Here is a 115,343-nt window from a genome sequence, read left to right as displayed (position 1 = left end):
TGCGACTTTGCCTTGGAAAGAATCCGAATGGGTATCCCAAGTGCCGCCAGTCATGAGTAGCGTCGGTTCACTTTCAAGCTCATTAAGCGCGTTAGCCACGTGCAATGAGTTGGTCATAACCACCAAACCACGCTTAGTATTAAGTTGCTGGATTAGGGCACCAGTCGTGCTACCACTATCAATCACAATACGATTATGGTCACGAATCAAATCTGCAGCGGCTTTTGCTAGTGAAATCTTTCGAGTCGAAACTTGTTGACCCAGTTCTTCGCTCACAACCTCTTTCGGTAATGAAATCGCACCACCATAACGGCGCAAAAGCTGACCGTTTTTCTCCAAAGACGCCAAGTCCTTTCTAATAGTGACTTCTGAGGTTTCAAACTTAGCGGATAATTCATCAACACTAACCTCCCCCTTTTCATTCACTAGGTTAGAAATTGCATGTCTTCTGAGCTGAGCGTTTCGTTTCGACATTTAAAAAAGGCCAGTAAGTTTCGATATGAAACATATTATAGTTACAACGAAACTATTTAGTCCATTTATTTTGATCCAAAAAATTAATAAATAGCGATGAAACCTTGTCCTAAGACAATTGTTAAGCAGTGATATTGAAGTCATTAGGTGGTAGAATCCGCACCCGAAAAGAAAAAAAATTACAGAACTGACCGTTATTTTTCTGCAACTTTCACCTGATATGTTGGTATAAGTCACAGAAACACAGCGTTGAATCAAAATCTTTTAGTCATAAAATGACTAAAATTGATGAAAGACTTACAACTCTGAAGGACATATTGGAAGTCCCGCGCTTTTACACAACAGGCACAAAATGTTGATGTAGCGGACCAATCTTCAGAACTTAAATAAATTTCAAATTGTAACAATACTTACCGGAGAGTACCTTCCATGAAAAAGACCAAAATCGTATGTACGATTGGCCCTAAAACTGAATCTGTAGAGAAGCTAACTGAACTAGTAGATGCTGGCATGAACGTTATGCGTCTTAACTTCTCTCACGGTGATTTCGCAGAACACGGCACTCGTATCGCGAACTTCCGTAAAGTAATGGAAAACAAAGGTGAGCAACTTGCTATCCTTCTAGATACTAAAGGTCCTGAAATCCGTACTATCAAACTTGAAGATGGTAACGACGTAGATCTAGTAGCTGGTCAAGAGTTCACTTTCACAACTGACGCAACAGTTGTTGGTAACAAAGACGTAGTAGCAGTAACTTACCTAGGTTTCGCTAAAGACCTAACTGCAGGTAACACTATCCTTGTTGATGACGGCCTAATCGAAATGGAAGTTATCGCAACAACAGAAACTGAAGTTAAGTGTAAAGTTCTTAACAACGGTGCTCTAGGCGAAAACAAAGGTGTTAACCTTCCTGGCGTTTCTGTTCAACTTCCAGCTCTTTCTGAGAAAGACAAAGCTGACCTTAAGTTTGGTTGTGAGCAAGGCGTTGATTTCGTAGCTGCTTCTTTCATCCGTAAAGAAGACGACGTTAAAGAAATCCGTGAGCTTCTAAACGCTAACGGTGGCGAAAACATCCACATCATTTCTAAGATTGAAAACCAAGAAGGTGTAGATAACTTCGATTCAATCCTTGAAGCTTCTGATGGCATCATGGTTGCTCGTGGTGACCTAGGTGTTGAAATCCCAGCAGAAGAAGTAATCTTCGCTCAAAAAATGATGATCGAGAAGTGTAACCGTGCACGTAAGATGGTTATCACTGCAACTCAAATGCTTGACTCTATGATCAGCAACCCACGTCCAACTCGTGCTGAAGCGGGTGACGTTGCGAACGCAATCATGGATGGTACTGATGCAGTAATGCTTTCTGGCGAAACTGCTAAAGGTAAGTACCCAGTTGAAGCTGTAACTATCATGGCTCAAATCGCGAACCGCACTGATTCAGCTCTTAAAGCTGAGCTAGGTTCTCGTCTAGACAGCCCACGTCTACGCATCACTGAAGCAGTATGTAAAGGCGCTGTAGACACAGCAGAGAAGCTAGCTGCTCCTCTAATCGTTGTTGCAACTGAAGGCGGTAAGTCTGCACGTTCAGTACGTAAGTACTTCCCAACTGCAAACATCCTTGCTCTAACAACTAACGAAAAGACAGCTGCACAGCTAGTTCTTACTAAAGGTGTTAAGCCAGTTCTTGTTGACTCTATCGAGAACACAGACGCGTTCTACATCAACGGTAAAGAAATCGCTCTACAATCTGGCCTAGGTAACAAAGGCGACATCGTAGTTATGGTTTCTGGTGCTCTAGTAGCTTCTGGTACTACAAACACGGCATCTGTTCACGTTCTATAAGAATGAACCGATTCGCATAAAATATAAAAGAGGGCTTCGGCCCTCTTTTTTTATGAAACTAAATCTTGCCTAACTTTTCAGTACGCTGTATTATCAATCACAATAGAACTACGTACTGTTAACTTCCAATTGGCTCTTTCTAAGAGACGGATTAGCAGACTAGAAATCAATATACATGAGGTTTGTAATGTCTAGTCCTACGCTCACTGACAAAGTATCAAAGATGATTCGCCAAGATATTCTTAATGGTGAGTTAACCCCAGGTCAAAAGCTTGTTGTTGCTGATCTAAAAGCACGCTACAACGTCGGCGCATCCCCTATTCGCGAAGCCTTGGTACAGTTATCTTGGAGCAAATACGTAAAGCTAGAGCCACAAAAAGGCTGCTGGGTATCTCCTGTATCAAAGAAAGAACTGAATGACCTATACGAAAGCCTTCGTGTTGTATCATCTGTTCTGCTTAAAAAAGCGATTTCAGCGGGTGATGAGAGTTGGGAACTGGATGTACTAACGTCTTACCACAAACTGTCGCGAGTGCAGTACGTATCTGAAGAGTTTGATTGTGTTGAGTGGGAAGAACGCCACCAGCAATTCCATGTAGCATTACTTGAAGGTGCAGATTCAGAGAACATGTTTAAGTTCTTTGATGACCTAATTAACCAAGTAAAACGTTACCGCTTCCTAGCTATGTCTGCAGAAAGCGCGTCTGATGATCTGTTCAATATTGATGAGCACGAAATGATCATGAAGCTAGTACTATCTAAAAATGTAGAACAAGCGACAGAACTGCTTGATCAACACTTACTAGGTTCAATGAAACGAATTGAAGAAGTTATCGAAGCGACATAACGCTAAAGTAGTTTCTAACCAAATAAAAACGGAGCCCAATGGCTCCGTTTTTTTGTTTCCAGTACCACGACTGAACTACCACCCAAAAAACTCTTTGTGATGAGTATTGAGCAGCACAACCATAGGTAAAAAATACAAAGCACTCAATTGAAAGCCAAGAATGGCTAATGTGCCTATGGTTAACCTCACTAAAAAATCGACAAACATACCACGCCTCTTTTAACCAGACTGTATGATCCCCAAACTCTTGCTCCAGCTAACCTAGTTCTACTGCTGCCTTTCAAATCATTGAAAAAGCTAGCTAATCAGTTGAATTAAGTTAACGGCGTCATCCTTCTACATCTGGTAAACACTCTATTTATTACACCGTTAAGCACGGTGTAATCTGAAGCAAGGTAGTTTACTTATTGTTCAGTTTAGCTCAAATTATCACCAACATTAGACTTTAGTCTAACTGTATAGATTTTGTGACATAAGTCGCTCAAAAGTGAGATTCCTAATAAAAAGAAGGGAAGGAAGAATCAATCGGAAAGCAGTTTAAAGAAATGGAGCAGGCAGAAGAAAAGAAGTTAAGTAGGCAGAAACCTAAGCAACATCAGCATGGCTAGGACACATAGAAACAGTATTGCGACCAGAGGATTTTGATTCATAAAGCCCGACATCGGCGCATTTGTATGAGCGAGTGCTGTTACTGGTTAAATCCGTAAAGCCAACACTCACCGTCACCTTAGTACCGGCGGCTAGCTCTATCTCAATTCGTAATCGGTCCAATACTCGCTTCGCTTCCGGCAGAGACGTGTGTGGCATCAGCAACGCGAACTCTTCTCCTCCAACACGAGCAACAAAATCAGTACTACGAAGGCTATCTTGCAGAAGACCAGCAACACGCGCAATCACACGGTCACCCTCATCGTGGCCAAGCTCATCATTGATTCGCTTAAAGTTATCGATATCGACTAAGGCTAAACAAGTGGTGGCTTCATTAGGATAACGCTCAACCAAGCGAGAATAGTAAGCTAGCTGTTCTTCGAACTTACGTCGGTTCCAGAGGTTACTCAAAGCGTCTCTCTCACTCAGAAAACGTAGACGCACTTCGAGCTCTTTCCTTACCGAGATATCAACCAACGAGGTAATGTAATAGCTCACTTTACCCGAATTGTTTTTGACCGCATGGACTCGCATGATGGCGGTAAAAGGAATGCGAAGCTTGTTCTTACACAACACCTCACCTTCCCATACTTCCTCTTGCTCTAGATGCTGCCAGATGGACTCACTAGAGAGCACCTGCTCGGTATTTTCCAGCAGCAACTGTAAGGCATTGTGACCGATGACTTGGTTTTTACTGTAACCCGTCATATTTTCAAATTCGTTATTGATCATCATGGCACGATGTTGCTTGTCAGAGATCATCACCGCCGACATGCCGTTCAATGCCGCACGTGCTAATTTACTTTCTAAGCTGCGACGTCGATAGTGCGTCACCAGATAAGCAAATGGAAAGGCGAAAATCAGCACCGTAAATAGAACAATGATCTCTTCGTGGGCAAGATCATTCAAATCACGCTCAGCGCGATCAAGAAGCTGTTTCTCGTTCAGATGGATCAACAGGTGCATTTCTTGATTATTCGCGAGCTTGACGGTGTTAAACGCGAACAGGTTACCGTCTTCAAATACAGTGCCCATTTGTTCACGAGAAATCGCTTCCCATGTCTTGGGTGCGATATTTTTTAGGTTGAAGCTCTTTCTCTCTAGAACGGAATCACCGAAAAGCTTACTGCTGTTGTTACTCGCAATGTAGTAGCCCGACTCGTTGACAACCTCTGATCGAAAATCATAATCCGGTGAGAAATTAAGACGCGAAGACAGCCCCCAAACATCCAAATTAATCACAAGATAACCAACACGCTTTTCTGGTGTTTCAACGGGAGTAAAGACTCGCAGAACTGGTTTATAAGGATAGGTTAACTCGCCGTGTTCGGTTTCAAGCTCTATTCCCCAACCGCCAATCTCTTCGCGTTCCAAGCCTTGTGCGAATTGGTAGTAACTCGATTCCGATCTATCTTGTAGGTGTTGAGGCAACGTCACCTCACCTGTTGCAGACGAATAGTTCACACGCACCAGCTCTTTACCCGTAATATCAAGCAGATGAATTTGTGTGTACCATTTTTGGTTCACTAGAACAGACTGCCACACCTCTTCAAGCAGGTTTTTAGTTTGGTCTGATGGAGAAGAGGCGAAATTAACCAAGCTCTGGCTATGGCTGAGTAACTCCATAACAGAGACTAATTGAGATTTTAGAAGGTTGTAGTCTCGCTCAGCGTAGACCAATTGATGAAGGGCTTGTTTTGCAGACTCATTGAAACTCTGAGTTTTAACGTCTTGGTAGCGTTGTAAATAATACAACCCTACAGCAGAAGACAGTGTGATAGAGATCATCAGCAATGTAATTATTGATTTTTTAGTTCTCATTGCTAACTCAGGTGAATGGAAGTCGAGCGCGGGATTATAGCACTCTAAAAAATTAACAAAATAAAAGCCGCTTAAAAAAGCGGCTTTAAAGCTATTTTATAAAGACTTATTGTCTAGGCTTTCAGCGCTCGTTCACCACGTGCGATACCAACCACGCCACTTCGCGCTACCTCAAGCACTTCCGTAACTTCAGACAAAGCCTGAATGAAAGCATCAAGCTTCTCGCTCGTACCCGCCATTTGCACCGTGTATTGAGAAGCCGTTACATCAACGATCTGACCACGGAAAATATCCGCTGTGCGCTTCACTTCTGCACGAGCAAAACCGCTCGCACGTACTTTTACCATCAGAAGTTCACGTTCGATGTGTTCAAGCTCAGAGACCTCTTGTACCTTAAGTACATCGATCAGCTTATGCAGCTGCTTCTGTATCTGCTCTAGCTGCATTTCGCTTGAGTTAGTCGTCACGTTCAAACGAGAAAGTGTTGGATCATCAGTTGGAGATACGTTCAATGACTCGATGTTGTAGCCACGTTGAGAAAACAAGCCAACCACACGAGAAAGCGCACCCGGTTGGTTTTCCATTAGTAGTGAAATAATGTGTCTCATATTATGTTCTCTCCGTTTTGCTTAGCCACATGTTATCCATACCCTCGCCTTTGATCTGCATTGGGTATACGTGCTCGGTATCATCAACACTGATATCGACAAATACCAAACGGTCTTTCATCGCCAGTGCTTTTTCCAAACCTGATTCCAATTCATCCGGAGATGAAATGCGCATACCTACGTGGCCATAAGCCTCCGCGATTGCAGCAAAATCAGGAACAGAGTCCATATATGAGTTAGAGTGACGACCTTGATAAACAATGTCTTGCCACTGTTTTACCATTCCTAAGAAACGGTTGTTCAGGTTAATAATCTTAACTGGGATGTTGTATTGAAGTGCTGTCGACAACTCTTGAATATTCATTTGAATACTGCCATCACCGGTTACAACAACCACCTCTTCGTCTGGCTTAGCAAACTTAACGCCCATACCCGCAGGTAGACCAAAGCCCATCGTGCCTAGGCCACCCGAGTTAATCCAACGGCGTGGTTTGTTGAATGGGTAGTACAATGCAGCAAACATCTGGTGCTGACCAACATCCGAGGCAACATACGCATCGCCATTGGTTACTTTGTGCAGTGTTTCAATAACTTGTTGTGGCTTAATGCGCTCAGAAGATTTCTCATAAGCTAAGCAATCACGCTCTTGCCATTGTTTAATCTCACTCCACCAGCTTTCCATCGCTTCAGCATCGTTAGTGCCACCTTGCTCAATCAGCAGGTTCACCATGCTCTCTAGTACTTTTTCTGCAGAACCTACAATCGGTAGATCCACTTTAACATTCTTAGAGATCGATGATGGGTCGATATCAATATGCATGATCTTCGCGTTCGGGCAGTACTTGTCTAGGTTGTTAGTCGTACGGTCATCGAAACGTACCCCAACACCAAAGATAAGATCGGCATTGTGCATTGCCATATTGGCTTCATACAAACCGTGCATGCCCAACATACCCAAAGAGTTCTTGTGAGTGCCAGGGAAGGCACCAAGACCCATTAGGGTACTTACAACGGGTAAATTAAGTGCTTCAGCCAATTTAATCAGCTGTTGATCTGCCTCAGAGATAACCGCACCACCACCGACATAAAGTACCGGCTTCTTCGCTTCAAGAAGTGCTTTCAGTGCCTTCTTGATTTGACCTTTATGACCCGTAACCGTTGGGTTGTACGAACGCATTTTGATCGTTTCAGGGTATTCATAAGGAAGCTTGATTTGTGGATTTAGGATATCTTTTGGTAGATCGATAACCACAGGACCAGGACGTCCTGTCGTTGAAATATAGAAGGCTTTTTTAACGACTTCAGGGATATCTTCCGCTTTCTTAACTAGGAAACTGTGCTTAACGATCGGGCGAGATACACCGACGATGTCACACTCTTGGAAGGCGTCGTTACCAATCAGGTTATTTGGTACGTTACCAGAAATAACAATCATTGGGATTGAGTCCATGTACGCTGTCGCAATACCTGTAACGGTATTGGTAGCGCCAGGACCAGAACACACAAGTACTACACCCGGTTTACCGGTAGAACGAGTATAGCCATCTGCCATATGGGTAGCGGCTTGTTCGTGTCGTACTAATACGTGCTTAATTTCAGCAGTTTTAGCATGCAGCGCATCGTAGATATCAAGTACAGAACCACCTGGATAACCAAAGATTTGTTCTACACCCTCTTCAATTAGAGACTGCACCACCATCTCAGCGCCGGATAACATTGCTGTTTCAGGTTTTGTTGTCATATTGCTCTCCTCACCAGTTTCCAATCATATTTGGTGAACATGTTGGGCTGGTTTTTCATAGTCTAGGGCTTATTCGTAGCCTAATTCGAAATACTTCCACTTTTTCGGCTATGGCTGTCTGTCGTGATAACAACAAACAGTAATACGAAACAACTTTAACGCTTTATTATCATCTGGTCTAACACCTGTTATCCGACAATCATGCCAAAAAACCAACTATTAGCTTAAAGCATCAAATAAAACCCAAACCAAGATTGATAACTAGATATTAAAACTAGAAAGGAAACAAAAAAAAGCACTTAATATTTAAACGAATCGCTAATTATCGATAAATAACAAGCTTATCTGTGTGCGCTTTCGCACATTGTGCTTGGTCATTAGATACAAAAAATCCCCCTAAAAATGCAATCACATTCGTAGGGGGATTTTTAAACAACTGAAAATTTATCTCAGTAGAAAACTACTTATCTTTCGACTTTTCAGTGTACATTTCTTCGATTTCGTCTTGATACTTATCGTTGATAACCTTACGACGCAGTTTCTGGGTCGGCGTCAGTTCGCCATCATCCATAGAAAACGCTTTTGGTAATAGCTTGAACTTCTTCACTTGCTCAAACTTCGCGAGCTCTTGCTGCAGGTCATTCACACGCTTCTCTAGCATCTCAACGATTTGGTGGTGCTTGATAAGCTCAACACGGTCGTGATACTTGATGTTCAGTTCTTTTGCGTACTCTTCTAGCGAGTCGTAACAAGGAACAATCAGTGCAGAGACGAATTTACGAGTGTCAGCGATAACCGCAATCTGTTCGATAAAGTGATCTTTACCAATCGCGCCTTCCACCACTTGCGGTGCAATGTATTTACCACCAGAAGTTTTCATCAGCTCTTTAATACGATCAGTAATGAACAGGTTACCATTTTCATCAAAATGACCCGCATCACCGGTTTTCAAGAAACCGTGTTCATCGAATGTTTTCGCGGTTTCTTCAGGCATCTTGTAGTAGCCACGCATTACCATTGGACCACGCACAAGAATCTCGTTCTTAGCACCGATCTTAACTTCCACGCCCGGCATCGACATACCGATAGAATCAGGGTTAAAGCAGCGGTCATCCCAGCAAGACACGGTTGCGGTGGTTTCTGTCATACCGTAACCAAGTTTTACATTGATACCGATAGCATGGAAGAAACGACCGATAGTTTCATCTAGCTTCGCACCACCACATGGCATGAAGTTGATGTTGCCGCCTAACAGTGCTCGCAGCTTAGATAACACAAGCTTGTCTGCTAGCGCATGGCTCTTCTTCAGCATTAGCGAAGGAGTGCGACCTTCTTGGTGACAAACAGAGAGTTTCGCTCCCATGTTCACCGCCCAAGTAAATAGCACCTTACGGATAAACGGCGCTTTCGAAACCTTCTCGTGAATCGCAGAGAAGATCTTCTCGTAGAAACGCGGAACCGCACACATTACGGTTGGCTTCACGTCGCTCAACGCATCACGCACCTGCATAGTATCTTGCAGGTAACAGTTGGTTGCGCCTTTATAGAGAACGTAGAAAGTCCACGCTCGCTCAAATACGTGAGATAGAGGTAAGAAACATAATGAAATGTCGTCTTTGCTTAAGCTAAGACGCTCATCGTGACCTTCTAATTGATAGCCAATATTGGTGTAATCAAGCATTACGCCTTTCGGCTGGCCAGTAGTACCAGAGGTATAGATAAGAGTCAGTAAATCGTCCATGCTTGCATCTGCAAGACGAGTATCAAGTTCAGCTTGCTGAGCCTCAATACCGCGCGCCATGAAGTCAGCCCAAGATACCGCAAAGCTATGGCCTTGAAGATCGATATCATCAGACATCGCGACAACCACTTCTAGCTGTTCGCACTCTTCAAATAGGCTCACCGCCGCGTCAAATTGAACTTGCTCACCAACGAATAAGATCTTCACATCCGCATTTTGGATGATGTAAGACGACTGCGCTGCTGTGTTGGTTGGATAAATCGGCACAGTCACAAGGCGAGCTTGTAAAGATGCAAAATCTGCCACGGTCCATTGAGGCATATTGTTTGAATAGATACCGATCTTATCTTGAACTCTCAGTCCCTGAGCCAATAGTGCTAATGAAAGCGTATCGATTTGTTGTCCAAACTGCTCCCAGCTAATACCTTGCCATACATTGTCTACTTTGTGCTTCAAAGCTGTACGGTTGCCGCCTTGGGCAATTTGGTCACGAAGTCTTTTTACGATATGAAAATCTAAATTGGCCATCTCTTTACCTTTGGCTTACACCTGTAAGCTTTTTTGAGCGCACAAGTGTACCTCTGATCATGGAAAAGGCAACTGATGAAGCTCAAAGTTATAAGTAATAGTACGTCTCACGCTAAGTTTTCTATCAACAAAAATAGCAGGTACAAAAATGTATGGTCCGCCCCGTTATTGCAACTACAATTAAGTAATAACGGAGTTGGTTTGCGCTAATGTATTCGGAGTCCTTGTTGGGAGCACTAGCTTCCCAGCTCCACGATGATATCCGCGCCAGATTATCCTTAAAAAGCCCAAAGCATTGATTGCTATTTTTGTGTCAGGTTCTTAATCTGGCCGATTGACCGTTTTTGTCATCACGTTCATTGGCGTTGCAAACTTGGTTATAGCTAAACAGCCTTAAAAGCTTGGCGGTGGTATAACACCGCCCAAGCTATCCTCACTAGCTTGTTGGCTAATGCAACTACCACTACATTAAATGGTTTGGTGGCTCGTAGGTTCACAAGCCACTCTCCAACACTTTCCCTGTCGTCTCTAGCCTAGAGAGTACAGCTCTTGCGCCATGGATAAACAGAGTTCTGAGGTGCTTATTTCCTCGTTTACTCATACCAAGTAGCTTGGTATTTCCTCCCGTTGAGAATTGCCTTGGTACAAGTCCCAACCAAGCCGCCATCTCGCGGCCATTGGTGAAGTTACTCGGAGAGCTTACATCAGCAATACACAATGTGGAGGTAAGATCGCCAATTCCAGGGATAGTTTTTAATAATTGAGCACTTTCGTTATTATCAACAATAGTTTGAAGCTTGATATCTTGGGTTTTGATTTGTTCATTGAGGTACTTGTAGTGTTCATGGATAGATATCAATTCACATAGCAAGCTTTTGGTAGTGATACTGTTTGTTCTGCTAACCATTGAAACAGAGACTTCATCTTTGCATGCCCTTTGGGAAAGCTAAGGCCAAACTCAAGTAAGATCGCGCCGATCCGCGACATAGTGGCGGTTCTCTCCTTGATATAACTATCTCTGACTCGATGAATCGCTGCGATGACTTGAGCCTCTTCACTTTTACAGCCACAAATCTCATGGTCGGTCGACTCGCAGCCTCTGCGATCGCTGAAGCATCGATGAAATCGTTTTTATTGCCTTTGACATAAGGCTTTACATACTGAGGAGGAATAAGTCGGGGTTGATGACCAAGCTCACCACACTTTCGAGCAAGCCAATGAGCACCGCCACAAGCTTCGAAAGCAATAGTTGTTGGTTCTATTTTACTAAGAAAGATTAAGAGTTGATTGCGATTAAATTTACGACGAAGCACCTCCACCCCACAACGGTTATGTGCGATAGCATGGAAGCAGTGTTTACCTAGGTCGATACCTAAAATATGAATAGAAGACATATGGTTCACCTCATTCTGAGAGCCTACTCTAAGCTTAAGGGCTTGAGAGTGAGGCGGACCATATAATTAAGCCCCAAGCCAGACTCCTAGCTTAGGGCTTATAAAACATAGGGATTAGTGTCTAGTTAAGTGCCACTACTTCGCCACAGATCATCATTAACTGATCTCGTAACCAAATGTGTCCTTTATCCTTTTCACTTGATTCGTGCCAGCTTAGGAAGCCAGAAATCGCCGCATTATCGAATGGGAAATCTAGAATCTGAAGTTGCTCTTTGTTTGCTGCATGTTCAACCATCCAACGAGGAGCAATTGTTACTAGTTCAGATTGGCCTACAACGTAAAGAACGTTGCTTAAGCTCGTACCTTCGTAGAAAGGCGTGCAATCTAGGTCACGGTAAGCTTGCTCAGAGAAGCTACGTTGACCGTGGATGCGAGACAGTTTTGCGTGCTTTTCGTTAAGCAGCTCTGCCGCTGTTACTTCACCGTTAATACGTGGGTGAGAAGCAGAAGCTACAACAACCAACTCATCTTGGAAGATTTCAGTGCTTGAGAAGCCTTGCTCATCAAAACGAGCGTAATCAATAACGAAGTCGATTTCTTGGTAACGCATACGCTCAGAAAGTTGACGATCGAATTCAGCATCCATGTGCAGTTTAACGCTAGGTGCTTGGTCGTTGATTGTCGACATAATCTTAGGAGCAAAACGCATGTCACAAGGGCTGCAAATCGCAAGTTTGAACAGGCGAGAAGACGACTCTGGAGAGAACACAGAACTTGGTAGTTCGTTGCGTACTAATTGTAGTGCTTGGCGGATTGGACCAAACAACTGACGAGCACGTTGAGTCGGTTGAATACCACGACCTTGACGCATGAATAGTTCGTCATTAAACATCACTTTTAGACGAGCAACAGCGTTACTTACAGCAGGCTGAGACATACCCAGATTGTGAGCTGCACGTGTAATGTTTTGCTCTTGCATAACTGCATCAAATACAGTCAAAAGGTTTAAGTCGACTCCACGAAGTGTGCTTTCCATTCTGTAGCTTGCAATAGCACTCATTGCGTCTTTTTTATCTAACATTCAAGTTGCCTCTTGTCGGTTCGACAGCGTTAAATTGGTAATGGTATGAGAATAGATAACCACTAATTCTTATATTTATCAGACCGATGTTTTTCGGATTACCATTACTATTAACCAATACATCTCGAGCTACCAACAAGATTGATAAAGAATAATTTTATTTTACCTTAATGATTAATTAACACCTTAAAATCAGTAATTTATAGAGTTATAAAAAAACATAAAATGCGTCACTTATGAGTTTCATTTCGACTTATTTAGCTGTTCTATCGTTTGGTTACATTTGTTACAATTTATTGAACGCGTGAATTGTTCAGCTAGTCGATTCAGAAATAACACTTATGAGTTAGGTGAGTGATGCATAACTAGGAAAGTCTACCTTGTCCCAAAGCTGCTTTCTTAAGTCATCTTGGTTGGACCAATTTCCTGCCAATACCCACTCAACAAGTGCGCTCGCGACGTCTGGATAAGTGACCACTTCCGCTTGTTTTTCGTTGAGCCAACCACGCAAGATAGCAGGGTCTAAAAAGCTCATTGTTTGAGCCAATCCAAGCGCCTCTAGCGTCGCCACATTGCTCTGTTGTTCAAATTGCCCATCAAGCGGTTTAAGGAGCAACTTCTTACCCAAAGTTAGGGCTTCAGAGGGTAATTCAAATCCACCATTTGCCACCACACCTGAGCACTGGCTGAGGTCGAATTGAAAGCCTGCATGACTGAGCGGTTTGAACTCAATATTTTCAACTCGGCTTTGCTCAATCACATTCGGGTGATAGCAGACAAAGTTATGAGAAATGAACTTCATCAACAGCTCTGAAATCGCCTCGAGATCCTCAAACGGCAAGTAGACCAGAGTGAAGTCTTGCGGCGCTTTGGTTTGTTGTTCGCCAGTAAGCGTGTGAACGATCGGTGGCAATATTGGCTGTTCAAAGTGATACCAGTGCAGCCCAATTGAGTGCTCGGTTGGGGCAAAGTGTTGAATCACAGAATGCTCAATCCAGTTGCCGCCTTCTTTAGGCACATCATAACGGAACGCATTTTGGTGGCTTATACCTATGCAAGGTACGCCCTGTCTTTTAGCTGCCCAAGCGGTCACGGGCTCAAAATCGTTAAGCACTAAATCATACGGTGTCAGATCGATCTGGTTAATCTCACTCAGAAGTCGCCAGATGTTGTTGTTAATGAATGTCTTGCCGTATTTCACCTGTCCCTGCTCACTATAAAAAGTTAAGCCACTGCGGGTTTGATAGTTTCCAAATTCTTCCATTGAGAAGTACTTGCTCTCTTCTCGCCCAGAGAATAGAAAGTCGACATCGATGTTTTGCTGACGAAAGGCGACGGCCATTGCTCTCGCACGCGCGATGTGACCATTTCCAGTTCCCTGTACGCCATATAAGATTTTCATGCTTTTTCCTTTAGAGTTGCTTAAACACAGCAGAGGCTGCCAACAAAAATATTTACAAAATGAAGCTGATAGCTAGGCTCGTACAAGCAATGCCCAAAGCGGCACCTATCAGTACGTCTGTTAAAAAGTGCACACCAAGTAAGATTCGAGAGCCAGCGATCGCTATCGCCCAAAACAAACTAAAGAGGTATAAGCTCGGATAGAAATGTCCGATTAGCGTCGCCATGACAAAAGCCGCCGCAGAGTGCCCAGATGGCAGGCTGTATTTATCGGATGGCACAATGTGGGAATAAAGCAGTGAAGAGAACTCTGCTGGCCTACGGCGTTTGAGGGTATTTTTCGCGAACCAGTAGATAGGCAGTTCGATAGCAAAGGCGGTTAAACCGACCAAGAGAAAATCTCGGCCTGTACTGCTATCAGCCAGCAAAGCAATCAACGCAATTAACACGTAAAGGTGTCCATCTCCAGTATGAGACACCGCTTTACTGAGTGTTGCATGTTGCCCGCTATAACGGTTTTTTAAACAAAAAACAGAAAATGCCACATCCCAGCGGACAATAGGTTCGATAGTACGCATACGATCTCCTTAACAATCCTTATTCAGTTAAGGGTCAAGTTATGCCCAACAAATGACAGTTAAGTGACGTTTTGAATGAACTAAAATGAAATTTCTTTGGGATGCGCAGTGAAGCCGCTCAGCCCAAGGTGATGAAACAAACACCCGATAAAGATAAAGCGGCACTAGGCCGCTTTATTGTTTATTGCTTCAAAACTCTATAGCGAAAGAGGCTCGTGCTTTTTCACTAAACCAAAATCAGCCAAGATCGCGTAGGCCGCAGGGATCATAAACAGCACCAACAAGGTTGAGGCAAATATCCCGAACACAATCGAAATAACCAGAGGCTGAATAACCTGAGCTTGTAAGCTGGTTTCCGTTAACAGCGGCAATAAACCTGCAGCTGTAGTCATAGACGTTAAAAATACCGCACGGAAACGCTCGCGACTGGCCTTAACAACAGAATCATGAACGCTATCCCCTTCATCGACATGGTGACGTATGTATTGCACCAACAAGATCGAATCATTGACCACGATCCCAGCGAGCGACACAAAACCCATCATGCTTGGCATACTCAGTGCGTGACCTAACAACCAGTGACCAACAACGCCCCCAATGAACGCCAGTGGAATCGCCAACATCACGACCACAGGCTCCAAGTAGCTTCTGAACTGATAACTCAGAATCGCAAACACACCGAATAAGCCCAATAAAAAACCTTTGCCCATCGAGGCGCCGGTCTTAGCCGCATCTTTGGCTTCGCCTTCGAAATCAAAACGTAAGCCCGGGTATTTTTGAATCAGCTTAGCCGCTTCTTCTTTTTGGAATTGAGCCAAAATCGCGGAAGAGCTCGCCTTCTTATTATCTATGTCACCAAAGATACTGATGGTTCTCAGCCCATCGATACGTTGGATTCGCACGTAGTTACGCTGAAAGTCTAACGTTGCCAATGTGGCTAATGGAATCTGACTGCCGTCTGCAGTGATAATTGGGAAGTTAGCCAGTTGCTGTAAATCACCCGCTTGTTCTTTATCAAGACGAACTTCAATAGAGATATTCTCAACACCGATTTGAATCTCATCCGCTGTCTGACCAAAGAAAGCCGCGCGCAATTGGGAAGCGATCATCTGCCCATTCACGTTGTAGGTCTCAGCGCCCGGACGCAGCTTCACCAAGATCTCTTCTTTACCCATACGCATGTCATCAAGCACGCCGTGCACGCCATCAAACTGATTTAGGTATTCTTGAATATCCAAAGAAGCCGATTTCAATGCACTTAAGTCATCATGTTTAGCACGAATCTCAATCGCACGACCGCCCGGCCCCATGGTCGGTTGCTTGAAGACTAACGAGATAGGATCGGCCAAGTCACCGATGTCTTCTCGCCATGCATCAATAAAGTCATCAATAACCGTGTTACGGCTCTCAGCTCCACGTAAATCTAAGCGAACGGTAGCTAAGTGGGGACCAGATTCGTTGGCATCTGCGTTGGCATTAAATTGGCTAGTAATGTGCTCAACCAAGGTGTTGCCTTCTTCAACCTCTTCGCTCCACTGCGCATTCAAACGCTCAGCAGAAGCAACAATCTTATCGACCACTTTCTCAGTTTGAGACAATGACGCCCCCGGAGGAAGAATGATACGCGCCTCGGCAATATCGCCATCCAATTCTGGAAACGGTTGGAATTTAACAACTCCACCAGCAATCAACGAAATAGATAAAAGTAACAAGGTGATCACCCCGCCCATAAAGGCGTAGCGGAAAGTCACTACCTTCTCGACCATGCTCCTCAAGGTGGTATTACGGAAGTTCTCAAATTTCTCTAACAGCACGACTTTGAAACGCAGCGCTGGCTTGTCATTTTTTTCTTTGTGTAATGAATGAGATAAGTGATTTGGCAGAATCAAGAAGGCTTCAATCAAACTCAAAGAAAGCACCAATATTAATACTTGAGGTACCGCTTTAAGCACCGCACCCATTTCACCATCAAGGAACAGCAAACTACCAAAGATACACACGGTGGTTAGGAAAGAAGACAAAACTCCGGGGAGCACCTTCTTAACACCGTTGTACACCGCATCGTCAACGTTTTGCCCCCGATCCAGATGGGAGGCGATCGATTCAGCGATCACAATGGCATCATCCATCATGATACCGATCGCCATCAACAAGCCGACTAGAGACATGATGTTGATCGACAAGCCAAGATTGGCCATCAAAAACAAACCACCAAGGAAGGCTACAGGCAGACCTGCCGCCACCCAAAACGAGTAGCGTAAACTGAAGAACAACCACATAGTTGCGAACACCAGCACAATACCTTGCCAGCCATTGCGTACCATCATGGTTAAGCGATCCCACAGTACAGATGAGAGATCATTGGTCATTTGCAGTGTCACGCCATCAGGGGCAATCGCGCTTTGAACTTCAACGAATCGAGTCACGTTTTCTTTGATTCGCAGCGCATCATCTTCTTTGTTCTTGCTAATCTTTAACAGAGCCGATGGCTTGCCATCAAACAATACCTTTTGCTCATCAAGTTCAAAGCGATCGGTCACCTTCGCAATATCTCGTAAACGGATCACTGAACCATTAGGCGCCGATCCAACCACAATGCTTTCGAGTTCAACAGGTGTGATACGTCTTTCATCAAAACGAATTAGGAAATTTTTGTCTGGCGTCTCTACGTTACCACTCGGCAGTTTTACGTTTTGATGACCAATCTGATCAGCAATATCTCCAACACTCAGACCGAGCTGGCGAATCGCTTGGGTATCCAACTCAACGCGATATTGATGATCGGAGAAGCCGCTGACCTCAACCAATGAAACGTCGTAATCAAGCTTCATAGTACGCTTTAGATCTTCCGCGTATGCCTTAAGTTCTGGCCATGAAGTTTCTGCGGTAATCGCAATATCAACAACAGGTTCGTTCCAATCCAACTCTTGTACGACTGGTGATTCAATCTCAGTTGGGAAATCATTGATCGAGTTGATCTGAGTTTGTACGTCCACCAGCATTCGACCGATATCTGCTTTCTCATTCAATTTGAGGATTAAGCGAGCACTGCCTTCTATCGCCTCACATTGAGTTTCTTCAATGTTAGCTAAACCATCGACCGCGTCTTCCATTCGCACACACAAGCTCTCTTCCACCTCTTGTGGTGAAGCGCCTGGGTAGACAATCGCAGCCATGATGTAAGGGGGATCGTAGGCTGGAAAGGTTTCACGCTTGATGGTGGATAAAGAAGCCAAACCCATGATCAACAACCCAAGCATCAACAAATTGGCTGCGGTTGGGTGCCTAGAGAAGAACTTGATCATGAGGCGTTCTCCTCAAGATCAGTGGAAAGCTCATCATCATTTGAGCGAGACTCTTTCAATAACATGCCTTCAATCGCAGGAAGAACATCGTTAAGAATCAGCTTGTCTCCGGCTTGCAGTTCACCGTTAACCACCACCTGGTTGTCTCGGCGATAAAGCACTTCAACATTAACCACTTGCAAGCGCTGGCTGTCATCCATCAGATAAACCTTATCGCCATGCAAAGCACGCTCAGGTACAACCCAACTTAGGTTCGCCAAGCCTTCAATCTCCGCTTTGACGAACATGCCATTCACCAAGGGAGTGGCACTGCTTGGCTGTAGGGCTGAATAATCTTGATTAATTTCGAGAATGATCCCCGCTGTGGCTTGGTTTTCATCAACGGTTTCACTGATTCTTGCAACCTTCGCAGGCCAACTCAGATTCAAGCTGCCACTGTTCATCTGGATCGTCGCTTTAATCGGCGCTTGATAAGGATTAGGTATGCCTGCGGCATCACGAGGGAATTGAGTAAAGCTTGAGGCTAAAGTTTGCATATCGTGAATAGAGAGTTGCGCCTCCACTTCCATAACGTTAATCCCGTGAGCAACAAACATCTCTTGCTGAAGATTAACCACTTGGTTTTGTTCAATATCTACCTGAGCGATTCGCATAGCTCGAGGCAAAGTGATGGTCGTTTTGTCCAAAGAACGCTGCGCCTCTTTGACCTTAGAAACATTGACCTTAATCACCGCTTGCGCGACGCGCTTTTCATCCGGCATTAAAGCGATTTGATTCTGTATATCTAACACCAACTTCTGTTGAGAGAGTGCGCTTTGTTGTTGCAGATCGACATCCGATTGCGAGGTGAGCCCTTTCTTACGCAGATCTTGTTTACGTTGCAGCTCTTTATTGCTGATCACTAAACGATTTTTTTCGATCTTTAATGTTTGTTGTAGGTTATCTTCTTCTTGATTCAGCTTAGCGAGAGAAGTCTGGCTTGATTTAAGATCCGCTTCCGCTTGCACCAACTTCAGTTCGTAATCCAAAGGATCGATCTTTAGTACCTCAGTACCCGCTGCAATAATTTGACCCTTTTCTAGATCAGGATGGCGATACACGATCTGTCCTGTCACTTCAGCAATCGCTTTCCATTCAACCTTTGGTACTACTTTGCCAAAACCTACCGCTAATGGCGCGATCATCTGTTTTTCTAGACTCACGGTTTCAACCAAACGCGCTCTATCACCGGCAGGCTTAGTCGGTAAGTCCGGCTTTAGATTAATCGCCGCCACTAGGCCAATAACACCAACGGCCAGAGCCGGAAAGAAGAGGAGCTTTTTACTTATTTTCATTATTTTGGTTCCTGCAAAGGTGAAGGGCTCGGGGCGTTTACAAACCCTTCCGTCATCAGTTGGATGTTGTGTTCGATAAGTCGGTTAAGAAATTCTTCATTGAGTTCAATACCATGAATAGCAAGCAAAGGTAGCGGCGCAATGAAGGGGAACACCATCAAGCTTATATACGACACGCGGCAGAGTCTGGGATCCATATCTTTTCTTAAAACGCCTTGTTCAACTAACTTTTCAAAAATGACATCTTGGGCAGGTTTGGCGACATCAAGAAAGACTTTCTCGAGCAACTCTCTCTGCACTTCTGAAGGCGGCATGTTCATCACTTGAGCTATCAAGCGAGGAAACTTCGGTACCTTCACCATCTCTTTGTAATAGGTTCTCATGAGATCGAGAAAGTTCTCATGGCTGCTTTCATCGACAAGTCTCTGCATTTGTAATTGCATAGGGCGTAATGTTTCACGCAGCATCGCCTCAAACAATCCGGCTTTACTGCCAAAGTAATAGCGAATCATCGCAATATTCACACCCGCTCGCTCAGCAACTAAACGAGTCGATACCTTGTCATACGGTTGAACCACGAACAGATCTCGAGCGTGCTCAATGAGTAACTGCCGTACATCTAGATTCTGTTGAGGTCGCCCTGCTTTGCGCGCTGCCATCACTGAGACCTATCCCTATAATTAATCACACGATTAATTATAGGGATAAATCAACATGGTTGTAGAAGAGTTAATTACTCACTATTTAATCAAATGATTAATTAATTTAGCCGCCCTTTTAATTTTATTGGTGAATCGTTCCATCAAAAAGATTTACTACAAAGCTTTAACCTGCACATAAGCCAAACGATAAACTAACCGCCCAGTACAAAACACTCAATCAGCCGATAACACCAACAAACAACACACAAGCAGCACAAACCAAACAAAAACACCGCCAAAGCACGCTGATATTGGATTTTCTTGTTTGACGCTCAGAATAAATTGCGGTAAATATGGTGTTAACAGTTTATTTACGGATATTTGTGTAATGATTTTTTCTTCTTCTCGACTGCTGAAACTTCTCCTTATCGTGAACCAATCGCGCGGGTAAGTTGTGGGTCAAGAACTACACAAATATTAAAACCCGCGCTGAGCGGGTTTTTTTGTAACTGGCACTTTTAAAAGAACATCATTCTTAATAATAATTTGGATAGCAATCGATTCATTATCGATATAAGGAAGCACCCATGAACGATCAAGTGATAATTTTTGACACGACCTTACGTGATGGCGAGCAAGCGTTGGCTGCAAGCTTAACGGTAAAAGAGAAATTACAGATCGCTTATGCACTTGAACGACTGGGTGTAGATGTTATTGAAGCGGGTTTTCCGGTGTCATCACCAGGCGATTTCGAATCAGTACAAACCATCGCTAAGAATATTAAAGACAGCCGAATCTGTGCACTTTCTCGTGCGGTAGCAAAAGATATCGATGCCGCTGCAGAAGCGTTAAAAGTCGCTGAGCAGTTCCGTATCCACACCTTCATTTCTACATCGACGGTTCACGTTCAAGATAAATTGCGCCGTAGCTACGACGACGTAGTTGAGATGGCAGTAAAAGCCGTTAAACACGCTCGCAACTACACAGACGATGTTGAATTCTCTTGTGAAGATGCAGGTCGTACCCCTATCGACAACCTATGTCGTATGGTTGAAGCGGCAATCAACGCTGGCGCAAAAACCATCAACATTCCAGATACAGTGGGCTACACAGTACCTAACGAGTTTGGTGGCATTATCAAAACGCTATTTGACCGCGTGCCAAACATCGATCAAGCAATCATCTCCGTTCACTGTCACGATGACTTGGGCATGTCGGTTGCTAACTCTATCGCTGCAGTACAAGCCGGTGCTCGTCAAGTTGAAGGTACTATTAACGGTATCGGTGAGCGCGCTGGTAACTGTTCTTTAGAAGAAATCGCAATGATCATCAAAACTCGCCAAGAGTTACTAGGTGTCCATACTGATTTGAATCATCAAGAGATTCATCGTACCAGTAAGTTGGTGAGCCAGCTTTGCCACATGCCAATTCAAGACAACAAAGCTATCGTCGGTGCAAACGCGTTCAGCCACTCTTCAGGTATTCACCAAGATGGCATGCTAAAGAACAAGAACACTTACGAGATCATGACTCCTGAGTCTATTGGCTTGAAAAACAAGGCATTGAACCTAACAAGTCGTAGTGGCCGTGCTGCTGTTAAGAGCCACATGGACGCGATGGGTTACAAAGATAATGAGTACAACCTAGATTCATTGTACGAAGACTTCTTGAAGCTTGCTGACCGTAAAGGCCAAGTGTTCGATTACGACCTAGAAGCATTAATGCACTTCGCGAATCTACGTGATGAAGATGACTTCTATAAACTTAACTACCTAAGCGTACAATCTGGTAGTGTTATGTCTACGACCAGCATCAAACTGCAATGTGGCGATGAAGAGAAGTGCGAAGCCGCTGTCGGTAACGGCCCTGTTGATGCGCTATACCAATGTATCTACCGCTTAACTGGCTACGAAATCGTACTAGATAAGTTCGACTTAACCGCGAAAGGTGAAGGCGAAGATGGCTTAGGCCAAGCGGACATTATTGCCAACTACAAAGGTCGCAAGTACCACGGTACAGGTGTTTCAACCGATATCGTTGAAGCTTCTGGTCAAGCGCTACTGCACGTTATCAATAGCATTCAACGCGCAGACACCATTGCTGAAATGAAACAGCAAAAAATCGCGACAGTTTAAGTACCCAATAACAGAGCCCTAGAGCCGATGTTATTGGCTTTAGGGACAAAATTTAAAACGAGCCAAATGGCTCAGTAACAAAGAATTAAAGGATTAACATGACTGATAAATCATACAAAATTGCCGTACTACCTGGTGATGGCATTGGCCCAGAAGTAATGCAACAAGCACATAAAGTGCTAGACGCGATCGAAAAGAAGCACGCGATTAGCTTTTCTCGCGAAGAGTATGATGTTGGTGGTATTGCGATTGATAACCACGGCTGTCCACTTCCAGAAGCAACAGTAACTGGCTGTGAAGAATCTGACGCAGTGCTTTTTGGTTCTGTCGGCGGCCCTAAATGGGAACACCTTCCACCGAACGACCAACCAGAGCGTGGTGCCCTACTTCCTCTACGTAAACACTTCCAACTGTTCTGTAACCTACGTCCTGCACAAATCCATAAAGGTTTAGAGTCTTTCTCTCCTTTACGTGCTGACATCTCAGGTAACGGTTTCGACATCGTAGTAGTACGTGAGCTAACAGGCGGCATCTACTTCGGTCAACCTAAAGGTCGTGAAGGCGAAGGCGCAACTGAAAAGGCTTTTGATACTGAGGTTTACCACCGCTACGAAATCGAGCGCATTGCAAAGATTGCTTTCGAATCTGCACGTCTACGTAACAAAAACGTTTACTCAATCGATAAAGCGAACGTTCTACAAAGCTCTATCTTATGGCGTGAAGTCGTTGAAGAAATCGCAAAAGATTACCCAGATGTAACGCTAAACCACATGTACATCGACAACGCGACCATGCAGCTAATCAAAGATCCTTCTCAGTTTGACGTAATGCTGTGTTCAAACATCTTCGGCGACATCATCTCTGATGAGTGCGCAATGATCACAGGCTCTATGGGTATGCTTCCTTCTGCAAGCTTGAACGAAAGCAACTTCGGCCTATACGAACCAGCGGGCGGCAGCGCACCAGATATCGCAGGCAAGAACATCGCAAACCCAGTTGCACAAATTCTTTCTGCTGCACTAATGCTTCGTTACAGCCTAGGCGAAGAAGCGGCAGCACAAGACATTGAAACGGCGGTATCTAAAGCGCTTTCAGCAGGCGAGCTAACAGCAGACCTTGCAGGCGACAATCAAGCGCTTACTACCTCTGAAATGGGTGACAAGATCGCAGAGTACATCTTAGCTTCATAAGCTAATTGCTCGAAAGTAGAAGCAAGTACATAAGAATAATATCAAGCCAAGTCAGCGAAAGTTGCATGACTTGACTCGAAACAAACACTGGGACTGATGCTCCCAAGGAAGAAAAGCTATGTCGACAAACCAGCAAGCCAAAACCTTATACGAAAAAGTTTACGACGCACACGTTGCAGTAGCAGCGGAAGGCGAAAACCCGATTCTTTATATCGACCGTCACCTAGTCCACGAAGTAACGTCACCTCAAGCCTTTGATGGTTTACGTGAAAAAGGCCGTAAAGTTCGCCAAGTTGGCAAGACATTCGCGACCATGGATCACAACGTATCAACCCAAACCAAAGACATTAACGCTTCTGGTGAGATGGCTCGTATCCAAATGGAAACGCTATCGAAGAACTGTGAAGAGTTTGGTGTAACGCTTTACGACCTAAACCACAAATACCAAGGTATTGTTCACGTAATGGGCCCTGAGCTAGGTATTACCCTGCCAGGCATGACCATCGTATGTGGTGACTCACACACTGCGACACACGGTGCATTTGGTTCTCTTGCATTCGGTATCGGTACTTCAGAAGTTGAGCACGTTCTAGCAACTCAAACGCTAAAACAAGCTCGCGCTAAAACGATGAAGATCGAAGTAAAAGGCAAAGTTGCTCCAGGCATCACTGCAAAAGATATCGTGCTAGCGATCATTGGTAAAACAACAGCTGCAGGCGGTACTGGCTACGTGGTTGAATTCTGTGGTGAGGCGATTACTGACCTTACGATGGAAGGTCGTATGACGGTATGTAACATGGCTATCGAACTTGGCGCTAAAGCCGGCCTAATTGCTCCAGATACGACAACCTACGAGTACATCAAAGGTCGTAAGTTCTCTCCACAAGGCGAAGACTTAGAAGCAGCAATCCAATACTGGGATACGTTAAAAACCGATGCTGACGCAGAGTTCGATGCGGTTGTGACGCTAGAAGCAGCAGACATCAAACCACAAGTGACTTGGGGCACAAACCCAGGTCAGGTTATCTCGGTAGACACGCCAATCCCAGCACCCGAAAGCTTCGCTGATCCTGTTGAAAAAGCATCGGCGGAAAAAGCACTGGCTTACATGGGTCTTGAAGCTGGTAAATCCCTATCTGAATACAATGTCGATAAAGTGTTTGTGGGTTCTTGTACTAACTCTCGTATCGAAGACATGCGTGCAGCAGCAGCGGTAGCTAAAGGTCGCCAAGTTGCAAAACATGTACAAGCGCTTATTGTTCCGGGTTCTGAGCAAGTAAAAGCTCAAGCTGAAGCTGAAGGCTTGGATGTTATCTTCAAAGAAGCAGGCTTTGAGTGGCGCCTACCGGGTTGTTCTATGTGTCTTGCAATGAACAACGACCGTCTTGGTCCACAAGAACGCTGTGCTTCTACATCAAACCGTAACTTTGAAGGTCGCCAAGGCCGTGATGGTCGTACGCACCTAGTTAGCCCTGCAATGGCTGCAGCAGCAGCGATCGCTGGTCACTTTGTCGATATTCGTGAACTTTAATTAGAGGATTTAACATGTCAGGTTTTCAACAACACACCGGATTAGTCGTTCCTCTAGACACGGCCAACATCGATACTGATGCGATCATTCCAAAGCAGTTTCTACAGAAAGTAAACCGCATCGGTTTTGGTAAGCACTTGTTCCACGATTGGCGCTTCCTAGACGACGCTGGCCAACAACCAAACCCTGAGTTTGTGATGAATGAAGCTCGCTACCAAGGCGCTTCAATTCTACTGGCTCGTGAGAACTTTGGTTGTGGTTCATCTCGTGAACACGCACCTTGGGCTCTGGCCGATTACGGTATCCAAGTGATGATTGCGCCAAGCTTTGCAGACATCTTCTACGGTAACTCGATCAATAACCAAATGGTTCCTGTTCGATTAACTGAGCAAGAAGTGGATGAGATCTTCCAATTCGTAGAAGCGAATGAAGGCGCTGAAGTTACTGTTGATCTAGAAGCGATGAAAGTAAGCGCGAATGGCAAACAGTACTCATTTGAAATTGATGAGTTCCGTCGTCATTGCCTACTGAACGGTTTAGACAACATCGGCCTAACACTTCAACACGCCGATAAGATTTCTGCGTATGAAGAGAAGATTCCAAGCTTCCTAAAATAAAGAAGCCTAGAAATAGAAAAAAAGTTTCAAAAATCGAAAAGGTTGGCTCAGTGCCAACCTTTTTTATTTGGCTGAGCTTTAGCTTAATGGCTCTGCTCTGTTATTTAACTGAAGAGTCATGAAAGAAAATCGCAAAGCATAAGGTCTTAGTAGTCAGTCATCAGGAGAATGCCATGAAACAACTACTCGTTATTATCAGCCTACTTTTTTCAACCTTAGCTTGGTCGGCGCCTAAATCTGAGCTTTGGCCTTACTGGAATCAAAGTAATGAGACCAACTCAGCACAAGTTTCTCATCAAAGCTGGCAGCAATTTCTCGATAGCTACTTGGTTAAACAGGGACAAAATACGTTAGTTCGTTATCAGGCAGTGACCGCGACTGACAAGTCAAAACTGAAGCAATACATCAAGCAGTTAGAACAGGTTAACCCACTCGACTATTCAAAAGCAGAGCAGTATGCCTATTGGGTTAACTTATATAACGCCGTGACTGTCGATTTGATTCTTGATGCCTACCCAATCAAATCAATTACCAAGCTCGGTGGGTTGTTCAGTTTTGGACCGTGGGGAGATGATGTCGTATCAGTCAATGGCAAGTCACTGACACTCAACGATATTGAGCACCGTATCCTAAGACCGATATGGCAAGAACCGCGTACGCATTACGCCGTAAACTGTGCCAGCCTCGGCTGCCCAAATCTCCAACCTCAAGCCTTTACGACTGACAATACCGAGACTCTACTGGAACAAGCAGCGTCTGAATTTGTTAATAGTGATAAAGGGGTGTTGGTTAAAAGCAATAAGCTCCAACTATCATCGATTTATGAATGGTTTGCAGTGGATTTTGGTAACAAGCAACAGCTTATTCAACACCTAGACCAATATCGAGCTAAGCCAGTACCGAGTACTAACAAAATCAGCTATGAGTACGATTGGTCACTCAACCAATCAAACTAATTTCAGTCGCTAAGGATGTAACTAAAACGAAAAAAGAGGCGAGTGGTTTATTAACCACTCGCCTCTTTTTTTATTTATTAGACCGTATTTCTACAATTAAAAGCTTGAATCCGGTTGTTGCAAGAACTCAAACTCTTCAGGCGTAGAGGTTCGCCCTAAGACTTCATTACGATGTGGATAGCGACCAAAACGCTCAATGATAACCTTGTGCTTAAACTCAAAATCCAAATTGTTCTCTAGTCCGGTTTGAGAAAAAAGCTCAACGGCTTGCTCATGAATCACCAGAGATTCACTGTGCATATAAGGCATGTACAAAAAGCTTTTCTGTTGTTGGCTAAGCTGATGGTCAAAACCACCTGCGACCGCTTCTTGAGCTAATGCTAACGCCATAGGGTCAGCCGAAAATGCGACTGAGCTGTTTCTGCCAATATTTCTCGAAAACTGGTCCAGTACAATAATCTCAGCTAAACGCCCTTGTGCATTTTGACGCCATTCAAACAGCTCTCCTTGAATCGCAATTTGGTGTAAGTCTGAGAATCGATCATTAATCAAAGCATCAATTTTTTCACCGCCAGTAAACCAATCCTTTGGTGTCAATTCATCAAACCAAAAATCCAGAACATCTTGATAATCCATTGTCATATTTATTCCTTTAAACAAAAAGAGTCGCTCCAATGAAGCGACTCTAGTAATGTTATTTAAAACCTTTAACCTTCTTGATTAGGTCGTAAGCATTTTGAATTTCTTGCGATTTTTCTTTCGCAACGTTCATCATCTCTGGTGGTAAACCTTTCGCTATCAACTTATCTGGGTGATGTTCATTCATCAGCTTTCGGTAGGCTTTCTTCACTTCTTTACCGTCGGCACTTTCGCTCACATCAAGAACCTTAAAGGCATCCGCCAATTGGTTTTGTTGTGAAGCTTGTTGCCAGCCAGATGACTGACCTTGGTGATGACCGCCACCGAAGCTTCCGCCCTGTTGCTGGAAACGGAATGCCGCTTCTTGCATTTGCAAACGACGCTCGAGTTGCTCTGCAGAGAAGCCAAGGCCTTGAGCAATCTTATGCAAAACCTGACGCTCACTTGGGTGCAGGCTTCCATCTGCAAATGCTGCTGAAACTTGAAGCTCTAGGAAGAACTGCAAAAGATCAAAACGCCCACCTGACGAGATCTTTACGCGTTCAAGTACATCACTTAACGGGAAGTCGCTCTCTTTACCATCACGGAATGCATCTTGTGCCGCTTTACGTTGCTCACCATGTAGATTCATACGCTCCATCATCGTAGAAGCGAGCTGAATCTCTTCTGGCGTAACCTGGCCTTTGGCTTTAGCAACGTGTCCCATAACTGCAAAAGCAGATTTGAAAAACTCATTTTGCCTTTCGGCTTGGCTCGGCCCTCGTCCAAAACCAGATGTATTAAAACCCGATTGGGTCAATTGACGAGCTTTATCGAATTGGTGCCCTAAAAATAGGCCAAAAATTAGACCAAGCGGACCTCCAAATAAAAAGCCAAAAAAAGCGCCCAAAATTTTGCCAAATATTTGCATTATGTGTTCTCTATCTATGAATTTTATCTGAGTACTGCTGTCTTATGGTGCTGAATGCTAATATTTCCTTTATCATAAGGAAAATGCTTTATTAATTGGATTGATACTAGATCAACCCTTCATCTAGTGACACAGGATAGTTCAACTTCATGCAATGTTTTTCCCGCACCTTGTTAGCCGCGTCTATAAGCACCGCCTTATACGTGTCGACAACTCAAGCTGAAACAATAACCGATAGTAGTGTGCAGGAAATGCCCTCTATAGATCAATGCTTGATCGAACCCGCTGCCGAAAACGAGACACAACTGCCCGCTCATGTGGAATCAGATCGCTTAGAGGCTATCAATGGTGATAAGGCAATATATTCAGGTGATGTAAGAGTTACGCAAGGAAATAAGACTATCCTTGCCGATAATGTAACCCTTCACCAACAAGAAAACATCGTTGTAGCTGAAGGCAACGTAAATTTTAGTGATGGTCAAATCAAATCGGTGTCAGACAGAGCGACTAACAATCTGACTACAGATGAAATGACGCTAGAAAATACCGATTACGAGTTTCTTTGCGAACCAGGCCGTGGTGATGCGGTATACATATCCAAAACAGGCAAAGCTGTTTATGAAATTGAAGATGGCTCAATCACCTCTTGCCCTATTGGTGATAACGCTTGGCGTCTAAGAGCTTCAAGTATCGACGTCGACCAAAATGAAGAACAAGCAACGTTTTATAACCCGCGTTTTGAAATCCAGAGCGTGCCGGTTTTCTACTTACCTTATTTAACTGTTCCTATTGGTGATACGCGTAAGACCGGCTTCTTGTACCCAACTGTTTCGTACGGTTCAAGCGATGGCTTTGAAGCTGAGATCCCAGTGTATTGGAACTTGGCACCAAACTACGACTTGGAAACAACGTTCAAGTATATGCAAGAGCGTGGAACGCAGCTTAACAGTAAATTCCGTTACTTGAGCGATTTCGGCTCGGGTAGTATTAAGTCCGAGTACCTCCCCGATGATAAAAAGTTCGAAGAGAAAGGTGATCGCTGGGGTGCTCAACTAGAACACTCGGGAATATTCCAGCAATCTTGGTTATTTGAGATTGATTACTCAAAAGTCAGTGATATCGATTACTTCACCGACGTTAGTTCAAGCAGTATCGGTAACCGTGAAGATGGTCAACTGTTACAAGAAGGCCAAGCTACCTACCGTTCTCAAAATTGGGATGCGTCTGTACTTGTTCGAGATTTCCAAGTCCTTACAACCAGCAATAACCTGCCTTACCGTCTCATGCCACAAATCGAGTATAACTATTATGCTCCAGAGGTAATGGATTACCTAGATTTCGACCTCATCAGTCATGTTTCGCTGTTCGACACTGACGCATCAGGTAAACCATCAGCGACTCGTGTTCACGTTGAACCTGGGATTACAATTCCTGTAGGGAATACTTGGGGTACTTGGACAACCGAAGCTCGACTACTTGGTACATACTACCAGCAAGATCTTGATGGCGTTAATACCGGGGCAGGATCAGATTATGAAGGTTTGGAAGAATCCGCTAGCCGTGTTATTCCTGAGTTTAGAAGCCATGCCGGCATCGTTCTTGAGCGAGATACCACCATTGTTGGCAACTATACCCAAACGCTAGAGCCTCAGATACAGTACCTGTATGTTCCAGAAGAGGATCAAAGCGAAATTGGTCTTTACGATACAACGCTATTACAGACTGATTACTACGGTTTATTTAGAAGCCGCAAATACAGTGGTGTAGACCGTATTGCGTCAGCAAATCAAATTAGCTATGGCGCATCATCGCGCTTTTTTGATGATGAGTACCGAGAGCGCTTAAACATCTCCTTTGGTCAAATTTTCTATTTTGATAAAGATACAAAGCAAACTTTAAGCAGTGAAGACTCAAGTGATAAGACTAATTATTCATCTTGGGCTATTGAAATGGATTTCAATTATGATGATTACCTTTTCTACCATGGCGGTGTGCAATACGACATTGACTCATCTTCGATGCAACTTGCTAACAGTACCTTAGAGTACCGTTTTACTGGTGGTTATATACAGACCAACTACCGCTACGTTACAGAAGAATACATAAATGAAACTGTAGATTTTGACGTCTCATCAATCACAAGAGATGGTATATCACAAGCAGGCTTACTTGGTGCCTACCAAATTTCACCGAAGTGGAGCACAAGTGCTCAATATTTCTATGACTTAACTACACAAGAAGATCTAGAGTGGTTAGCCCGTTTAAACTACAGATCGGATTGTTGGTACATCGGCTTTACCTATAGTAACCGTTTGACGAACAACATTAGTGATCCAAATACCACACCTGAATATGAAAACAACTTCAGTGTGAACTTCGGTATTGTTGGTTTCGGTACCAATATCGGTTCTGACTCTGGCGCTGTTGGAGATAGCAGCTCTGACAACTCATTGAGCTACGGTCGCCCATTCTTCTTAAACAACTAATTTTCTTTATTGATAAAAAATCAGTAAATTTAAAGGATTACACATGACATTGTGGAAACGCAAATTAATAGCTGTCGCAGCGGCTTGTACTTTATCGACAAGCTACGCAGCGCCTGTTGAACTCGACAGCGTAAAAGTGATCGTGAACGAAGGCGTGATTTTACAAAGCGACATCGATGCTTCAATGAAAACGCTACGCGCAAACGCTAAGAAAAGTGGTCAAACACTGCCATCGCAAGATGTGCTTAATGAGCAAGTGCTAGAAAAACTGATCATCGATACGATTCAAACTCAAGAAGCGGAACGTATCGGTGTTCGTATTGATGATGCACGACTTGATCAAGCAATCGAAGGCATCGCGAAAGACAACAACCAAACCGTAGAACAACTTACCGCATCGGTTGCTGAAGAAGGCTTGAGCTACAACGCTTTTCGTGAGCAAGTAAGAAAAGAAATCGCAGCAAGCGAAGCTCGTAACGCTCTCGTGCGTCGTCGTATCAACATTCTTCCAGCAGAAGTCGATAACCTTGCGGACATCTTGGCGCAAGAGACTAACGCGACGGTTCAATACAAAATTGGTCACATTCAACTTCGCTTTAATGATGATCAAACAAAAGAAGAGCTAGAAGCTCAAGCTAAAGATCTAGTTGAAGAACTAAACTCAGGCAAAGACTTCAGCACCATGGCTTATACTTACTCTAAGGGCCCTAAAGCCCTACAAGGTGGTAATTGGGGTTGGATGCGTAAAGAAGAGATGCCAACCATCTTTGCTGACCAAATCAAAATGCAGAATAAAGGCAGCATTATCGGCCCATTCCGCAGCGGTGTAGGTTTCCACATTCTAAAAATTGAAGATGTGAAAGGCCTAGAAACGGTTGCGGTAACTGAAGTGAATGCACGCCATATTTTGATTAAGCCTACGGTGATCCTAAGTGATGACGGTGCGAAAGAGCAACTTGAAGAGATCACGCGTCGCGTAAATGCTGGTGAGGCGAGCTTTGGTGACCTTGCTCAGCAATACAGCCAAGACCCAGGTTCAGCTGTTCAAGACGGTGAGCTAGGCTACCAAACACCTGACTTGTACGTACCAGAATTCAAGCACCAAGTAGAGACACTACCTGAAGGTAAAATCAGCGCGCCATTTAAAACTGTTCATGGCTGGCACATCGTTGAAGTTCTCGACCGTCGTGAAGTCGACCGTACAGATTCAGCATTAAAGAACAAAGCTTACCAAATTCTATTTAACCGTAAGTTCAACGAAGAAGCTGGTGCTTGGCTACAAGAAGTAAGAGCAAGTGCCTTTGTTGAAATGGTTGAGGACGACCAAGATGACAACTAAACGTATTGTCATTACCGCGGGTGAACCAGCAGGGATAGGACCAGACTTAACTCTGGCGTTATCTCAAGAGAGTTGGCCTCATCAACTCGTGGTTTGTGCCGATAAAACACTGCTAGCCGAACGCGCGAAAATCCTAGGTATAGACGTAGAACTACTGGACTACGACGCAGATGCAGCTAAACAACCACAACGCTCAGGCACACTGGTTGTGAAACATGTTCCACTCGCTGAAACGGCTATTGCTGGCCAACTCAACGAGGCTAACGGTCATTACGTATTAAATACTTTAGAAACCGCAGCAATTGGCTGTATGAATGATGAATTTGATGCTATTGTCACCGGCCCCGTTCACAAGGGTGTAATTAACCGAGCTGGCGTTGCTTTTAGCGGCCATACCGAGTTCTTTGCAGAGAAGTCCAATACACCGCTCGTGGTGATGATGTTGGCAACTGAAGGGCTGCGTGTTGCGCTAGTAACAACACATATCCCACTAGCTTATGTATCTCAAGCCGTAACCGAAGACAGATTAGAGCAAATTATTGCGATTCTGAATAAAGACTTGGTTGAAAAGTTTGCTATTGAGAAACCAACTATCTACGTATGTGGCTTGAACCCACATGCAGGTGAAGATGGTTGTTTGGGTCGTGAAGAGATTGAAACTATCACCCCTACGCTAGAAAAAATTCGCCAAAAAGATGGCATCAATTTAGTTGGTCCATTGCCAGCAGATACCATCTTTAATGAAAAATATTTGCAAGATGCAGATGCTGTTTTAGGTATGTATCACGACCAAGTACTCCCGGTATTGAAATACAAAGGGTTTGGTCGCTCAGTGAACATCACGCTTGGCTTGCCGTTTATTCGCACATCAGTCGACCACGGTACCGCCTTAGACTTGGCAGGGAAAGGCCAAGCCGATACAGGGAGCTTTAGAACAGCGCTCACGCACGCCATTGAATTAGTAGAGAAAAAGCAATGAGAAATGATGTCCACTTAGGACACAAAGCGCGTAAACGTTTTGGTCAAAACTTCCTTAACGATCCATACATTATTGATGGCATCGTATCGAGCATTAACCCACTACCAGGTCAAAACCTAGTAGAGATCGGCCCTGGTCTAGGCGCTATTACTGAGCCTGTGGGTAAGCTTGTCGATAAATTTACCGTTATCGAATTGGATAGAGACCTTGCAGAACGTCTTCGCAACCATCCGGATTTAGCAGACAAGCTAACAATCCGCGAAGGCGATGCGATGAAGTTCGACTTCCAAGAACTGGTTAAGCCAAACAATAAGCTACGCATCTTTGGTAACTTGCCATATAACATATCTACACCTTTGATGTTCCACCTTTTTGAGTTCCATAAAGACGTGCAAGACATGCACTTTATGCTTCAAAAAGAAGTGGTTAACCGTTTGGCGGCAGGTCCTGGCAGCAAAGCTTACGGTCGTCTTACTGTAATGGCTCAATACTACTGCAAAGTAACACCAGTACTGGAAGTGCCACCAACGGCCTTCGTTCCGCCACCGAAAGTAGACTCTGCAGTTGTACGTCTACAGCCTTACGAGGTGTTACCTTACCCAGCAAAAGATCTAAAATGGTTAGATCGTGTTTGTCGTGAAGGCTTTAATCAACGTCGTAAAACGGTTCGTAACTGCTACAAGAGCTTAATTGATAAGGAAGTGCTTGAAGAACTTGGTATCAACCCAAGTATGCGTCCTGAAAACTTAACGCTCGAGCAGTTTGTCGACATGGCAAACTGGCTGCACGACAGTCACAACGCTGATAAATAAATAAAAAAGGCTCCTACACTTCGGTTAGGAGCCTTTTTTATGTAATACTTTAATTACATTAAGTATACCAACAACAAAAGGTGCGAATATGGATATATCTACGCCTTGTATCAAATGCCAGGTTCACTCTAAATACATAGAGGAGCAATCTGAGCCAACGAAGAACCGTTACGTCTTCGCCTACATCATAACCATCAAAAACCTAAGCAAAACAACGGTACAGCTGATGTCTCGCCGCTGGTTAATTACCGACTCTAACGGCAAGCAACTCACCATTGAAGGTGATGGTGTGGTTGGACAACAACCCGTGATTGAAGCCAACGACGAATACACTTACACAAGTGGTACCGTCATCGAAACCCCTGTGGGTGTTATGCAGGGCCACTATGTGATGACCGATAACAAAGGCATTGATTTCATCACAGAAGTCGATCCATTCAGACTCGCAATCCCGAACATTCTTAACTAGTCATACTTCAGCATCTACAGGAAAATACTGTGTCGAATTATATTGTCGGAGACATCCAAGGGTGCTTCGACGAACTTCAACTCTTACTTGAAACCGTCAAATTTGATAAACAAATAGACACTTTGTGGGTCGCAGGTGACTTGGTCGCAAGAGGCCCTAAATCACTTGATACACTCAGGTTTATCAAGTCTTTAGGAGAATCGGCAAAGGTGGTGTTAGGCAATCATGACCTACACCTGCTCGCCGTTTCGCTTGGCCTTTTTCCAGCAAAGAAGAAAGATCAAACTCAGCAAATCCTAGATGCTAATGACAAAGACGAGTTGCTTGAATGGCTTAGAGAACAGCCATTGATGCAAGAACATGATCAATTTGTCATGACCCATGCGGGCATTTCTCCGCAATGGACAGTAAAGCGAGCGCGTAAAGAGAACAAAAAGATCATAGGTCTATTACGCTCAAAAAAATGGAAGTGGCTGATTGAGAACATGTACAGCAACACTCCTGACTTATGGTCGAAAGAACTGAGTGATATAGAACGTTACCGATACGCGATCAATAGCTTTACACGTATGCGCTTCTGCTTTCCTGATGGGCGATTAGACATGGGATGCAAACTTCCTCCAAAAGAGGTCACTGACAACGATTACATTCCTTGGTTCGACCTTCCTCAAAGAGTTCTGTTAGATAAAACAGTGTTATTTGGGCACTGGGCGGCACTTGAAGGCTATAACGGAAAAGATGTGATTGGGCTTGATACTGGGTGTGTTTGGGGTGGAGAGCTAACGGCACTTCGCTGGGAAGACAAACAGCTTTTTACTCAAAAAGCGTTATAGATATACAGAACACTTGCGCTACTCGTGCAGCAGCGCAAGTGATTTTAAATTAGGACTTAGCGCTCAAGAATCACAAATTCCATGTTGTGTTTGTTTTTCTCATCCGCTTGATAAGTATCATTAAAGCTCTGTTTCCAACCTTCTCCCCAGTCTGGGAATTGAGTGTCTCCATCAACATCAAAATCGATATAGGTCAGGTACAGCTTGTCTGCTTTTGGGAGGCAGCTTTCATAGATTGAACCACCACCGATAATCATCACCTCTTCAACATCGCTGACTAACTCAAGAGCATTTTCAATCGAAGTAACTGTCGTTACCCCTTCTATCTCTAAGCTCTCATCGCGGCTGATCACAACGTTCAATCGACCTGGCAGAGGGCGCCCAATTGAGTCATAGGTCTTACGCCCCATTACGACAGGTTTACCCATAGTTGAGCGCTTGAACCATGCGAAGTCCGCAGGTAAATGCCAAGGCATCTGATTGTCTTTACCTATTACACGGTTATTTGCCATTGCTGCAATCATGCTGATGATCATAAATCGAAAGTCCTGTCCTTAACTGGAGAAAATTGATGCTAGACGATAGGTCTACGACGGTAGAATAACAGCCCAGGCACAGCTAAGCCAACCGCCAGTCCGGCGATAATGAACATCGATTTCAAAAAGTTCTCCATCAACATTGCCAGTAATTCAGGGCTGTACCCTGCTCTGTTTATCTCAACCATGGCAATCATCGCTTTAAAGGCAAATACGCCCGGCACCATTGGAATCAAAGCTGCGACGGTAAATACCTTAGGATGCGCTAACAATTGGTGTGACCAATGCACTCCGATCATGCCTACTATTGTCGCGGCAAAAAAGGTGGCCCACTCAATAGGAATACCAAAGTGCATCATCAAATAACGACTGCCGTGGCCGATAGAGCCGCCCAGTGCACAATAAATTAAGGCGCGTTGTGGAACATTAAAAACCAATGCGAATCCTACAGCAGGAATCGCGGCAAAAAACATATCGTTGAGCAAACCCAGAAACAATTCAAAAAGACTCATTAGCTCGCCCACCCCCAAACATTAGACAAACTCATCGCAGCGACAATACCTAAGCTTGTCGCAAGTGTTAGCAAACTGGCCATGGTAAAACGCGCTAAGCCCATGTTTATGTGACCTTTAAGCATATCTGCAACGGAGTTAATCAGAGGGAAGCCTGGCACAAGCATCAACACAGATGAAGCCATCACAATCGTGGGTTGACCGCCAATATTGTAAAGTACAGCCTGAGCCGAGATGGTAGTAGTCACGAATGCGGTGACAGCAAAGTTTAATAGCGGATTGAAATGGCGATGACCAATTTCTTGTCTGACGATCATGCCACAAGCAGAGGCAATGAAGGTCATCATGAATACCTGCCAATCACCGCCGGCAAGACGACTAAAAGAGGCACACGACAACCCGATCATTACAACCACTATCCAGCGGTTATAACGTTCAGGGCTTATGCTTTGGATCTTTTTATACGCTAACCCATAATCGAGAATTCCCTTCTCCATCATGATACAAACTCGTTGAATGTCGGTGATCACTTGCATGTTAATGCCGCGATCAGCACAGCTTCGAGTGGTGGTGATACAGTGATCATTCATCACAGTCGTGACCACAAGCGCATTAGCTGACAGAGCGACTTCAACTTCGTCCACTCCACAAGCGATGCCAATGCGGCGCATAATATCGCCAACTAAAGTACTTTCAGCGCCGTGCGCTAATAACATTTGCCCTGACTGAGCGACCAGTCTTGAGATCGCTCTTTGCTTTGATGCCATGATTTCCTTCCCATAGGCGTTAACTAGTTAGAATAAATTCTGCATTAAAATCCGACAGTACATAATGATTTAGATACAAAAAAACCGCAATTTTCATTGCGGTTTAATAAAACTATCGGCGCTCTTTAGAAGAAACGACCTAAGTGTTGATAAGAAATGCGGGGGTTAGTCACGAACGTAGATAACATGACCGTCATCTTCTTCGTCGTCCCAATCATCCCAGTCGTCATCATCTTCAGTAACGACATTCTTACCACTCATCGCATCTTTATGGTAGTCGTCCCACATAAAGTCTACTTTTTCTTCTTCTTCAACTTCTTCAATTTCACGAGGTAGGTTCTCCATGAACTCACCTAGTTTGAAACAAAGATCTTTTGTGCCCATTTTGTTCACAGCAGAGATCTTGAAGTATTCACCTTCCCAACCTAGAGCATCGATGATTTCTTGAATCTTTTCGTCTGCTTCTTCTTCAGGCATTAGGTCAACTTTGTTGAATACTAACCAGCGAGGTTTTTGTGCAACTTTTTCGCTGTATTGCTCAAGCTCATCGATGATCGTCAGTGCGTTCTGAATAGGATCAGATTCATCGATCGGCATAATATCGATCATATGAAGCAGAACACGACAACGCTCAAGGTGCTTTAAGAAACGAATACCAAGGCCAGCGCCATCAGCAGCACCTTCGATTAGACCTGGGATATCAGCTACTACGAAGCTCTTCTCTGGAACCACACTCACCACACCCAAGCTTGGGATCAAAGTTGTGAACGGGTAATCCGCTACTTTTGGTTTCGCTGCAGATACAGAACGAATAAAGGTAGATTTACCTGCGTTTGGTAGGCCAAGCATACCAACATCAGCTAATAGAAGAAGCTCTAAACGTAGTTCACGAACTTCACCTTTAGTACCCATTGTCTTTTGACGAGGAGCGCGGTTAACAGACGATTTAAAACGCGTGTTACCAAGACCGTGCCAACCGCCTTTACCAACCATTACTTTCTTGCCGTGTTCAGCAACTTCAGCAACGATTTCATTAGTGTGGATATCAACCGCACGCGTACCAACAGGTACTTTCAGCGTAATATCTTTACCACGTTTACCAGTACAGTTACCGCCGCGACCGTTCTCGCCACGCTCAGCATTGTAAAAACGTTGGAAACGGTAATCGATCAGTGTGTTTAAGTTCTCATCCGCTTGGATGTAAACATCACCACCGTCACCGCCGTCGCCGCCATCAGGACCACCTTTAGCGACGAATTTTTCGCGCCAAAAGCTTACTGTACCATTACCGCCATCACCGGCTTCTATTTTTACTACCGCTTCATCAACGAATTTCATTTTTTAACTCCGCACTTACGTTGCGTTACCACTCATCATGGAGTGATATAAATTCTAGCAGATCCGTGTTTAGATCGATCACCTAAGATCTAGGCCGACCTGCAACCAAGGAACAAAGAAGGAGAGGTTCTTTGCTTTAAGCTTATTAAAGCTAAGACAAGAGCGTCTGCTTTTTTATTCTCGCTATAAATAAAAAACCCTGCCGAATCGGCAGGGCTTTTGAATTCAGCTTGAAAGCTATTAAAATAATCTAGTTAAAGATTAAATTACTCAGCTTCGATGCTTACAAACTTACGGTTTTTAGGACCTTTAACAGCAAATTTCACTTTACCTTCAGTAAGAGCGAAAAGAGTGTGGTCTTTACCGATACCAACGTTTGTGCCAGCGTGGAACTTAGTACCACGTTGACGAACGATGATGTTACCTGCAAGAACAGATTCACCACCAAAACGCTTAACACCAAGACGTTTGCTTTCTGAATCGCGGCCGTTATTAGTAGAACCGCCAGCTTTTTTATGTGCCATTGTTAAACTCTCCTAATACTTAAGCGTTAATGCCAGTGATTTTCACTTCAGTGAACCACTGACGGTGACCAGCTTGCTTACGCGAGTGCTTACGACGACGGAACTTAACGATTTTTACTTTATCGCCACGACCGTGTTGTACTACTTCTGCAGTAACCTTGCCACCTTCAACAAGAGGTGCACCAACAGCGATTTCTTCGCCGTTAGCAACAAGAAGAACTTTGTCAAATTCAACAGTTGCACCAGTTTCAACGTCTAATTTCTCTAAACGAAGTGTTTGACCTTCGCTTACTCGGTGTTGTTTGCCACCAGATTGGAAAACAGCGTACATATTTTACTCCGCTTTTTCCGCACAGCCTATGGTTGTTATTTGTACAACTCGGGTGTGCGCTAAACTAATCAATAGGGCGCAGATTCTACGGGAATCATGGCGCTATGACAAGCCATATTTTTAAAAAATTGGCGAAAACCTGTTCGCCAAAGAAAAGTACGGCAATCATGCCCTTTAGCGATGTATTAATCAACGTTTTTTAGTGTATTATTCAACAATTAAATACAACGTATAAGCCTTACAGGGTCTAACTTCAGCCGGATGAACAATGGATTTTAAAGCTATCCAAACGCTTACTGCCAATGATATGGCAAAAGTGAATGAAACAATTCAAGCCCAACTTAATTCTGACGTAAGTTTAATCAACCAGCTTGGTTTTTATATCGTTAGCGGCGGTGGTAAACGCCTACGCCCTTTGCTTGCTCTTTTATCTGCTCGCGCACTTGGTTACCAAGGTGAAGCTCATATCACCTCTGCAGCCTTTATCGAGTTTATTCATACAGCAACTCTACTTCATGATGATGTCGTCGATGAATCGGACATGAGACGCGGTAAAGCGACAGCCAACGCAGCTTTTGGTAATGCCGCTAGCGTTTTGGTGGGTGACTTTATTTACACTCGCTCGTTCCAAATGATGACAACGCTAGGATCTTTAAAGATCCTTGAGCTAATGAGTGAAGCGGTAAACGTGATTGCCGAGGGTGAAGTTCAACAATTAATGAACTGTAATAACCCAGACACTACAGAAGAAAGCTACATGCAGGTTATCTACTCTAAGACAGCCCGCTTGTTTGAAGCTGCTACTCAAATTGGCGCGATTCTTACTGAGTCGTCACCTGAAATCGAAACGGCTATGCAAAACTACGGTAAATACCTAGGCACCGCATTCCAACTGATTGACGATGTGATGGACTACACTGCTGATGGCAAAGAGATGGGTAAGAACGTTGGTGACGACCTTGCTGAAGGCAAACCAACACTGCCTCTACTTTATGCAATGCACAATGGTTCTGCTGAACAAGCAAGCATGATTCGTGAAGCTATTGAAAAAGCCAACGGGATGGAGCGTCTCGACGAAATTATGGCTGTAATGAAAGAGACAGGCTCATTAGAGTACACGACTAATAAGGCCTATGAAGAAGCCGATAAAGCGATTGCTGAGCTTTCTGTACTGCCTGACTCTGAATATAAGCAAGCACTAACCACGCTTGCGCACTTGGCTGTTAAACGCAGCAAGTAACTTTGTAGACTGTCTTCTATATAACGACATTACATAGATAGTAAATTACCACCTTCTAAAGAAGGTGGCTTTATGTGAGCCCCCTAAAAGGGGGCCTTTGTTTAGTCCAACGCCAATTGCTGCTGCTCCACGCGCTCTTTTTTCTCTTGATGTCTTACATAGCGTCGAATGATTTCTTCATTAAACCCTACGCTATCGACAAAATAGCCCCTTTGCCAAAAGTGGTTACCCCAGAGTTTGTTTCTCCTTAAATATGGAAATTTACTAAAGAGTTTTAAAGCTATTTTGCCTTTCAATACGCCCATCAACTTGGATATCGATAACTTAGGCGGAACTTTTACTACCAAGTGCATGTGGTCAACTTGAACGTTTAATTCAACGACTTCACATCCAAGTTGATTACAGTAAACGTTTATACATCGATAAACTTCTTTACCTACATTGTTTTTCAAAATCCTAAATCGATACTTTGGTGTCCACACTATGTGATATTGACATCTCCAAAATACGTGGGAAGCTTGATTATATCTGCTCATGTTATTTGCCCTCTTTGACTTCGCTAAAAATCAAGGGAGCATTTAACATGGGTAGAACTACAGGCAAAGCCAAACTGAATGATAACCACCTACTGAAGTAGGTGGTTTAGGGCTGAAAATAAAAAAGAGCCTTTGGGCTCTTTTTTTGATCCTCACGAAAATCTTTCCAAATCCGCTTTCAGTAACGACTCGACTCTAACGACAATGGAAGTTGAGCTTCGACCTCTTCTATCTCTTCCAGCGGCACTGCGTACTGCTCGTGGCTGTTGTATGACTCAACCAGCGCAAATTGCTCTTGTTCATCTATAACGAGAATCTTTCCCAATCGACCTAAATGGAAATGGACGCTCATTCCTTTCTGAATACGGCTCATAATTACTGCTCCACTCGCATCTTTAAAACATTGTTTACGAATGAGGCAAATCCAAGGATCAAAAAAGCCGATCATAATGACCGGCTCTTATTAGCAATTTTAACCTGAGTTAAATGCTGTATCGCTTATTTAGCGAATTCAACACCAATCTCGATATCGCCATTTAGCGTTTCTAGCATGCTGTCTAAAGCGTTACGTTCGAAGTCGCTCAGTTCGCCGTAGCTAAGGATCGCTTCTGCGCCCTCTTTACCTAGCTTAACTGGTTGAGCAAAGAATGGTGCGTGCTCGCCTTCACCTTCAACGTATGCACACTCAATCACGTTCTCTTCGCCTTGAAGAGCTTTCACTAGTGCAAGACCGAAACGACAAGCCGCTTGACCCATAGACAGTGTCGCACTGCCGCCGCCAGCTTTAGCTTCTACTACTTCAGTACCTGCGTTTTGGATACGAGTCGTTAGTGCTGCAATTTCTTCGTCAGTGAACTCTACGCCTTCAACTTGAGAAAGTAGAGGAAGTATAGTTACACCTGAGTGACCACCGATAACAGGAACACGGATGTCGCCTGGATCTTTATCTTTCAGCTCAGCGACAAACGTTTCTGAACGAATTACATCAAGAGTAGTAATACCGAATAGGCGACGCTTGTCGTAAACGCCTGCTTTCTTAAGTACTTCAGCAGCGATTGGCACTGTTGTGTTTACTGGGTTAGTGATGATACCAACACAGGCAGTAGGACAAGTAACTGCGATTTTCTCTGCAAGAGACTTAACAATGCCAGCATTCACATTGAAAAGATCTGCACGATCCATACCAGGCTTACGAGCAACACCTGCAGAAATTAGCACAACATCCGCACCTTCTAGTGCTGGAGTTGGATCTTCACCCGCATAACCTTTGATCGAAACAGGCGTTGGGATATGGCTAAGATCGGCAGCGACACCCGGAGTTACCGGTGCAATGTCGTAAAGTGCAAGATCTGAACCAGCAGGCAGGCGGTTCTTAAGTAGTAGGGCTAGGGCTTGACCGATGCCACCAGCGGCACCAATAACAGCTACTTTCATTGTTATTCTCCTTGAGAGCTTTCTCTTATAGATTCTTTGTAGGGTAATTCTTGAGCTAAATCTAAGTTAAAAAACTATATTAATCACAAAGTGATTACAATCAATTAACGCTAGCTTTGCGACTTCGCGCAAGTCAATAAAACCGTGCTACACAGCAAGTTCGCATTATGGCGATAATCGTCTGAAATAACAAAATAAGTCGTCGCAAATAACACATTATTCTATTAAATATTTACAGTGATATGACTAACAAATTACAGGGATGTTTTGGCTAAAATTGAATATGTATGCGAGAATATGCAAACATCTTTGTTAATGAATAAGAATGACATATGCGCAATACAGAAAAGCAAGACAACTTAGTTCGTGCATTTAAAGCCTTACTAAAAGAAGAACGTTTTGGCTCACAAGGCGAAATTGTGGATGCCCTCAAACACGAAGGTTTTGAAAGCATCAACCAATCTAAAGTCTCGCGTATGTTAACCAAGTTTGGTGCTGTTCGAACTCGTAACGCGAAAATGGAGATGGTTTACTGTCTTCCTGCTGAACTGGGTGTTCCAACCGTTTCTAGCTCGCTAAGAGAATTAGTATTAGATATTGACCACAACAATGCATTGGTTGTGATACACACCGGCCCTGGTGCAGCACAGCTGATTGCGCGTTTGTTAGACTCACTAGGTAAGTCGGAAGGCATACTGGGCGTAGTCGCAGGCGATGATACTATCTTTATTACACCAACCTTATCAGTAACCACTAAGCAACTGTTCGATTCAGTATGCGAACTGTTTGAATACGCTGGCTAATTGCTCATAGTTTCATAACTATCCATCGTATTAATGGATCACGAATATCTATTTTCTTCGTGATCCAAATCACATCCTAGAATATCTACCTCCCCTTCCTCCGAACAACACTAAACCATTGATTTTAAAAAACTCAGTAGCAAATTAAACACGAGATCTACGCATCATTTGTTAGATTTTTTAGCTATATCTTTTAACATTCGAGTAATTTTCTGCCAATTTTTGATATTATTCAGACACTTTTTCATCACATGGATTGAAAAAGGTGCCGTTTCCAAATAGGAAACTCCAGAAACAACTACACTTGTTTCAGGGTTAATAATGAATAAAGGAAGGGAAATTCATGGCATTTACCAAACTTATTAAAGTTGGTGCTATTGCAGCTGCTGTAATGGGCGCTGGCGCAGTTAACGCTCAAGAGTTCATCACAATTGGTACTGGTTCAGTTACGGGTGTTTACTACCCAACTGGTGGTGCGATTTGTAAGCTAGTGAACAAGGGCCGCAAAGACCACAACATTCGTTGTTCTGTAGAGTCTACTGGTGGTTCAATCTACAACGTTAACACCATCCGTGCTGGTGAACTAGATTTCGGTGTTGTTCAATCGGACTGGCAATACCACGGCTATAACGGTACAAGTAAGTTCAAAGATCAGGGCGAATACAAGAAACTTCGCGCTATGTTCTCTCTACATACAGAACCGTTCAACATCATCGCTCGTACCGATGCTGGCATCAACAATGTTTCTGACCTAGCTGGTAAGCGTGTAAACATTGGTAACCCAGGCTCTGGTGACCGTGCAACGATGGGTGTTGTAATGGACGCTATGGGTTGGACAAACGACAGCTTCAAGCTTGCTTCTGAACTTAAAGGTTCTGAGCGTTCACAAGCACTTTGTGACAACAAGATTGATGCATTCATCTACATGGTTGGTCACCCGAACGGATCAATCAAAGAAGCAACAACATCTTGTGATGCAAAACTGGTTTCAGCAACAGGTCCACAGATCGACAAGATCGTAGCTGAAAACCCATACTACGCTTACAGCACAGTTCCTGCTGGCATGTACCGTGGTACAGACGCTGACGTAAACAGCTTTGGTGTTGCAGCAACTATGGTAACTACTTCAGACGTTTCTGAAGAAGTTGCATACAACGTTGCTAAGGCAGTATTTGAAAACTTTGACACTTTCAAACGCCTACACCCAGCATTTGCGAACCTGAAGAAAGAAGACATGGTTAAAGCGGGTATCTCTATCCCTCTTCACCCAGGTGCAGAAAAATACTACAAAGAAGTGGGCCTTCTAAAGTAACTCTACTTTAAGCCTACTACACCAATAAGGAGGCTAGCCCTCCTTATTGGCTTTTCACGTTTTATAAAAATAACTTAAGTGAAAAGAGCAAACCTTTAAGTTTCTCCAATTTGGCGAACTTACCTTCGTATCAAGCCTAAGACAAAGACGAACAAACAAACGCATTTCCCTATCCATTCACTACACTAGATAGGAAATAAATAACGTCTCGTTGTTCGTAAGAAAGGCAGACCATCAATAATAAGGATAAAGTACATGACGCAGACAACATCACCGTCTCCAGATGTGCAAGAAATGGTGGCACAATCAGACACTGGTGCGCGTAGCCCTCGCGGTATCCAAGGCCGTATTTTATGGTTTGTGCCTCTATGTTGGTCACTGTTCCAACTTTGGTATGCATCTCCGCTGCCGTTCATTTTTAACTTCGCAATTTTAAACGACACTGAAGCTCGAGCAATTCACCTTACGTTCGCTATTTTCCTAGCCTTTACCGCTTATCCAGCTATGAAGAACTCGCCTCGGGATCGCATCCCTGCAGTCGACTGGATATTGGCGCTAGTAGGTAGTTTTTCAGCTTCTTATATCTATATTTTCTACACTGAACTTGCCGGTCGTTCGGGCGCACCAACAACATTCGATATTGTTGCAGCCGTATTCGGTATGGTTCTACTGCTTGAAGCAACACGACGCGCTTTAGGTCCACCTCTTATGGTTGTGGCGGCAGTATTCCTACTTTACACCTTTGGCGGTCCACACATGCCAGACGTTATCGCCCATAAAGGTGCGAGCCTGAACAAGGCAATGTCTCACCTGTGGCTAACAACTGAAGGTGTATTCGGTGTAGCTCTTGGCGTATCAACGTCATTTGTATTCTTGTTTGTACTGTTTGGTGCAATGCTAGAACGTGCGGGTGCTGGTGCTTACTTCATCAAGGTTGCATTCTCTCTGCTTGGTCACATGAAAGGTGGTCCAGCAAAAGCAGCCGTTGTAGCCTCTGGTTTATCTGGCCTAGTATCAGGTTCATCTATTGCAAACGTGGTAACCACGGGTACCTTTACTATCCCGCTAATGAAGCGTGTTGGTTTCCCGGGCACAAAAGCAGGTGCAGTAGAAGTAGCGGCTTCAACCAACGGTCAATTAACGCCACCTATCATGGGTGCTGCGGCATTCTTGATGGTTGAATATGTGGGCATCTCGTATGTGGAAGTTATCAAAGCAGCGTTACTGCCAGCTCTGATCTCTTACATCGCACTGATTTATATTGTTCACCTAGAAGCATGTAAAGCAGGCATGACCGGCCTACCTCGTCGTCACACACCAACTATCGTACAAAGCCTACTCTCTTTCACTGGCACCATTTTAGGTCTATGTGTTATCAGTGCCGCGGTTTACTACGGTGTGGGTTGGACGAAAAATGTGTTTGGCGATGCGGCAACACCAATCGTAACGGTGGCGCTATTAATCGCTTACGTTGCTTTGGTTCACGTATCAGCAAAATACGCAGCTGAAGGTGGCATGGAAATCGATGCGGATCTAAAAGAAGTTCCAGATCCAGGTCCAACGATTAAATCTGGCCTGCACTTCCTACTGCCTATCGTAGTACTAGTTTGGTGTTTAACGGTTGAACGTTTCTCTCCAGGTCTATCTGCATTCTGGGCAACGGTATTCATGATTTTCATTTTGATCACTCAGCGTCCTTTAATGACTCTGATGAACAAATCTGACGATCTTGCAGAGCAAACTAAAGCCGGTTTCGTTGACCTAGCAGAAAGCTTGGTTTCAGGTGCACGTAACATGATCGGTATCGGTGTAGCGACAGCTGCTGCAGGTACGGTTGTAGGCGTGGTGACTCTGACGGGTATCGGCCTTGTAATGACAGATTTCGTTGAGTTTATCTCAGGCGGTAGCATCATTCTTATGCTGCTATTTACTGCGGTAATCAGCTTGATCCTAGGTATGGGCTTACCAACCACAGCAAACTACATCGTTGTATCAACGCTGATGGCTCCGGTAATCGTTACTCTGGGCGCTGCACACGGTCTTATCATCCCACTGATTGCGGTGCACTTATTCGTGTTCTATTTCGGTATTCTTGCCGATGATACACCTCCCGTAGGTCTCGCAGCGTTTGCTGCAGCCGCGATTGCGAAATCAGACCCGATTCGTACTGGTATTCAAGGCTTTACCTACGATATTCGTACCGCGATTCTGCCATTCATGTTCATCTTCAACACCCAACTTCTGTTGATGGGTATTGATTCTTGGTGGCACTTAGCGTTGACGATTTTCTCCTCTGTGACTGCGGTACTTATCTTTGCAGCAGCGACACAAGGTTGGTGGTTCACGAAGAACAAGTGGTGGGAAACGATTCTTCTTATCGTTCTGACCTTCTCTTTCTTCCGCCCAGGTTTCTGGTGGGACATGATCTATCCAGAGAAAGTTCTTTCACCTGGAGTTGAGATCGCTCAAATCACAGAAAATCTATCTGTGGGACAATCACTTGAATTGAGAGTAGGTGGCGAAAACTTAGAAGGTAACTATTCTGAGAAGACGGTTCGCCTTCCATTTGAAGATTCTGCGAAAACAAGTGAAGACCGTATTGCTTCAATGGGTCTAATGCTGACACAAACCGACGACAAGATGATTGTTGATATGGTTGAGTTTGGCAGCCCGGCAGAAGCAGCCGGCATTGACTTTGATTGGGAAATTAAATCCGTTATCCAAGATGCAGATCGACCGATGAAAGAGTGGGTATTCTTGCCTGCCCTACTGATTTTGATTGGTTTAGCGATGAACCAAAGAAGACGTGCTCGTAAGGATGAGATTAGCGCGTAATGGATAGAGCCAAGTAGTGCTCAACCCTATTTGGCTTTTTTATTACATGGAAAAGATAATGACAGCGCTTGGTAAGCACTAGGCGCTGCTTAAAATGAGACGAATACATGTATAGACAAATCCTTGTTCCCGTTGATCTTAACGACAAAGGCTTTTCTGACAAAGCTGTCGAGCTAGCGGTATGGCACGCAAAACACAGCAATGCTGAGATTCACATTCTGAACGTACTACCGGGCATTCACATGTCAATGGTGGCGTCTTACTTCCCGAAAGATGCAGCAAACCAAATGAAGCTTGATGTTAAAAATCAGCTGAAAGAGTTTGCCGACAAACACATCGACGATGAAGTGGTATATAAGGTTCACGTTGCTGAAGGTAAAACTTACGCGACTATTCTTGATTACGCAGAAAAGCTTGGTGCCGATCTTATTGTGATGCCTAGCCACAAGCGTTCGAAAATCGACAAAGTGGTACTTGGTTCTGTTGCGAGCAAAGTGGTACAGAACTCACCAATCAATGTATTGGTTGTTAAGCCGCAAGGCTAAGTCATTTAATCGACACACAATCTAAAAAGGTTGGCCTACAAACCAACCTTTTTTGTTTTGAGGTCTACTCGCTGAATACCAATCGTAGTAAAGATCTCAAGAATCAACTCACTAAGTTTTGCGGGTTACCTGAGACAAAGCCATCTATGTTGTCCATTAATATATCCGACAGCTTTTGAATGGAACTGTCACTGCCCCACGCCACATGTGGTGTCAGTAGTAAGTTAGGTAAGTGGCTGTTGGCCAATAGTGGATTTGACTTATCTGCAGGCTCTTGTGTGAACACATCCATGCCCGCTCCGGCAATCTCATGATTTTTCAAAGCCTCAACTAGGGCTTGCTCATCGACCAATCCACCACGCCCTGCATTGATCAGCACCGCGCTTGGTTTCATCATAGATAACTCGCGCTCCGAAATCAGATTTCGCGTCGCTTCAGTCAATGGACAATGTAGACTTATCGCATCCGCTTGCTGTAATACCGTTTCAAAGGGCAGGTAACCTTCTCGACAAGAGTCAGCCCCTTTACGTTCAGCAAAGATGACGTTCATACCAATCGCTTTAGCTAATATCGCAGTTGCTTGCCCTAAGCTGCCACTGCCCATTAAGCCCAATGTACTGCCCGCAATATCCTGAATCGGATGTGTAAAGAAACAGAACTGCTTATCCTTCTGCCACTCTCCCGCTTCAATATCTTGGTGATAACCGACGAGGTTTCTCTTTAACGTAAATAGCATTGCAATTACATGCTCAGGCACTGATTGAGTCGCGTAGCCCTGTACGTTAGCCACCGCGATATTGTTGCTCTTGCAGTATTCCACATCGACATTGTTTACACCTGTCGCAGAAACCGCGATCAGTTTCAATTGATGTGCATGAGCCAAATTCGATTCATTGAGCACCACTTTATTGGTGATCACGACATCGGCACCTTCAACTCGCTCTGAGACTTGCTCGGGAGTTGTGAAATCGTACTCAATCCATTCATGTTCAAAGCTAAGAGGTTTTAAGTTGATTTGAGATGGGATGGTGGCTCGGTCGAGAAAGACCACTTTCAGCTTCGGCATTGTACTTCCTGGGATAAGTCGATTGATTACTTTTATTCTAAGCTTTTAGCTTACTGTAGTCTGGAAGCTCTGGCGCAATTTCAAAGTGTTGTTCAATTTGTGGTGACGCTTGAGGATAAAACTCACAAGGGACAAAGGCTTTGAACAGTTGATTGTTTGCTGGATGATAGAAGCTCAGTTCGCACGCATGCAAAGCCAGCCGATCGCTATGCTCAAAAGCTTCAGGCGTTGCATAAAACTCATCGCCCACAATTGGGTTCCCTATTTCCATACAATGCACACGCAACTGATGAGAACGGCCGGTAATCGGCAGTAACTTCAATAAGGTGGTTTGAGCCTCTTCTTGCTCTACCACATAACAAGTCTGTGATGGCTTGCCGTCATCAAAACACACTTTCTCTCTAGGGCGGTTCGGCCAATCACAGGTGAGTGGCAGATCAATGAGACCTTCTTTTTCTTCTACTGAACCCCACACTCGTGCGTAATAGAGCTTATGTGTCAGTCGATATTGGAACTGCTTCTTCAAATGCCGCTCAGCTTGTTTATGTTTAGCCAACAACATCAAGCCAGATGTAGACATATCCAAACGATGCACGACCTAAATATCAGTAAACTCTTCAACCAACCGGCTCCACATACTGTCGTAATGCTCTGGCAATCTTCCCGGTACTGAAAGCAGGCCTGCAGGCTTGTTCAACACAAGAATATCGTCATCTTGATAGACAATGTCGATCCACGGTTCACGTGGTGGTGTGTACTGTTCTAACGCCATTGAAGCCTCTTAATTACTAGTGAGTAAATAATTTACGGTTGATTTGTTTATTATTAAATACAATTTCCAACATTTTCGTACATAAAAGTTGACGACTTTACAAAACATGGTATTGATAGGGTAACGGAAAATAAGAAGTCAGCATCAAAGGAAAAATGATGGAAAGTACGGTTAAAACAACCACCGAAAAAACACAAACCTCTGCTCCCCTATCAAGTTTAATCAAATCTCTTGGCCCAGGCATTATGATGGCCGCAGCAGCTGTAGGTGGCTCACATTTAGTTGCCTCGACCAAGGCTGGTGCGATTTATGGCTGGCAGCTCGCAGCTCTTATTATCCTAGTTAACGTATTTAAATACCCATTCTTTAGAGCCGGTATCCAATATACATTGGGAACAGGTCAAAGCTTAGTTGAGGGTTACTCTAATCTAGGTCGCCCATACCTTGTGATCTTTTCAATATTGAGCGCGATTTCCGCCGTCGTGAACACGGCTGCTTTGTTACTGTTCAGTGCAAGTTTACTTAGCTACTTTATTCCTTTCGAACTCGCCACCAGCACATTGTGCATGATCGTTTTAGCAACCTGCTTGATCATTCTATTTGCAGGTCACTATCGTGCTCTTGATACGTTATCTAAGGCGATCATGGCGATCCTGACCATCACAACCTTAGCTGCCGTTGCGATTGCTATTGGCTCTCCTGTTGAACCTGATGCAGCTTTTGTTCCGCCATCTCCTTGGTCGTTGGCCGCTATCGGCTTTATCGTCGTGACCATGGGTTGGATGCCAGCCCCTATCGAGATATCCAGCATCACCTCTATGTGGCTAAAAAGCCAAAAAGAGAAGCAAGAAGTCACAGCTCAATCTGCCTTATTCGATTTCAACGTCGGCTACATTGGTACGGCGCTGCTTGCTTTAGTATTCGTGGCTTTAGGTGCTCTAGTGCTTCACGGTTCAGGTGTTGAACTGTCTCGCTCTGGTGTTGGTTTTACTCATCAATTGGTGGGTATCTACGCCTCAACGATTGGTGAATGGTCTCGTCCGCTCATCGCCATCATTGCTTTCTTCTGCATCTTTGGCAGCACAATTACGGTTATCGACGGCTACTCACGTGTACTTGCTGAATCGCAACGTCTGTTATTCAAAAAAGAGTCGAGCCCACGCATGCTGCAAGGCTGGATCATCATTGTCTCTATCGCGGCATTAGCGATTGTGATGTTCTTTAGCGCGGCATTGATGCCAATGTTGGATTTTGCAATGGTACTCGCCTTCGCAACAACGCCATTCTTCGCGCTGCTTAACTTCATTTTGGTGAACAAAGCCAAGCTTCCTGAAGCACTAGCGATTGGCAGCAAGTTAAAATGGCTGTCTGTAGCAGGTCTTGTGTACCTATTTGGTTTCCTAGCAGTATTTGTTTGGTGGAAATGGTTAATGTAATTCCTCTGCTATTACATCTTTCAACAATCAAAATATCTTTCAACCGCTAGATAAAAATAAGGCCTTCATGATGAAGGCCTTATTTCGTTGAAGCATTTCGCTAATTCAAAACTAGTTGTGAGAAACCACAATCAAGCGTAATGAATCCAGCTGAACCTGAGCTTTGCTGATGTAACTTGTCAGCTCATTGATTTGAGCTTCGATAACCTCAAGCTCTTCATCACGAATGTTCGGGTTAACCGCTTTAAGCGCTTGTAGACGCTCTAACTCACCATTCAAGTTAGTTTGCATATCTTTCTGAGCTTGCTGACGCACTTCTTCAACCTTCGGCAGTACATGTGTCTCACCCGCTTCGATTAGCTTGTGAATCTCGCCTTGTACCGAGTTCACCAACTTGCTCGCTAAGTGACGGTTTACAGGGCTTAGCTGGCGGTTAAAGCTATCAAACTCAACCTGATCAGATAGATCGTTACCACGGCCATCCATCATCAAACGAATCGGTGTCTTAGGCAGGAACTGGCTGATACCGCTGCGTTTCGGTGCTTGTGCATCCACAAGGTAAACCAGCTCAAGCAGGATAGTACCTACAGGCAACGCTTTGTTTTTCAGCAGTGATACCGCTGACGCACCGACACCTTCACTCAATAGCAGATCAATACCGCCTTGAATCATTGGGTGCTCCCAGCTAATGAAGTTCATGTCTTCACGAGAAAGGGCTGTATCACGATCGAACGTGATGGTCGCACCTTCATAAGGTAAACCTGGGTAGCTTGGTACCATCATGTGCTCAGATGGTGTCACTACTAGTGCATTTTCACCCTTGTCGTCTTGGTTCAAACCAATCGTGTCGAACAGGCTCAGTGCAAACGTTACTAAGTTAGTATCGCCATCAGTTGATGCAATCTTCTCTGCGATTTCGTGCGCTTTGTCGCCACCGTTTGAGTGCATCTCAAGTAGGCGATCTCGGCCTTTTTCTAGGTCCGCTTTTAGGCTTTGATTTAGCTTGGCAGACTCTTCAATCACTTCATCAAGCTGATCGGTATTACCAGAAGCCAGCATTTCGATAAGAACATCTGAATACTTGTCGTAAACCGTGCGACCCGTTGGGCACGTTTCTGCGAATGCATTTAAGCCCTCATCAAACCAACGCGCTAGAATCGCCTGTGACGTGCCTTTTAGGTAAGGAATATGGATATCGATGTCACGCAGTTGACCGATACGGTCCAAACGGCCAATACGTTGTTCAAGTAAGTCTGGGTTGAACGGCAGATCGAACATCACTAGCTGGTTCGCGAACTGGAAGTTACGACCTTCAGAGCCAATTTCACTACAGATCAGAACCTGAGCACCGCCCTCTTCTTGAGCAAAGTAAGCCGCGGCTTTATCACGCTCTAGAATCGACATGCCTTCGTGGAATACGGTTGCACGTACACCTTCACGTTCACGCAGTGCTTGCTCTAATTGAAGAGCTGTACTTGCACGTGATGCGATCACTAGGATTTTTTCGCTACGCTTGTCTTGGATCTTTTCAATCAGCCAGTTAACACGTGAGTCGAACTGCCACCAGCTTGAGTCTTCACCTTCAAACTCTTGGAAGATCTCTTCTGGGTACAACATCTTCATCGCACGAGCTTCTGGTGCCATCTTGCCACCGATCATGCCCGATACACGCATCGAGGTTGTGTACTGCGTTGGAATGTCCATCGGCAGTAGATTTACGTTACGCTTAGGAAAACCTTTGATCGCAGCACGTGTGTTTCTAAATAGAACACGGCCAGTACCATGGCGATCCATAAGGTTATCAATCAGTTCTTGGCGAGCCAGTGCTTGCTCTTCTTCGCTGCTATCACCTTCGATAACGCGGAATAGAGGCTCTACATCTTGCTCCGAAAGCAGTTCAGTAATCTGATTCTTCGCACTGTTTTCAAGCTTCACGCCAGAGAATAGCGCTGTTACTGCATCAGCAACCGGTGCGTATTGATCTTCTTCTTCAACAAATGCTTCGTAATCGTAGAAACGATCAGGATCCAGCAAGCGCAGACGTGCAAAGTGGCTCTCACGACCCAATTGCTCTGGAGTTGCTGTTAGCAGTAGTACGCCAGAGGTATTTTCAGCTAAGCCTTCCACCACTTGGTATTCGCGGCTTGGTTTATCTTGGCTCCACTCAAGGTGGTGCGCTTCATCGACAACCAACAAATCCCACTCGCCTTCAAGGGCTTGCTCGTAGCGCTTGCGGCTCTTACGTAGGAAATCCAGAGAACACAGAACGTATTGCTGAGTATCAAATGGGTTATCTGATTCAGCGAAAGATTCGATACAACGCTCTTCATCAAAGATCGAGAAGTGCAGATTGAAACGGCGCATCATCTCTACTAACCATTGGTGTTGTAGAGTTTCAGGTACCACAATCAGAATACGTTCAGCACGGCCAGACAGCACCTGTTGGTGGATGATCATGCCGGCTTCGATGGTTTTACCTAGGCCAACTTCATCGGCAAGTAAAACACGTGGAGCGTGACGACGACCCACTTCATGAGCAATGTACAATTGGTGAGGAATCAAGCCAGCACGCATACCACACAGGCCGCGCATTGGGCTCTTGTGTTGTTGGTATTGATTGCTTAGCGCGCGGTAACGCAACACAAAGTTATCCATACGGTCGATTTGACCTGCGTACAGTTTATCTTGTGGCTTGTTAAAGCGGATCTGATTGCTTAAGAAGATTTCACGCAGAGTGACTTCTGTTTCTTGGGTATCTTCGCGAGTACCTAAGTAGGTTAGCAGTCCTTTGTCTTCGATAACTTCTTCGACAGACAGAGACCAACCTTCTTGGCATTCGATGACATCGCCTACATTAAACGTTACTCGGGTTACGGGAGCATCAGTACGTGCATAGACACGGTTTTCTTCTGATGCTGCAAACATTAGTGTCACTGTGCGAGCATCCATTGCTACAACGGTACCTAAACCTAAATCGCTCTCCGTATCGCTTATCCAGCGTTGCCCCAAAGCAAATGTCATGAATCGACTACCTCAATCTTATAGTTGGAATTTGGTCTTTTTTAACTGCAATTTTGAACAAGAGCATTATCGCTCCCGAACTAAAAATATAGCCAAAAATGCCTAGTTTGCAGCCACTTTTTAAGTGCGCTCTAGATAATAAATATCTCGAGAAAATGGTGCAGAAAAAGGTCGCTAATCTTACTCGATGCTGTGATTTAGGTCACGCCTAAAGGAGATGATTTCGTGCTTTTTTTCTGTTTTCGCCAGTGCAATCAAACTGTCAAAAAATCATGGTTAATCTATAGGTAGCAGATTGCTGCTCTCAAACGAATACGCCATATTCATCGACGACGATATGGCGATATTCCTCTAGATGAAGTTTAGGTGAGTAGTTGACTATCACCAGAATCAGATACTAATCTTTATATGAGCTTTATCTACGTTCAATGAATGCAAAGCAAGCCGCACGTCGGCAAGGAGATGCTATGGGCGAGACCAACCGGAAGCTATTTGTTTTAGACACCAATATCCTACTTCACGAACCCTTCGCTATATTTTCTTTCCAAGAGCACGATGTCGTTATCCCCATGACAGTGCTAGAAGAACTCGACAGAATCAAAGACAGTAAAAGAGACGTTGCTCGAGATGCGAGAATTGCGATTCGAACGCTCGAGGATCTATTCAGGGAAGCCACACCAGATCAAATCTCGGAAGGCATTCCATTTTCTAAAGAGATTAACGCCTCTGGCAGTATTTCAATACTCGCAGATTACGAACTTCAAGAAAGCATCAAGGCCTTCGCCGACGACAAAGCTGGCGATAACCGAATCCTCAACGCAGTCCTCTATCTTCAAAACAAACGCGCGCCACGCGAAGTGGTTCTCATCACCAAAGACATCAACATGCGCTTACGGGCAAAAGGCGCAGGCGTTCGCTTTGTTGAAGATTACCAAACAGACCAACTGATCGATGACATCCAATACCTCACCAAAGGCTTTCAACAACTGGAAGGTTCCTTTTGGGATGGTATCGACAATGTCGAGAGCAGAAGCTTAGGTGGTAAGACGCTGCACACTTTAGCAAGAGAACCATTCGAACCTACGTTCCTCAACCAATATGTGATTGACGAAGAGAGTGACTTTGCCGCTCGAGTCGAAGAGATTGAACCAGAAAGCATTACACTGAGAGACCTCAGTCGCGAAAGACTGATGAATCGCAGAGCATGGGACATCACACCCAAAAACGTCTATCAAGGTATGGCGATCGATGCCCTGCTCGACCCCGATATTGACCTCGTAATCCTCACTGGTGCGGCAGGTAGTGGTAAGACACTGTTAGCTATGGCCGCTGCACTTGAACAAACAATTGAACGTAAACAGTTCGATAAGATCATCGTAACCCGAAACACGCCCGACATTGGTGAGTCGATTGGTTTCCTTCCGGGTACCGAAGAAGAGAAGATGTTGCCTTGGTTGGCCGCAGTAACCGATACGCTCGAAGCGCTGCACAAGAATGACCACTGTACTGAAGGTTCAATGAAGTACATCTGTGACAAAGCCAACATCCAGTTCAAATCGATCAACTTCATGCGTGGCCGTTCAATTCAGAATGCGTTTGTGCTTCTCGATGAGTGTCAGAACCTCACTGCATCACAAATCAAAACCATCATCACCCGTTGTGGTGAAGGGACCAAGATTGTCTGCTCAGGCAACCTAGCGCAGATAGACTCTTCTTACTTAACCCCTGTAACTTCAGGCTTAACCTACATGGTTGAGCGTTTTAAAAACTTCGAAGGCAGTGCCAATATCCACCTCAATGGCGTGGTACGTAGCCGACTGGCAGAGTTTGCTGAAGAGAACATGTAGTGACTCTATACGCTCACTGAATCAGTAATCTAAAAACAAAAAGCGCCTCACATTGGAGGCGCTTTTCAATTTAATCTTTTGAAGTAAGTTGGCAGAGATTCGTCGGAGTTACTCAGTACCACCAACGGTTAGCGAGTCTAGCTTCAATGTTGGCTGACCAACACCGACTGGCACACTTTGACCAGCCTTACCACACACACCTACACCACGGTCGATGCTTAGGTCGTTACCGACCATAGACACTTGCTGCATCGCTTCAATACCAGAACCGATCAACGTTGCACCCTTCACTGGGTGAGTGATCTTACCGTTTTCAATCATGTAAGCTTCAGAAGCCGAGAATACAAACTTACCAGAAGTAATATCAACCTGACCGCCGCCGAAGTTTGGTGCGTAGATACCTTTATCAACCGTTGCAATGATCTCTTCAGGTGTGTGCTCACCCGGTAGCATGTAGGTGTTCGTCATACGTGGCATTGGAAGATGCGCGTAGGACTCACGACGACCGTTACCTGTAGGAGCAACACCCATTAGACGAGCATTCAGCTTGTCTTGCATGTAACCTTTTAGGATGCCGTTTTCGATTAACGTATTGTACTGACCGTTGACACCTTCATCATCGACGTTCAATGAGCCACGAAGATCAGTCAATGTACCGTCATCAACAATCGTACATAGGCTTGAAGTAACTTGCTCGCCAACTTTACCCGAGAATACTGAAGATTCTTTACGGTTGAAGTCACCTTCTAAACCGTGACCTACCGCTTCGTGCAGTAGAACGCCCGGCCAACCAGAACCAAGAACCACAGGCATTGCACCAGCAGGCGCAGCAACCGCTTCAAGGTTAACTAATGCTTGACGAATCGCTTCATCAGCAAACTGATAAGCAACTTGAGTACCTTTGTCATCGCTTAGGAAGAAGTCGTAACCAAAACGGCCACCACCACCAGCACTACCACGCTCACGGCGATCGCCTTTCTGCGCAAGTACACTGATTGATAGACGAACAAGCGGACGAATATCGCCTGCGTAAGTTCCATCAGTCGCAGCAACCAGCATCTGCTCATGCACACCGCTTAGGCTTACCGATACTTCAGTCACCATAGGCTCTTTAGTACGAATGTAAGCATCTAATGATTTTAGTAATTCTGTTTTCTGCTGTTTTTCCCAGCTTGCTAGCGGGTTAACTGCATCATAGTAAGTTTGATTAGAGTTGCGTTTAAACGCTTGTACCTTGCCGTTTTGACCTTGCTTCGCGATACCACGAGCCGCAATTGCGCTCTGTTTAAGGCCATCCAGTTGAATTTGGTCAGAGTAAGCAAAGCCGGTCTTTTCGCCAGATACCGCGCGAACACCAACACCGCAATCGATATTGAAAGAACCGTCTTTGATGATGCTGTCTTCTAGCACCAAAGATTCGTGCCAGCTTGACTGAAAGTAGATATCAGCATAATCAATTTGGCGGGTAGCAATGCTCGCCAATGTATCTGCGATATTTTGCTCCGTAAGCCCTGTTGGGTTCAGTAGCGCTTCTTCAATTTGATTAATGCTCATAGATGGCTCTTGTTTGTAATTAAAATTGATTGGTAAATCGAGAGTGTTGCGCGATGGGCATATTTTGCCTGATTGATTCGCAACTGGACGTGTCTATCTCAACCACCATACTTTTAGGATCTTGGTCTAACTGTGCGACCACTCTTCCCCAGGGATCAACCACCATAGAGTGTCCCCATGTTTCTCTTTGGCAAGGGTGTTTGCCCCCTTGCCCTACCGCAACGATCCACGATTGTGTTTCGATCGCACGGCATCTTAATAGTGCTTCCCAATGCGCCTGTCCGGTTACTGCGGTAAACGCTGCCGGAACCACTATGATTTGCGCACCTTGCTTACGTAACTCGGAATACAAGTGTGGAAAGCGCACATCATAACAAATACTCAAACCTAAGCGACCAAAAGGCGTTTCCGCTGTCACAACTCGGTCACCCGGTGTGAAAATATCGGACTCTCGATAGCACTTATGGGCATCTGCGACATCTACATCAAACATGTGTAGCTTGTCGTAGTGAGCAACCAAGCAACCAAAATCATCAATCACCAAGGTGGTAGTAGTCACGCCTTTAGTTGACCTTATCGGCATACTGCCAACAATAATCCAAATACGATGAAGCTTGGCTAGATCAGACAATTGCTTTTGCAATGGGCCGTCATTTAAAGGCTCTGCATATTGGTGATAGTCCGCTTTACTGCCAAAAACCAATGCATTTTCAGGGCAAACTACCCACTTAGCCCCTAACTCTTTGCACTTCACTATCTCTTGAGCGAGATAATCGAGATTGCTTTCAGGGTTAGGGCCTGAAGTCATTTGAATCAATCCAACACAATCCATGTGTACCGCTTCTCCATTCATTATGATTCAGAAATCTGTATTTAGCCGCATATAAACTCACTAGCATCTAACGGTTATTCGGCTAATTTCCTCAGTTTCTCTGGTAGCTGGAACTCTCCAGAGCTACGAGAAAGCTCGCTCACCGTTGGTGAATCAAGCGGTCCTTTCACTGAGTAGTTAACCTGAGTAAAGACCTCAACAACAGGTGAAATCACCGTGGTCACCGCCAACACGTACAACGCGGTTTGAGGCGTTACCGCAAACGCCGTTAATACTGGAATACCAGAGGTAATATCTGGGGTGAAGTTTACCTCAGCATCGACCTGACGCGTATTAAGGTTAGCGATACCTTTGATCTTCATTTCACCGGCCACCGCATCCATGTTCAGGTCGTTGGTTAGGAAGATACCGTTTTGGATCTCGCCCGTACCAGTTATGCTGTTAAATGCCATGCCTTTGTCAAACACATCAGAAAAGTCGAGCTGCATTTTACGGATGATCGAATCCAAGCTAAACAGACCTAGCAATCGAGCTGCACCACTCACATCTGAGATAATGCCTTTGCCAAACTTGGTTTTGACGTTGCCATCAAGGGTATCCATTTTGATTCCCCAAGGCGAACCATCCCAGTTCAGTTGGCCTTCCAATGCAAATGGCGCTTTTTGAATGCCGGAAGTAATACCGAAGCGTTCCATTAGCTCACTGTTATTTTCACCCTCAACATCAACCGTTAGCGCGGAATGACTCTTGTCACCGTCCAGTTCCCACCAGCCACTAACATCAGCTTTGTTGCCGCCGCTACGAACCTGAATCTTCTTCCAATCAATACGGTTATCCTGTCTAGCCATCTCAACATCGACTTTACCGACCTTATAGCCTTGCAGCCAAAAATCGTTAAGAGTCAGCGTCAAATTCGGCATCGCATCATGGATCTTTCTATCTAACTCAGAGATCAATGGCGCTTCTTGCGGTTTGCGTTGCAGTAATTGCTCTTGCTTGTCTTTGTCGCTCCATTCAGGAACAAACAAGTGCAGACGATCCAGTGAAACCGTTAAATCGTAAGGAGGTAGATAATTAATGTCGCCTTCTAACTCTTGGCTAGACACTTCCATCTGCCACGCTTGCTTGTTCTTACGAGCGCTAAAATCAACATCGTTCCAAGAAATACCACCTAAGATCAGCTCTTTACTCTCAAAAGTAATACGGCTTGGCGCTGGAATGGTTGGCGTGTTCATTTGGCTCAGCACAGCGGTTGACGGTTGTACGGGCTCCATTACAACCGATAACCAATCATCGGCATTAAATTTGTCAGTACGAATCAGTGCATGATGGCCAACAACTGGGCTAATTTTATAACCACCACGACCCAATACTAAGTTAGTCGCCGTTAACTCAGGCACATCGCCTGTAATATCGATTTCAGCTTGGTACTTGGTATTCGGCAGTTGCAGGCGCGCTGTAATCGCTTCTTGGTTGCCCGACGCTTGTAGCCTTGCAGAGCCACTTTCCAATGACTTTTTCGCCAATGGGTATGGGTAATCACTCGCCAGATACTTAAGATCAGACTGTAAATCCAGTTGGTATGTAAAACCGATGTCATTGAGTTGGATATCAATCTGACTTTGCCATTGTGCATGACCAGACAGACGGCTTAGCCATTGTTCACCAATGTAAGGTTCGAGAGGCTTAACATCCCAATCGCCCAACACATCGATATCAACCGCATAGCCGGGGCCATCATTCAGGCCTTTAAAATCAATCGAAATACCTTGCTTCAGCAAATCCGCAGCAAGGCCATTTGCCGTAACCACATCATTATCAAATTCGATACGACCCGTGGTGTTTTCTAGCACCATCGGTGGCGCTTCAATCTCAACATGGTTTTCGTTTAGGTCAGCGTAGCCCCACGCTCTTGCTTCTTTATCCGAATCAAACGGGATATTAAGCTGGAACTCCGAAGAGACATCACCACTGACTTGAAGTGCAGTTAACGCAGCGCCGACCGAACCCACCAATGGCGAAGATGTCATGTAATCACGCACCGCATTGCCAGACGCCGTAGCCTTGGCTTCAATCTCAATATGACCGCCTTCCCCTAAGTAAGGAATGCGCCCTGTGATTCGGTCTGCCGTTACATCCATCAGTTGTGCTGAACGGGAATCCAGGTGCATCGCATCATTTTCAAATAATAGATCAAGCTGAAGGTCGGTAATCAATGGCCACGCGGTATCGAAGCTAAATTTAGCGTCTTCTAGTCCTACCCAAACTTGGAAAATACCATCATGATTGGTGTATGGATATTGAGCTAGCTCACCATGCCACAACAGTTTTACGGTATCCGCTTTACCTGCTTGAATCGCAGTTGAAAGGTAATCTGTAAGATCTTGTCCAAGTGCTAACGTTGGTAGGTAGCGCCATGTTTCGCCAACATTGTAAGCGTCCGCTTCACCGTAGAACGATAAGAATGGGCTAGCATCTTTTGGAAAGTCTAAGCGAAATGCACCTAATACTTGTAGATCTGGCGTGGCTGCCGTGACTTTGTCAGACCAAAGCTTCCACCCGTTTTCATCTTGCTGCCAAACAATATCAACCTGACCTTGTTTGATATTCAACGGCGCTTGGAAAACATCACCATAAGGGAATACATCGTCGATAACATGTAGGCTAGCTTTCGCTTCTGATGCAGAGCCAAACACGCTACCGGACACTTGGCTAAAGCCAGGGACGAGTTCCCATTGCTCGATAGCAAGATCAGAGAAGCTCGCTGAGTAACGTAGACTCTCGATGCCTGAACCCATGGATACGCGAATATCAGAAACAGAACCGCCCGGAGCCAATACGTTAATCATTTTGGTGGATTGCTCTGAATCCGGCAGAAGCTTAATCAGCGGCGTAATTGTCTCAATATTGAGTTCAGAGACATTCAGCTCCCAAGGCCCTTTGTTCCACTTAAATGCCACATCCAGTTCTGGCCAAGGCGTATCGTCAGTTCTCAAATTAAGTGAGTGACCATTTACTTGCCAAGCATCATCAATCGGAGACAACTTAAAGACGCCAGATTCAAGCATCAAGTCATGCTTGCCATCTTCGTTCCACGTCAATTCTGAAGGCAGAACTTCAACATAAGCGCTCACAGGTTTGCTATTATGCAGTGTTAGCCAGCTATTTAGGCTCACTGTACCCGTTTCAATGCCGGATTCCGCCTGCATATAACGCGTTAGCCAAGGTTTTACTGAGATACTGTCTGCACTGACATAAAACTCGCCCGTCACATCCGTCAGCGATCCGCCATCAATAAAGTTAGCGCTCACTGACAAAGAGTTAAGGTTGGCGTCTTTGATGCTCACCACACCTTCCGCAAGGTGGTGTTTACCCGAGTTCTGCCATTTCAGAGTTTCGATATCTAACTGACGTTCTTCATCAGAAACAGCTCGATATAAAATCGTGGAATCTTTGGCGGTCACATCCACTAAAGTCTTAAGTAATAGATTATCTAGCTCTTGCATCACACGCTTGGAGGAACCCGAATCTTTAGGTTTCTCGGTGCCGTTTTGCGCAGCAAACAGATCAATAGTGCGGATATCGAGGTACATTTGATTCATGACCAGATCGGCCACGACAGGACGCATCTGAACGACCGATTGAATCAAGTCAAACTCGACTTCAACACGCTCAACAGAGAAGGTCACATCTTCTGCATTAGGAAGGCTGGCTTTTACGCCTTGCAGAGCAATAGAGGGGTGAGTGTTACGCCAAAAACCGCCCACGTCTTGAATTGAAAAATCAAAACCGGAATGTTGGTTTACCCAAAGCTCAATTTCAGATTGATACTTGTTTAAATTGGGTAAGGCTACACGAAGTGTAGTAACGGCAATGGCTAGCGTTACTAAGAGAGTAACCACTAACCATAAACATGCACGTAAAATCAGAGTAACGCTTGAGCTCACAAAATTTCCATTACATCATAACAACGTCAAACTGCTCTTGTATGTACAGAGGCTCAGCCTGGATTTTAACTTGTTTACCAATAAACACTTCAAGCTCAGCAAGCGCATGTGATTCATCGCCCTCTAACGCCTCGGCAACAGCCGCTGCCGCATAGACAACAAACTTATCGGCGTCGTACGCACGGTTCACACGCGTGATTTCTCGAAGTATTTCATAACAAACGGTTTCGACTGTCTTCACGCTGCCACGACCTTCACAAGCTGGACAACTAGAACACAGGATATGCTCAATACTTTCGCGGGTACGCTTACGCGTCATCTCAACCAAACCAAGCTGCGTGAAGCCATTAATATTGGTTTTAACGCGATCTTTGTCGAGCGCAGCCTCTAAAGAAGTTAGTACTCGCTTACGATGCTCCTCAGACAACATATCGATGAAGTCGATAATGATGATACCGCCTAAGTTACGCAAGCGCAGCTGACGAGCAATCGCTTGGGTCGCTTCAACGTTAGTATTAAAAATAGTCTCTTCTAGATTACGACGACCAACAAACGCGCCGGTGTTAATATCAACCGTGGTCATCGCTTCAGTTTGGTCGATAATCAGATACCCACCAGACTTTAATTCGACTTTACGATCCAATGAACGTTGAATTTCGTTCTCGGTATCGTACATGTCAAAGATCGGCTTATCACCTTCATACAGCTCAAGTTTGTCAGTCAACTCAGGCACGTATTCAGAAGTAAACTCTTTAAGGTTTTCATATTCTAGACGAGAGTCGACCTGAATCTTGCTCAGCTCAGTCCCCACGAAATCACGCAAGATACGTTGGCTTAAGCAAAGCTCACCGTATAAACGAGTGCGCGCTTTGTGCTTGCCACGACGCTCTAGAACTTTGAGCCAAAGTCGCTTCAAGAATGCCGCATCTTGTGCAAGCTCATTCGAATCAGCGCCTTCGGCTGCAGTACGGATGATGAAGCCACCGTGTTCATCACAGTAACGCGACACGACTTTCTTAAGACGGTTACGTTCAGATTCGCTATCGATACGCTGAGAAACACCAACATGGCTAGCGCCCGGCATAAAGACTAGGTAACGAGATGGTAGAGTTATATCTGTAGTTAAGCGGGCACCTTTAGTACCAAGTGGATCTTTAACCACTTGAACCACAATGTCTTGTCCTTGACGAACAAGCTCTGAAATATCGCGAACCTGAAACTGCTTCTTTTCGTTTTCAGCCACACATTCAGTGTGCGGAACAATATCAGAGGCATGTAAAAAAGCTGCTTTCTCTAGGCCTATATCCACAAAAGCCGCCTGCATTCCTGGAAGAACACGGCTTACACGTCCTTTATAGATATTTCCTACGATACCGCGTCGAGCATCTCGTTCGACATGGATCTCTTGAAGAGCTCCCCCTTCAATCATGGCCACGCGAGTTTCACTCGGGGTCACGTTCAGCAACAATTCAGCACTCATGGTGCACCTCAGATTAGTAATTATAAGAATTCTTGCAGTAGCTGATCCGTTTCAAATAAAGGTAAGCCGACAACGGCGTAATAACTACCTTCGATTCGGGTAACAAAGCGTCCACCCAAACCTTGGATCCCATAGCTACCGGCTTTATCGCATGGCTCCCCTGTTTGCCAGTATTGTTCTATTTCTTTTTCACTGAGGGGTTTAAACCATACGTCGGTAATAACGATTTCTGTTTTTTGTTTTTCTTCTGAAACCACAGAGACTGCCGTCATCACTTGATGACGTTCATTCGCTAACTGAGTAAGCATACGCTTAGAGTCAGAAAAATCAGCTGGCTTCTCGAGTACTTGCCCTTGGCTTACTACTACGGTGTCAGAGCCCAAAACCACTATTTCAGAATCAAGAGAAATAGCATCAGAACTAACAACTACACTATCAGAACCAGAAGCGACATGCTGCTTTTCAGAAGGATTCGTCGCTAATAAAGACAGCGCCGCTAAAGCTTTATCTAAAGATAGTCGCTTAACGTACTCTTCGGCGGTTTCTTGGGCGTGTTTACACTCTTCAACATCGGTTACGAGAACAGAAAACTCATAACCAAGTTGAGATAGCAATTCTTTGCGGCGTGGTGAACCGGATGCCAAAACTAAATGTTTCTTTTCCATCGTCACATTACCTCACATGCCAATGGCGACGCACGCGTCTCATTAATAAAAACATCCAAGGCCAAAGTATACAGTTTATCAATGCGCTCCATAGCGATAATGGATTGAAAACGACATCTTGGATCAAATATTCACCAAAGAATATCAATACCTCAAACAACACAGTCAAAGCAGCAATGATCATGGCTTGTTGCCATAACGCCATGTTGCGGATCACAAGGAAGTTCAGCGCAATAATGTACATCACTATTGCCATCATCATGCCTCGAATACCTAACGTCGAGCCGATCAACAGGTCCCAAAGTAAGCCCAGAATCAGAGCACTACCTACGTTAACACGGTGAGGCAATGCTAGAACCCAATAACAAGTAACCAGTAGTAACCAAGAAGGTCTGAATAGGTCTAAACTACCAGGCCAAGGGATCGTCTGCAGAATAAGCGCGATCAAAAATGAGCAGCCAATTACGACCTTGCTTCTTAAAACGCTATTGGCCATTTTCGCCCTCTAACATTGCTTGTTCTATGCTGGATTGATCCGCTTGTTTTTGTTTGTTTTCGTCTGGCCATACAAGCAACAGGTATCTGAGCTTATCAAACTCAACCACAGGCTCTGCTTTAATAACCGCGAACTCACGTTTAGGATCCGATTCAACCGCAGACACATAAGCGACTGGGTATCCCTCTGGATATACCCCGCCTAACCCTGAAGTCACCAACAGATCTTCTTCTTGAATATCAGTGCTGGTTGGAATGTGCTCTAGTTGAATTTCATCAATCATGCCATTGCCAGATGCAATCACACGGATGTCATTACGAATAACTTGAACAGGAATCGCATTGTTTGCATCAGTCAGCAGCAAGACGCGGCTATTATGAGCTGCAACAAAGGTGACTTGACCAACAATACCTTTCTCGTTGATCACCGGTTGCCCTTCATACACCCCATCAATCAAGCCTTTATCGATAACCACTTGATGACGGTATGGAGAAGTATCAACAGCCATAACCTCAGTAACGACTTTCTTTTCGTCACGGATAAACGGAGAGCCCAATAGCTTACGAAGGCGTTTGTTTTCTTCTTGGTATTGTTCAAGCAGAATCAACTCGCTCTTCAGTCGCAAGACTTCACGTTTAATATTATGGTTGGATTCGATCAGCCCTTTACGAGTGCTAAAGCGGTCGTAAACACCGTCGAACATAGTGCGAGGTAAGTTAGCTGCATATTGAATAGGTGCAACCATGCTGTTCAATAGATAGCGGACATTTGAGAAAGCATCTAAACGACTATCAGCCAGCATAAGGCTGGCTGATAAAATTACAGCAAAAAACAGGCGCAATTGTAGAGAGGGACCTCTACCAAAAATTGGCTTCATTCTATATTTGGTCCTAGAGCTACATTTGATCCTATAGACAAGGTCCTAGGCTCTTTACATAAAACTAGATAAGAAAAGAGCCTAACACTAGATATTATTCTTCGCTGAACAGATCGCCACCGTGCATGTCGATCATCTCTAGGGCTTTGCCGCCACCTAGAGCAACACACGTTAATGGCTCTTCTGCAACAACAACAGGGATACCTGTTTCTTCTGTTAGCAGACGATCAAGGTCTTTAAGCAGTGCACCACCACCTGTTAGTACCATACCGTTTTCTGAGATATCGGAAGCTAGCTCTGGTGGACACTGTTCAAGTGCAACCATCACTGCAGATACGATGCCAGATAGAGGCTCTTGAAGTGCTTCAAGGATTTCGTTTGAGTTTAGGCTAAAGCTACGAGGCACACCTTCAGCAAGGTTACGACCACGCACTTCGATCTCTTCTACTTCATCGCCAGGGTAAGCTGAACCGATTTCGTGTTTGATCTTCTCTGCTGTCGCTTCACCGATCAAGCTGCCGTAGTTACGACGCACATAGTTGATGATCGCTTCATCAAAACGGTCACCACCGATGCGAACAGAAGACGAGTAAACCACACCATTCAGTGAGATAACCGCAACTTCAGTAGTACCACCACCGATATCAACAACCATTGAACCTGTTGGTTCAGATACACGTAGACCTGCACCAATCGCTGCAGCCATAGGCTCATCGATTAGGTAAACCTCACGAGCACCAGCACCTAGCGCAGATTCACGGATAGCACGACGCTCAACTTGCGTTGAACCACAAGGTACACAAACCAAAACGCGAGGGCTTGGTTTAAGCACACTGTTGTCATGCACTTGTTTGATGAAGTGCTGAAGCATTTTTTCCGTTACGTAAAAGTCGGCAATGACACCGTCTTTCATTGGACGGATCGCTGAGATGTTACCAGGCGTACGACCAAGCATTTGCTTAGCAGCGTGACCAACAGCAGCGACACTCTTTGCAGAACCCGCACGATCTTGGCGAATAGCTACAACTGAAGGCTCATCAAGAACAATGCCTTGGCCTTTTACATAAATAAGGGTATTGGCTGTACCTAAATCAATCGATAGGTCGTTTGAAAACATGCCACGAAGTTTTTTAAACATATTCTTCGCTCATCCTGCAAGAATTAGAAGACAAAAATTGCACTAAATGTACCAATGCCTTGCTGTCTCGGCAAGGCATTGAAGTATAAACATGGACTGAAACCCGCAATTTCTTACAGATTCCTAACTTAAGGGGCAAAAATTATATTATTACTGACCTGTTAAGCCACTTTCTCCTCGGTAGATCACTCGATCGTTACCGCGGTAGATGCCAAATGTGACGACGGTGGAGGGATCTTCATCGCCTAATTGACGCCAGTTGTAGCGCAACCATGGTTGATCTTGATCACTGCCACTACATGAGATGTTATTTCCGCCATCACTATCAGGCTCAGAATCATCCATTCTTAACCACAGACGGACTTGCTCACGTGGCACGTCTGTTCCTGCTGGCGTATTTTGACTTGCTGTTACCGCTTCCTCGCCATCATTAACATCCCCACTACCATTAAGTGAAGCTAATGTAGTGTTCACTGTATTGCTGGTCCAAATGACTTGTTTGCAAATATTTGAGCCATTGAAGGTACTGCGGTCATCATCCTCGTTAACAATGAACTCGCTGCCATCCCAAAACTCAGCTCGAAGTGGGATAGTTAAGGTAGTACCGGAATTGCCACCAATGTCGTCAAGCGCCATTCGACCATAACGAGCTGGAGGTTGAATAGGGAAAGCTGCCGAATCAGTCACAGGATCTGAATCAGTAAATGAAACAGGGTCCGTTCCAGTTATCGTTAAACCAAAATTTGTAATCGTCGAGTTAGCATCTGGCGTATTAAACGGTGTATCTCTGCGGCTAACATCATCAGAATCCGTAACTCGCTGAAGAACAGCGGCACTATCATTCAACAACCAATGCTTACGATCATTAGACCAAGTGCCTGCCTCAGTATCTAACAAGAAGCCGTTATCAGTATTGCTATCATCTAAAACAATAAACTTTGCTTGCAGGTCTGAGTTGAAGAATCGATAGTTATTGAGAACATTATCCGTATCACTTTCACCAGAAGCCATTGGGTATACTTGATGAACTGCAGAATCATAAGGTTGGTCTAGGTATGCGATATCATTTTGATTAGCTACATTCCATTCAGGAGTACCTTGCACAAAATATTTAGGGTAAAAACGGCCAATAGATTTACTACCAGTTAAACCACCTAATATTGAGCTATAGAAGCTTCCGGTTTCAGTTGCAATAAAGTTAAAACTACCCACCTCTGAATATCTTAAACCTTCGAATTTATAGCCTTTATTAGCCTGGTCATTCGGTGAAATCTGTTGGGTTAATCGATCCTCAGGAGTTAAATCTCCTAGCTGAGCATCAGGATAATCCGTAATTGAAGGGGTATCTAAAGTTGTTGTAACTTTCACGCTTGCTGTCGAGTCAAAGTAATTATTCGTCAACAAACTATCATCAGTACAAACAGAAGATGAGTTGGTATATTTGATTGGACGAGCATACACATCAAATGACTCTCCGGCAGCAGCGAAGCTGTCTGAGTCTTTCTCTTTGCTGTTTCCATCTGAGCTCTTGTTGGTGCAAATCACAAATTTCCAAGGGCGAGAGTAAACAGAGAAACTTCCCTCTACATCGTAACTCCCATCTTCGGGGCAACCAGCGAAACCAGTACAATCAAAACTACTATCTTTTAAAGTAACGTTGAAAAGCCCTGATTCAGAGATCATTAAATCAGTTGAGGCGCTACCTTCTTCGAACTCAGGTAAATAAATCAAAGAGCCATCGGATCCACTCCAAGAGCTATCAAGCTCGTGAGCAATGGTAACTTCATCTCCAGCTTCACCTACATAGTTTTCAGCAACTATGATTGAATCACCAGAATCACACGCTAAAACTTTGGTTACTGTCGGTGTAGCCTGCCCCGCAATAACGTCAAGGCGACTTGTTGGAGTATTACCATCCACTAAAGAGAATTTAAATGGTACGAACTTAAATTGACTTTCAACTTCTTTACCAGAATCATCCACTAATGTCGCCATTAGCTTATAACCTGTATCAAAATCAATATTGGCAGTATCTTTAGCGACAATTTTTAAAGTTAATTCACCATCGTCATTTGAAACATAATTAGGGTAAGCACCTGAACCTTGCAGTACAGAAACATCGAATTCATTAGCATCTGGCGTAATATCGACGGTAACACCTAGACTTTCCGCCGCACCGTTATTAGAGGTATTAATGGTAAATTGAGGGGAGTCGTCGCCACACATTAAGGCTAAGTCTGTCGCAGGAGATATCTCTATCTCGTAATCATCAACAGGCACAATACAGCTTGTTTCTGCATGAATAAGAGCACTTGATGACATATTTATATCTTGTGCAGATACGGCACCATACAGCCTAGCGGTACCACTCATATCCACTTTTTGTTCACTGTACAACAGACCAGTAAAAGTCGTCTGATTGCTGGTACCGCTGCTATTTAAGCTTACTTGTTTAGTACCATTTTCTAATACGTTAACTCTAAAATGTGTATCGCTTGCAAGTACAGGCTTTTCACCAGTCCAACTAACAATTGGTATACCCGCATAACTACCATTATTAACGGATAGATTTTTAGTAAAGATTGTGACTGTATCTCCGCTCTTTACTCGTAATTGACCGTTGCCGTTAATATCTAACTTACCAATTTTGTATTTACCAGCTTCAATTTCGACCACACCACCAGTACCAATCGAAATACTGTCATACTCGTAGATTTTTACCCCACCAACGGTGATAGGTAAGGTAGTAACGTTATGTGTGTAGGGTATGTCCAGTGAATTGCCAAGATTGTCCGGTACGTCTTCCAATGCTTCTTTATCAATGAGTAGATCATCCAAGCCATAACACTGCTGCCCCTCACAAGCGACACCGGTTCCATCATTGGTATTGGAATCTAAAAAGCCAACATAACGTTGCCCGTTATCTCTAAGCGCACCTACTATTTTGGGAGAACCATTTATTTCTAGACTCCCGTTAGAGCCTTTCCAAGTTTGGGCTGGGCTTTTATCATTAAACCCTTCACAGATGCCTATTTCATTCGGTCGGTCAAACATAAAGAAGCCTACATCCTCAGCAATGTGAGATCTTTCACTGTCCTTATCCATATCCTCTTCAACGATAAAATAAACTTTATCTTTTGTGATATCACAACGGCGAATCCAACCACCATTATTACCACTGCGAGAGTTTTTATTTGCAACTAATATAGGAGGAGCATCAAAGCCAGCATCTGCTATTGAAGTAAATTCTTCACAACCAATTTCTATGGGAGAAATAACCTTTTCATTTAGCGTAGTAGTCACCCTTGTTTCACCATTGCCAAGGAAAAAACGGGCACCTTGAATAAACCCTGAACCTTCACCAGCCACAAAAGCTACATTCTCTTTAAATGGTATTGAGTTATTTTTGATGACTTCAGATTTCTCTAATGCCAAGGAAAAACGATCAACCCCTACACCGCGAGCCATACCGGTAAACCACGCCGATGTGTTGTTTTTTGTTTGAGGTTGAACTAAAACGCCAGGCTTAGAATTAAAAGAGTCTAAACCATAATCCTCATAGCGAATAATATCTGCGTTGTTTCTTTCTCCGGAGATTTGAGACGCGGCGGTATTTGTATTTACAAGACCGGCAACAATTTGACTTTCACCATTATTTAAAGAGATGACACCTTCTTCGATAACAAAATAATCAATATAATTACTATTTTTTAAAGGGTCCCCCTGTCCACTCATAGGGGCATTTAGATAAGCAATGTTGTTTGTCTTTTTCTTAGCATTAGGAGCTATTTCTTGGACTATTGTCGCGGATTGCCAAGTTGTATTGATTACAGATGCTGTAGAAGGAAGTTCTGTAGTCCCATTACTTCTAACGGATAAGCTTGCGTCAATTGTTGGCATAACAAACACGAGCGGTTTAGGTTTCGCTATGTCATAGGTATTATTAAAATTCAACGTACAAGTCACGACTTGTTTGTTATCAGGTCCTGGAGATGAGATCGTACAATTGTTATCCGTCAGAGTACCAAATTCAAATTGTGGATTTTGGTTGATTGGCGGTTCTGGAGGAGTATATGTACATAATTCAGATATGTTTGCAGGGCAATTCGACGAAGCATAGTTACAATTGGGATCATCAACACCACAATAAAGATTTTCATTATTAAAATCAGTTGATGATGCCTTTATTTCACCACATACAGATGAATTTTTTATCGTTGCCTTTCCATGAGCATCAATCGCTTTTGTTTGCGCATAAATGCTATTTTGTGTTTCAGCTTTAAACTCTCCACCAGTTGATGTTACAACACCACATACTTGTGTATTCTTTAAAACAACATCGCTTAGCGCGTGAATATCTCCAAAAACTTCATTCGGATTAGTTTCAAATTTAATTTGGCCACCGGTACTCGTAACATCACCATAAACTTTAGTTTTCTTAAGGACGACATCACTTAGAGCTTTAACATCGCCATAGAATACGTTAGTACCTGACTCAGATTTAACCTGCCCACCTGAACTTTCAATATTGCCATATACAGTAGATCCCTTAAAAATAGCATCAGAGTGAGATTCAATATCTATTGGTGTCGTTGCAGTCCCTGATTGGTTGTTATTTTCAAATTTTATACTGCCTGAAGTTAATTTCAGTAACGGTCGGCTATTTGGTGGGATAAGCCCCGTTCTACTAAAAACAACTGTATCTTGATTTCCCAAAATAATATCTTGAGGGCACGTATAGGTGATTCCATTAAGTTGACCGTTGCTACAAATATTCGTATTTGGATCGGATATGTCATAAACCGTCGCTGCAAACGAGGTAGGGACTAAAAATGCTAACATCAAACTTAATAATAGTAGCTTCATAATTATTCCTTCACCCAAACTTCTTGAATTCTTTGCACTTGGTTAACACCTGAACCACAAATAGCTGTTGATTCAATTTTGAAAAAGCCAACGCCATCTAAAACGCCGATTTGACTACAGGTTAATTGGTCGACAGTACAGATGCTCGACATACCACTACTCACTTGATTTGAGTTCAAGTTACTACACACGGTGCTCACACTGGTTGAGACCGCAGGCGAAACAGTTAATGGATAAACTTGAGTAAGTGCCCACTCATTTGCAGAATGCGTTAAAAGCCAAGCCTGAGTTCCCAGTTGTTTACGTGTCAAGGTATCGTGATTTGACCACTGAACTTGCACTAAAGAAGTCGCTAAGAAGCCCATCACCACAATAACAAAGACTGCGACGACCAAAACACTACCTTGTTGAGATGATTTTCTATGGCGCATTGAGTACCTGCACATCTTGTTGATAAACGCTTACTTCACTGTTTTGCTCAAGCACGAGGTCGATGTGAATCACACCACCTCTCTGTAAGCTTGGCTCTTCATAACGAAAATTACTTTCCGCATAATTGATACTATCCGCCACAGTGACTCCATTGCGCTGGATTAGGCCTTGATTTTGAATGGTGTCATTAACAAGACAATAGCTCACATGACTATTCTGATCATAAACGTAGTGTCGTTTAGCGGGAGATTCGCTAGCTAGGCTAACTACAGGCACACTAAAAGCATTGTTATTTTGTGTCGCACCTGACACATCGATACGTTTACTTGATATTGCAGCAAGATCATTGAAGCTAGTTGGATTGATAATAATGTAATCATCATTATCTAGAGTCGGAGAATCTTGTCCAACGATGAAATCAAGCTTATTGTTAGCTTCATCAAAGTAATAAAAGCCGGAGTATTTGATCGGATAGAATGAAAGGCACTTTCTATCAAAAGCAGGTGTAGGTAAAAAAGTCTGGTCTTCAGTAAAACTATTAGGAACAGCGTGACTAATTTCTCGCGACATTTTCTCTACAACAAACTGCCCTTTTACTTGCACCTTTTGTCTATCGATAGTGTCGACATAACCTTTAATGCCGTATTCAACAAAGCCTGCAATCGCTAGTCCGATAACACCAACGACCACAATCGTTACAATCATCTCAATTAAGGTAAAACCACGTTGTTTCATTAGTAGTTCCCCTTGTAAGCAACCAGGTTATAGCGGTTATTACCACCAAAGATCTGTACTTCAACGCGCTTCATCGTACCAATAGTATTATCGTCAGTTCCGTCCATGTTTTGATCATACACCACCGAAATCTCAACACGAAAATTGGCATAACTGTCTTCAATATTTTCGTCTAGGATATTCGCGAGCGGGTACTTCGTTGATGAGACACACGCTGACTCTGTTGTATCGGTGTACCAACAACCGATATAGTCATCAACATCATTGAAAGCAGCAGGCGCTGTTTCTGTTCCATCTACTCCGAGTTTAGTAGAACAAGCGGTCGCACCCGCATCGCCACAACGAATCAAACCACCATCAAAATCACTGTGCTCATCAAAGCCGCGAGCTAAAATTTGATTCATCAAACTCTGACTTAAGGCTACGGAGCGGTTTTGATATTGTGGGTCTGCAGAACTAGCAACTTGTGGTGTTAAAAAACTGGTAATTGTAACCATTGCGATACCTAATACGATAATCACCACAATACTTTCAACCAGAGTAAATCCACGTGAGCGAATCATAGACAGGCCCCTTCACGCACATAGCCCTGAGAATTAATACAGACTTGGGCGCTATTACTCGAAGTGGTTGAGTTAATAGTAATATTCACCCCAGCACTCACCGAAGGGTTACCCAATAAGTCAAAGTCGATAATTGTATTGGCGGGAGAAAACTTTATATCTGGTATGCGCACATAGTCACTACGAGTATCGGCTTGTGATTTTTGCGTACTATTCGATAAATTTAAACTGCAAGCGGTTACTGAGCCTAAACAGTCATCATTAATAGCAAGGCGAAAGCTATCATTAGCAGCGGAAACATTCGATTGCATTCGATTGACTTGGATTTGGCGAATTACGGAGATGGCTTGCTCTTGCGCAGTAAAAGTGGAATAGCTAGAGGTGCCAACGAAGAGACTCGCGGCAAACGTTGAAATAATACCAAGGATAATGATAACGATGATCAGCTCTACCAGAGTAAAGCCGTTGGGTGTGGGGCTGTTATCCATAATAAGCCTCTAACTGCCTAACGAATACTGATTATACAAGATAACGAAGATAACGATCTTATGTATATGAATCGTTTTGATATTTGTGCGCTTTGGATAGAAAAAAGGCCAGCTGAAGCTGGCCTCTAAACCTATAAGCTACACCAACAACTAACCGCAGATTTTGTCACTACCAGTATCAAATACACCTACAGAAGACTCTGCAGATGAAGTGGCTTCAGTATATTTAACACATTTATCTGTGTAATTTTTAATACCAAATGTCACTGCTGTTGGAGTTGCACCAGACACCGTGCCGATTACTTGAAAATCATCATCAGCACCAATGCCCTGAACGATCTTAGCAATATTATCACCATCAGCTTTAGGGTAACCATATTCTGTGAGGATAGTGTCTGTACCAACCGCTACACTTTGACCAGATAAAGCCTCTTTACCTTCAATTGCAGATTTACCATACACGATACTCGACGCACCTTGAATTGCACCAGTTAAACCTTGAAGTGTTGCATCTTTCGCATCATCTTGTATGTTTAGGAAACGTGGTGCCGCAGTTACAGCAAGAATACCTAGAATAACAATTACAACCACTAGTTCGATTAGGGTGAAACCGCCTTGTCTTTTCATAGTTAAGCTCTCTCTATGTTTAATTTTACGCAGACTTACTGCAAAGTTACGGTCACACGACCAGTTTTAATTTCGTAAACAAATTCATGCTCAGTACTACCTTCTAATTGAACGTAAGTACACGTTGCATCACCTGAATTCGCTTGCGCTGAATATTTGTAATTGGAGTCACTAGCAACAACTGAAACCTCACCAACTTTAGGTGGATTTTGCAGCAAGTTTTCCATCAATTCAGAACATGTTTTATCTGAAATATCTTGTGGCGCGGTACTAGAATCATTATTCAGAGTCCATGGGTAACCATCTCGAAAGTCGGTATCCTCATTTTTACTGTTCTTTGATCTTGTTAACCAAAAATCAACACCATCATAATTTACGGTATTGTATGTTTCAACACCTATCTTTTCTGACGGTCTAGCTTCTGCTTCCCACTGTGCTCTAGCCGACAAAACTGCGGTTGCAAAACCACCAGCAACACCTTCAATGCTTGATTTCTTGGCTTCATCTGTCACATCAAGAAAGCGAGGTAACGCAGCTACCGCCAATAAACCAACGACCACAATCACTATGACTAATTCGACAAGGGAGAAACCCTTTTGATTTTTAAGCATTTTCTACCCACTCATCTAATTATTAACGCGCATTATACATTCGCGCTCGTATAAAACCATAAAAAACCTGTCAATATTTTCACAAAGCCAAAATATTGGCTTTCACACTAAACCTTTCTCTTTCAAGTAATATATCTATCTGATATTTATAAGTATAATGATAAGTACAGTGAAAGTGTATGCTATCACTTTTATCTTCAACTCTTGGAGAGCTTAGCCCTAAAATGCGCCCTTGGGGATATAATTGACCCAGCCAATAATTGCAGTCTCGTTCAGAGCCTTGAATTGGCATTATCCACCCTGTTCGGCTGTAAACTTTTGGTGGTTCCGAGTCATCCTCTCGCTGAGCCCCCTTTAACAAATACTGTTGTTTGAACAGGTTTGCTTGCTCAAGAATTCGTTTGCTCGCTACGATAAATGCCGTATTAGTCGCTTCTTCTTCTACCGTTTCCCATGCAGAAAGTAATCCAATGACAAGAAAAAGGATAACCACACTCCAAATAACAAAACGTGAGCGCTGTAGGTTATTTAGCATTCCTCAGCCTTTGATTGCATCGAGCATTCCCCACATCGGTAAGAAAATACCCAGAGCTAAAATCAGCACCATACCCGCAACTATGGTCAACAAGATTGGTTCAATTCTGGCGGTTAAAGTCTTCAAATCGTAATCGACTTCTCGATCATAAAAATCAGCGACTTCAAGCAGCAACTCATCAATACGACCGGTCTCTTCACCGACGGAAATCATTTGTATCACTAGTGGCGTGAAAATTTCGCTGTTGATCGCTGTTGATGACACCGTACTACCCGCCTCTATCGCCGATTTCATGGCTTGAACTCGAAGCTCTAGAAAACGGTTATCCAAAGCCTCAGCCGATAATGCTAACGATTGGTTTAGTGGTACGCCCGCCTTTAGCATCAAAGCAAAGGTACGAGAAAAACGTGACAATAGCGCTCGATTTACAACGCCACCGATCACTGGCATCTTCAAACGTAATCTGTCCCACTTCTCTAATCCTTTGTCTGTCTTAACCCAGGCTTTAAAAGCAAAGATAAGACCAAAGATCACTCCAAGCATTAAGCCCCAGTAATTAACAAAGAACTCCGACATACCAATCAAGATACGAGTAGGCAGCGGCAGGTCGACACCGAAACGTGCGAACATGCTCGAGAACTGTGGAATAACCTTGATGTTAAGAATGAACATCGCAATCAAAATAAAGCTGATCACGAAGGTTGGGTAACGCATCGCGGTCTTGATTCGCTTACGAGTCTCAACTTCCTGCTCATAGTATCCAGCCAACTGAAGCAGAGCCTGATCTAAACGACCCGTATTTTCACCAACACCGATCATCGATACAAACAATGGACTGAATACCTTAGGGTGCATCTGCATTGATGCCGCTAACCCTCGACCATTAGTAAGCTCAGCAACCACTTCTTCGAGAGCAGCCTTCAATTGCTTATTTTCACAGTTTTGAGTGAGGCCTTTCATCGACCTTAATAGTGGCACGCCCGCTTTAGTTAGACTGTATAACTGTCGACAAAACAGAACCAACACCTCAAGAGGAACATTAGGTGTAAACAGACTAGATACGTCCATATCCAATACAGAGCCGCCACTTTTCCCCAGCTTGATCGAGGTTGGGATGATCCCTTTACTCATCAAGCTTTCAGCAGCGAGATCTTCGTTATTCGCATCCACTTGGCCAGTAACTTGACTGCCATCCGAACTGCGACCTACATAACGATAAGTTGGCATATCACTCTACCCCTACAGATAAATTGGGTCGGTTGCACCGGACGCATCGCCTTCACCAAGGTGCATTATCTCGTCGAGACTCACGACACCTTGTAAAGCCAATTCCATCGCAGAAGCTAAGAGCGGTTTGTAGTTTTCAGACTGTCTCGCCGTTTGAGCAAAACCAACGGCATCATTGGCTCTAAGCGCATCCATCATGTTTTGCTCTAGCTCCAACATCTCGAAGACACCAATACGCCCACGATAACCCGTTAGGTTACAGTTCTGGCAGCCACGCCCTTTCATAAATGGCACGCCTACCTGATTTGGGAAGCGAACGCTCAACCATTGCTTGCGAGGTTCATCTAGCTCATCTTCAACCTTACAGTCGTTACACACTTTACGAACCAATCGCTGAGCAACTACAGCTCGAACGGCACTTGCCACCAGATAGCCCGGAGCACCCATATCCATCATACGTAATGCACTGTCTACAGCATCATTGGTATGCAACGTACTTAACACTAAGTGACCCGTCAGTGCCGCTCTGAGGCCTATTTCTACGGTTTCGTGGTCACGCATCTCACCAATAAGAATGATATCGGGATCCTGACGTAGGAAGGTTCTTAAGATCGTAGAGAAATCAAGATTAATCTTAGGGTTCACCTGAACTTGGTTCACACGAGGAAGACGGTATTCCACCGGATCTTCCGCAGTAATGATCTTTTTACCCGGTTCGTTCAATTCACTTAACGCACCGTATAAGGTGGTCGTTTTACCCGAACCAGTAGGGCCAGTAACCAAGATCATTCCGTGCGGACGACGTAACTGCTGACGAAGACGAACCAGAAGATCGCTCGGGATACCCGACGACTCCAATTTACGTAAGCCAGCAGATTGGTTAAGCAGACGCATCACCACAGACTCGCCGTGCTGTACCGGCATAGTCGACATACGGATATCGACCGATTGGCCTTTCGCTCGGATATTGAAACGACCATCTTGAGGAAGACGTTTCTCTGAGATATCTAGGTTTGCCATCAGCTTTAAGCGCAGTACCAGAGCAGACGCGATATTGACTTCATTTAACAAGGTTTCATGCAACACACCATCAATACGTTGACGAAGGCGCAGTACATTTGAGTCTGGCTCGATGTGAATATCAGAAGCGCCAACTTGAATCGCATCTTCAAACAGTGAGTTAATCAGCTTCACAACCGTAACTTCGTCGCTGTCTTCTTCGGCAATATCAAAATCGAAAGCTTCATTAACTTGGTGTTCGGCGTGAAGCTGCTCTGCAAATGAGGCGATCTCTTTGGTTCTGCGGTAATAACGGTCAAAACCATCAACCAATTGTCTTTCTGGAGCCACAACGAATTCGAGAGCGTAATCGCCTAACTGGCCAAGCAAAGATTCTTGTGCAAACAGATCGGCCGGATCACTCATAGCAACACGCAAAGTATCGCCTTGGCGCCCGATAACCAAAGCACGAAGACGACGAGCGTGTACTTCAGGCAAAAGCTGAACCGCTTCGACATCGACAACAGCGCGGCTTAAATCGATAAGAGGAATCGCTAACTGCTGAGATAAGAAGCTCAGCATCTGTTGTTCCGACAGGAAGCCAAGTTCAATCAGTGCATCACCTAGCTTACGACCAGTGCTCTTTTGAGAGGCAAGTGCTTGTTCAACTTGAGCCTCGGTAATAATGCCCTCTTCAACGAGCAAATCACCAAGCCTTTTTCTTAATCTAATTTGCATCGCTACTCTCCTCTAACGCATTGATTATTTTTAATCGGTCTCGTACAAAGCTTTGCGATTGAGATGAGATGCCAACTCTGACTAGCGCACCTTGGTAAGATTGTTTTGCTGCCGTAAAATCGAGCTGTCGCTCTTGTTGGATAGCCAAACCTAGCCACCAGCGAGCATTATCCGAATCAATCTCAACCAGTTTTTGATAACTCTCTAACGCTATCTCTTCTTGTTGAGACTTTTGGCTCAGCGCGGCACGCATCGCTAAATAGTCCTGAGTTGGGTTCGGTGGTAAATGTATTAAGGGACTCAAAGCTGCTTCAGATTGATCCGCTTTAACCAGTAGCTTTGATAAACCTAAACGCAGCTTTTCGCTGTTGTTGTTGAGTTTGATGCCAGACTGATAAAGCTCGTAAGCTTTACGCGTATCACCTTTACCAAAATAGAGAATCGCGAGCTTCTGACGAACATCTTCATTCCTCGGGGCATAGCGAAGCGCTTCGTTATATCCTTTCAACGCACCAGCAAGATCGTTCGCATCAAGAGCCTTCTGAGCTCGACCTTGGGCATTAATAGAGAGTTGTTCAGACGTTAACTCCACCTGCTCGATCATTATTCCACTATTTTCTGAATCACCAGACGCTTTGGAATCATTAGGGAGTGGCTTAGAATCTTCTTTAGCCACACTAGCAACATAGATTGGTTGTTCGACTTCAGCTTTAGGCACGTTTTGAGATTTAGAGGTTGCTTGAGGCTTTGTCACTACCTGAGTCGATGCAACAACTGAATCGGACTTAGCAGACTGAGTTTGAGTGCTTTTAACGATCGTCGCGTTGTCAGCTGAAAGGTTCGCAGAATCTATCGTCACTAACTTCTTAGTTGGTGACGATACAAGTCGAGTAACTATTGTTTTGGGCTCATCTTCAGCGTTATCAACCACAGCAACCTGAACGTCACGAGTTGATATTGAGCTATCGACAGCAGGGCCTTGTGAAATCGCCCAACCGCCCATAGCTAAACTGAGAGTAAAACCCGCAGCAACCCAAACGAAAGGAGAGCGTGTTTTTACTTTCGGCACAACGGCAGCTTCTATTGAAGTCGCTGATTTTTTCTTTGCCAATTCAGACAAGGCGTTATTAATGACACTCATAATTAATTCCAACCCCACAGTATTGGCGTTTTAAATTTAGGCTTACACACATCGTAAGTTTCGTGCATGGCGGAGAACAGATGCTGATTGTCGATACTTTTCTTATCTTCACTGAACGAGAGCAAAAGAGCCTTATGACACAACTGGTTTATCAACCTTGGAATACCCACTGAAGAACGAAAAATCGCCTTTTTTTGATTCAAACTGAACAATTCAGGATTGCCACCAGACTTAGTAATTCGATTATCAATGTAAGCTACCGTCTCATCGAGCGTCAGCGACCTCAGTGTCGAACTGAATGTGATTCTTTGACGAAATTGTCTTAAGTGGTAAGCCTCTAATCGAGCGTCCAATTCAGGCTGCCCAAATAATACTATTTGAAGCAATTTCTTATCTTCTGTTTCAAGGTTGCCGAACAGCCTTAAGGTTTCAAGAGCCTCATCGGATAGAGCTTGCGCCTCATCTAGTATAGCGACCACTCTCAAGCCTGAGTTGTGTAAATCAATCAACTTATGCTGAATGTTATCGACTAAAGTGGCTTCATTATAGATGGTCAAATCAAGTTCTTTAGCGACAGCGTGACGTAAGTCAGTTCCAGACAATACTGGATTGGGCAAATAAATTAACGCCGTACAATCCTTTAAGTGATTAACCAGCATTCGACAAACCATGGTTTTTCCCGTGCCCACCTCACCAGTAACTTTGATTACACCCTCTCCCATCTCTAACGCGGAGATGACCGTTTGAATCGCCTCAAAATGAGGCGCCAAACCATAAAAGAAATCAGTATTCGGCGTTAACGTAAATGGCAGTTGTTCAAAACCAAAGTGAGCTTGATACATACGACGACCTAGCTTAGTGAGACACTGCCACTCTATATTGAGAAAGTAAGCATTTACTCTTCATCAGGGAACCACTCTTGAAGAAGATCACGAGAACGCTCCAACTCATTTTGCCAAGTATTCACACCCACGATCGTTGGTTTAAGCAAGATCACGAGCTCAGTTTTTTGAGTCAACTGATTGGTATTACGGAATAAATGACCTAATGCAGGGATGTCACCGAGGAACGGAACTTTAGACGTCACGTCACTGGTGTTGGATTTCATCAAACCACCAATAACAACCACGTCACCGTCTCGAGCTCGAATCACTGAGTCCGATTCACGAATAGAGCTTTTCGCCAAAGGAAGTTGTACTAACCCCGTTGTTGAACCTAGGTTGAGCTCTTTCACTTCTTCCTCTACCTCAATAACGGCAGGATGAACATGTAAGAATACGCTGCCTTTATCGTCTATTTGAGGTGTTACATCTAACGAGATACCAGAGAAGAACGGCGTCAACTCAACCTCAGGAGCAACATTAGCATTGTCACCGCTGCCGACCGAGCTTGATAAATCCGTCACGTAGTATTCGTCTGTACCCACTTTAATAACCGCTTTCTGGTTGTTTGCAGCCGTTACGCGTGGGCTAGAGAGAACATTGAGATCACCTTGAGTATCCATAAAGCTTAATACCGCTTCAAAGCTACCGTCTGAAATCGTTACGTTGGTTTGTCCACCTAACAAAGAGCTGATTGCATCTAATGGAGGCAATGTTCCACCTGGTCGGTCAATAACAACGCCACCACTACCAATCGACTTAGATAAATTCGACCAGCTAATACCTTGCTGGTAACCATCACTCAGGGTGACTTCCATGATTTTGGCTTCCAAGATAACTTGGCGTTGCAGACGTTTCTGAGAAATACCTAGGAACTCACGAACCTCGCGGATTTCATCAGGGTAAGCGCGTACGGTAATCACACTCGCTTGCGGGGTAACCACGACACTTTGCCCATCACCAGAACCAATCAAGTGAGCAACCGCCGCTTCAAGCTGTGGCCAAAAATCACTTTCAGATGTGGTTTCAATCTCTGTACCACCATTCGATGTCGAGTTTGATGTGTTAGAAGAGTTTGATGAATTCGACGAGTTAGAGTCGGAACTTGAAGAGCTCGACGAGTTGTTGTCCGAATTGGAGATCGTTCCTGTTGTGATCGTCGTCAATGAGCGGCCAGAACGCTTAACTTGTAGGTAATCGACAGGGATTGTCACTGTGCGAAGGCCTGCTGGGTAAACTTGAATCACCTTGCCACGCTTTTCGATATCGTAACCATACATATCTTGAGCAACAGCCAGCACTTCATCTAGTGTTACATCGGTTAGGTTAAGCGTAAGGTTTCCAGACACGCTAGGGTGAATAGCGGCGCTGTACTCTGTGCCTTTCACTAAGCTTGCAAAGAAGGTTCTCGCTTCAACACCTTTAGCCTGAATTCGAAAACGCTTAACCGTTTCCATTCCTGGCGATACAGAGTCCGAATCAAGTTGAGGCATAAGATCATCCTGTACGGATGAAGGAAGCTCATGAAGCGCTTTACTGTTAGCTTCATTGATTGATTCATTTAAAGACTCTTTTATCTCAACGGGATCGCGATGCCCCATCGAACAGCCGACTAAAGATGACACTAGGATTGCGACTACAAGTTTACGCATGTCTTCACTCTAACCTTAATTATTCTTAACATCTAAAGAGAACATCTCTAATTTCCACTGCTTAGAGCTTCTCTGCAGAGTGACGTATTCTGGATCTATGTTCTTAACTCGGTACCCTCTGATCGTTTCCCCTTGACCGAGAATCTGACCATTCATAATCGCATAACAAGGTGTATCCCCCTTGCAAACAATGCTCTCTAGAGACGGTAAGCGATATTGAACTGGCGCCTTTTTAGCTGGCGCTATTTTTTGTTGAGGTGAAAGCCAACCTAATGGCGCCGTTGGATCTTGCTCAGCCCACACTAGAGAACTACTAAACAGCAAGGACAACAATAGAGTTCTAGCCACCGATAAACTCCTGTCTGGTACCAAGTGTATAAACCTCGAACACAAGTCGAGCTTTAGGATATTCTTCTACTGAATACTCAAATGTGCGCCAGTAATAACTCACAGGAAGAGACTCAAGGGCCTGAAGATAAGCTGAAATATCAAAATAGCTGCCTGTGAGTTCCATTCTCACAGGGTGAAGAAAATAGCCTGAGTACTCGCTAGTCTCTTTGTTATTTGAAATTGCTTCTGGTTTTAGTGATTCCAAAGATTCCAGCTTAAGTCCATGGCCAGCATTGAGAACACTTTCCAATAACTGTGACATTTGAGAAGGCGTAATCAGTCCATCGACAATCTCTGACAGCTGAAGCGAAAGATCTTGGCTTTCTACTAATAGCTTTTTGTACTCAAGATTAATTTCTTTGTCTGGGTCTTTGTTCAGCTTTGCTTGAAGAACAAGTAGCTCACCTTGTTGTCTTTGATTTGACTGGGTCAGGCTCATCGACTTAGCGTTTTTCGCTTGTAAGTCGAGGTATGCAGGTTCAACTAATAAGGTGAATACAAGCATCGATAAACCGACAAAGCCACACACGAAAAGTAGCCATTTTTCTCTTTGGCTTAATGCAAGAAACTTATCACTCAGCTGGTTCCACTGCTGCATTATTTACTCTCCCTGCGAGTACTTAACTCGAACGTCACCACATCTTGATCATTGCGACCTATTTTGAGTTTTTCAAAAGTACGGCCAACCAAATTAAGTTCATTTTTAAACTGACCAATCCAGTTTGGAACGACATTAGCGTTACGAGCTAAACCACTAAGATCTAAAGTATCGTGAGTCATATAGATGTGCGAAAGAGAGATGTCATTTCGGCCTAATGTAGCTAGGGAATTCATGACGCCAGAATACCCGACTTGCTGGGATTCGTCGTATTGCCCAACGGCCTTCAATGCCTCTTTTTTTGCTTGAGTCTCACGTTTGAGACGAGCAACAGCGGCGACTTTCTCCGGAGACGGTTTATGCTCAGTTAACTTACTCTTCAACTGGTTAACTTGCTTGTTAACTTGATTGGAGTCATGTTGCAAAGCTGTTAATTCTTCGTCCAAATTCGATATTTGGTATTGCATCACAAAGTAACCACCAAGAAGCAAGGCACAGGCAAGTCCCCAACTCGCGACCACATTAGTTAATGTGAAATATTCTTTTTTCGGCTTGAGGTGTTCTGGGTAAAGATTGACGTTAAACGCATCTTTTTCAGCACAGAGCTTAACTAACAAGCTTTCAGAGTTTTCGCGCTCACCTTCAACCAGTAAAGAAACCGTTGAGCTCAGTGTATTATTTAACGCACTTTGTAGTTCTGCCTCATCCTCTTCATCACAACAGATTTTTAGCTGATGAAGTTGAGTGCCTTTAATTTGAGAAGAAAGGTAGTCAATCGAACGCTGGAGTTCTAAAGCAAGACCATCTAGCTGCAGTGCGCTGGATGCAACACCCGTTAAAGGTGGAACCACACTGCGAATCGTTCTTTGGAAGCAGACGGTATTCTCAACAAACGCCCCCAACTTAAAGTGTGAATTTGAGCTGCGTTGTAAAAGTATGAAATTAGAGAGTTCGCCGGCACTATAGCCCCAGATTTCATCTTCAGGAGCAACACCTTTAAGCTCTACTTGCGCTGAGTTAGTAATGTTTAAAAGCTTATCTAACAGCTTTTTAGGTAAAACATACACTTGCAGTTTGTTTGATGTCGGCAGTGCTACCGCACTTGCTGTAATCTCAGTCACTCTTTCAGCGACAAGATCTTTCAATAAAAAAGGCAAGGCAACCGACCACTCACTCTCTGGAATGTCCGGTTTATCAATTTGGTAAGTTTGGTAATAGTTAGCGTAGACTATCAATTGGAGACTACTGCTGGTAAAAGCCTCACTGTTAAGCGATTTTTTTAGTGCACTTTCCCAGTCTCCGTTTACTACAGGGATATGAGTGACTTGAGATTCTTGCTCTGTCGATGAAATATAAACAGCATCATTGCCCAACATGACAACTTGCGAGCTGCCTTTATTATTCGTTGGCTTTATCTTGTCTAAAATCGCTTTAAAATTCATGCTTAACTACTACTCTTACGCCATCGATTTCTTCGACCAACTTTAACAACAGATTCAGTTTTCACTGTCTTTTCACCTTGTTGAGGCAAAGGAATAATTTGTTGCTCTTCGTCGAAATATCTCCCTTGATAGCCGTTAATGCCTAACTCTATCAAGGTATTCTTTTCTTGTTTTGTCTCAACCCCAACCGCGATAACTTGAGTTGGAGAGTCACCACATGCCCCAATTAAACTTCGGACAAACAGCTGGTTCTCATGCCTTTGATCGATTTTCTTAATTAAGCTCCGATGAAGCTTAATGTAATTAACCTTCAAATCCTTTATATAGTGTGTGCTAACAATGGTTCGCCCAGCTTGGCCAACAATGACTTTACACCCTAATCCTCGCAGCATCTTTGCCACCGGTCTCATATAATCAAGATGAGCAATAAGGTGGCCTTCAGGAAATTCAAAAGCAAGCTGAGAGCGATGCTGAGCTGAGAGCTGTAATAACTCACTCCTAAACCACTTAAAATGCTGTTTACTCGCAAACGGAGTGACATTCAGGTTCACCGAGTAGTTAATCGATTGAGTTGATTCTTTCAAAGATTTCAACAAAACCTTCAACACGGATTGATCCATTTGAGCTTGATAACCCACTTGCTCTACCGCAGGCATAAATCGAGACGATTTCAATAAACCCTTGTCAGGATCCTGAATCCTAGTGAATATTTCTCTATGTAATTCATTAGCTTGACCAGATTCCGGCATAAGGTAACACCGCTGAGCAAAGATTACCAAATTTTCAGGAAGCAGGGCTTTATCGAGTAATGTTCTCCAACGAACGCTGCCTCTATCAAGCTCATTTTTATTCTGTTTAGGGTAACGGCTCCAGTTGTTAATGCGTTCCAACTGAGCACTCTTTAGTGCGGTTTCCGTTTCATCCATAATCTGACTATGACGCTCACCCTCGGTATACATGGTCACGCCGATATGACACCAATTATCCGACTCTAATGGCTCCGGAGGAGTTAGCTTATCTAACTGCCTTAAACATTGAGCCGCCAACGTCGCAATATCTTTTGCTCCCTGATGCGGGATAAATACCGCAAAGTCCGCTTCGTAATAACGAGAGAAAATAACATCAGGGTAGCGCTGAACAATATTCGATAAGACTTCACCAACCTCAATAATAAAGCCGTCGGTCACTTGCTTGTCATTTGTATCACGAACTTGTTCCCACTCATCGATACGTATTAACAACACACCACCACGAGCACCACTTTCATGCAGTGCCGATTCAAGCTTGTTATCGAATAGCACTCGGTTGGCAGTGCCAGTAAGTTTATCTAAGAAAGTATGAGTACGAATGAAGGTATCGAAACGGCTACGCTCTTGGCGTGCATCTTTCAACTCTTCAATTAACACATCAAGAGCTTCACTTGCCGTAAAGGGCCACTCTCGCTCATCGCCTTTGGCATGTGCTTCAACTTGCCCAGCAAGGATCATCCTTCCGCGCTCTTCCAACATTTCAGAGCCCATTAACTGCTCTTTCAACCATCGAACCCCACGAGCCAAACAGAAAATGATCAAAGCAACCGCTAAAGTAATCGACCACATCGCTTCTATTGAGTAGTTGTAACCAATATAAGGAGGCAATGCTTTGAATTCGATTTGGTAACCTTCATTACGCTCTAGCGTGAAGCTTTTCTCATAGAGGCGATTAGGATCAATTTGTGGAGAAGTATCTTTGAAGCGGTAAACAATACCCGTCTTATTTGAGAGTTTCATCTCAACGATATTGCTAGCCTGCAACATCTTAGGCATCCAACGCTGCATTGAGTACGCAGCATCTGGATCTTCCATCTCTTTATCTACAACGTCGACTATTCCCACCAAATAATGGTCTAAATATTCCTGTCCGATACGCTTAAACGAAAGGGTGCCACCTATAAAAAGAATGAACATCGCACTGATAACTATCACCGTGACAAATGCGACCAGTCGGGTGCTCAATTTTAGCGTGGGGGTATATCTCATGAATAACGAAATCCTTTTCAACTCACATTATACCGTATTGCTACTTATACTATAAATTGACGTTGTAAATAAAGCGTTAAGAATTCTAGGTAACAAAAAGCCGCGATGAACGCGGCTTTTTCCAATTTATTACTGTCTTTATAATATATTAAAAACAGGGACTAGAATGGGATGTCATCATCAAAATCCATCGGTGGCTCATTATATTGAGGTTGAGCCTGCTGAGGAGCTTGTTGTTGAGGTGCTTTCTGTTGTTGAGCAGGAGCACTGTATTGTTGCTGCTGTTGTGGCTGTTGCGGTTGACCCCAACCACCTTGCTGTTGGTTGTTACCCATGCCACCTTGAGCAGGAGCACCGCCTTGAGCACGGCCGCCAAGCATTTGCATTACACCGTTGAAGCCTTGAACAACCACTTCAGTTGTGTAGCGATCTTGACCGCTTTGATCTTGCCATTTACGAGTTTGAAGTTGGCCTTCAATGTAAACTTGAGAACCTTTACGTAGGTACTCACCAGCAACTTCAGCTAGCTTGCCAAACAGAGCAACACGATGCCATTCTGTTTTTTCACGCTGTTCGCCAGTTGCTTTATCACGCCATGACTCTGACGTTGCAATGGTAATGTTCGCTACCGCGCCGCCATTAGGCATGTAACGAATTTCTGGGTCATTACCTAGGTTACCCACTAATATAACTTTGTTAACTCCACGGCTAGCCATGATTTGCTCCGTCTAAATTCATAGTCTCAGAAAATTTTAGCGCACAAGAATAGCATGCTTTTCTACAGTGATAAATCGCATTCCTATTCTCTCCTCACTACAAAGAATAAAAACGTAACAAATCATGATATTCAGAGCGATGTTGCTTTTTTCTCCACTTACAAACCACTCATTTACTTTGGGGATTGATATTCAACGCAAGTCACTACTATTGCACTAGAGAAGCCAAAGCGTGCATGACAACGTGAAATCTAATTCAACTTAGACAGGACGTTTTAATGAGAAAATCTCGATACGCTCGCACTTTGCATTTTCTGTGCATCGATCCGAGTAACACTTACCTACATGTAAAAGAGATAGAAAAACACTTATCCATCATTCTCTACAAAATGACTCCGGACGACTTAATGTTAGTCGACAGAAAGCAGAGTAACCGCATCCTGCTTGTCGACTATAAGGAGGTACCACAACTATTTATTACCTGTCCCAACCTGACCGTGATGTGGAAAAACCATGAGATCATCTTATTCAATGTTCCACAGCAACTGCCAACTTCGGAGCTTCTTACTTATGGTGTGCTGAAAGGTCTCTTTTATAATACAGATAATAAGGACAAGATTGCTCATGGCCTTCAAGAAGTGATTGATGGTGATAACTGGCTGCCAAGAAAAGTAACCAATCAACTGCTGTTTTACTACCGTAATATGGTCAATACCAACACAACACCAACCAATGTCGACTTAACCATTCGAGAGATTCAGGTTATTCGTTGCCTTCAATCCGGCTCATCTAACACACAAATTGCCGATGACTTGTTTATTAGTGAGTTCACGGTCAAATCCCATCTCTATCAAATATTCCGTAAGTTAGCAGTTAAAAATAGAGTTCAAGCCATCGCCTGGGCTAACCAGAACCTACTTGCATAATTGATCCGCCTCTTAAACTGGCGATAATTTTGAGGGAAGCTCTAATAAACCATAGGTATTGTTGCTGAATTTTCGACATAACTTATGCTAGAGTTGCCCTCAGAAATATCAACCACTCGGGTTGAATCAATAATTATTATAGATAAAGGGTCTTACCATGATCAAAAAGTGCCTTTTCCCGGCAGCTGGCTACGGTACACGTTTTTTACCAGCAACTAAGTCAATGCCGAAAGAAATGATGCCAGTTGTGAACAAGCCGCTGATCGAATACGGCGTAGAAGAAGCAATCGAAGCTGGTATGGACGGAATGTGTATTGTTACTGGCCGCGGTAAGCACTCAATCATGGATCACTTCGATAAGAACTACGAGCTTGAGCACCAGATCAGCGGTACCAATAAAGAAGACCTTCTCGTTAATATCCGTGAAACGATTGAAGCAGCAAACTTCACTTACATTCGCCAACGCGAGATGAAAGGTTTAGGTCACGCGATCTTGACAGGCCGTGAGCTTGTAGGTGATGAACCATTCGCAGTTGTGCTTGCCGATGACCTTTGTGTGAACGAGCAGCAAGGCGTGCTGGCTCAAATGGTTGCACTATACAAGCAGTTCCGCTGCTCTATCGTTGCAGTACAAGAAGTACCAGAAGAAGAGACACATAAATACGGTGTTATCTCTGGCGAGATGATCAAAGACGATCTTTTCCGTGTCGATGACATGGTAGAGAAACCAGAACAAGGTACAGCACCAAGCAACCTAGCGATTATTGGCCGCTATATTCTGACTCCAGATATCTTCGAGCTGATCGAACAGACTGAACCGGGTAAAGGTGGCGAGATCCAAATTACCGATGCATTGCTTAAACAAGCAAAAGCGGGCTGTGTATTGGCTTACAAATTTAAAGGCCAACGTTTTGACTGTGGTAGTGTTGAAGGCTACATCGAAGCAACAAACTACTGCTTTGAAAACCTATACAAGAAAGACCAAAAACAAGTTGAGCTAGGCAAACATTCAACGCAAAAAGAAGCATAACGGTTCTATAAGAAGTAACGTTTCGAGTTTTAAAAGGGTGGCTCTTTGAGTCGCCCTTTTTTATTTACTGTTTTTTTATCCAGTAAAACTTTGCACAAATCTCACTCTATGTAATACTTTAGCCACTTAAAATTACATGGTCTGTTGAGATGGATAAAATAGAAATTAGAGGCGCTCGTACGCATAACCTCAAAGACGTTAACCTAACGATTCCCCGTGATAAGCTCACGGTTATCACTGGGCTATCCGGTTCAGGGAAGTCGTCACTTGCGTTTGATACTCTCTACGCAGAAGGACAACGTCGCTATGTTGAGTCTTTGTCTGCCTACGCTCGCCAATTTCTATCTCTTATGGAAAAACCCGATGTAGACCACATCGAAGGTTTATCTCCGGCTATCTCGATAGAGCAAAAATCGACGTCTCATAACCCTCGCTCAACCGTAGGTACCATTACCGAAGTCTATGATTACCTGAGACTACTTTACGCTCGAGTGGGTGAACCTCGCTGTCCAGATCACAACATCCCCCTAGCTGCGCAAACAATCAGCCAAATGGTGGACAAGGTACTTGAGTTACCTGCAGGCTCAAAAATGATGCTACTTGCGCCGATCGTTAAAGAGCGTAAAGGCGAACACGTAAAGACACTCGAAAACTTAGCGGCTCAAGGCTTTATTCGAGCGCGTATTGATGGTGAAACCTGCGATTTATCCGATCCACCAACACTTGAACTGCACAAGAAACACACCATTGAAGTAGTAGTTGACCGATTTAAAGTTCGCCCTGATCTACAGCAACGACTCGCTGAATCGTTTGAAACAACACTGGAGCTATCTGGCGGTATTGCAGTCGTCGGTTGGATGGACGAAACAGACCAAGAAGAGATCGTATTCTCAGCAAATTTCGCTTGTCCAAAGTGCGGTTACAGCATGCAAGAGCTTGAGCCTCGCTTGTTCTCATTCAATAACCCAGCAGGCGCATGTGGCACGTGTGATGGACTTGGTGTTCAGCAATACTTTGACCCGAGTAGAGTAATCTTGGATGAAAACCTAAGCATCGCTGAAGGTGCGATTAAAGGCTGGGATCAAAAGAACTACTACTATTTCCAGATGCTAACATCACTGTCAGAGCATTATGGTTTCGATCTGTTTGCGCCGTTTAATTCTCTGCCGAAGAAGACTCAAGAGATCATTCTCAAAGGTTCTGGCCGTACTGAGGTTGAATTCAAATACATCAATGATCGTGGCGATATCCGCGTAAAACGTCACCCGTTTGAAGGTATTTTAAATACGCTCGAGCGTCGCTACCGTGATACTGAATCAAGCTCAGTTCGAGAAGATCTTGCCAAATACATCTCAACGAAATCATGTTCTAGTTGTGACGGTACTCGCCTGAGATTAGAGGCTCGCAATGTCTTCATTGGTGATACAACACTGCCTGAAATCGTTGAACTCAGCATTGCTGACGCACTGCAATTTTTCCAAGAGTTGAAGCTAGACGGTCAACGTGGGCAGATCGCTGATAAAGTGATGAAAGAGATCAATGACCGCCTACATTTCTTGGTTAACGTTGGTTTGAACTACCTTAACCTATCACGCAGTGCTGAAACTCTGTCTGGTGGTGAGGCACAACGAATTCGTCTAGCAAGTCAGATCGGTGCTGGCTTAGTGGGTGTTATGTATGTATTGGATGAGCCGTCAATTGGCCTCCACCAGCGTGATAATGAGCGCCTACTACAAACCTTAATCCACTTAAGAGACTTGGGTAATACTGTACTTGTAGTAGAGCATGATGAAGATGCCATTCGCTGTGCAGACCATGTCATCGATATTGGCCCTGGCGCTGGTGTTCACGGTGGTCACGTAGTCGCAGAAGGCACCATGCAAGACATCATCGACACCCCGAACTCTTTGACAGGCCAATATCTGAGTGGTGTGAAAGAAATTGAAGTACCAAAACAACGAACACCAATCGACAAGAAGAAAGTCGTAGAGATCGTTGGAGCGACAGGCAACAACCTAAAGAATGTGACGGCAACTATTCCAGTGGGATTATTTAGCTGTATTACGGGCGTATCGGGTTCAGGTAAATCGACGTTAATTAACGATACCTTCTTCAAAGTTGCTCACACTCAACTTAATGGTGCAACCACGGCTGTACCGGCAAAACATAAAAAGATTAAAGGACTAGAGCATTTCGACAAAGTGATCGACATTGATCAAAGCCCAATAGGTCGCACACCAAGATCAAACCCTGCGACCTATACTGGTATCTTCACTCCTATTCGAGAGCTGTTTGCTGGCACACAAGAGTCACGTTCACGCGGTTACAAAGCGGGAAGATTCAGCTTTAACGTACGTGGCGGGCGCTGTGAAGCGTGTCAGGGCGATGGTGTTATCAAGGTAGAGATGCACTTCTTACCGGATGTGTATGTACCGTGTGATGTATGTAAAGGTAAGCGCTACAACCGTGAAACACTAGAAGTTCGCTACAAGGGTAAAACCATCGACGAAGTTCTTGAGATGACTGTTGAAGATGCGCGTGAGTTCTTTAATCCAGTTCCAGTGATTGCACGTAAACTGCAAACGCTTATGGATGTGGGTCTTTCTTACATTCGCTTAGGCCAAGCGGCAACTACCTTATCTGGCGGCGAAGCACAACGTGTTAAATTGGCTCGCGAGCTGTCTAAACGAGATACAGGTAAAACCTTATACATTCTCGATGAGCCAACAACAGGTCTTCATTTCCACGATATCCAGCAGCTATTAACGGTACTGCATCGACTGCGTGATCACGGCAATACGGTTGTCGTGATTGAACACAATCTAGATGTCGTAAAAACAGCCGACTGGATCTTAGATTTAGGCCCAGAAGGTGGTCAAGGCGGTGGTGAGATTGTTGCAGAGGGTACACCTGAAGATGTGGCATTGGTCGAAGGTTCGCATACCGCTCGCTTCCTTAAGCCTATGTTAAATTTGAACTAGGTGTAAAATAGCGCCCTGCTAACAGACAGAAAAATGTTAAAGTAACAGAGCTTGTTTCAAAAGGAACAAGCTCTGTTTTTATAAGGTTAGGGATTTATGGCAACAATACATACTAGCGGTACCCAGCTAGAAAATCAGATCACTCAGTTACCACTCAACAAAGCATTCCTCGCTTCATTAGCTGTTGTGTTCTTACTCGCCATGCATTTCTTCATGCCCAACCTAGGAGGCTCTGGCCTTGCTCTATCCTTTAACCCTACTACTTGGTTAGCACTGAGCTTCACCTTAGCGATTGGCTTTTACCAACTCGCGACCAATCGAGTACTCAAGTATTCCAAGTTAACCATAGGCTTGCTGATCAGCTGCGTGATACTCACATTGCCGATTCTATACAGCAATGCTTCGCCGGAAGGGGCTTCAGGTCGATTACTTGGGTTATGGGCAGGTTTTGCTTTATTCGTAGTCCTTCAGCAGTTCAAATTCAGTAATAAACACAAACAACGTATGCTGTGGTTCATCGTATTAGCTGTCGTCATACAAGCGCTATTTGGTTATGTACAATATTTCTTATTAGAACCAGGTAATCTATTTGGTTACAACACCGCGGCTAATCGCCCTTACGGAATATTCCAGCAACCCAATGTGATGGCTAGCTTCCTAGCAACTGGTTTTGTACTTTCTGCTTACCTTTTAGCAAGACAGCCCGCTAAGTATAATCACAAGATCAGCGAATCTTTCTTATTGTATCTGACTCCAACGTTAACCGTGCCACTACTGATCATCATCGCATCACGCACAGGGTGGTTGGCAGCGCTCATCGGGTTTGTATGTATTCTGCCTTACCTTTACAAATTCTCGACCAAGAAACGCTTCTACGGCTGGTGTGCATCCGTTGCTGTCGGTATCGTGGTTGCGTTTACCGTAATAAACCTTAGCGCTACAGATAGTATCGCTAGCAAGAAAGCGAACTTAGAAAGCCCGCGCGCTTACACCTTTCCACAAGCATTAGACATGATGATCGAAAAGCCATTTACCGGTTATGGCTACGGAAAATTCGAATCTGAATACACACTATATACCGCTCGTCAGCATCAACTGAACTCAAATTATCATCCGGGGCTTCCTTCTATGGATCACCCGCACAATGAGTTTCTGTTTTGGGGGGTTGAAGGTGGCATAGTACCAATCATAGGTATCTTGATTGCCGCGGTGTTAGTGATGTCTCGTATAGCAAGTTCAGCAAATGGCACGCGTCTAGCATTACTTGCTCTGTTTATACCGATACTCTTGCACTCTCAGCTAGAGTACCCGTTTTATCATTCGGCGATTCATTGGATAACCTTCATCATTCTGATTTACTGGGTGGATCAGCGTGCCTCACGTCACTATCAGCAGCCGTTCAGCATAATCAGTAAAACCTTGTTTAGAGTGAGCAGCTTGGTGTTACCGATCTTAGTGAGCTTCTATATGTTGAGCGCGCTACACACTAACTATGTACTGACTAAATTCGAGCTATCTAAACCTAAAAACCCAGATATTCTCAAACAAGTGACTAACCCAGTCGTCTGGATAGATCGCTACGATTGGGACATATACAGCACTTACCTTAATATTGGTTTGTACAAAGTCGACCCTAGCCTTATTCAACCCTATATCGATTGGTCGCTAGAAATCATAAAGAGTAAACCAAGACCAGCGTTCTACAGTAATTTGATTCTTGCTTATCAAGGGCTCGGAGAGGAAAGCAAAGCGGAACAAATCCGCAGCGAAGCGAAATTTTTATTCCCTAATAGAGACTTTTCAAAGGTTCAGTATAAGAAAATATCTCAAGCTGAGAACAACGTCTCGTCGGCAGAGTAGTTAGCAACTAACGAGGTATGACTTCCGCGTCTTATCTTTAGAAAAAGTAAATTACCACCTTCTAAAGAAGGTGGCTTTATGTGAGCCCCCTAAAAGGGGGCCTTTGTTTAGTCCAACGCCAATTGCTGCTGCTCCACGCGCTCTTTTTTCTCTTGATGTCTTACATAGCGTCGAATGATTTCTTCATTAACCCCTACGCTATCGACAAAATAGCCCCTTTGCCAAAAGTGGTTACCCCAGAGTTTGTTTCTCCTTAAATATGGAAATTTACTAAAGAGTTTTAAAGCTATTTTGCCTTTCAATACGCCCATCAACTTGGATATCGATAACTTAGGCGGAACTTTTACTACCAAGTGCACGTGGTCAACTTGAACGTTTAATTCAACGACTTCACATCCAAGTTGATTACAGTAAACGTTTATACATCGATAAACTTCTTTACCTACATTGTTTTTCAAAATCCTAAATCGATACTTTGGTGTCCACACTATGTGATATTGACATCTCAAAATACGTGGGAAGCTTGATTATATCTGCTCATGTTATTTGTCCTCTTTGACTTCGCTAAAAATCAAGGGAGCATTTAACATGGGTAGAACTACAGGCAAAGCCAAACTGAATGATAACCACCTACTGAAGTAGGTGGTTTAGGGCTGAAAACAAAAAAAAGCGCACGATCTCTCGTGCGCTTTTTTTTTAATTTCAGTTTATTGCAGCTATTTCAAAACATCTTTTAGCGCTTTTAGGCACAACGCGACATTCTCTTTTCGCGCACCATAGCCCATTAGGCCGATACGCCACGCTTTGCCCGCTAGAGAACCAAGTCCTGCACCAATCTCAAGGTTATACTCTTCTAAAAGCTGAGTTCTGATTTTTGCTTCATCAATCCCTTCAGGGAAATAAAGCGCATTAAGTTGTGGTAAGCGGCTCTCCTCATCAACTACAAACTTCAATCCTAGTGCTTCAACACCTTCTTTCAACTCTTGGTGCATAGCGTGATGGCGAGACCAAGCATTATCTAAGCCTTCATTTTTCAGCAGCACAAGAGACTCATGTAGCGCATAAAGACTGTTTACAGGTGCAGTATGGTGATAGCTACGCTTACCTTCGCCACTCCAATAACCTAATACCAAGCTCTGATCTAAGAACCAACTTTGTACTGGTGATTGACGCGCCTTCATTTTCTCGACAGCACGCTGAGAGAAAGTCACTGGAGACAAACCCGGCACACAAGATAGACATTTCTGGCTTCCCGAATAAACCGCATCAAGCTGCCATTCATCGACCAACAACGGAACACCACCTAACGAAGTTACTGCATCAACAATCGTTAAGGCATCAAACTGACGAGCAATAGCCGAGATAGCTTGAGCATCCGATAGCGCTCCAGTTGATGTCTCGGCATGCACAAACGCGACAGCAACAGCATCGGGGTTTTCTGCCAATGCTTTTTCTACTTTCTCGACAGAAACAGGCTTGCCCCACTCGTCATCGACAAGAATCGCTTCACCACCGCAGCGAACAACATTCTCGCGCATACGTTCACCGAAAACACCGTTACGGCAAACGATCACCTTCTCTCCAGGTTCAATCAAGTTAACAAAACAGGTTTCCATACCTGCACTACCCGGTGCAGAAACGGCAATCGTAAATTCATTTTCCGTTTGGAAAGCGTATTTAAGAAGCTGTTTTAGCTCATCCATCATCGCAATAAACAGTGGATCTAGATGACCGATGGTTGGACGACTCAAAGCTTGCAGTACTTGAGGTGAGATATCAGAAGGACCTGGTCCCATTAACGTTCGGTGTGGTGGATAAAAGCTATCGATAGCAGCAGTGAGTGTTAAATTAGACATGTACATCCCTTACGTTAATGTTGTGAACAATCCACCCTAAAGCAAATTGATTACCTCAGCAATTAGCCATAAGTATTGAGGTCAAACCACTGTCACATAATTGTTAAAATTATTTTTCAATTATCTCAAGTTACGGATTGACATTGTTACCGCAAACACGTTCAATGAAATGGCTATCTAGCAGAAGAGGAGCACTGCCCAGGCAGATGTTTTGTGGAACCGCATTTCCAATACAAAACATTTATGGGGAGCAGTGCCGAGATAATAAAAGGATGCAGGACCTTTATTGTCGGTTGAGCGGGCTGAATCCCTTCAACTGTCGCCATTTCTATATGGTGAAGAGCTTCTGAGGTTACTATTCTAATAATTCCTCTCTTTTTGCTCTAAAACTCTCTTCGAAAAACATCGGACGTTGGATTACCCAACCGTAATTTTATTTTAGGAAGTCGTGGGAGATATATCGTGAGTGCATCTAATGTAGCTGGTTCTTTTAATGTCGCTAAGTTTGGTGGAACAAGTGTCGCCAACTTTGAAGCAATGAGCCGTTGTGCTGCCATTATTGAAAACAACTCAAATACGAAACTGGTCGTAAGTAGCGCGTGTTCTGGCGTGACCAACTTGCTTGTGGAACTCGCAAATGGAATTCAGGACAAAGCTCGCCGCCAAGAATTGATGACGCAGTTAGCTGACATCCACAATGCTATTCTTGACCAACTTGCGGATCCAATCAGCATCGAAAAAGAAGTTCATAACATTCTTGATGACATTGCGAGCGCAGCAGAAGCAGCATCATTTCAAGCAAGTACTAAGCTGACTGATCACCTTGTAGCATGTGGTGAGTTGATGTCGACACACATCCTAGCTCAAATAATTCGCGAGCGCGGAACACCCGCAGTTCGCTTTGATATTCGAGAAGTGATGCGCACCAATGATGATTTCGGAAAAGCAGAACCACAGCTAGAAGATATTGCCACTTTAGCAAAAGATAAACTGATTCCACTGTGCCAACAACAAGTTGTCGTTACTCAAGGTTTTATCGGTGCTGATAGCGAAAGCAACACCACTACATTAGGCCGTGGTGGCAGCGATTACTCAGCAGCACTTATTGCAGAATCTGTACAAGCGATTGGCTTAGAGATCTGGACTGATGTTCCGGGTATCTATACTACCGATCCACGTATTGCACCTAAAGCTTCTCCTATCCCAGAAATCAGCTTCAGTGAAGCATCGGAAATGGCAAACTTCGGCGCGAAGATCTTGCACCCATCAACACTAGTGCCTGCACTACGCCACCAAATCCCTGTTTTTGTTGGTTCATCGAAAGCACCAGAGCTAGGTGGAACTTGGATTCGCCAGCAAGTAGAAAGCTCTCCTCTGTTCAGAGCACTTGCCCTGCGCTGCAACCAAACTATGGTTACGCTGCGCAGTGCTAATATGTTCCATGCTTATGGCTTCTTAGCGAAAGTGTTCGAGATCCTTGCTAAACATAAGATCTCCGTCGATCTGATCACCACATCAGAGATCAGCGTTTCACTTACGCTGGATCAAACAGATACATCAGGTGGTGCTCCTGAATTACCAGAAGCAGCGCGTATTGAGCTTGAAGAACTGTGTTCTGTCGATATTGAGCATGACCTGTGCCTTGTTGCTCTTATTGGTAATAACATGAGTGAAAGCAAAGGCTATGCAAAGCAAGTATTCGGAACTCTAGAAGATTTTAATCTGCGTATGATTTGTTACGGCGCAAGCCCTCATAACCTGTGCTTCCTGCTAAATGAGTCTGTTTCTAAGTTAGCGATTCAGAAACTTCACCAAGAGTTATTTGAGTAGAAAGTCCATTTATCACCGACTGATAGATAACTAAATCACAAATACAAAAAGGGTTGCTAATAAGCAACCCTTTCTCTTTTTACTTTACGAATCAAAGTTCTCTATAGAACCAAACTAATTGATGTTTGGACCTAACCACTTCTCAGCTTCCAACATACCCCAGCCTTTACGATCGGCATAGCTATCCACTTGATCCTGTTGAATCTGTGCAATAGCAAAGTATCGAGCATCTGGGTGTGAAAAATACATACCAGACACAGAAGCACCAGGCCACATCGCATAGCTCGACGTTAAGGACATATCAATCGCTTTCTCAACGTCCATTAACTCCCACAACGTACCTTTCTCGGTATGCTCTGGGCAAGCAGGGTAACCTGGAGCAGGACGAATTCCTTGGTATTTCTCGCGAATCAAATCATCGTTCGATAAGTCTTCATCTGGCGAGTAACCCCAAATATCCTTTCTCACTTCTTTATGCAGGTACTCCGCGAATGCTTCAGCCAATCGATCAGCAACCGCTTGAATCATGATGGCATTGTAATCATCGCCATTCGCTTTATATTCATCTGCGAGTTCACGCTCTCCAATACCGCCAGTTACCGCAAAACCACCAATCCAATCCGCTTTACCGCTTTCTTTTGGAGCTATGTAATCAGACAAACAGTAGTTAAAGCCCTTTGGTTTCTCTGTTTGTTGACGGAGGTTATGCAGAACCTTCAATACCTCAGTACGAGATTCATCGGTATACACTTCAATGTCATCACCGACACTGTTGGCAGGGAACATGGCACACATACCGCGAGCTTCAAGTAGTTTCTCTTTCTCCACACGGTCTAACAGATCGTTAGCGTCTTTGAATAAACGTTGCGCTTCTTCGCCCACTTCTTCATGCTCAAGAATCGCAGGGTACTTACCAACTAAAGACCACGTCATGAAGAATGGCGTCCAATCGATATAATTACGCAACGTAGCCACATCGAAGTCATTGAATATGTGCACTCCCGGCTTAGCTGGTGCCGGTGGTGTATAAGCATCCCAATCGATCGCCACTTTATTAGCACGAGCTTTTTCAAGTGTCACAGGCTTAGTGCGAGGCTTCTTACGGTTATGTTGATCACGAACACGATCATAATCGATATCCAACTTCTCGACAAAAGCAGGTTTCAATTCGTCAGAGAGAAGTGAGGTACACACACCCACAGCACGAGAGGCGTTGTTTACATAAACAACTGGCTCAGAGTAATTTTGCTCAATCTTCACCGCGGTGTGCGCTTTAGAGGTAGTTGCGCCACCAATCAATAGAGGGAGCTTAAAGCCTTGTCTTTCCATCTCTTTGGCCACGTGTACCATTTCATCAAGAGATGGCGTGATCAAACCAGATAAGCCGATAATGTCGACGTTCTCTTCTTTAGCGACCTTAAGAATCTTTTCACAAGAAACCATTACACCTAAGTCGATAATTTCGTAGTTATTACACTGCAAAACCACGCCAACGATATTCTTACCGATATCGTGCACATCGCCTTTAACGGTAGCTAACAGAATCTTACCGTTAGTCGCACCCACTTCTTTAGACGCGTTGATGAACGGTTCTAAGTGCGCAACAGCCTGCTTCATTACACGTGCAGACTTAACTACCTGTGGTAAGAACATCTTACCTTCACCAAATAGGTCACCTACAACGTTCATGCCGTCCATTAGAGGACCTTCAATCACTTCAATAGGACGAGAGGCATTAACACGAGCTTCTTCAGTGTCTTCAACGATAAAGTCGGTAATACCTTTAACCAAAGAGTGCTCTAAGCGCTTCTCCACAGGCCAAGTTCGCCATTCTAAAGCGGACTTATCTTCTACTTTTCCTACTGCTCGTTCTAGGTACTCAGTTGCCATATCAAGCAAACGCTCCGTCGAATCATCACGACGGTTTAGTACAACATCTTCAACAGCATCACGCAGGTCTTCTGGAACGTTATCGTAGATTTCCAACTGACCGGCGTTTACGATGCCCATATCCATACCATTTTTAAAACAGTGATATAGGAATACTGCGTGGATTGCCTCACGAACGTAGTTATTGCCACGGAATGAGAACGACACGTTCGACACGCCACCAGAGATCATCGCATGAGGGAGCTCACGCTTGATATCTCCTACTGCTTCGATGAAATCGACCGCATAGTTGTTATGCTCATCAATGCCAGTCGCAACCGCGAAAATGTTAGGGTCAAAAATAATGTCTTCAGGTGGGAAGCCAACTTCATCAACAAGAATGTTGTAGGCATTAGTACAGATCTCTACTTTGCGTTCTCGAGTATCAGCCTGACCAACTTCATCAAAAGCCATCACGATGACGGCTGCACCATAACGACGAACCAACTTAGCTTGTTCGACAAATTTCTCTTTGCCTTCTTTCAGAGAGATAGAGTTAACGATACCTTTACCCTGAATACACTTAAGGCCAGCTTCGATAACTTCCCATTTTGAAGAGTCGACCATTACTGGTACTTTTGAAATCTCTGGTTCAGAAGCACATAGATTAAGGAATTTAACCATGCACGCTTCAGCGTCTAGCATCCCTTCATCCATATTGATATCGATGATCTGAGCGCCATTTTCAACTTGCTCACGAGCAACACTCAAGGCTTCATCGTAAAGCTCTTCTTTGATCAAGCGTTTAAAGCGGGCAGAGCCCGTCACGTTCGTACGTTCACCAACGTTAACAAACAAAGAGTCCTTTGCAATGGTCAGAGGTTCTAAACCGGATAGACGACACGATACTGGTAGGTCTGGCAATTGACGAGGGGTAACACCTTCAACCGCTTCAGACATTTGGCGAATATGCTCTGGCGTGGTACCACAACAACCACCAATCAAGTTCAAGAAACCACTTTCAGCCCACTCTTTAACATGCTCAGCCATGTCTTCGGGTGAAAGGTCATACTCACCAAATGCGTTAGGCAAACCTGCATTAGGGTGAGCAGAAACAAAGCTCTCAGAGATACGAGACATCTCACCGACATACTCACGCAGCTCGTCAGGGCCTAATGCACAGTTCAAACCAAACGAGATAGGCTTAACATGACGAAGGGCGTTGTAGAAGGCTTCTGTTGTTTGGCCTGAAAGTGTACGACCTGATGCATCAGTAATGGTACCGGAGATCATTACAGGTAAAGTTATGCCCACTTCTTCAAAAACAGATTCAACCGCAAAAGCACACGCTTTAGCGTTTAGTGTATCGAAGATAGTTTCAATAAGAATTAGGTCTGAACCGCCTTTAATAAGCGCGCGAGTCGATTCAGAGTAAGCTTCAACCAACTCATCAAAGCTCACATTACGATAACCCGGATCATTAACATCTGGAGAGATAGAACAAGTACGGTTAGTCGGACCTAATACACCCGCCACAAATCGAGGTTTTTCTGGGGTCTTTGCCGTCCACTCATCAGCCGCTTCACGGGCAAGCTTAGCGGCAGCAAAGTTAATTTCTTCACTAAGGCTTTCCATATCATAGTCGGCCATAGCAATGGTTGTAGCGTTAAAGGTATTGGTTTCGAGGATGTCAGCCCCAGCTTCCAAATATTGTGAATGGATGTCTTTGATAAGCTGAGGTTGTGTCAGCACTAAAAGGTCATTGTTACCTTTTAGGTCACTATGCCAATCAGCAAAGCGTTCACCACGATAGTCTTGCTCTTCCAATTTATAGTCCTGAATCATGGTGCCCATGCCACCATCAATCAGTAAAATTCGTTGCTTCAACAGAGCGTCAATCTTTTGCCTTACATTACTTCCCACGGTACAACCTCATTCCTTTAATTATTCCTCCATCCTATCACACATTAAAAAGGAGTCTAGACGTCTAAAAAAGGAAATTGATTACCGACTCATGACAAAAAAATGTTTGCTATTTGAGCATGAGACAACGAAAATTCATATTCATACTTTGTTACATGTTGGAATTCCAATGTCGGTCTATTACACCTTATGCTTTTTATCCGCAGCGGCAATGCTCATTGCTTTCGTGAATACCAAAATTGGTAAAATGCAGACAACCATCGCCATCACTGCTGGCTCAATGATGCTGTCTCTATTGATTATCATTGCAGGACAAAACAATTGGTTCCAACTGGCTGACATCGCCTCAGAAACCGTTGCCAGTATCAACTTTGAAGACTTCCTACTAAAAGGAATACTTGGATTCCTGCTTTTTGCTGGCGGTTTGGGAATTAAATTACCTAACCTAAAAGACCAGAAGTGGGAAATAACAGTACTCGCACTTGGTGCTACGCTGTTTTCAACATTCTTTATCGGCTTTGTGCTCTATGGATTCTGTCAATTCATCGGTATTCAATTTGATCCGATTTATTGCTTACTCTTTGGATCTTTAATCTCTCCAACCGATCCAATTGCAGTGTTAGCGATAGTAAAGAAGCTCGACGCTCCAAGACGAATCTCGACTCAAATCGAGGGAGAGTCTCTATTTAATGATGGTTTTGGTCTAGTCATCTTCGTAACTTTATTCACCATTGCGTTTGGCACAGAAGCACCGACGGTAGGCAGCGTGACCATGTTGTTCGTCCAAGAAGCTATTGGCGGCATCGTTTACGGATTTGCTTTAGGTTTGATATTCCATTATCTGATCAGCAACACCGATGACCACTCGATGGAATTACTGCTAACCATCGGTATCCCGACAGCTGGTTATGCTTTCGCAGAAGTGCTTCATGTATCAGGCCCATTAGCAATGGTGGTATCAGGCATTATGATTGGTAACTGGACGCGCTTTATCGGATTCTCTAAAGAGAGTGAAGATCACCTAGACCACTTCTGGGAATTGATAGATGAGTTCTTAAATGGCGTACTATTCTTATTAATCGGTATGTCGATGCTACTGTTCAAGTTCCACCAAGAAGACTGGATCTTAATGGCATTCGCAGTTCCTCTCGTATTGAGTGCGCGCTACCTAAGTGTTTTCTTGTCGTACATTGGCTTTAAGCGCTTTAGAACTTACAACCCATGGTCAATTAAGATTCTAACTTGGGGTGGCTTACGCGGCGGCTTAGCATTGGCAATGGCCCTTTCAATACCATCAGGTATCTGGGTGATTGAAGATAAGCTCATCGATGTAAAAGAGATCATCCTAGTAATGACCTATGCTGTTGTGGTGTTCTCTATTCTGGTTCAAGGCTCAACGATTACTCCTATGATAGAGAAAGCGAAACAAGCCGAGAAAGAGTTAGATTAACACGCCCCATTTGTGAACATAGGCCGCTTACGTAAGCGGCTTTTTTTACATCCATTCATCGCCTTCGTCTCAAATCACCATACCCGTCTTATCTTGCTTCAAAATTCTCACAGTGCTCTATTTTCTGTTTGCTAAGAAGAGATAACTCGATTCATCATGACGTCTCTGTATTCCTAAATCATCGACTGCGCGAGAGTACTAACTAAACAAGCTGTAAAGCAGCTAAGCTCAATGCCTATAAGTCGCTTTGATAGAACCCAAAACTATAAAAATATAGATATGAGGGTTAACAGGCTAAATGACAATTAGCAATCTAAACCAGTAATTTCAAATTAAGTGAAAGTGGTGAGAAATGAGAGAGGAGTAAATCATTTTAGAGTCAGGGGTGAGAGTAACGACGACTTAAGCTAGCTAATACAGGTGATACATCAAAAAAGAAGAGCTAAAACAGGATAAAGCCTAATTATCCGGTTATCGACTACTCAAAGGATGAGAGTCGCATGGTGTTAATTAGATTTACTCCATTAGATCAACGCCAAGAAACTAAGATATTAGCTGTAGAAGCATATATAAGAGTTTTGCCAACTCAAACGCTGTAGATTCTGCATATAGCTTAAGAGGATTAAGGCTTAACTCGTGCCACTTTGAAAAAGCGACAGATACAAAAAAACCTCAGCATTTCTGCTGAGGTTTTATATCTGGTTGGGGTAGAGAGAATTGAGCTCCTAGCACGTGCTATTTTGATGTTGGCGGAATCTGCTGCTCTGTCAATTGCATGTTTAACGCCAAAAAGCAAAAAGGCTCTAGCATTTCTGTTAGAGCCTTAAATATGGCAGGGGTGGAGAGATTCGAACTCCCAACACGCGGATTTGGAATCCGCTGCTCTGCCAATTGGAGCTACACCCCTAAAAATTTATCTTACTTCAGATTCGAAAAAGCCTCGCACTAGGCGAGGTTATCGAATAAGTGGCGGAGTGGACGGGACTCGAACCCGCGACCCCCGGCGTGACAGGCCGGTATTCTAACCAACTGAACTACCACTCCGCAGTGGACTACTTGTCGTCGCTGACAAGTCGTTCATAACACTTTTGTCTTCACTTTTGAAAAGTGAAAATAAATTTGGAGCCTGGCGATGTCCTACTCTCACATGGGGAAGCCCCACACTACCATCGGCGCTATTGTGTTTCACTTCTGAGTTCGGCATGGAATCAGGTGGGTCCACAATGCTATGGTCGCCAAGCAAATTTTAAAATTCGGAAAACTGTTTTTAAAAGTAACTCTTCAAACTCATTCAAGGTCTGTCTTTGAGTCCACAAAACCCCTTGGGTGTTGTATGGTTAAGCCTCACGGGCAATTAGTACAGGTTAGCTCAATGCCTCGCAGCACTTACACACCCTGCCTATCAACGTTCTAGTCTTGAACAACCCTTAAGGACGCTTATAGCGTCAGGGAAAACTCATCTCAGGGCTCGCTTCCCGCTTAGATGCTTTCAGCGGTTATCGATTCCGAACTTAGCTACCGGGCAATGCCATTGGCATGACAACCCGAACACCAGAGGTTCGTCCACTCCGGTCCTCTCGTACTAGGAGCAGCCCCCTTCAATTTTCCAACGCCCACGGCAGATAGGGACCGAACTGTCTCACGACGTTCTAAACCCAGCTCGCGTACCACTTTAAATGGCGAACAGCCATACCCTTGGGACCGACTTCAGCCCCAGGATGTGATGAGCCGACATCGAGGTGCCAAACACCGCCGTCGATATGAACTCTTGGGCGGTATCAGCCTGTTATCCCCGGGTACCTTTTATCCGTTGAGCGATGGCCCTTCCATTCAGAACCACCGGATCACTATGACCTGCTTTCGCACCTGCTCGAATTGTCATTCTCGCAGTCAAGCGGGCTTATGCCATTGCACTAACCACACGATGTCCAACCGTGTTTAGCCCACCTTCGTGCTCCTCCGTTACTCTTTGGGAGGAGACCGCCCCAGTCAAACTACCCACCAGGCACTGTCCGTAATCCCGATTCAGGGACCAACGTTAGAACATCAAAACTACAAGGGTGGTATTTCAAGGACGACTCCACCACATCTAGCGACGCGGTTTCAAAGTCTCCCACCTATCCTACACATGTAGGTTCAATGTTCAGTGCCAAGCTGTAGTAAAGGTTCACGGGGTCTTTCCGTCTAGCCGCGGGTACACTGCATCTTCACAGCGATTTCAATTTCACTGAGTCTCGGGTGGAGACAGCGTGGCCATCATTACGCCATTCGTGCAGGTCGGAACTTACCCGACAAGGAATTTCGCTACCTTAGGACCGTTATAGTTACGGCCGCCGTTTACCGGGGCTTCGATCAAGAGCTTCGACCGAAGTCTAACCCCATCAATTAACCTTCCGGCACCGGGCAGGCGTCACACCGTATACGTCATCTTACGATTTTGCACAGTGCTGTGTTTTAATAAACAGTTGCAGCCACCTGGTATCTGCGACTCTCGTCTGCTCCATCCGCAAGGGACTTCACTGATAAGAGCGTACCTTCTCCCGAAGTTACGGTACCATTTTGCCTAGTTCCTTCACCCGAGTTCTCTCAAGCGCCTTGGTATTCTCTACCCGACCACCTGTGTCGGTTTGGGGTACGATTCCTTACAATCTGAAGCTTAGAGGCTTTTCCTGGAAGCATGGCATCAATGACTTCACTACCGTAGTAGCTCGACATCGTATCTCAGCGTTAATAGCGGTCCGGATTTACCTAAACCACCCGCCTACATACTTGAACCTGGACAACCGTCGCCAGGCCCACCTAGCCTTCTCCGTCCCCCCATCGCAATTGTAAGAAGTACGGGAATATTAACCCGTTTCCCATCGACTACGCCTTTCGGCCTCGCCTTAGAGTCGACTTACCCTGCCCCGATTAACGTTGGACAGGAACCCTTGGTCTTCCGGCGAGGGAGTTTTTCACTCCCTTTATCGTTACTCATGTCAGCATTCGCACTTCTGATACCTCCAGCAGCCCTTACAGACCACCTTCAACGGCTTACAGAACGCTCCCCTACCCCACATACCCTAAGGTATGTAGCCGCAGCTTCGGTGTATAGCTTAGCCCCGTTACATCTTCCGCGCAGGCCGACTCGACCAGTGAGCTATTACGCTTTCTTTAAATGATGGCTGCTTCTAAGCCAACATCCTGGCTGTCTGAGCCTTCCCACATCGTTTCCCACTTAGCTATACTTTGGGACCTTAGCTGGCGGTCTGGGTTGTTTCCCTCTCCACGACGGACGTTAGCACCCGCCGTGTGTCTCCCGGATAGTACTTACTGGTATTCGGAGTTTGCAAAGGGTTGGTAAGTCGGGATGACCCCTAGCCTTAACAGTGCTCTACCCCCAGTAGTATTCGTCCGAGGCGCTACCTAAATAGCTTTCGGGGAGAACCAGCTATCTCCAGGTTTGATTGGCCTTTCACCCCTAGCCACAAGTCATCCGCTAATTTTTCAACATTAGTCGGTTCGGTCCTCCAGTTGATGTTACTCAACCTTCAACCTGCCCATGGCTAGATCACCTGGTTTCGGGTCTAATCCTAGCAACTGTACGCCCAGTTAAGACTCGGTTTCCCTACGGCTCCCCAAACGGTTAACCTTGCTACTAAAATTAAGTCGCTGACCCATTATACAAAGGTACGCAGTCACACCACGAAGGTGCTCCTACTGCTTGTACGTACACGGTTTCAGGTTCTATTTCACTCCCCTCACAGGGGTTCTTTTCGCCTTTCCCTCACGGTACTGGTTCACTATCGGTCAGTCAGTAGTATTTAGCCTTGGAGGATGGTCCCCCCATATTCAGACAGGATATCACGTGTCCCGCCCTACTCGTTTTCACTGATGATGAGATGTCGATTACGGGGCTATCACCGCTTTATTGCGGCACTTTCCAGAGCCTTCATCTGTCTCATTAAAAGCTTAAGGGCTAATCCAATTTCGCTCGCCGCTACTTTCGGAATCTCGGTTGATTTCTCTTCCTCGGGGTACTTAGATGTTTCAGTTCCCCGGTTTGCCTCCTGTTGCTATGTATTCACAACAGGATACTTACTTATGTAAGTGGGTTTCCCCATTCAGGAATCCCAGACTTAAAGGTTATTACTACCTAATCTGGGCTTATCGCAAGTTATTACGCCTTTCATCGCCTCTGACTGCCAAGGCATCCACCGTGTACGCTTAGTCACTTAACCATACAACCCGAAAGGGTCTTAATGTATGGCAACTAACCAAGGTTTTTGGTTGTCATTAAGAAGGGTTAATTCTCAATGACTGTTTGCCGGACTCAATGTGAATCAAACTATGTTTGATTCGAATACAAGACACTTGAATGTGTTTGTTGTGTTTATACTGTTCTTATTAAATAAGAGCAGATAAACATTGAGAACTTTTAAATTTGATTGAATTACTCGTAAGTAATCAATCAGTCAGCTTTCCAAATTGTTAAAGAGCTTGATTTCTTTCGAAACCATTTTTAAAGATTCTTAGGGAAAAACCCTTAAAGATGGTGGAGCTATGCGGGATCGAACCGCAGACCTCCTGCGTGCAAGGCAGGCGCTCTCCCAGCTGAGCTATAGCCCCATCTAGGTCGATATTGGTGGGTCTGAGTGGACTTGAACCACCGACCTCCCGCTTATCAGGCGAGCGCTCTAACCAGCTGAGCTACAGACCCAATATCGTCTCTTAACTTTTCTAAACCTAATCAATCTGTGTGGACACTTATCGTGAGTATCTTCGTATAAGGAGGTGATCCAGCCCCAGGTTCCCCTAGGGCTACCTTGTTACGACTTCACCCCAGTCATGAACCACAAAGTGGTGAGCGTCCTCCCCGAAAGGTTAAACTACCCACTTCTTTTGCAGCCCACTCCCATGGTGTGACGGGCGGTGTGTACAAGGCCCGGGAACGTATTCACCGTAGCATTCTGATCTACGATTACTAGCGATTCCGACTTCATGGAGTCGAGTTGCAGACTCCAATCCGGACTACGACGCACTTTTTGGGATTCGCTCACTATCGCTAGCTTGCTGCCCTCTGTATACGCCATTGTAGCACGTGTGTAGCCCTACTCGTAAGGGCCATGATGACTTGACGTCGTCCCCACCTTCCTCCGGTTTATCACCGGCAGTCTCCCTGGGTTCCCGACATTACTCGCTGGCAAACAAGGATAAGGGTTGCGCTCGTTGCGGGACTTAACCCAACATTTCACAACACGAGCTGACGACAGCCATGCAGCACCTGTCTCAGAGCTCCCGAAGGCACACCTGCGTCTCCGCTGGCTTCTCTGGATGTCAAGAGTAGGTAAGGTTCTTCGCGTTGCATCGAATTAAACCACATGCTCCACCGCTTGTGCGGGCCCCCGTCAATTCATTTGAGTTTTAATCTTGCGACCGTACTCCCCAGGCGGTCTACTTAACGCGTTAGCTCCGAAAGCCACGGCTCAAGGCCACAACCTCCAAGTAGACATCGTTTACGGCGTGGACTACCAGGGTATCTAATCCTGTTTGCTCCCCACGCTTTCGCATCTGAGTGTCAGTATCTGTCCAGGGGCCGCCTTCGCCACTGGTATTCCTTCAGATCTCTACGCATTTCACCGCTACACCTGAAATTCTACCCCCCTCTACAGTACTCTAGTTCACCAGTTTCAAATGCAGTTCCGAGGTTGAGCCCCGGGCTTTCACATCTGACTTAATGAACCACCTGCATGCGCTTTACGCCCAGTAATTCCGATTAACGCTCGCACCCTCCGTATTACCGCGGCTGCTGGCACGGAGTTAGCCGGTGCTTCTTCTGTTGCTAACGTCAAGAGATAACGCTATTAACGTTACCCCCTTCCTCACAACTGAAAGTACTTTACAACCCGAAGGCCTTCTTCATACACGCGGCATGGCTGCATCAGGCTTTCGCCCATTGTGCAATATTCCCCACTGCTGCCTCCCGTAGGAGTCTGGACCGTGTCTCAGTTCCAGTGTGGCTGATCATCCTCTCAGACCAGCTAGGGATCGTCGCCTTGGTGAGCCATTACCTCACCAACTAGCTAATCCCACCTAGGCATATCTTGACGCGAGAGGCCCGAAGGTCCCCCTCTTTGGCCCGTAGGCATTATGCGGTATTAGCCATCGTTTCCAATGGTTATCCCCCACATCAAGGCAATTTCCTAGGCATTACTCACCCGTCCGCCGCTCGACGCCCATTAACGCACCCGAAGGATTGTTAGTGTCGTTTCCGCTCGACTTGCATGTGTTAGGCCTGCCGCCAGCGTTCAATCTGAGCCATGATCAAACTCTTCAATTTAAGATTTTGTGACTCAACGAATACTGACTTCAAAACTAATATTTACCGAAGTAAACATGTAATTCTAAAGCTATTACCATTCCAACAGAATGATAATGAATTGACTGTGCCAAATAACCGAGGTTATTTGTATTGGTCACTCAGTTCATTGAAATCATTGTGTTACCGAAGTAACTGCTTTACCTAAGTAAAACGTTTTGATATTCATCAACGAGTGCCCACACAGATTGATAGGTTTAAATTGTTAAAGAGCTTTGCTTTCAGTGCCTTAGCACTTAAGCAGGACGCGTATAATACGCTTTCTACTTTGAAAGTCAACATAAAATACTAAGAAAACTTAGAACTCTATGGTGACTTGTCTACTTAGTAGACAAAGTCGAAATTAAAGCCTGGCGATGTCCTACTCTCACATGGGGAAGCCCCACACTACCATCGGCGCTATTGTGTTTCACTTCTGAGTTCGGCATGGAATCAGGTGGGTCCACAATGCTATGGTCGCCAAGCAAATTTTAAAATTCGGAAAACTGTTTTTAAAAGTAACTCTTCAAACTCATTCAAGGTCTGTCTTTGAGTCCACAAAACCCCTTGGGTGTTGTATGGTTAAGCCTCACGGGCAATTAGTACAGGTTAGCTCAATGCCTCGCAGCACTTACACACCCTGCCTATCAACGTTCTAGTCTTGAACAACCCTTAAGGACGCTTATAGCGTCAGGGAAAACTCATCTCAGGGCTCGCTTCCCGCTTAGATGCTTTCAGCGGTTATCGATTCCGAACTTAGCTACCGGGCAATGCCATTGGCATGACAACCCGAACACCAGAGGTTCGTCCACTCCGGTCCTCTCGTACTAGGAGCAGCCCCTTCAATTTTCCAACGCCCACGGCAGATAGGGACCGAACTGTCTCACGACGTTCTAAACCCAGCTCGCGTACCACTTTAAATGGCGAACAGCCATACCCTTGGGACCGACTTCAGCCCCAGGATGTGATGAGCCGACATCGAGGTGCCAAACACCGCCGTCGATATGAACTCTTGGGCGGTATCAGCCTGTTATCCCCGGAGTACCTTTTATCCGTTGAGCGATGGCCCTTCCATTCAGAACCACCGGATCACTATGACCTGCTTTCGCACCTGCTCGAATTGTCATTCTCGCAGTCAAGCGGGCTTATGCCATTGCACTAACCACACGATGTCCAACCGTGTTTAGCCCACCTTCGTGCTCCTCCGTTACTCTTTGGGAGGAGACCGCCCCAGTCAAACTACCCACCAGGCACTGTCCGTAATCCCGATTCAGGGACCAACGTTAGAACATCAAAACTACAAGGGTGGTATTTCAAGGACGACTCCACCACATCTAGCGACGCGGTTTCAAAGTCTCCCACCTATCCTACACATGTAGGTTCAATGTTCAGTGCCAAGCTGTAGTAAAGGTTCACGGGGTCTTTCCGTCTAGCCGCGGGTACACTGCATCTTCACAGCGATTTCAATTTCACTGAGTCTCGGGTGGAGACAGCGTGGCCATCATTACGCCATTCGTGCAGGTCGGAACTTACCCGACAAGGAATTTCGCTACCTTAGGACCGTTATAGTTACGGCCGCCGTTTACCGGGGCTTCGATCAAGAGCTTCGACCGAAGTCTAACCCCATCAATTAACCTTCCGGCACCGGGCAGGCGTCACACCGTATACGTCATCTTACGATTTTGCACAGTGCTGTGTTTTTAATAAACAGTTGCAGCCACCTGGTATCTGCGACTCTCGTCTGCTCCATCCGCAAGGGACTTCACTGATAAGAGCGTACCTTCTCCCGAAGTTACGGTACCATTTTGCCTAGTTCCTTCACCCGAGTTCTCTCAAGCGCCTTGGTATTCTCTACCCGACCACCTGTGTCGGTTTGGGGTACGATTCCTTACAATCTGAAGCTTAGAGGCTTTTCCTGGAAGCATGGCATCAATGACTTCACTACCGTAGTAGCTCGACATCGTATCTCAGCGTTAGTAGCGGTCCGGATTTACCTAAACCACCCGCCTACGTACTTGAACCTGGACAACCGTCGCCAGGCCCACCTAGCCTTCTCCGTCCCCCATCGCAATTGTAAGAAGTACGGGAATATTAACCCGTTTCCCATCGACTACGCCTTTCGGCCTCGCCTTAGGAGTCGACTTACCCTGCCCCGATTAACGTTGGACAGGAACCCTTGGTCTTCCGGCGAGGGAGTTTTTCACTCCCTTTATCGTTACTCATGTCAGCATTCGCACTTCTGATACCTCCAGCAGCCCTTACAGACCACCTTCAACGGCTTACAGAACGCTCCCCTACCCCACATACCCTAAGGTATGTAGCCGCAGCTTCGGTGTATAGCTTAGCCCCGTTACATCTTCCGCGCAGGCCGACTCGACCAGTGAGCTATTACGCTTTCTTTAAATGATGGCTGCTTCTAAGCCAACATCCTGGCTGTCTGAGCCTTCCCACATCGTTTCCCACTTAGCTATACTTTGGGACCTTAGCTGGCGGTCTGGGTTGTTTCCCTCTCCACGACGGACGTTAGCACCCGCCGTGTGTCTCCCGGATAGTACTTACTGGTATTCGGAGTTTGCAAAGGGTTGGTAAGTCGGGATGACCCCCTAGCCTTAACAGTGCTCTACCCCCAGTAGTATTCGTCCGAGGCGCTACCTAAATAGCTTTCGGGGAGAACCAGCTATCTCCAGGTTTGATTGGCCTTTCACCCCTAGCCACAAGTCATCCGCTAATTTTTCAACATTAGTCGGTTCGGTCCTCCAGTTGATGTTACTCAACCTTCAACCTGCCCATGGCTAGATCACCTGGTTTCGGGTCTAATCCTAGCAACTGTACGCCCAGTTAAGACTCGGTTTCCCTACGGCTCCCCTAAACGGTTAACCTTGCTACTAAAATTAAGTCGCTGACCCATTATACAAAGGTACGCAGTCACACCACGAAGGTGCTCCTACTGCTTGTACGTACACGGTTTCAGGTTCTATTTCACTCCCCTCACAGGGGTTCTTTTCGCCTTTCCCTCACGGTACTGGTTCACTATCGGTCAGTCAGTAGTATTTAGCCTTGGAGGATGGTCCCCATATTCAGACAGGATATCACGTGTCCCGCCCTACTCGTTTTCACTGATGATGAGATGTCGATTACGGGGCTATCACCGCTTTATTGCGGCACTTTCCAGAGCCTTCATCTGTCTCATTAAAAGCTTAAGGGCTAATCCAATTTCGCTCGCCGCTACTTTCGGAATCTCGGTTGATTTCTCTTCCTCGGGGTACTTAGATGTTTCAGTTCCCCCGGTTTGCCTCCTGTTGCTATGTATTCACAACAGGATACTTACTTATGTAAGTGGGTTTCCCCATTCAGGAATCCCAGACTTAAAGGTTATTACTACCTAATCTGGGCTTATCGCAAGTTATTACGCCTTTCATCGCCTCTGACTGCCAAGGCATCCACCGTGTACGCTTAGTCACTTAACCATACAACCCGAAAGGGTCTTAATGTATGGCAACTAACCAAGGTTTTTGGTTGTCATTAAGAAGGGTTAATTCTCAATGACTGTTTGCCGGACTCAATGTGAATCAAACTATGTTTGATTCGAATACAAGACACTTGAATGTGTTTGTTGTGTTTATACTGTTCTTATTAAATAAGAGCAGATAAACATTGAGAACTTTTAAATTTGATTGAATTACTCGTAAGTAATCAATCAGTCAGCTTTCCAAATTGTTAAAGAGCTTGATTCAATAAATGAACCATTTTTAAAAGCACTTAAATAAATGCGCTTAAAGATGGTATCCCGTAGGGGAGTCGAACCCCTGTTACCGCCGTGAAAGGGCGGTGTCCTAGGCCTCTAGACGAACGGGACATAGGTTACTCTTAACTGTTTAAACATATCAATCTGTGTGGACACTTATCGTGAGTATCTTCGTATAAGGAGGTGATCCAGCCCCAGGTTCCCCTAGGGCTACCTTGTTACGACTTCACCCCAGTCATGAACCACAAAGTGGTGAGCGTCCTCCCGAAAGGTTAAACTACCCACTTCTTTTGCAGCCCACTCCCATGGTGTGACGGGCGGTGTGTACAAGGCCCGGGAACGTATTCACCGTAGCATTCTGATCTCACGATTACTAGCGATTCCGACTTCATGGAGTCGAGTTGCAGACTCAATCCGGACTACGACGCACTTTTTGGGATTCGCTCACCATCGCTGGCTTGCTGCCCTCTGTATGCGCCATTGTAGCACGTGTGTAGCCCTACTCGTAAGGGCCATGATGACTTGACGTCGTCCCCACCTTCCTCCGGTTTATCACCGGCAGTCTCCCTGGGTTCCCGACATTACTCGCTGGCAAACAAGGATAAGGGTTGCGCTCGTTGCGGGACTTAACCCAACATTTCACAACACGAGCTGACGACAGCCATGCAGCACCTGTCTCAGAGCTCCCGAAGGCACACCTGCGTCTCCGCTGGCTTCTCTGGATGTCAAGAGTAGGTAAGGTTCTTCGCGTTGCATCGAATTAAACCACATGCTCCACCGCTTGTGCGGGCCCCCGTCAATTCATTTGAGTTTTAATCTTGCGACCGTACTCCCCAGGCGGTCTACTTAACGCGTTAGCTCCGAAAGCCACGGCTCAAGGCCACAACCTCCAAGTAGACATCGTTTACGGCGTGGACTACCAGGGTATCTAATCCTGTTTGCTCCCCACGCTTTCGCATCTGAGTGTCAGTATCTGTCCAGGGGCCGCCTTCGCCACTGGTATTCCTTCAGATCTCTACGCATTTCACCGCTACACCTGAAATTCTACCCCCCTCTACAGTACTCTAGTTCATCAGTTTCAAATGCAGTTCCGAGGTTGAGCCCCGGGCTTTCACATCTGACTTAATGAACCACCTGCATGCGCTTTACGCCCAGTAATTCCGATTAACGCTCGCACCCTCCGTATTACCGCGGCTGCTGGCACGGAGTTAGCCGGTGCTTCTTCTGTTGCTAACGTCAAGAGATAGCGCTATTAACACTACCCCCTTCCTCACAACTGAAAGTACTTTACAACCCGAAGGCCTTCTTCATACACGCGGCATGGCTGCATCAGGCTTTCGCCCATTGTGCAATATTCCCCACTGCTGCCTCCCGTAGGAGTCTGGACCGTGTCTCAGTTCCAGTGTGGCTGATCATCCTCTCAGACCAGCTAGGGATCGTCGCCTTGGTGAGCCATTACCTCACCAACTAGCTAATCCCACCTAGGCATATCTTGACGCGAGAGGCCCGAAGGTCCCCTCTTTGGCCCGTAGGCATTATGCGGTATTAGCCATCGTTTCCAATGGTTATCCCCACATCAAGGCAATTTCCTAGGCATTACTCACCCGTCCGCCGCTCGACGCCCATTAACGCACCCGAAGGATTGTTAGTGTCGTTTCCGCTCGACTTGCATGTGTTAGGCCTGCCGCCAGCGTTCAATCTGAGCCATGATCAAACTCTTCAATTTAAGATTTTGTGACTCAACGAATACTGACTTCAAAACTAATATTTACCGAAGTAAACATGTAATTCTAAAGCTATTACCATTCCAACAGAATGATAATGAATTGACTGTGCCAAATAACCGAAGTTATTTGTATTGGTCACTCAGTTCATTGAAATCATTGTGTTACCGAAGTAACTGCTATTACCTAAGTAATAACGTTTTGATATTCATCAACGAGTGCCCACACAGATTGATAGGTTTAAATTGTTAAAGAGCTTTGCTTTCAGTGCCTTAGCACTTAAGCAGGACGCGTATAATACGCTTTCTACTTTGAAAGTCAACATAAAATACTAAGAAAACTTAGAACTCTATGGTGACTTGTCTACTTAGTAGACAAAGTCGAAATTAAAGCCTGGCGATGTCCTACTCTCACATGGGGAAGCCCCAC

Annotated in this window: 78 protein-coding genes, 5 tRNA genes, 7 rRNA genes, 3 pseudogenes and 1 riboswitch (2 of these 94 only partly in view); of the genes and pseudogenes, 26 read left to right on the top strand and 67 right to left on the bottom strand. The window is 44.5% G+C overall.

Going from position 1 to position 115,343, the window contains the following annotated elements:
- Positions 1 to 474, bottom strand: partial view of a DeoR family transcriptional regulator gene (locus ITG10_RS10200; protein ID WP_026084089.1) — the 5' portion only. Its footprint begins 297 nt before the window's first position; only the first 474 of its 771 coding nucleotides appear in the window; it begins with the start codon at positions 472 to 474; the stop codon falls past the left edge of the window.
- A gap of 429 nt (positions 475 to 903) precedes the next feature.
- Between ITG10_RS10200 and pykF the strand changes: the two genes are divergently transcribed.
- Both pykF and ITG10_RS10190 read left to right on the top strand, forming a co-directional pair.
- Complete coding sequence (gene pykF / locus ITG10_RS10195) at positions 904 to 2,316, top strand: pyruvate kinase PykF (RefSeq protein ID WP_017104457.1); 1,413 nt, start codon at positions 904 to 906, stop codon at positions 2,314 to 2,316.
- Positions 2,317 to 2,491: 175 nt separating this feature from the next.
- Positions 2,492 to 3,163, top strand: coding sequence for a GntR family transcriptional regulator (locus ITG10_RS10190; protein WP_128644313.1), 672 nt, complete (start codon positions 2,492 to 2,494; stop codon positions 3,161 to 3,163).
- A gap of 585 nt (positions 3,164 to 3,748) precedes the next feature.
- Here ITG10_RS10190 and ITG10_RS10185 read toward each other — a convergent pair.
- The 11 genes and pseudogenes from ITG10_RS10185 to ITG10_RS10135 form a co-directional block, all read right to left on the bottom strand.
- Positions 3,749 to 5,632 carry a diguanylate cyclase gene (locus ITG10_RS10185; RefSeq protein WP_248386380.1) on the bottom strand — a complete coding sequence of 628 codons (1,884 nt, stop codon included), beginning with the start codon at positions 5,630 to 5,632 and terminating at the stop codon, positions 3,749 to 3,751.
- Positions 5,633 to 5,745: 113 nt separating this feature from the next.
- Positions 5,746 to 6,240 carry an acetolactate synthase small subunit gene (ilvN, locus tag ITG10_RS10180; RefSeq protein WP_008219984.1) on the bottom strand — a complete coding sequence of 165 codons (495 nt, stop codon included), beginning with the start codon at positions 6,238 to 6,240 and terminating at the stop codon, positions 5,746 to 5,748.
- Position 6,241: 1 nt separating this feature from the next.
- On the bottom strand, positions 6,242 to 7,981 hold the full coding sequence (locus ITG10_RS10175; RefSeq protein WP_017629395.1) for an acetolactate synthase 3 large subunit: 1,740 nt from the start codon (positions 7,979 to 7,981) through the stop codon (positions 6,242 to 6,244).
- A 460-nt stretch (positions 7,982 to 8,441) separates the two neighbouring features.
- Positions 8,442 to 10,250, bottom strand: a complete 1,809-nt coding sequence (locus tag ITG10_RS10170) for a long-chain fatty acid--CoA ligase (protein WP_017629396.1) — start codon at positions 10,248 to 10,250, stop codon at positions 8,442 to 8,444.
- A 383-nt stretch (positions 10,251 to 10,633) separates the two neighbouring features.
- Positions 10,634 to 11,644: pseudogene (locus ITG10_RS10165) on the bottom strand (IS110 family transposase).
- Positions 11,645 to 11,765: 121 nt separating this feature from the next.
- Positions 11,766 to 12,725 carry a transcriptional regulator LeuO gene (gene leuO, locus ITG10_RS10160; RefSeq protein WP_017632207.1) on the bottom strand — a complete coding sequence of 320 codons (960 nt, stop codon included), beginning with the start codon at positions 12,723 to 12,725 and terminating at the stop codon, positions 11,766 to 11,768.
- Between the two features lie 346 nt (positions 12,726 to 13,071).
- Positions 13,072 to 14,127 (bottom strand): MJ1255/VC2487 family glycosyltransferase, encoded by a 1,056-nt coding sequence (locus ITG10_RS10155; RefSeq protein WP_017632206.1) that lies wholly within the window; start codon positions 14,125 to 14,127, stop codon positions 13,072 to 13,074.
- Positions 14,128 to 14,179: 52 nt separating this feature from the next.
- On the bottom strand, positions 14,180 to 14,704 hold the full coding sequence (locus ITG10_RS10150) for a phosphatase PAP2 family protein (protein ID WP_176680867.1): 525 nt from the start codon (positions 14,702 to 14,704) through the stop codon (positions 14,180 to 14,182).
- A gap of 197 nt (positions 14,705 to 14,901) precedes the next feature.
- Entirely contained in the window at positions 14,902 to 18,009 is a 3,108-nt protein-coding gene (locus ITG10_RS10145) for an efflux RND transporter permease subunit (protein ID WP_248386379.1), read from the bottom strand.
- Entirely contained in the window at positions 18,006 to 19,343 is a 1,338-nt protein-coding gene (locus ITG10_RS10140; protein WP_017632203.1) for a hypothetical protein, read from the bottom strand. The genes ITG10_RS10145 and ITG10_RS10140 overlap by 4 nt, the downstream gene beginning before the upstream one ends.
- A complete protein-coding gene (locus ITG10_RS10135; RefSeq protein ID WP_017632202.1) occupies positions 19,343 to 20,002 on the bottom strand; it encodes a TetR/AcrR family transcriptional regulator in 660 nt (219 codons plus the stop codon). The genes ITG10_RS10140 and ITG10_RS10135 overlap by 1 nt, the downstream gene beginning before the upstream one ends.
- 569 nt (positions 20,003 to 20,571) lie before the next feature.
- Between ITG10_RS10135 and leuA the strand changes: the two genes are divergently transcribed.
- The 5 genes from leuA to ITG10_RS10110 all read left to right on the top strand — a co-directional run bounded on the left by leuA (position 20,572) and on the right by ITG10_RS10110 (position 26,413).
- Positions 20,572 to 22,119 (top strand): 2-isopropylmalate synthase, encoded by a 1,548-nt coding sequence (leuA, locus tag ITG10_RS10130; protein WP_017632201.1) that lies wholly within the window; start codon positions 20,572 to 20,574, stop codon positions 22,117 to 22,119.
- A gap of 98 nt (positions 22,120 to 22,217) precedes the next feature.
- Positions 22,218 to 23,309, top strand: coding sequence for a 3-isopropylmalate dehydrogenase (gene leuB, locus ITG10_RS10125; protein WP_017632200.1), 1,092 nt, complete (start codon positions 22,218 to 22,220; stop codon positions 23,307 to 23,309).
- A 118-nt stretch (positions 23,310 to 23,427) separates the two neighbouring features.
- On the top strand, positions 23,428 to 24,840 hold the full coding sequence (leuC, locus tag ITG10_RS10120; RefSeq protein ID WP_017632199.1) for a 3-isopropylmalate dehydratase large subunit: 1,413 nt from the start codon (positions 23,428 to 23,430) through the stop codon (positions 24,838 to 24,840).
- Positions 24,841 to 24,854: 14 nt separating this feature from the next.
- The gene (gene leuD / locus ITG10_RS10115; protein ID WP_017632198.1) at positions 24,855 to 25,457 is read left to right on the top strand and encodes a 3-isopropylmalate dehydratase small subunit; all 603 of its coding nucleotides are present in this window, start codon (positions 24,855 to 24,857) and stop codon (positions 25,455 to 25,457) included.
- A gap of 173 nt (positions 25,458 to 25,630) precedes the next feature.
- Positions 25,631 to 26,413: a DUF547 domain-containing protein gene (locus ITG10_RS10110; protein WP_017632197.1), complete on the top strand. Its 783-nt coding sequence runs from the start codon at positions 25,631 to 25,633 to the stop codon at positions 26,411 to 26,413.
- A gap of 96 nt (positions 26,414 to 26,509) precedes the next feature.
- On the opposite strand, the gene ITG10_RS10105 is transcribed toward ITG10_RS10110, so the two are convergent.
- The gene (locus tag ITG10_RS10105; RefSeq protein WP_017632196.1) at positions 26,510 to 27,055 is read right to left on the bottom strand and encodes a DUF924 family protein; all 546 of its coding nucleotides are present in this window, start codon (positions 27,053 to 27,055) and stop codon (positions 26,510 to 26,512) included.
- A 52-nt stretch (positions 27,056 to 27,107) separates the two neighbouring features.
- The gene (gene djlA / locus ITG10_RS10100; protein ID WP_248386378.1) at positions 27,108 to 27,962 is read right to left on the bottom strand and encodes a co-chaperone DjlA; all 855 of its coding nucleotides are present in this window, start codon (positions 27,960 to 27,962) and stop codon (positions 27,108 to 27,110) included.
- Between the two features lie 149 nt (positions 27,963 to 28,111).
- Between djlA and lptD the strand changes: the two genes are divergently transcribed.
- The 6 genes from lptD (at position 28,112) to ITG10_RS10070 (ending at position 34,880) form a co-directional block, all read left to right on the top strand.
- Entirely contained in the window at positions 28,112 to 30,448 is a 2,337-nt protein-coding gene (lptD, locus tag ITG10_RS10095; protein WP_128644411.1) for an LPS assembly protein LptD, read from the top strand.
- Positions 30,449 to 30,491: 43 nt separating this feature from the next.
- Positions 30,492 to 31,787, top strand: a complete 1,296-nt coding sequence (gene surA / locus ITG10_RS10090) for a peptidylprolyl isomerase SurA (protein WP_017632193.1) — start codon at positions 30,492 to 30,494, stop codon at positions 31,785 to 31,787.
- Complete coding sequence (gene pdxA / locus ITG10_RS10085; protein WP_017632192.1) at positions 31,777 to 32,766, top strand: 4-hydroxythreonine-4-phosphate dehydrogenase PdxA; 990 nt, start codon at positions 31,777 to 31,779, stop codon at positions 32,764 to 32,766. The genes surA and pdxA overlap by 11 nt, the downstream gene beginning before the upstream one ends.
- On the top strand, positions 32,763 to 33,578 hold the full coding sequence (gene rsmA, locus ITG10_RS10080) for a 16S rRNA (adenine(1518)-N(6)/adenine(1519)-N(6))-dimethyltransferase RsmA (protein ID WP_017632191.1): 816 nt from the start codon (positions 32,763 to 32,765) through the stop codon (positions 33,576 to 33,578). Before pdxA ends, rsmA begins: the two co-directional genes overlap by 4 nt.
- Before the next feature lie 88 nt (positions 33,579 to 33,666).
- A complete protein-coding gene (gene apaG / locus ITG10_RS10075; protein WP_004735899.1) occupies positions 33,667 to 34,047 on the top strand; it encodes a Co2+/Mg2+ efflux protein ApaG in 381 nt (126 codons plus the stop codon).
- A 29-nt stretch (positions 34,048 to 34,076) separates the two neighbouring features.
- Positions 34,077 to 34,880 (top strand): symmetrical bis(5'-nucleosyl)-tetraphosphatase, encoded by an 804-nt coding sequence (locus tag ITG10_RS10070; RefSeq protein WP_017632190.1) that lies wholly within the window; start codon positions 34,077 to 34,079, stop codon positions 34,878 to 34,880.
- 56 nt (positions 34,881 to 34,936) lie between these two features.
- Here the strand turns inward: ITG10_RS10070 and folA are convergent, their stop codons facing one another.
- From folA to rplU, 6 genes are all read right to left on the bottom strand, one after another.
- The gene (gene folA, locus ITG10_RS10065; RefSeq protein ID WP_017632189.1) at positions 34,937 to 35,416 is read right to left on the bottom strand and encodes a type 3 dihydrofolate reductase; all 480 of its coding nucleotides are present in this window, start codon (positions 35,414 to 35,416) and stop codon (positions 34,937 to 34,939) included.
- A gap of 38 nt (positions 35,417 to 35,454) precedes the next feature.
- Positions 35,455 to 35,928, bottom strand: a complete 474-nt coding sequence (locus tag ITG10_RS10060; RefSeq protein ID WP_017632188.1) for a threonine/serine exporter family protein — start codon at positions 35,926 to 35,928, stop codon at positions 35,455 to 35,457.
- Positions 35,928 to 36,695 (bottom strand): threonine/serine exporter ThrE family protein, encoded by a 768-nt coding sequence (locus ITG10_RS10055; RefSeq protein WP_017632187.1) that lies wholly within the window; start codon positions 36,693 to 36,695, stop codon positions 35,928 to 35,930. Before ITG10_RS10055 ends, ITG10_RS10060 begins: the two co-directional genes overlap by 1 nt.
- A 165-nt stretch (positions 36,696 to 36,860) precedes the next feature.
- A complete protein-coding gene (gene cgtA / locus ITG10_RS10050; RefSeq protein ID WP_017632186.1) occupies positions 36,861 to 38,033 on the bottom strand; it encodes an Obg family GTPase CgtA in 1,173 nt (390 codons plus the stop codon).
- 266 nt (positions 38,034 to 38,299) lie between these two features.
- Positions 38,300 to 38,557 carry a 50S ribosomal protein L27 gene (gene rpmA / locus ITG10_RS10045; RefSeq protein ID WP_004735905.1) on the bottom strand — a complete coding sequence of 86 codons (258 nt, stop codon included), beginning with the start codon at positions 38,555 to 38,557 and terminating at the stop codon, positions 38,300 to 38,302.
- A 19-nt stretch (positions 38,558 to 38,576) separates the two neighbouring features.
- Positions 38,577 to 38,888 (bottom strand): 50S ribosomal protein L21, encoded by a 312-nt coding sequence (rplU, locus tag ITG10_RS10040; protein ID WP_004740823.1) that lies wholly within the window; start codon positions 38,886 to 38,888, stop codon positions 38,577 to 38,579.
- Positions 38,889 to 39,156: 268 nt separating this feature from the next.
- Here rplU and ispB point away from each other — a divergent pair, with 268 nt between their 5' ends.
- Complete coding sequence (gene ispB / locus ITG10_RS10035) at positions 39,157 to 40,128, top strand: octaprenyl diphosphate synthase (RefSeq protein WP_017632184.1); 972 nt, start codon at positions 39,157 to 39,159, stop codon at positions 40,126 to 40,128.
- A 101-nt stretch (positions 40,129 to 40,229) separates the two neighbouring features.
- Here ispB and tnpA (ITG10_RS10030) read toward each other — a convergent pair whose 3' ends face one another.
- The 3 genes from tnpA (ITG10_RS10030) to mdh all read right to left on the bottom strand — a co-directional run bounded on the left by tnpA (ITG10_RS10030) (position 40,230) and on the right by mdh (position 42,098).
- On the bottom strand, positions 40,230 to 40,664 hold the full coding sequence (tnpA, locus tag ITG10_RS10030) for an IS200/IS605 family transposase (protein ID WP_248386377.1): 435 nt from the start codon (positions 40,662 to 40,664) through the stop codon (positions 40,230 to 40,232).
- Between the two features lie 178 nt (positions 40,665 to 40,842).
- Positions 40,843 to 41,037: a hypothetical protein gene (locus tag ITG10_RS10025; protein WP_026084232.1), complete on the bottom strand. Its 195-nt coding sequence runs from the start codon at positions 41,035 to 41,037 to the stop codon at positions 40,843 to 40,845.
- A gap of 125 nt (positions 41,038 to 41,162) precedes the next feature.
- A complete protein-coding gene (mdh, locus tag ITG10_RS10020; protein WP_009847834.1) occupies positions 41,163 to 42,098 on the bottom strand; it encodes a malate dehydrogenase in 936 nt (311 codons plus the stop codon).
- 332 nt (positions 42,099 to 42,430) lie between these two features.
- Between mdh and argR the strand changes: the two genes are divergently transcribed.
- The 4 genes from argR to ITG10_RS10000 all read left to right on the top strand — a co-directional run bounded on the left by argR (position 42,431) and on the right by ITG10_RS10000 (position 47,593).
- A complete protein-coding gene (gene argR, locus ITG10_RS10015) occupies positions 42,431 to 42,901 on the top strand; it encodes a transcriptional regulator ArgR (RefSeq protein WP_004740827.1) in 471 nt (156 codons plus the stop codon).
- A gap of 343 nt (positions 42,902 to 43,244) precedes the next feature.
- Positions 43,245 to 44,213 (top strand): TAXI family TRAP transporter solute-binding subunit, encoded by a 969-nt coding sequence (locus ITG10_RS10010; RefSeq protein ID WP_017630725.1) that lies wholly within the window; start codon positions 43,245 to 43,247, stop codon positions 44,211 to 44,213.
- A gap of 255 nt (positions 44,214 to 44,468) precedes the next feature.
- A complete protein-coding gene (locus ITG10_RS10005; RefSeq protein ID WP_017630726.1) occupies positions 44,469 to 47,048 on the top strand; it encodes a TRAP transporter permease in 2,580 nt (859 codons plus the stop codon).
- A gap of 107 nt (positions 47,049 to 47,155) precedes the next feature.
- Positions 47,156 to 47,593, top strand: a complete 438-nt coding sequence (locus ITG10_RS10000) for a universal stress protein (protein ID WP_017630727.1) — start codon at positions 47,156 to 47,158, stop codon at positions 47,591 to 47,593.
- Between the two features lie 103 nt (positions 47,594 to 47,696).
- Here ITG10_RS10000 and ITG10_RS09995 read toward each other — a convergent pair whose 3' ends face one another.
- Positions 47,697 to 48,659 (bottom strand): D-2-hydroxyacid dehydrogenase, encoded by a 963-nt coding sequence (locus tag ITG10_RS09995; protein ID WP_017630728.1) that lies wholly within the window; start codon positions 48,657 to 48,659, stop codon positions 47,697 to 47,699.
- Positions 48,660 to 48,696: 37 nt separating this feature from the next.
- Positions 48,697 to 49,431, bottom strand: a pseudogene (locus ITG10_RS09990) (pseudouridine synthase).
- Positions 49,432 to 49,589: 158 nt separating this feature from the next.
- Here ITG10_RS09990 and ITG10_RS09985 point away from each other — a divergent pair.
- Complete coding sequence (locus ITG10_RS09985) at positions 49,590 to 50,867, top strand: divalent metal cation transporter (RefSeq protein WP_017630731.1); 1,278 nt, start codon at positions 49,590 to 49,592, stop codon at positions 50,865 to 50,867.
- Between the two features lie 111 nt (positions 50,868 to 50,978).
- On the opposite strand, the gene rapA is transcribed toward ITG10_RS09985, so the two are convergent.
- Positions 50,979 to 53,888 carry an RNA polymerase-associated protein RapA gene (gene rapA / locus ITG10_RS09980; protein WP_017630732.1) on the bottom strand — a complete coding sequence of 970 codons (2,910 nt, stop codon included), beginning with the start codon at positions 53,886 to 53,888 and terminating at the stop codon, positions 50,979 to 50,981.
- A 467-nt stretch (positions 53,889 to 54,355) separates the two neighbouring features.
- Here rapA and ITG10_RS09975 point away from each other — a divergent pair, with 467 nt between their 5' ends.
- Positions 54,356 to 55,735, top strand: coding sequence for a PhoH family protein (locus ITG10_RS09975; protein WP_017630733.1), 1,380 nt, complete (start codon positions 54,356 to 54,358; stop codon positions 55,733 to 55,735).
- Positions 55,736 to 55,843: 108 nt separating this feature from the next.
- Here the strand turns inward: ITG10_RS09975 and tldD are convergent, their stop codons facing one another.
- The 26 genes from tldD to ITG10_RS09845 all read right to left on the bottom strand — a co-directional run bounded on the left by tldD (position 55,844) and on the right by ITG10_RS09845 (position 87,383).
- A complete protein-coding gene (gene tldD, locus ITG10_RS09970; protein ID WP_017630734.1) occupies positions 55,844 to 57,289 on the bottom strand; it encodes a metalloprotease TldD in 1,446 nt (481 codons plus the stop codon).
- Between the two features lie 19 nt (positions 57,290 to 57,308).
- Positions 57,309 to 58,121 carry a carbon-nitrogen hydrolase family protein gene (locus ITG10_RS09965; RefSeq protein ID WP_017630735.1) on the bottom strand — a complete coding sequence of 271 codons (813 nt, stop codon included), beginning with the start codon at positions 58,119 to 58,121 and terminating at the stop codon, positions 57,309 to 57,311.
- A 74-nt stretch (positions 58,122 to 58,195) separates the two neighbouring features.
- The gene (locus tag ITG10_RS09960; RefSeq protein WP_017630736.1) at positions 58,196 to 62,068 is read right to left on the bottom strand and encodes a YhdP family protein; all 3,873 of its coding nucleotides are present in this window, start codon (positions 62,066 to 62,068) and stop codon (positions 58,196 to 58,198) included.
- Positions 62,069 to 62,078: 10 nt separating this feature from the next.
- Positions 62,079 to 63,548 carry a ribonuclease G gene (gene rng / locus ITG10_RS09955; RefSeq protein ID WP_017061363.1) on the bottom strand — a complete coding sequence of 490 codons (1,470 nt, stop codon included), beginning with the start codon at positions 63,546 to 63,548 and terminating at the stop codon, positions 62,079 to 62,081.
- Between the two features lie 20 nt (positions 63,549 to 63,568).
- Entirely contained in the window at positions 63,569 to 64,213 is a 645-nt protein-coding gene (locus ITG10_RS09950) for a Maf family protein (RefSeq protein ID WP_248386376.1), read from the bottom strand.
- Between the two features lie 7 nt (positions 64,214 to 64,220).
- Positions 64,221 to 64,709 carry a rod shape-determining protein MreD gene (mreD, locus tag ITG10_RS09945; RefSeq protein WP_010434372.1) on the bottom strand — a complete coding sequence of 163 codons (489 nt, stop codon included), beginning with the start codon at positions 64,707 to 64,709 and terminating at the stop codon, positions 64,221 to 64,223.
- The gene (mreC, locus tag ITG10_RS09940; RefSeq protein ID WP_017630737.1) at positions 64,699 to 65,586 is read right to left on the bottom strand and encodes a rod shape-determining protein MreC; all 888 of its coding nucleotides are present in this window, start codon (positions 65,584 to 65,586) and stop codon (positions 64,699 to 64,701) included. The genes mreD and mreC overlap by 11 nt, the downstream gene beginning before the upstream one ends.
- A gap of 94 nt (positions 65,587 to 65,680) precedes the next feature.
- A complete protein-coding gene (locus tag ITG10_RS09935; protein ID WP_017062957.1) occupies positions 65,681 to 66,724 on the bottom strand; it encodes a rod shape-determining protein in 1,044 nt (347 codons plus the stop codon).
- Between the two features lie 150 nt (positions 66,725 to 66,874).
- Positions 66,875 to 71,590: a DUF6701 domain-containing protein gene (locus ITG10_RS09930; RefSeq protein WP_248386375.1), complete on the bottom strand. Its 4,716-nt coding sequence runs from the start codon at positions 71,588 to 71,590 to the stop codon at positions 66,875 to 66,877.
- A gap of 2 nt (positions 71,591 to 71,592) precedes the next feature.
- Entirely contained in the window at positions 71,593 to 72,021 is a 429-nt protein-coding gene (locus tag ITG10_RS09925; RefSeq protein WP_017630739.1) for a hypothetical protein, read from the bottom strand.
- Complete coding sequence (locus ITG10_RS09920; RefSeq protein WP_017630740.1) at positions 72,011 to 72,757, bottom strand: prepilin-type N-terminal cleavage/methylation domain-containing protein; 747 nt, start codon at positions 72,755 to 72,757, stop codon at positions 72,011 to 72,013. The genes ITG10_RS09925 and ITG10_RS09920 overlap by 11 nt, the downstream gene beginning before the upstream one ends.
- Positions 72,757 to 73,320 carry a prepilin-type N-terminal cleavage/methylation domain-containing protein gene (locus ITG10_RS09915; protein WP_017630741.1) on the bottom strand — a complete coding sequence of 188 codons (564 nt, stop codon included), beginning with the start codon at positions 73,318 to 73,320 and terminating at the stop codon, positions 72,757 to 72,759. The genes ITG10_RS09920 and ITG10_RS09915 overlap by 1 nt, the downstream gene beginning before the upstream one ends.
- Positions 73,317 to 73,808: a prepilin-type N-terminal cleavage/methylation domain-containing protein gene (locus tag ITG10_RS09910; RefSeq protein ID WP_017630742.1), complete on the bottom strand. Its 492-nt coding sequence runs from the start codon at positions 73,806 to 73,808 to the stop codon at positions 73,317 to 73,319. The genes ITG10_RS09915 and ITG10_RS09910 overlap by 4 nt, the downstream gene beginning before the upstream one ends.
- A 150-nt stretch (positions 73,809 to 73,958) precedes the next feature.
- Positions 73,959 to 74,435, bottom strand: a complete 477-nt coding sequence (locus ITG10_RS09905; protein ID WP_017630743.1) for a type II secretion system protein — start codon at positions 74,433 to 74,435, stop codon at positions 73,959 to 73,961.
- 35 nt (positions 74,436 to 74,470) lie between these two features.
- Positions 74,471 to 75,046: a prepilin-type N-terminal cleavage/methylation domain-containing protein gene (locus tag ITG10_RS09900; protein ID WP_017630744.1), complete on the bottom strand. Its 576-nt coding sequence runs from the start codon at positions 75,044 to 75,046 to the stop codon at positions 74,471 to 74,473.
- Positions 75,047 to 75,125: 79 nt separating this feature from the next.
- A complete protein-coding gene (locus ITG10_RS09895; protein WP_017630745.1) occupies positions 75,126 to 75,581 on the bottom strand; it encodes a hypothetical protein in 456 nt (151 codons plus the stop codon).
- Between the two features lie 3 nt (positions 75,582 to 75,584).
- A complete protein-coding gene (locus tag ITG10_RS09890) occupies positions 75,585 to 76,808 on the bottom strand; it encodes a type II secretion system F family protein (RefSeq protein WP_017630746.1) in 1,224 nt (407 codons plus the stop codon).
- Between the two features lie 12 nt (positions 76,809 to 76,820).
- Entirely contained in the window at positions 76,821 to 78,545 is a 1,725-nt protein-coding gene (locus ITG10_RS09885; RefSeq protein ID WP_017630747.1) for a GspE/PulE family protein, read from the bottom strand.
- A complete protein-coding gene (locus ITG10_RS09880; RefSeq protein ID WP_017630748.1) occupies positions 78,535 to 79,686 on the bottom strand; it encodes a tetratricopeptide repeat protein in 1,152 nt (383 codons plus the stop codon). Before ITG10_RS09880 ends, ITG10_RS09885 begins: the two co-directional genes overlap by 11 nt.
- 2 nt (positions 79,687 to 79,688) lie before the next feature.
- Positions 79,689 to 80,528, bottom strand: coding sequence for an AAA family ATPase (locus ITG10_RS09875; RefSeq protein WP_017630749.1), 840 nt, complete (start codon positions 80,526 to 80,528; stop codon positions 79,689 to 79,691).
- 53 nt (positions 80,529 to 80,581) lie between these two features.
- Positions 80,582 to 82,219: a pilus (MSHA type) biogenesis protein MshL gene (mshL, locus tag ITG10_RS09870; RefSeq protein WP_017630750.1), complete on the bottom strand. Its 1,638-nt coding sequence runs from the start codon at positions 82,217 to 82,219 to the stop codon at positions 80,582 to 80,584.
- 15 nt (positions 82,220 to 82,234) lie between these two features.
- Positions 82,235 to 82,567: a hypothetical protein gene (locus tag ITG10_RS09865; protein WP_017630751.1), complete on the bottom strand. Its 333-nt coding sequence runs from the start codon at positions 82,565 to 82,567 to the stop codon at positions 82,235 to 82,237.
- Positions 82,560 to 83,207, bottom strand: a complete 648-nt coding sequence (pilO, locus tag ITG10_RS09860; protein ID WP_017630752.1) for a type 4a pilus biogenesis protein PilO — start codon at positions 83,205 to 83,207, stop codon at positions 82,560 to 82,562. Before pilO ends, ITG10_RS09865 begins: the two co-directional genes overlap by 8 nt.
- On the bottom strand, positions 83,207 to 84,649 hold the full coding sequence (locus ITG10_RS09855; protein WP_017630753.1) for a hypothetical protein: 1,443 nt from the start codon (positions 84,647 to 84,649) through the stop codon (positions 83,207 to 83,209). Before ITG10_RS09855 ends, pilO begins: the two co-directional genes overlap by 1 nt.
- Before the next feature lie 2 nt (positions 84,650 to 84,651).
- Entirely contained in the window at positions 84,652 to 86,667 is a 2,016-nt protein-coding gene (csrD, locus tag ITG10_RS09850; RefSeq protein WP_026084233.1) for an RNase E specificity factor CsrD, read from the bottom strand.
- Between the two features lie 161 nt (positions 86,668 to 86,828).
- On the bottom strand, positions 86,829 to 87,383 hold the full coding sequence (locus tag ITG10_RS09845; protein ID WP_017630755.1) for a single-stranded DNA-binding protein: 555 nt from the start codon (positions 87,381 to 87,383) through the stop codon (positions 86,829 to 86,831).
- Positions 87,384 to 87,661: 278 nt separating this feature from the next.
- Between ITG10_RS09845 and ITG10_RS09840 the strand changes: the two genes are divergently transcribed.
- The 4 genes from ITG10_RS09840 to ITG10_RS09825 all read left to right on the top strand — a co-directional run bounded on the left by ITG10_RS09840 (position 87,662) and on the right by ITG10_RS09825 (position 94,180).
- Complete coding sequence (locus tag ITG10_RS09840) at positions 87,662 to 88,309, top strand: LuxR C-terminal-related transcriptional regulator (RefSeq protein ID WP_248386374.1); 648 nt, start codon at positions 87,662 to 87,664, stop codon at positions 88,307 to 88,309.
- A 157-nt stretch (positions 88,310 to 88,466) separates the two neighbouring features.
- The gene (gene galU / locus ITG10_RS09835) at positions 88,467 to 89,339 is read left to right on the top strand and encodes a UTP--glucose-1-phosphate uridylyltransferase GalU (protein WP_017630757.1); all 873 of its coding nucleotides are present in this window, start codon (positions 88,467 to 88,469) and stop codon (positions 89,337 to 89,339) included.
- Positions 89,340 to 89,488: 149 nt separating this feature from the next.
- Positions 89,489 to 92,320 carry an excinuclease ABC subunit UvrA gene (gene uvrA / locus ITG10_RS09830; protein ID WP_017630758.1) on the top strand — a complete coding sequence of 944 codons (2,832 nt, stop codon included), beginning with the start codon at positions 89,489 to 89,491 and terminating at the stop codon, positions 92,318 to 92,320.
- A 96-nt stretch (positions 92,321 to 92,416) separates the two neighbouring features.
- Positions 92,417 to 94,180, top strand: coding sequence for a PglL family O-oligosaccharyltransferase (locus ITG10_RS09825; RefSeq protein WP_017630759.1), 1,764 nt, complete (start codon positions 92,417 to 92,419; stop codon positions 94,178 to 94,180).
- Between the two features lie 107 nt (positions 94,181 to 94,287).
- Here the strand turns inward: ITG10_RS09825 and tnpA (ITG10_RS09820) are convergent.
- Together tnpA (ITG10_RS09820) and ITG10_RS09815 are read right to left on the bottom strand one after the other, a co-directional pair.
- A pseudogene (gene tnpA / locus ITG10_RS09820) lies at positions 94,288 to 94,721 on the bottom strand (IS200/IS605 family transposase).
- A gap of 175 nt (positions 94,722 to 94,896) precedes the next feature.
- Entirely contained in the window at positions 94,897 to 96,036 is a 1,140-nt protein-coding gene (locus tag ITG10_RS09815) for an alanine--glyoxylate aminotransferase family protein (protein ID WP_248386373.1), read from the bottom strand.
- Between the two features lie 176 nt (positions 96,037 to 96,212).
- Positions 96,213 to 96,390, top strand: a riboswitch (Lysine riboswitch).
- 108 nt (positions 96,391 to 96,498) lie between these two features.
- On the opposite strand from ITG10_RS09815, the gene lysC reads away from it, so the two are divergent.
- Positions 96,499 to 97,866, top strand: a complete 1,368-nt coding sequence (gene lysC, locus ITG10_RS09810; RefSeq protein WP_017631807.1) for a lysine-sensitive aspartokinase 3 — start codon at positions 96,499 to 96,501, stop codon at positions 97,864 to 97,866.
- Positions 97,867 to 97,980: 114 nt separating this feature from the next.
- Here the strand turns inward: lysC and metH are convergent, their stop codons facing one another.
- Positions 97,981 to 101,658 carry a methionine synthase gene (gene metH / locus ITG10_RS09805; protein ID WP_017631808.1) on the bottom strand — a complete coding sequence of 1,226 codons (3,678 nt, stop codon included), beginning with the start codon at positions 101,656 to 101,658 and terminating at the stop codon, positions 97,981 to 97,983.
- A 169-nt stretch (positions 101,659 to 101,827) separates the two neighbouring features.
- On the opposite strand from metH, the gene ITG10_RS09800 reads away from it, so the two are divergent.
- Entirely contained in the window at positions 101,828 to 103,108 is a 1,281-nt protein-coding gene (locus ITG10_RS09800; RefSeq protein WP_248386372.1) for a sodium:proton antiporter, read from the top strand.
- Positions 103,109 to 103,938: 830 nt separating this feature from the next.
- Here the strand turns inward: ITG10_RS09800 and ITG10_RS09795 are convergent.
- From ITG10_RS09795 to rrf (ITG10_RS09740), 12 genes are all read right to left on the bottom strand, one after another.
- Positions 103,939 to 104,015: transfer RNA gene (locus tag ITG10_RS09795), tRNA-Trp, on the bottom strand.
- A gap of 60 nt (positions 104,016 to 104,075) precedes the next feature.
- Positions 104,076 to 104,152, bottom strand: a tRNA-Asp gene (locus ITG10_RS09790).
- 80 nt (positions 104,153 to 104,232) lie between these two features.
- A 5S ribosomal RNA gene (rrf, locus tag ITG10_RS09785) occupies positions 104,233 to 104,348 on the bottom strand.
- A 93-nt stretch (positions 104,349 to 104,441) separates the two neighbouring features.
- A 23S ribosomal RNA gene (locus ITG10_RS09780) occupies positions 104,442 to 107,328 on the bottom strand.
- Positions 107,329 to 107,640: 312 nt separating this feature from the next.
- Positions 107,641 to 107,716 (bottom strand) — tRNA-Ala (locus ITG10_RS09775).
- A gap of 14 nt (positions 107,717 to 107,730) precedes the next feature.
- Positions 107,731 to 107,807, bottom strand: a tRNA-Ile gene (locus ITG10_RS09770).
- A gap of 67 nt (positions 107,808 to 107,874) precedes the next feature.
- Positions 107,875 to 109,427 (bottom strand): 16S ribosomal RNA (locus tag ITG10_RS09765).
- A gap of 387 nt (positions 109,428 to 109,814) precedes the next feature.
- Positions 109,815 to 109,930: ribosomal RNA gene (gene rrf / locus ITG10_RS09760) — 5S ribosomal RNA — on the bottom strand.
- 93 nt (positions 109,931 to 110,023) lie between these two features.
- Positions 110,024 to 112,912: ribosomal RNA gene (locus ITG10_RS09755) — 23S ribosomal RNA — on the bottom strand.
- 313 nt (positions 112,913 to 113,225) lie between these two features.
- A tRNA-Glu gene (locus ITG10_RS09750) sits at positions 113,226 to 113,301 on the bottom strand.
- A gap of 65 nt (positions 113,302 to 113,366) precedes the next feature.
- A 16S ribosomal RNA gene (locus ITG10_RS09745) occupies positions 113,367 to 114,916 on the bottom strand.
- A gap of 389 nt (positions 114,917 to 115,305) precedes the next feature.
- A 5S ribosomal RNA gene (gene rrf, locus ITG10_RS09740) occupies positions 115,306 to 115,343 on the bottom strand (it continues 78 nt past the right edge of the window).
- The 16S, 23S and 5S rRNA genes sit together here with 5 tRNA genes alongside, the layout of an rRNA operon.

This window comes from Vibrio sp. ED004, from assembly GCF_023206395.1.
Taxonomy (GTDB): domain Bacteria; phylum Pseudomonadota; class Gammaproteobacteria; order Enterobacterales; family Vibrionaceae; genus Vibrio.
This window is presented reverse-complemented; position numbering and strand designations above follow the sequence as displayed.

What these genes read in the sequence shown, in the direction of transcription:
- pykF (WP_017104457.1), top strand. Translation starts at nt 904, where the DNA reads ATGAAAAAGACCAAAATCGTATGTACGATTGGCCCTAAAACTGAATCT.
- ITG10_RS10190 (WP_128644313.1), top strand. Translation starts at nt 2,492, where the DNA reads ATGAGGTTTGTAATGTCTAGTCCTACGCTCACTGACAAAGTATCAAAG.
- ITG10_RS10185 (WP_248386380.1), bottom strand. Translation starts at nt 5,632, where the DNA reads ATGAGAACTAAAAAATCAATAATTACATTGCTGATGATCTCTATCACA.
- ilvN (WP_008219984.1), bottom strand. Translation starts at nt 6,240, where the DNA reads ATGAGACACATTATTTCACTACTAATGGAAAACCAACCGGGTGCGCTT.
- ITG10_RS10175 (WP_017629395.1), bottom strand. Translation starts at nt 7,981, where the DNA reads ATGACAACAAAACCTGAAACAGCAATGTTATCCGGCGCTGAGATGGTG.
- ITG10_RS10170 (WP_017629396.1), bottom strand. Translation starts at nt 10,250, where the DNA reads ATGGCCAATTTAGATTTTCATATCGTAAAAAGACTTCGTGACCAAATT.
- leuO (WP_017632207.1), bottom strand. Translation starts at nt 12,725, where the DNA reads ATGTTAGATAAAAAAGACGCAATGAGTGCTATTGCAAGCTACAGAATG.
- ITG10_RS10155 (WP_017632206.1), bottom strand. Translation starts at nt 14,127, where the DNA reads ATGAAAATCTTATATGGCGTACAGGGAACTGGAAATGGTCACATCGCG.
- ITG10_RS10150 (WP_176680867.1), bottom strand. Translation starts at nt 14,704, where the DNA reads ATGCGTACTATCGAACCTATTGTCCGCTGGGATGTGGCATTTTCTGTT.
- ITG10_RS10145 (WP_248386379.1), bottom strand. Translation starts at nt 18,009, where the DNA reads ATGATCAAGTTCTTCTCTAGGCACCCAACCGCAGCCAATTTGTTGATG.
- ITG10_RS10140 (WP_017632203.1), bottom strand. Translation starts at nt 19,343, where the DNA reads ATGAAAATAAGTAAAAAGCTCCTCTTCTTTCCGGCTCTGGCCGTTGGT.
- ITG10_RS10135 (WP_017632202.1), bottom strand. Translation starts at nt 20,002, where the DNA reads ATGGCAGCGCGCAAAGCAGGGCGACCTCAACAGAATCTAGATGTACGG.
- leuA (WP_017632201.1), top strand. Translation starts at nt 20,572, where the DNA reads ATGAACGATCAAGTGATAATTTTTGACACGACCTTACGTGATGGCGAG.
- leuB (WP_017632200.1), top strand. Translation starts at nt 22,218, where the DNA reads ATGACTGATAAATCATACAAAATTGCCGTACTACCTGGTGATGGCATT.
- leuC (WP_017632199.1), top strand. Translation starts at nt 23,428, where the DNA reads ATGTCGACAAACCAGCAAGCCAAAACCTTATACGAAAAAGTTTACGAC.
- leuD (WP_017632198.1), top strand. Translation starts at nt 24,855, where the DNA reads ATGTCAGGTTTTCAACAACACACCGGATTAGTCGTTCCTCTAGACACG.
- ITG10_RS10110 (WP_017632197.1), top strand. Translation starts at nt 25,631, where the DNA reads ATGAAACAACTACTCGTTATTATCAGCCTACTTTTTTCAACCTTAGCT.
- ITG10_RS10105 (WP_017632196.1), bottom strand. Translation starts at nt 27,055, where the DNA reads ATGACAATGGATTATCAAGATGTTCTGGATTTTTGGTTTGATGAATTG.
- djlA (WP_248386378.1), bottom strand. Translation starts at nt 27,962, where the DNA reads ATGCAAATATTTGGCAAAATTTTGGGCGCTTTTTTTGGCTTTTTATTT.
- lptD (WP_128644411.1), top strand. Translation starts at nt 28,112, where the DNA reads ATGCAATGTTTTTCCCGCACCTTGTTAGCCGCGTCTATAAGCACCGCC.
- surA (WP_017632193.1), top strand. Translation starts at nt 30,492, where the DNA reads ATGACATTGTGGAAACGCAAATTAATAGCTGTCGCAGCGGCTTGTACT.
- pdxA (WP_017632192.1), top strand. Translation starts at nt 31,777, where the DNA reads ATGACAACTAAACGTATTGTCATTACCGCGGGTGAACCAGCAGGGATA.
- rsmA (WP_017632191.1), top strand. Translation starts at nt 32,763, where the DNA reads ATGAGAAATGATGTCCACTTAGGACACAAAGCGCGTAAACGTTTTGGT.
- apaG (WP_004735899.1), top strand. Translation starts at nt 33,667, where the DNA reads ATGGATATATCTACGCCTTGTATCAAATGCCAGGTTCACTCTAAATAC.
- folA (WP_017632189.1), bottom strand. Translation starts at nt 35,416, where the DNA reads ATGATCATCAGCATGATTGCAGCAATGGCAAATAACCGTGTAATAGGT.
- ITG10_RS10060 (WP_017632188.1), bottom strand. Translation starts at nt 35,928, where the DNA reads ATGAGTCTTTTTGAATTGTTTCTGGGTTTGCTCAACGATATGTTTTTT.
- ITG10_RS10055 (WP_017632187.1), bottom strand. Translation starts at nt 36,695, where the DNA reads ATGGCATCAAAGCAAAGAGCGATCTCAAGACTGGTCGCTCAGTCAGGG.
- cgtA (WP_017632186.1), bottom strand. Translation starts at nt 38,033, where the DNA reads ATGAAATTCGTTGATGAAGCGGTAGTAAAAATAGAAGCCGGTGATGGC.
- rpmA (WP_004735905.1), bottom strand. Translation starts at nt 38,557, where the DNA reads ATGGCACATAAAAAAGCTGGCGGTTCTACTAATAACGGCCGCGATTCA.
- rplU (WP_004740823.1), bottom strand. Translation starts at nt 38,888, where the DNA reads ATGTACGCTGTTTTCCAATCTGGTGGCAAACAACACCGAGTAAGCGAA.
- ispB (WP_017632184.1), top strand. Translation starts at nt 39,157, where the DNA reads ATGGATTTTAAAGCTATCCAAACGCTTACTGCCAATGATATGGCAAAA.
- tnpA (WP_248386377.1), bottom strand. Translation starts at nt 40,664, where the DNA reads ATGAGCAGATATAATCAAGCTTCCCACGTATTTTGGAGATGTCAATAT.
- ITG10_RS10025 (WP_026084232.1), bottom strand. Translation starts at nt 41,037, where the DNA reads ATGAGCCGTATTCAGAAAGGAATGAGCGTCCATTTCCATTTAGGTCGA.
- mdh (WP_009847834.1), bottom strand. Translation starts at nt 42,098, where the DNA reads ATGAAAGTAGCTGTTATTGGTGCCGCTGGTGGCATCGGTCAAGCCCTA.
- argR (WP_004740827.1), top strand. Translation starts at nt 42,431, where the DNA reads ATGCGCAATACAGAAAAGCAAGACAACTTAGTTCGTGCATTTAAAGCC.
- ITG10_RS10010 (WP_017630725.1), top strand. Translation starts at nt 43,245, where the DNA reads ATGGCATTTACCAAACTTATTAAAGTTGGTGCTATTGCAGCTGCTGTA.
- ITG10_RS10005 (WP_017630726.1), top strand. Translation starts at nt 44,469, where the DNA reads ATGACGCAGACAACATCACCGTCTCCAGATGTGCAAGAAATGGTGGCA.
- ITG10_RS10000 (WP_017630727.1), top strand. Translation starts at nt 47,156, where the DNA reads ATGTATAGACAAATCCTTGTTCCCGTTGATCTTAACGACAAAGGCTTT.
- ITG10_RS09995 (WP_017630728.1), bottom strand. Translation starts at nt 48,659, where the DNA reads ATGCCGAAGCTGAAAGTGGTCTTTCTCGACCGAGCCACCATCCCATCT.
- ITG10_RS09985 (WP_017630731.1), top strand. Translation starts at nt 49,590, where the DNA reads ATGGAAAGTACGGTTAAAACAACCACCGAAAAAACACAAACCTCTGCT.
- rapA (WP_017630732.1), bottom strand. Translation starts at nt 53,888, where the DNA reads ATGACATTTGCTTTGGGGCAACGCTGGATAAGCGATACGGAGAGCGAT.
- ITG10_RS09975 (WP_017630733.1), top strand. Translation starts at nt 54,356, where the DNA reads ATGGGCGAGACCAACCGGAAGCTATTTGTTTTAGACACCAATATCCTA.
- tldD (WP_017630734.1), bottom strand. Translation starts at nt 57,289, where the DNA reads ATGAGCATTAATCAAATTGAAGAAGCGCTACTGAACCCAACAGGGCTT.
- ITG10_RS09965 (WP_017630735.1), bottom strand. Translation starts at nt 58,121, where the DNA reads ATGGATTGTGTTGGATTGATTCAAATGACTTCAGGCCCTAACCCTGAA.
- rng (WP_017061363.1), bottom strand. Translation starts at nt 63,548, where the DNA reads ATGAGTGCTGAATTGTTGCTGAACGTGACCCCGAGTGAAACTCGCGTG.
- ITG10_RS09950 (WP_248386376.1), bottom strand. Translation starts at nt 64,213, where the DNA reads ATGGAAAAGAAACATTTAGTTTTGGCATCCGGTTCACCACGCCGCAAA.
- mreD (WP_010434372.1), bottom strand. Translation starts at nt 64,709, where the DNA reads ATGGCCAATAGCGTTTTAAGAAGCAAGGTCGTAATTGGCTGCTCATTT.
- mreC (WP_017630737.1), bottom strand. Translation starts at nt 65,586, where the DNA reads ATGAAGCCAATTTTTGGTAGAGGTCCCTCTCTACAATTGCGCCTGTTT.
- ITG10_RS09935 (WP_017062957.1), bottom strand. Translation starts at nt 66,724, where the DNA reads ATGTTTAAAAAACTTCGTGGCATGTTTTCAAACGACCTATCGATTGAT.
- ITG10_RS09930 (WP_248386375.1), bottom strand. Translation starts at nt 71,590, where the DNA reads ATGAAGCTACTATTATTAAGTTTGATGTTAGCATTTTTAGTCCCTACC.
- ITG10_RS09925 (WP_017630739.1), bottom strand. Translation starts at nt 72,021, where the DNA reads ATGCGCCATAGAAAATCATCTCAACAAGGTAGTGTTTTGGTCGTCGCA.
- ITG10_RS09920 (WP_017630740.1), bottom strand. Translation starts at nt 72,757, where the DNA reads ATGAAACAACGTGGTTTTACCTTAATTGAGATGATTGTAACGATTGTG.
- ITG10_RS09915 (WP_017630741.1), bottom strand. Translation starts at nt 73,320, where the DNA reads ATGATTCGCTCACGTGGATTTACTCTGGTTGAAAGTATTGTGGTGATT.
- ITG10_RS09910 (WP_017630742.1), bottom strand. Translation starts at nt 73,808, where the DNA reads ATGGATAACAGCCCCACACCCAACGGCTTTACTCTGGTAGAGCTGATC.
- ITG10_RS09905 (WP_017630743.1), bottom strand. Translation starts at nt 74,435, where the DNA reads ATGAAAAGACAAGGCGGTTTCACCCTAATCGAACTAGTGGTTGTAATT.
- ITG10_RS09900 (WP_017630744.1), bottom strand. Translation starts at nt 75,046, where the DNA reads ATGCTTAAAAATCAAAAGGGTTTCTCCCTTGTCGAATTAGTCATAGTG.
- ITG10_RS09895 (WP_017630745.1), bottom strand. Translation starts at nt 75,581, where the DNA reads ATGCTAAATAACCTACAGCGCTCACGTTTTGTTATTTGGAGTGTGGTT.
- ITG10_RS09890 (WP_017630746.1), bottom strand. Translation starts at nt 76,808, where the DNA reads ATGCCAACTTATCGTTATGTAGGTCGCAGTTCGGATGGCAGTCAAGTT.
- ITG10_RS09885 (WP_017630747.1), bottom strand. Translation starts at nt 78,545, where the DNA reads ATGCAAATTAGATTAAGAAAAAGGCTTGGTGATTTGCTCGTTGAAGAG.
- ITG10_RS09880 (WP_017630748.1), bottom strand. Translation starts at nt 79,686, where the DNA reads ATGAGTGTCATTAATAACGCCTTGTCTGAATTGGCAAAGAAAAAATCA.
- ITG10_RS09875 (WP_017630749.1), bottom strand. Translation starts at nt 80,528, where the DNA reads ATGTATCAAGCTCACTTTGGTTTTGAACAACTGCCATTTACGTTAACG.
- mshL (WP_017630750.1), bottom strand. Translation starts at nt 82,219, where the DNA reads ATGCGTAAACTTGTAGTCGCAATCCTAGTGTCATCTTTAGTCGGCTGT.
- pilO (WP_017630752.1), bottom strand. Translation starts at nt 83,207, where the DNA reads ATGCAGCAGTGGAACCAGCTGAGTGATAAGTTTCTTGCATTAAGCCAA.
- ITG10_RS09855 (WP_017630753.1), bottom strand. Translation starts at nt 84,649, where the DNA reads ATGAATTTTAAAGCGATTTTAGACAAGATAAAGCCAACGAATAATAAA.
- csrD (WP_026084233.1), bottom strand. Translation starts at nt 86,667, where the DNA reads ATGAGATATACCCCCACGCTAAAATTGAGCACCCGACTGGTCGCATTT.
- ITG10_RS09845 (WP_017630755.1), bottom strand. Translation starts at nt 87,383, where the DNA reads ATGGCTAGCCGTGGAGTTAACAAAGTTATATTAGTGGGTAACCTAGGT.
- ITG10_RS09840 (WP_248386374.1), top strand. Translation starts at nt 87,662, where the DNA reads ATGAGAAAATCTCGATACGCTCGCACTTTGCATTTTCTGTGCATCGAT.
- galU (WP_017630757.1), top strand. Translation starts at nt 88,467, where the DNA reads ATGATCAAAAAGTGCCTTTTCCCGGCAGCTGGCTACGGTACACGTTTT.
- uvrA (WP_017630758.1), top strand. Translation starts at nt 89,489, where the DNA reads ATGGATAAAATAGAAATTAGAGGCGCTCGTACGCATAACCTCAAAGAC.
- ITG10_RS09825 (WP_017630759.1), top strand. Translation starts at nt 92,417, where the DNA reads ATGGCAACAATACATACTAGCGGTACCCAGCTAGAAAATCAGATCACT.
- ITG10_RS09815 (WP_248386373.1), bottom strand. Translation starts at nt 96,036, where the DNA reads ATGTCTAATTTAACACTCACTGCTGCTATCGATAGCTTTTATCCACCA.
- ITG10_RS09800 (WP_248386372.1), top strand. Translation starts at nt 101,828, where the DNA reads ATGTCGGTCTATTACACCTTATGCTTTTTATCCGCAGCGGCAATGCTC.